At 44.9% G+C, this 110,839-nt stretch carries 123 protein-coding genes, 3 tRNA genes and 2 pseudogenes (2 of these 128 only partly in view); 49 read left to right on the plus strand and 79 right to left on the minus strand.

Annotation, left to right across the window (positions count from 1 at the left end; genetic code table 11):
- Both sdhC and GQ367_RS05430 read right to left on the minus strand, forming a co-directional pair.
- Positions 1-284 carry the 5' portion of a succinate dehydrogenase, cytochrome b556 subunit gene (sdhC, locus tag GQ367_RS05425; RefSeq protein ID WP_215289701.1) on the minus strand. 103 nt of this gene lie to the left of the window's left edge, so the window shows 284 of its 387 coding nt (coding positions 1-284); the start codon lies at positions 282-284; its stop codon lies beyond the left edge, outside the window.
- A 130-nt stretch (positions 285-414) separates the two neighbouring features.
- Positions 415-1,143, minus strand: coding sequence for a GntR family transcriptional regulator (locus tag GQ367_RS05430; protein WP_215289703.1), 729 nt, complete (start codon positions 1,141-1,143; stop codon positions 415-417).
- A gap of 158 nt (positions 1,144-1,301) precedes the next feature.
- Between GQ367_RS05430 and GQ367_RS05435 the strand changes: the two genes are divergently transcribed.
- From GQ367_RS05435 to GQ367_RS05445, 3 genes are all read left to right on the plus strand, one after another.
- Positions 1,302-2,288 (plus strand): malate dehydrogenase, encoded by a 987-nt coding sequence (locus GQ367_RS05435; RefSeq protein ID WP_215289705.1) that lies wholly within the window; start codon positions 1,302-1,304, stop codon positions 2,286-2,288.
- A gap of 15 nt (positions 2,289-2,303) precedes the next feature.
- Entirely contained in the window at positions 2,304-3,275 is a 972-nt protein-coding gene (locus tag GQ367_RS05440; RefSeq protein ID WP_215289707.1) for a CoA ester lyase, read from the plus strand.
- A 65-nt stretch (positions 3,276-3,340) separates the two neighbouring features.
- The gene (locus GQ367_RS05445; protein ID WP_215289709.1) at positions 3,341-4,552 is read left to right on the plus strand and encodes a DUF2863 family protein; all 1,212 of its coding nucleotides are present in this window, start codon (positions 3,341-3,343) and stop codon (positions 4,550-4,552) included.
- Here the strand turns inward: GQ367_RS05445 and GQ367_RS05450 are convergent.
- Positions 4,549-5,190, minus strand: coding sequence for a heme-binding protein (locus GQ367_RS05450; RefSeq protein ID WP_251370129.1), 642 nt, complete (start codon positions 5,188-5,190; stop codon positions 4,549-4,551). The two genes, GQ367_RS05445 and GQ367_RS05450, sit on opposite strands and share 4 nt — an antisense overlap.
- Positions 5,191-5,195: 5 nt before the next feature.
- Complete coding sequence (yaaA, locus tag GQ367_RS05455) at positions 5,196-5,969, minus strand: peroxide stress protein YaaA (protein ID WP_215289710.1); 774 nt, start codon at positions 5,967-5,969, stop codon at positions 5,196-5,198.
- 19 nt (positions 5,970-5,988) lie between these two features.
- Between yaaA and GQ367_RS05460 the strand changes: the two genes are divergently transcribed.
- A complete protein-coding gene (locus GQ367_RS05460; protein WP_215289712.1) occupies positions 5,989-7,197 on the plus strand; it encodes a pyridoxal phosphate-dependent aminotransferase in 1,209 nt (402 codons plus the stop codon).
- A 95-nt stretch (positions 7,198-7,292) separates the two neighbouring features.
- The gene (locus tag GQ367_RS05465; protein ID WP_215291903.1) at positions 7,293-7,997 is read left to right on the plus strand and encodes a glutathione binding-like protein; all 705 of its coding nucleotides are present in this window, start codon (positions 7,293-7,295) and stop codon (positions 7,995-7,997) included.
- Here the strand turns inward: GQ367_RS05465 and GQ367_RS05470 are convergent, their stop codons facing one another.
- Both GQ367_RS05470 and purU read right to left on the minus strand, forming a co-directional pair.
- On the minus strand, positions 7,998-8,642 hold the full coding sequence (locus GQ367_RS05470) for a VTT domain-containing protein (protein ID WP_215289714.1): 645 nt from the start codon (positions 8,640-8,642) through the stop codon (positions 7,998-8,000).
- A complete protein-coding gene (purU, locus tag GQ367_RS05475; protein ID WP_215289716.1) occupies positions 8,642-9,508 on the minus strand; it encodes a formyltetrahydrofolate deformylase in 867 nt (288 codons plus the stop codon). Before purU ends, GQ367_RS05470 begins: the two co-directional genes overlap by 1 nt.
- A 102-nt stretch (positions 9,509-9,610) precedes the next feature.
- Between purU and GQ367_RS05480 the strand changes: the two genes are divergently transcribed.
- A complete protein-coding gene (locus GQ367_RS05480) occupies positions 9,611-10,462 on the plus strand; it encodes a 3-hydroxybutyryl-CoA dehydrogenase (RefSeq protein WP_215289718.1) in 852 nt (283 codons plus the stop codon).
- 2 nt (positions 10,463-10,464) lie between these two features.
- Positions 10,465-10,932, plus strand: coding sequence for a DUF3429 domain-containing protein (locus tag GQ367_RS05485; RefSeq protein WP_215289720.1), 468 nt, complete (start codon positions 10,465-10,467; stop codon positions 10,930-10,932).
- A gap of 29 nt (positions 10,933-10,961) precedes the next feature.
- On the opposite strand, the gene GQ367_RS05490 is transcribed toward GQ367_RS05485, so the two are convergent.
- On the minus strand, positions 10,962-11,504 hold the full coding sequence (locus GQ367_RS05490) for a TIGR00645 family protein (RefSeq protein WP_215289722.1): 543 nt from the start codon (positions 11,502-11,504) through the stop codon (positions 10,962-10,964).
- A gap of 83 nt (positions 11,505-11,587) precedes the next feature.
- Here GQ367_RS05490 and GQ367_RS05495 point away from each other — a divergent pair, with 83 nt between their 5' ends.
- A complete protein-coding gene (locus GQ367_RS05495; RefSeq protein WP_215289723.1) occupies positions 11,588-12,898 on the plus strand; it encodes a replication-associated recombination protein A in 1,311 nt (436 codons plus the stop codon).
- A gap of 108 nt (positions 12,899-13,006) precedes the next feature.
- Here the strand turns inward: GQ367_RS05495 and GQ367_RS05500 are convergent, their stop codons facing one another.
- The 5 genes from GQ367_RS05500 to GQ367_RS05520 all read right to left on the minus strand — a co-directional run bounded on the left by GQ367_RS05500 (position 13,007) and on the right by GQ367_RS05520 (position 17,361).
- On the minus strand, positions 13,007-14,284 hold the full coding sequence (locus GQ367_RS05500) for an FAD/NAD(P)-binding oxidoreductase (RefSeq protein WP_215289725.1): 1,278 nt from the start codon (positions 14,282-14,284) through the stop codon (positions 13,007-13,009).
- A 13-nt stretch (positions 14,285-14,297) separates the two neighbouring features.
- Complete coding sequence (locus GQ367_RS05505; RefSeq protein ID WP_251370130.1) at positions 14,298-14,645, minus strand: c-type cytochrome; 348 nt, start codon at positions 14,643-14,645, stop codon at positions 14,298-14,300.
- A 188-nt stretch (positions 14,646-14,833) separates the two neighbouring features.
- Positions 14,834-15,313, minus strand: coding sequence for a TlpA disulfide reductase family protein (locus tag GQ367_RS05510; protein ID WP_215289727.1), 480 nt, complete (start codon positions 15,311-15,313; stop codon positions 14,834-14,836).
- A gap of 129 nt (positions 15,314-15,442) precedes the next feature.
- Positions 15,443-16,633 carry an acyl-CoA dehydrogenase gene (locus tag GQ367_RS05515; protein ID WP_215289729.1) on the minus strand — a complete coding sequence of 397 codons (1,191 nt, stop codon included), beginning with the start codon at positions 16,631-16,633 and terminating at the stop codon, positions 15,443-15,445.
- 32 nt (positions 16,634-16,665) lie between these two features.
- The gene (locus GQ367_RS05520) at positions 16,666-17,361 is read right to left on the minus strand and encodes a nitroreductase (protein WP_215289731.1); all 696 of its coding nucleotides are present in this window, start codon (positions 17,359-17,361) and stop codon (positions 16,666-16,668) included.
- Positions 17,362-17,736: 375 nt separating this feature from the next.
- Between GQ367_RS05520 and GQ367_RS05525 the strand changes: the two genes are divergently transcribed.
- On the plus strand, positions 17,737-17,940 hold the full coding sequence (locus GQ367_RS05525) for a cold-shock protein (protein ID WP_089515906.1): 204 nt from the start codon (positions 17,737-17,739) through the stop codon (positions 17,938-17,940).
- Positions 17,941-18,038: 98 nt separating this feature from the next.
- Here the strand turns inward: GQ367_RS05525 and GQ367_RS05530 are convergent, their stop codons facing one another.
- From GQ367_RS05530 to GQ367_RS05555, 6 genes are all read right to left on the minus strand, one after another.
- Entirely contained in the window at positions 18,039-18,623 is a 585-nt protein-coding gene (locus GQ367_RS05530; RefSeq protein WP_215289733.1) for a chromate transporter, read from the minus strand.
- The gene (locus GQ367_RS05535; RefSeq protein WP_215289735.1) at positions 18,620-19,174 is read right to left on the minus strand and encodes a chromate transporter; all 555 of its coding nucleotides are present in this window, start codon (positions 19,172-19,174) and stop codon (positions 18,620-18,622) included. The genes GQ367_RS05530 and GQ367_RS05535 overlap by 4 nt, the downstream gene beginning before the upstream one ends.
- Positions 19,175-19,260: 86 nt before the next feature.
- Positions 19,261-20,322: a hypothetical protein gene (locus GQ367_RS05540; protein ID WP_215289737.1), complete on the minus strand. Its 1,062-nt coding sequence runs from the start codon at positions 20,320-20,322 to the stop codon at positions 19,261-19,263.
- Positions 20,323-20,405: 83 nt separating this feature from the next.
- Positions 20,406-20,972 carry a response regulator transcription factor gene (locus tag GQ367_RS05545; protein WP_215289739.1) on the minus strand — a complete coding sequence of 189 codons (567 nt, stop codon included), beginning with the start codon at positions 20,970-20,972 and terminating at the stop codon, positions 20,406-20,408.
- Between the two features lie 180 nt (positions 20,973-21,152).
- Positions 21,153-21,692: a carboxymuconolactone decarboxylase family protein gene (locus GQ367_RS05550; RefSeq protein WP_215289741.1), complete on the minus strand. Its 540-nt coding sequence runs from the start codon at positions 21,690-21,692 to the stop codon at positions 21,153-21,155.
- A 3-nt stretch (positions 21,693-21,695) separates the two neighbouring features.
- Positions 21,696-22,664 carry a tripartite tricarboxylate transporter substrate binding protein gene (locus GQ367_RS05555; protein ID WP_215289743.1) on the minus strand — a complete coding sequence of 323 codons (969 nt, stop codon included), beginning with the start codon at positions 22,662-22,664 and terminating at the stop codon, positions 21,696-21,698.
- Positions 22,665-22,762: 98 nt separating this feature from the next.
- Here GQ367_RS05555 and GQ367_RS05560 point away from each other — a divergent pair, with 98 nt between their 5' ends.
- From GQ367_RS05560 to GQ367_RS08675, 3 genes and pseudogenes are all read left to right on the plus strand, one after another.
- Entirely contained in the window at positions 22,763-23,728 is a 966-nt protein-coding gene (locus GQ367_RS05560; RefSeq protein WP_251370131.1) for a D-2-hydroxyacid dehydrogenase family protein, read from the plus strand.
- Complete coding sequence (locus GQ367_RS05565; RefSeq protein ID WP_215289747.1) at positions 23,697-24,161, plus strand: Smr/MutS family protein; 465 nt, start codon at positions 23,697-23,699, stop codon at positions 24,159-24,161. Before GQ367_RS05560 ends, GQ367_RS05565 begins: the two co-directional genes overlap by 32 nt.
- Positions 24,158-24,259 (plus strand): annotated as a pseudogene (locus GQ367_RS08675) (hypothetical protein); the annotation flags it as partial. The gene GQ367_RS05565 and the pseudogene GQ367_RS08675, both read left to right, overlap by 4 nt.
- A gap of 125 nt (positions 24,260-24,384) precedes the next feature.
- On the opposite strand, the gene GQ367_RS08640 reads toward GQ367_RS08675, so the two are convergent.
- Positions 24,385-24,507 (minus strand): hypothetical protein, encoded by a 123-nt coding sequence (locus GQ367_RS08640; protein WP_255535262.1) that lies wholly within the window; start codon positions 24,505-24,507, stop codon positions 24,385-24,387.
- 193 nt (positions 24,508-24,700) lie between these two features.
- Here GQ367_RS08640 and GQ367_RS05570 point away from each other — a divergent pair, with 193 nt between their 5' ends.
- From GQ367_RS05570 to GQ367_RS05580, 3 genes are read left to right on the plus strand one after another with little or no spacing between them, the layout of a single operon-like run.
- Complete coding sequence (locus GQ367_RS05570; protein WP_215289749.1) at positions 24,701-24,889, plus strand: hypothetical protein; 189 nt, start codon at positions 24,701-24,703, stop codon at positions 24,887-24,889.
- A 12-nt stretch (positions 24,890-24,901) separates the two neighbouring features.
- Positions 24,902-25,339, plus strand: a complete 438-nt coding sequence (locus GQ367_RS05575; RefSeq protein ID WP_215289751.1) for a hypothetical protein — start codon at positions 24,902-24,904, stop codon at positions 25,337-25,339.
- 15 nt (positions 25,340-25,354) lie between these two features.
- Positions 25,355-26,380 (plus strand): acyltransferase, encoded by a 1,026-nt coding sequence (locus GQ367_RS05580; RefSeq protein ID WP_215289754.1) that lies wholly within the window; start codon positions 25,355-25,357, stop codon positions 26,378-26,380.
- Between the two features lie 10 nt (positions 26,381-26,390).
- On the opposite strand, the gene GQ367_RS05585 is transcribed toward GQ367_RS05580, so the two are convergent.
- Positions 26,391-26,618: a TIGR02450 family Trp-rich protein gene (locus GQ367_RS05585; protein ID WP_215289756.1), complete on the minus strand. Its 228-nt coding sequence runs from the start codon at positions 26,616-26,618 to the stop codon at positions 26,391-26,393.
- 65 nt (positions 26,619-26,683) lie between these two features.
- On the opposite strand from GQ367_RS05585, the gene GQ367_RS05590 reads away from it, so the two are divergent.
- From GQ367_RS05590 to GQ367_RS05605, 4 genes are read left to right on the plus strand one after another with little or no spacing between them, the layout of a single operon-like run.
- Positions 26,684-27,070 carry a CoA-binding protein gene (locus GQ367_RS05590; RefSeq protein WP_215289758.1) on the plus strand — a complete coding sequence of 129 codons (387 nt, stop codon included), beginning with the start codon at positions 26,684-26,686 and terminating at the stop codon, positions 27,068-27,070.
- Between the two features lie 58 nt (positions 27,071-27,128).
- Positions 27,129-28,088, plus strand: a complete 960-nt coding sequence (gene msrP / locus GQ367_RS05595) for a protein-methionine-sulfoxide reductase catalytic subunit MsrP (protein WP_215289763.1) — start codon at positions 27,129-27,131, stop codon at positions 28,086-28,088.
- Positions 28,089-28,091: 3 nt separating this feature from the next.
- Positions 28,092-28,658 carry a sulfite oxidase heme-binding subunit YedZ gene (locus tag GQ367_RS05600; RefSeq protein ID WP_215289764.1) on the plus strand — a complete coding sequence of 189 codons (567 nt, stop codon included), beginning with the start codon at positions 28,092-28,094 and terminating at the stop codon, positions 28,656-28,658.
- Positions 28,655-29,440 (plus strand): SUMF1/EgtB/PvdO family nonheme iron enzyme, encoded by a 786-nt coding sequence (locus tag GQ367_RS05605; RefSeq protein WP_215289766.1) that lies wholly within the window; start codon positions 28,655-28,657, stop codon positions 29,438-29,440. Before GQ367_RS05600 ends, GQ367_RS05605 begins: the two co-directional genes overlap by 4 nt.
- Here GQ367_RS05605 and GQ367_RS05610 read toward each other — a convergent pair.
- Positions 29,404-30,009: a YqiA/YcfP family alpha/beta fold hydrolase gene (locus GQ367_RS05610; RefSeq protein ID WP_371818522.1), complete on the minus strand. Its 606-nt coding sequence runs from the start codon at positions 30,007-30,009 to the stop codon at positions 29,404-29,406. The genes GQ367_RS05605 and GQ367_RS05610 overlap by 37 nt on opposite strands.
- 79 nt (positions 30,010-30,088) lie before the next feature.
- Here GQ367_RS05610 and GQ367_RS05615 point away from each other — a divergent pair, with 79 nt between their 5' ends.
- From GQ367_RS05615 to GQ367_RS05630, 4 genes are read left to right on the plus strand one after another with little or no spacing between them, the layout of a single operon-like run.
- Positions 30,089-30,499, plus strand: coding sequence for an HIT family protein (locus GQ367_RS05615; protein WP_215289767.1), 411 nt, complete (start codon positions 30,089-30,091; stop codon positions 30,497-30,499).
- 11 nt (positions 30,500-30,510) lie between these two features.
- Positions 30,511-30,891, plus strand: coding sequence for a YchJ family protein (locus GQ367_RS05620; protein ID WP_215289768.1), 381 nt, complete (start codon positions 30,511-30,513; stop codon positions 30,889-30,891).
- A 4-nt stretch (positions 30,892-30,895) separates the two neighbouring features.
- Positions 30,896-31,252: a hypothetical protein gene (locus GQ367_RS05625; RefSeq protein ID WP_215289769.1), complete on the plus strand. Its 357-nt coding sequence runs from the start codon at positions 30,896-30,898 to the stop codon at positions 31,250-31,252.
- Between the two features lie 10 nt (positions 31,253-31,262).
- A complete protein-coding gene (locus GQ367_RS05630; protein ID WP_215289770.1) occupies positions 31,263-32,102 on the plus strand; it encodes an ion transporter in 840 nt (279 codons plus the stop codon).
- Positions 32,103-32,124: 22 nt separating this feature from the next.
- Here the strand turns inward: GQ367_RS05630 and GQ367_RS05635 are convergent, their stop codons facing one another.
- On the minus strand, positions 32,125-32,571 hold the full coding sequence (locus GQ367_RS05635; protein ID WP_215289771.1) for a potassium channel family protein: 447 nt from the start codon (positions 32,569-32,571) through the stop codon (positions 32,125-32,127).
- Between the two features lie 152 nt (positions 32,572-32,723).
- Here GQ367_RS05635 and GQ367_RS05640 point away from each other — a divergent pair, with 152 nt between their 5' ends.
- Both GQ367_RS05640 and GQ367_RS05645 read left to right on the plus strand, forming a co-directional pair.
- Positions 32,724-33,419 (plus strand): SDR family NAD(P)-dependent oxidoreductase, encoded by a 696-nt coding sequence (locus tag GQ367_RS05640; protein WP_215289772.1) that lies wholly within the window; start codon positions 32,724-32,726, stop codon positions 33,417-33,419.
- A 184-nt stretch (positions 33,420-33,603) separates the two neighbouring features.
- Positions 33,604-34,059 (plus strand): DoxX family protein, encoded by a 456-nt coding sequence (locus GQ367_RS05645; protein WP_215289774.1) that lies wholly within the window; start codon positions 33,604-33,606, stop codon positions 34,057-34,059.
- Positions 34,060-34,070: 11 nt separating this feature from the next.
- On the opposite strand, the gene GQ367_RS05650 is transcribed toward GQ367_RS05645, so the two are convergent.
- Genes GQ367_RS05650 through GQ367_RS05665 form a run of 4 tightly spaced genes read right to left on the minus strand, consistent with a single transcriptional unit; the run spans position 34,071 to position 36,063 of the window.
- Positions 34,071-34,394, minus strand: coding sequence for a 4a-hydroxytetrahydrobiopterin dehydratase (locus GQ367_RS05650; RefSeq protein ID WP_215289776.1), 324 nt, complete (start codon positions 34,392-34,394; stop codon positions 34,071-34,073).
- Positions 34,375-34,899 carry a DUF2878 domain-containing protein gene (locus tag GQ367_RS05655; protein ID WP_215289778.1) on the minus strand — a complete coding sequence of 175 codons (525 nt, stop codon included), beginning with the start codon at positions 34,897-34,899 and terminating at the stop codon, positions 34,375-34,377. The genes GQ367_RS05650 and GQ367_RS05655 overlap by 20 nt, the downstream gene beginning before the upstream one ends.
- A gap of 35 nt (positions 34,900-34,934) precedes the next feature.
- Positions 34,935-35,480, minus strand: a complete 546-nt coding sequence (locus GQ367_RS05660) for a DUF3833 domain-containing protein (RefSeq protein ID WP_215289779.1) — start codon at positions 35,478-35,480, stop codon at positions 34,935-34,937.
- On the minus strand, positions 35,473-36,063 hold the full coding sequence (locus tag GQ367_RS05665; RefSeq protein ID WP_215289781.1) for a chalcone isomerase family protein: 591 nt from the start codon (positions 36,061-36,063) through the stop codon (positions 35,473-35,475). Before GQ367_RS05665 ends, GQ367_RS05660 begins: the two co-directional genes overlap by 8 nt.
- A 191-nt stretch (positions 36,064-36,254) precedes the next feature.
- Between GQ367_RS05665 and fur the strand changes: the two genes are divergently transcribed.
- Entirely contained in the window at positions 36,255-36,692 is a 438-nt protein-coding gene (gene fur, locus GQ367_RS05670; RefSeq protein ID WP_215289783.1) for a ferric iron uptake transcriptional regulator, read from the plus strand.
- Here the strand turns inward: fur and GQ367_RS05675 are convergent, their stop codons facing one another.
- The 11 genes from GQ367_RS05675 to GQ367_RS05725 all read right to left on the minus strand — a co-directional run bounded on the left by GQ367_RS05675 (position 36,693) and on the right by GQ367_RS05725 (position 47,385).
- Positions 36,693-37,325 (minus strand): energy transducer TonB, encoded by a 633-nt coding sequence (locus tag GQ367_RS05675; protein ID WP_215289785.1) that lies wholly within the window; start codon positions 37,323-37,325, stop codon positions 36,693-36,695.
- A gap of 8 nt (positions 37,326-37,333) precedes the next feature.
- On the minus strand, positions 37,334-38,131 hold the full coding sequence (locus tag GQ367_RS05680; protein ID WP_215289787.1) for an ATP-binding cassette domain-containing protein: 798 nt from the start codon (positions 38,129-38,131) through the stop codon (positions 37,334-37,336).
- A complete protein-coding gene (locus tag GQ367_RS05685) occupies positions 38,128-39,177 on the minus strand; it encodes an iron ABC transporter permease (RefSeq protein WP_215289789.1) in 1,050 nt (349 codons plus the stop codon). The genes GQ367_RS05680 and GQ367_RS05685 overlap by 4 nt, the downstream gene beginning before the upstream one ends.
- 16 nt (positions 39,178-39,193) lie before the next feature.
- On the minus strand, positions 39,194-40,102 hold the full coding sequence (locus GQ367_RS05690; protein WP_215289791.1) for a hemin ABC transporter substrate-binding protein: 909 nt from the start codon (positions 40,100-40,102) through the stop codon (positions 39,194-39,196).
- On the minus strand, positions 40,090-41,169 hold the full coding sequence (locus GQ367_RS05695; RefSeq protein WP_215289793.1) for a hemin-degrading factor: 1,080 nt from the start codon (positions 41,167-41,169) through the stop codon (positions 40,090-40,092). Before GQ367_RS05695 ends, GQ367_RS05690 begins: the two co-directional genes overlap by 13 nt.
- Before the next feature lie 82 nt (positions 41,170-41,251).
- Complete coding sequence (locus tag GQ367_RS05700) at positions 41,252-43,501, minus strand: TonB-dependent hemoglobin/transferrin/lactoferrin family receptor (RefSeq protein WP_215289796.1); 2,250 nt, start codon at positions 43,499-43,501, stop codon at positions 41,252-41,254.
- A gap of 170 nt (positions 43,502-43,671) precedes the next feature.
- On the minus strand, positions 43,672-44,172 hold the full coding sequence (locus GQ367_RS05705; RefSeq protein ID WP_215289798.1) for a hypothetical protein: 501 nt from the start codon (positions 44,170-44,172) through the stop codon (positions 43,672-43,674).
- A 111-nt stretch (positions 44,173-44,283) separates the two neighbouring features.
- Entirely contained in the window at positions 44,284-45,306 is a 1,023-nt protein-coding gene (locus GQ367_RS05710) for a TerC family protein (protein ID WP_215289800.1), read from the minus strand.
- A 285-nt stretch (positions 45,307-45,591) separates the two neighbouring features.
- A complete protein-coding gene (locus tag GQ367_RS05715; RefSeq protein WP_215289802.1) occupies positions 45,592-45,840 on the minus strand; it encodes a zf-TFIIB domain-containing protein in 249 nt (82 codons plus the stop codon).
- A 157-nt stretch (positions 45,841-45,997) separates the two neighbouring features.
- A tRNA-Ser gene (locus GQ367_RS05720) sits at positions 45,998-46,090 on the minus strand.
- A gap of 44 nt (positions 46,091-46,134) precedes the next feature.
- On the minus strand, positions 46,135-47,385 hold the full coding sequence (locus GQ367_RS05725; protein ID WP_215289804.1) for an aspartate kinase: 1,251 nt from the start codon (positions 47,383-47,385) through the stop codon (positions 46,135-46,137).
- A 259-nt stretch (positions 47,386-47,644) separates the two neighbouring features.
- Here GQ367_RS05725 and GQ367_RS05730 point away from each other — a divergent pair, with 259 nt between their 5' ends.
- Entirely contained in the window at positions 47,645-47,959 is a 315-nt protein-coding gene (locus GQ367_RS05730) for a DNA-binding transcriptional regulator (RefSeq protein WP_215289806.1), read from the plus strand.
- Here GQ367_RS05730 and tilS read toward each other — a convergent pair.
- From tilS to cysS, 4 genes are all read right to left on the minus strand, one after another.
- Complete coding sequence (gene tilS, locus GQ367_RS05735; RefSeq protein ID WP_215289808.1) at positions 47,956-49,287, minus strand: tRNA lysidine(34) synthetase TilS; 1,332 nt, start codon at positions 49,285-49,287, stop codon at positions 47,956-47,958. The two genes, GQ367_RS05730 and tilS, sit on opposite strands and share 4 nt — an antisense overlap.
- Positions 49,253-50,224, minus strand: coding sequence for an acetyl-CoA carboxylase carboxyltransferase subunit alpha (locus tag GQ367_RS05740; RefSeq protein ID WP_215289810.1), 972 nt, complete (start codon positions 50,222-50,224; stop codon positions 49,253-49,255). The genes tilS and GQ367_RS05740 overlap by 35 nt, the downstream gene beginning before the upstream one ends.
- Positions 50,225-50,301: 77 nt before the next feature.
- Complete coding sequence (locus GQ367_RS05745; RefSeq protein WP_215289812.1) at positions 50,302-50,970, minus strand: DNA-3-methyladenine glycosylase; 669 nt, start codon at positions 50,968-50,970, stop codon at positions 50,302-50,304.
- A complete protein-coding gene (cysS, locus tag GQ367_RS05750; RefSeq protein ID WP_215289814.1) occupies positions 50,970-52,388 on the minus strand; it encodes a cysteine--tRNA ligase in 1,419 nt (472 codons plus the stop codon). The genes GQ367_RS05745 and cysS overlap by 1 nt, the downstream gene beginning before the upstream one ends.
- A 279-nt stretch (positions 52,389-52,667) precedes the next feature.
- On the opposite strand from cysS, the gene GQ367_RS05755 reads away from it, so the two are divergent.
- From GQ367_RS05755 to GQ367_RS05765, 3 genes are all read left to right on the plus strand, one after another.
- Complete coding sequence (locus tag GQ367_RS05755; protein ID WP_215289817.1) at positions 52,668-53,309, plus strand: hypothetical protein; 642 nt, start codon at positions 52,668-52,670, stop codon at positions 53,307-53,309.
- 96 nt (positions 53,310-53,405) lie between these two features.
- Positions 53,406-53,909, plus strand: coding sequence for a peptidylprolyl isomerase (locus tag GQ367_RS05760; RefSeq protein ID WP_215289819.1), 504 nt, complete (start codon positions 53,406-53,408; stop codon positions 53,907-53,909).
- Positions 53,910-53,911: 2 nt separating this feature from the next.
- Positions 53,912-54,694 (plus strand): UDP-2,3-diacylglucosamine diphosphatase, encoded by a 783-nt coding sequence (locus tag GQ367_RS05765; protein WP_251370132.1) that lies wholly within the window; start codon positions 53,912-53,914, stop codon positions 54,692-54,694.
- Between the two features lie 15 nt (positions 54,695-54,709).
- Here GQ367_RS05765 and GQ367_RS05770 read toward each other — a convergent pair whose 3' ends face one another.
- Positions 54,710-55,513 carry an inositol monophosphatase family protein gene (locus GQ367_RS05770; protein ID WP_215289823.1) on the minus strand — a complete coding sequence of 268 codons (804 nt, stop codon included), beginning with the start codon at positions 55,511-55,513 and terminating at the stop codon, positions 54,710-54,712.
- 35 nt (positions 55,514-55,548) lie between these two features.
- Between GQ367_RS05770 and GQ367_RS05775 the strand changes: the two genes are divergently transcribed.
- From GQ367_RS05775 to mutS, 3 genes and pseudogenes are all read left to right on the plus strand, one after another.
- Positions 55,549-56,379, plus strand: a complete 831-nt coding sequence (locus GQ367_RS05775) for an RNA methyltransferase (RefSeq protein ID WP_215289825.1) — start codon at positions 55,549-55,551, stop codon at positions 56,377-56,379.
- Positions 56,379-56,927 (plus strand): annotated as a pseudogene (gene cysE, locus GQ367_RS05780) (serine O-acetyltransferase); the annotation flags it as partial. The gene GQ367_RS05775 and the pseudogene cysE, both read left to right, overlap by 1 nt.
- Before the next feature lie 17 nt (positions 56,928-56,944).
- Complete coding sequence (mutS, locus tag GQ367_RS05785; protein ID WP_215289829.1) at positions 56,945-59,614, plus strand: DNA mismatch repair protein MutS; 2,670 nt, start codon at positions 56,945-56,947, stop codon at positions 59,612-59,614.
- 4 nt (positions 59,615-59,618) lie between these two features.
- On the opposite strand, the gene GQ367_RS05790 is transcribed toward mutS, so the two are convergent.
- Complete coding sequence (locus GQ367_RS05790) at positions 59,619-60,197, minus strand: peptidylprolyl isomerase (protein WP_215289831.1); 579 nt, start codon at positions 60,195-60,197, stop codon at positions 59,619-59,621.
- Between the two features lie 46 nt (positions 60,198-60,243).
- On the opposite strand from GQ367_RS05790, the gene GQ367_RS05795 reads away from it, so the two are divergent.
- Together GQ367_RS05795 and GQ367_RS05800 are read left to right on the plus strand one after the other, a co-directional pair.
- On the plus strand, positions 60,244-61,506 hold the full coding sequence (locus GQ367_RS05795; RefSeq protein ID WP_215289832.1) for a cupin domain-containing protein: 1,263 nt from the start codon (positions 60,244-60,246) through the stop codon (positions 61,504-61,506).
- A 117-nt stretch (positions 61,507-61,623) separates the two neighbouring features.
- Entirely contained in the window at positions 61,624-61,806 is a 183-nt protein-coding gene (locus tag GQ367_RS05800) for a hypothetical protein (RefSeq protein ID WP_215289833.1), read from the plus strand.
- Between the two features lie 68 nt (positions 61,807-61,874).
- Here GQ367_RS05800 and bamC read toward each other — a convergent pair whose 3' ends face one another.
- From bamC to GQ367_RS05845, 9 genes are all read right to left on the minus strand, one after another.
- Positions 61,875-63,008 carry an outer membrane protein assembly factor BamC gene (bamC, locus tag GQ367_RS05805; RefSeq protein WP_251370133.1) on the minus strand — a complete coding sequence of 378 codons (1,134 nt, stop codon included), beginning with the start codon at positions 63,006-63,008 and terminating at the stop codon, positions 61,875-61,877.
- 24 nt (positions 63,009-63,032) lie between these two features.
- Entirely contained in the window at positions 63,033-63,944 is a 912-nt protein-coding gene (gene dapA, locus GQ367_RS05810; RefSeq protein ID WP_215289834.1) for a 4-hydroxy-tetrahydrodipicolinate synthase, read from the minus strand.
- Positions 63,941-64,498, minus strand: coding sequence for a bifunctional 2-polyprenyl-6-hydroxyphenol methylase/3-demethylubiquinol 3-O-methyltransferase UbiG (locus GQ367_RS05815; protein ID WP_251370134.1), 558 nt, complete (start codon positions 64,496-64,498; stop codon positions 63,941-63,943). Before GQ367_RS05815 ends, dapA begins: the two co-directional genes overlap by 4 nt.
- Positions 64,485-65,687 carry a tryptophan--tRNA ligase gene (locus GQ367_RS05820; protein ID WP_215289836.1) on the minus strand — a complete coding sequence of 401 codons (1,203 nt, stop codon included), beginning with the start codon at positions 65,685-65,687 and terminating at the stop codon, positions 64,485-64,487. Before GQ367_RS05820 ends, GQ367_RS05815 begins: the two co-directional genes overlap by 14 nt.
- 7 nt (positions 65,688-65,694) lie before the next feature.
- Positions 65,695-66,534 carry a 3',5'-nucleoside bisphosphate phosphatase gene (locus GQ367_RS05825; RefSeq protein ID WP_215289837.1) on the minus strand — a complete coding sequence of 280 codons (840 nt, stop codon included), beginning with the start codon at positions 66,532-66,534 and terminating at the stop codon, positions 65,695-65,697.
- Positions 66,535-66,596: 62 nt separating this feature from the next.
- Complete coding sequence (zapE, locus tag GQ367_RS05830) at positions 66,597-67,697, minus strand: cell division protein ZapE (protein WP_215289838.1); 1,101 nt, start codon at positions 67,695-67,697, stop codon at positions 66,597-66,599.
- Positions 67,698-67,786: 89 nt separating this feature from the next.
- Positions 67,787-69,223, minus strand: a complete 1,437-nt coding sequence (gene lpdA, locus GQ367_RS05835) for a dihydrolipoyl dehydrogenase (RefSeq protein ID WP_215289840.1) — start codon at positions 69,221-69,223, stop codon at positions 67,787-67,789.
- A gap of 63 nt (positions 69,224-69,286) precedes the next feature.
- Complete coding sequence (gene odhB / locus GQ367_RS05840; RefSeq protein ID WP_215289841.1) at positions 69,287-70,501, minus strand: 2-oxoglutarate dehydrogenase complex dihydrolipoyllysine-residue succinyltransferase; 1,215 nt, start codon at positions 70,499-70,501, stop codon at positions 69,287-69,289.
- A 50-nt stretch (positions 70,502-70,551) separates the two neighbouring features.
- Positions 70,552-73,407 carry a 2-oxoglutarate dehydrogenase E1 component gene (locus GQ367_RS05845; RefSeq protein ID WP_215289843.1) on the minus strand — a complete coding sequence of 952 codons (2,856 nt, stop codon included), beginning with the start codon at positions 73,405-73,407 and terminating at the stop codon, positions 70,552-70,554.
- A gap of 345 nt (positions 73,408-73,752) precedes the next feature.
- On the opposite strand from GQ367_RS05845, the gene GQ367_RS05850 reads away from it, so the two are divergent.
- Complete coding sequence (locus GQ367_RS05850; protein WP_215289845.1) at positions 73,753-74,442, plus strand: helix-turn-helix domain-containing protein; 690 nt, start codon at positions 73,753-73,755, stop codon at positions 74,440-74,442.
- Between the two features lie 148 nt (positions 74,443-74,590).
- Here the strand turns inward: GQ367_RS05850 and GQ367_RS05855 are convergent, their stop codons facing one another.
- Complete coding sequence (locus GQ367_RS05855; RefSeq protein WP_089516018.1) at positions 74,591-74,875, minus strand: H-NS family nucleoid-associated regulatory protein; 285 nt, start codon at positions 74,873-74,875, stop codon at positions 74,591-74,593.
- A 256-nt stretch (positions 74,876-75,131) separates the two neighbouring features.
- Entirely contained in the window at positions 75,132-75,968 is an 837-nt protein-coding gene (locus tag GQ367_RS05860; protein WP_215289847.1) for a hypothetical protein, read from the minus strand.
- A gap of 171 nt (positions 75,969-76,139) precedes the next feature.
- Between GQ367_RS05860 and GQ367_RS05865 the strand changes: the two genes are divergently transcribed.
- Positions 76,140-76,730 (plus strand): rhodanese-like domain-containing protein, encoded by a 591-nt coding sequence (locus GQ367_RS05865; RefSeq protein ID WP_215289849.1) that lies wholly within the window; start codon positions 76,140-76,142, stop codon positions 76,728-76,730.
- Positions 76,731-76,744: 14 nt separating this feature from the next.
- Here the strand turns inward: GQ367_RS05865 and GQ367_RS05870 are convergent.
- From GQ367_RS05870 to GQ367_RS05945, 16 genes are all read right to left on the minus strand, one after another.
- Positions 76,745-76,821 (minus strand) — tRNA-Pro (locus GQ367_RS05870).
- Between the two features lie 21 nt (positions 76,822-76,842).
- The gene (locus GQ367_RS05875; protein WP_215289851.1) at positions 76,843-77,229 is read right to left on the minus strand and encodes a MerR family transcriptional regulator; all 387 of its coding nucleotides are present in this window, start codon (positions 77,227-77,229) and stop codon (positions 76,843-76,845) included.
- Between the two features lie 12 nt (positions 77,230-77,241).
- Complete coding sequence (locus tag GQ367_RS05880; RefSeq protein ID WP_089516022.1) at positions 77,242-77,541, minus strand: integration host factor subunit alpha; 300 nt, start codon at positions 77,539-77,541, stop codon at positions 77,242-77,244.
- Between the two features lie 59 nt (positions 77,542-77,600).
- A complete protein-coding gene (gene pheT, locus GQ367_RS05885) occupies positions 77,601-80,042 on the minus strand; it encodes a phenylalanine--tRNA ligase subunit beta (RefSeq protein WP_215289853.1) in 2,442 nt (813 codons plus the stop codon).
- A gap of 19 nt (positions 80,043-80,061) precedes the next feature.
- Positions 80,062-81,117 carry a phenylalanine--tRNA ligase subunit alpha gene (gene pheS, locus GQ367_RS05890; protein WP_215289854.1) on the minus strand — a complete coding sequence of 352 codons (1,056 nt, stop codon included), beginning with the start codon at positions 81,115-81,117 and terminating at the stop codon, positions 80,062-80,064.
- A 13-nt stretch (positions 81,118-81,130) separates the two neighbouring features.
- The gene (gene rplT / locus GQ367_RS05895; RefSeq protein WP_089516027.1) at positions 81,131-81,490 is read right to left on the minus strand and encodes a 50S ribosomal protein L20; all 360 of its coding nucleotides are present in this window, start codon (positions 81,488-81,490) and stop codon (positions 81,131-81,133) included.
- Between the two features lie 23 nt (positions 81,491-81,513).
- The gene (rpmI, locus tag GQ367_RS05900; protein WP_215289856.1) at positions 81,514-81,711 is read right to left on the minus strand and encodes a 50S ribosomal protein L35; all 198 of its coding nucleotides are present in this window, start codon (positions 81,709-81,711) and stop codon (positions 81,514-81,516) included.
- A 166-nt stretch (positions 81,712-81,877) separates the two neighbouring features.
- On the minus strand, positions 81,878-82,399 hold the full coding sequence (gene infC / locus GQ367_RS05905; protein ID WP_089516031.1) for a translation initiation factor IF-3: 522 nt from the start codon (positions 82,397-82,399) through the stop codon (positions 81,878-81,880).
- Positions 82,400-82,441: 42 nt separating this feature from the next.
- Positions 82,442-84,364 carry a threonine--tRNA ligase gene (gene thrS, locus GQ367_RS05910; protein ID WP_215289858.1) on the minus strand — a complete coding sequence of 641 codons (1,923 nt, stop codon included), beginning with the start codon at positions 84,362-84,364 and terminating at the stop codon, positions 82,442-82,444.
- 106 nt (positions 84,365-84,470) lie between these two features.
- Positions 84,471-84,547: transfer RNA gene (locus GQ367_RS05915), tRNA-Val, on the minus strand.
- 28 nt (positions 84,548-84,575) lie between these two features.
- The gene (locus GQ367_RS05920) at positions 84,576-86,456 is read right to left on the minus strand and encodes a bifunctional (p)ppGpp synthetase/guanosine-3',5'-bis(diphosphate) 3'-pyrophosphohydrolase (RefSeq protein ID WP_215291907.1); all 1,881 of its coding nucleotides are present in this window, start codon (positions 86,454-86,456) and stop codon (positions 84,576-84,578) included.
- 40 nt (positions 86,457-86,496) lie between these two features.
- Positions 86,497-87,555: an alpha/beta fold hydrolase gene (locus tag GQ367_RS05925; protein WP_215289860.1), complete on the minus strand. Its 1,059-nt coding sequence runs from the start codon at positions 87,553-87,555 to the stop codon at positions 86,497-86,499.
- The gene (locus GQ367_RS05930) at positions 87,555-88,325 is read right to left on the minus strand and encodes a 3-hydroxybutyrate dehydrogenase (protein WP_215289862.1); all 771 of its coding nucleotides are present in this window, start codon (positions 88,323-88,325) and stop codon (positions 87,555-87,557) included. Before GQ367_RS05930 ends, GQ367_RS05925 begins: the two co-directional genes overlap by 1 nt.
- Before the next feature lie 70 nt (positions 88,326-88,395).
- Positions 88,396-89,316: a cation diffusion facilitator family transporter gene (locus GQ367_RS05935; RefSeq protein WP_215289864.1), complete on the minus strand. Its 921-nt coding sequence runs from the start codon at positions 89,314-89,316 to the stop codon at positions 88,396-88,398.
- 2 nt (positions 89,317-89,318) lie between these two features.
- Complete coding sequence (locus tag GQ367_RS05940; protein ID WP_215289866.1) at positions 89,319-89,969, minus strand: CoA transferase subunit B; 651 nt, start codon at positions 89,967-89,969, stop codon at positions 89,319-89,321.
- Positions 89,970-89,980: 11 nt separating this feature from the next.
- On the minus strand, positions 89,981-90,679 hold the full coding sequence (locus GQ367_RS05945) for a CoA transferase subunit A (protein ID WP_215289868.1): 699 nt from the start codon (positions 90,677-90,679) through the stop codon (positions 89,981-89,983).
- Between the two features lie 300 nt (positions 90,680-90,979).
- Here GQ367_RS05945 and GQ367_RS05950 point away from each other — a divergent pair, with 300 nt between their 5' ends.
- Positions 90,980-92,653: an electron transfer flavoprotein-ubiquinone oxidoreductase gene (locus tag GQ367_RS05950; protein ID WP_215289870.1), complete on the plus strand. Its 1,674-nt coding sequence runs from the start codon at positions 90,980-90,982 to the stop codon at positions 92,651-92,653.
- Between the two features lie 60 nt (positions 92,654-92,713).
- Here the strand turns inward: GQ367_RS05950 and GQ367_RS05955 are convergent, their stop codons facing one another.
- The 4 genes from GQ367_RS05955 to GQ367_RS05970 all read right to left on the minus strand — a co-directional run bounded on the left by GQ367_RS05955 (position 92,714) and on the right by GQ367_RS05970 (position 96,510).
- The gene (locus GQ367_RS05955) at positions 92,714-93,880 is read right to left on the minus strand and encodes an MFS transporter (RefSeq protein WP_215289872.1); all 1,167 of its coding nucleotides are present in this window, start codon (positions 93,878-93,880) and stop codon (positions 92,714-92,716) included.
- 13 nt (positions 93,881-93,893) lie between these two features.
- Positions 93,894-94,994, minus strand: a complete 1,101-nt coding sequence (gene aroC, locus GQ367_RS05960; protein WP_215289874.1) for a chorismate synthase — start codon at positions 94,992-94,994, stop codon at positions 93,894-93,896.
- Between the two features lie 88 nt (positions 94,995-95,082).
- On the minus strand, positions 95,083-95,544 hold the full coding sequence (locus GQ367_RS05965; RefSeq protein ID WP_215289882.1) for a CBS domain-containing protein: 462 nt from the start codon (positions 95,542-95,544) through the stop codon (positions 95,083-95,085).
- A gap of 123 nt (positions 95,545-95,667) precedes the next feature.
- Positions 95,668-96,510, minus strand: a complete 843-nt coding sequence (locus GQ367_RS05970) for a YihY family inner membrane protein (RefSeq protein ID WP_215289884.1) — start codon at positions 96,508-96,510, stop codon at positions 95,668-95,670.
- 41 nt (positions 96,511-96,551) lie between these two features.
- Between GQ367_RS05970 and wrbA the strand changes: the two genes are divergently transcribed.
- From wrbA to GQ367_RS05985, 3 genes are read left to right on the plus strand one after another with little or no spacing between them, the layout of a single operon-like run.
- Positions 96,552-97,154, plus strand: a complete 603-nt coding sequence (gene wrbA / locus GQ367_RS05975; RefSeq protein WP_215289886.1) for an NAD(P)H:quinone oxidoreductase — start codon at positions 96,552-96,554, stop codon at positions 97,152-97,154.
- Positions 97,151-97,594, plus strand: coding sequence for a DUF2069 domain-containing protein (locus GQ367_RS05980; RefSeq protein ID WP_215289888.1), 444 nt, complete (start codon positions 97,151-97,153; stop codon positions 97,592-97,594). The genes wrbA and GQ367_RS05980 overlap by 4 nt, the downstream gene beginning before the upstream one ends.
- A gap of 54 nt (positions 97,595-97,648) precedes the next feature.
- Positions 97,649-99,076 (plus strand): FAD-binding oxidoreductase, encoded by a 1,428-nt coding sequence (locus tag GQ367_RS05985; protein WP_215289890.1) that lies wholly within the window; start codon positions 97,649-97,651, stop codon positions 99,074-99,076.
- 90 nt (positions 99,077-99,166) lie between these two features.
- Here GQ367_RS05985 and GQ367_RS05990 read toward each other — a convergent pair whose 3' ends face one another.
- Positions 99,167-99,517, minus strand: a complete 351-nt coding sequence (locus GQ367_RS05990; protein WP_215289892.1) for a winged helix-turn-helix domain-containing protein — start codon at positions 99,515-99,517, stop codon at positions 99,167-99,169.
- 265 nt (positions 99,518-99,782) lie between these two features.
- On the opposite strand from GQ367_RS05990, the gene GQ367_RS05995 reads away from it, so the two are divergent.
- Both GQ367_RS05995 and GQ367_RS06000 read left to right on the plus strand, forming a co-directional pair.
- The gene (locus GQ367_RS05995; protein ID WP_215289894.1) at positions 99,783-100,874 is read left to right on the plus strand and encodes an alkene reductase; all 1,092 of its coding nucleotides are present in this window, start codon (positions 99,783-99,785) and stop codon (positions 100,872-100,874) included.
- 209 nt (positions 100,875-101,083) lie between these two features.
- Positions 101,084-103,315 carry an NADP-dependent isocitrate dehydrogenase gene (locus GQ367_RS06000; protein ID WP_215289895.1) on the plus strand — a complete coding sequence of 744 codons (2,232 nt, stop codon included), beginning with the start codon at positions 101,084-101,086 and terminating at the stop codon, positions 103,313-103,315.
- A 75-nt stretch (positions 103,316-103,390) separates the two neighbouring features.
- On the opposite strand, the gene GQ367_RS06005 is transcribed toward GQ367_RS06000, so the two are convergent.
- The gene (locus GQ367_RS06005) at positions 103,391-103,810 is read right to left on the minus strand and encodes a DsrE family protein (protein WP_215289896.1); all 420 of its coding nucleotides are present in this window, start codon (positions 103,808-103,810) and stop codon (positions 103,391-103,393) included.
- 232 nt (positions 103,811-104,042) lie between these two features.
- Between GQ367_RS06005 and GQ367_RS06010 the strand changes: the two genes are divergently transcribed.
- The 4 genes from GQ367_RS06010 (at position 104,043) to GQ367_RS06025 (ending at position 108,046) form a co-directional block, all read left to right on the plus strand.
- Positions 104,043-104,879: an energy transducer TonB gene (locus GQ367_RS06010; RefSeq protein ID WP_215289897.1), complete on the plus strand. Its 837-nt coding sequence runs from the start codon at positions 104,043-104,045 to the stop codon at positions 104,877-104,879.
- Positions 104,880-104,954: 75 nt separating this feature from the next.
- On the plus strand, positions 104,955-106,256 hold the full coding sequence (locus GQ367_RS06015) for a glycosyltransferase family 2 protein (protein ID WP_215289899.1): 1,302 nt from the start codon (positions 104,955-104,957) through the stop codon (positions 106,254-106,256).
- The gene (locus GQ367_RS06020) at positions 106,253-107,200 is read left to right on the plus strand and encodes a hypothetical protein (RefSeq protein ID WP_215289901.1); all 948 of its coding nucleotides are present in this window, start codon (positions 106,253-106,255) and stop codon (positions 107,198-107,200) included. The genes GQ367_RS06015 and GQ367_RS06020 overlap by 4 nt, the downstream gene beginning before the upstream one ends.
- 6 nt (positions 107,201-107,206) lie before the next feature.
- A complete protein-coding gene (locus GQ367_RS06025) occupies positions 107,207-108,046 on the plus strand; it encodes a GGDEF domain-containing protein (protein WP_215289903.1) in 840 nt (279 codons plus the stop codon).
- Here GQ367_RS06025 and GQ367_RS06030 read toward each other — a convergent pair whose 3' ends face one another.
- From GQ367_RS06030 to GQ367_RS06040, 3 genes are all read right to left on the minus strand, one after another.
- A complete protein-coding gene (locus tag GQ367_RS06030) occupies positions 108,047-109,042 on the minus strand; it encodes an HD-GYP domain-containing protein (RefSeq protein WP_215289904.1) in 996 nt (331 codons plus the stop codon).
- Positions 109,043-109,117: 75 nt separating this feature from the next.
- Positions 109,118-109,570 carry a DUF2452 domain-containing protein gene (locus tag GQ367_RS06035; RefSeq protein WP_215289906.1) on the minus strand — a complete coding sequence of 151 codons (453 nt, stop codon included), beginning with the start codon at positions 109,568-109,570 and terminating at the stop codon, positions 109,118-109,120.
- 93 nt (positions 109,571-109,663) lie between these two features.
- Entirely contained in the window at positions 109,664-109,837 is a 174-nt protein-coding gene (locus GQ367_RS06040; protein ID WP_215289908.1) for a hypothetical protein, read from the minus strand.
- A 217-nt stretch (positions 109,838-110,054) separates the two neighbouring features.
- Between GQ367_RS06040 and GQ367_RS06045 the strand changes: the two genes are divergently transcribed.
- Positions 110,055-110,354 carry a SemiSWEET family sugar transporter gene (locus GQ367_RS06045; protein ID WP_215289909.1) on the plus strand — a complete coding sequence of 100 codons (300 nt, stop codon included), beginning with the start codon at positions 110,055-110,057 and terminating at the stop codon, positions 110,352-110,354.
- On the plus strand, positions 110,347-110,839 hold the 5' portion of the coding sequence (folE, locus tag GQ367_RS06050; RefSeq protein ID WP_215289910.1) for a GTP cyclohydrolase I. Its footprint extends 206 nt past the window's final position; the window shows 493 of its 699 coding nt (coding positions 1-493); the start codon lies at positions 110,347-110,349; its stop codon lies off the right edge, out of view. Before GQ367_RS06045 ends, folE begins: the two co-directional genes overlap by 8 nt.

Here is a 110,839-nt window from a genome sequence, read left to right on the forward strand (position 1 = left end):
TTGTGAAGATCTAGCATCAAGAAACGAATACCTGCACAGAAGTGATGAAGGTAAGACCAAATCAAAGCCAAAACGATCAATTTGATGATCGGATGAGCCATCACTGATTTAAAAGTTTCAAAACTGATTTCTGAAGTGATGCTTTTATCTAAAAGATAAAGCACGAATGGAATCAAAATGAACATCAATAAGCCGCTCACGCGATGCAAGATTGATACTTTGCCAGCCCATGGCAGGCGATATTTCATCAAGTCAAAAACATGAATATTTCTAAATTCTGGCATCTCAAACCCCTGTTTATTTTTTGCTGTGCTGCAAAACAAATGATTTTATCGCTTAATTAACTTTCTTAAGTCTGACTTTTCAAAAAAAACTGCTGCTAAAACTAAAAAATCTTAAAAACTGCCTACACCGTTAATTTAATTCATTTAAATAATGATGGCTTGCGGTCAAATACACAGCCTTACGAACCTCGACTGGACGCTCTCCGTAGGTGTAAGACACACGCTCCACAGCTAATAGTGGAGTGTTTTGCTCAACTCCTAAGTGCTTCGCAGATAACTCATCGGCAGCAACTGCTCTCAAGCGCTCAGTGGCACGCACCATATGGGTGCCAAATTCTGTTTCAAACAAGGCATACATCGGCCCACGCCAATCGACCAAGCGTTCGACGCTCAAACCCTTAAAAGTGGTTCCAGGAAGCCAAATTTCTTCGTAAACCGTTGCTTCTTCTGAAAAATAAAGAATACGCTCAATCTGAACCACCGCATCACCAGATTTGAGATCCAATAAACGGGCAATCTCAGCCGGAGCTCTTAAGCGCTTGCAGTCCAAAATGGTACTTTTTGGGTAATGTGGCTCACCGTCATCGGGAACCAGCCTCAAAAACCGGAAATGAACCCGGTCTTCATGGTGGGTGGCGACAAAAGTGCCCTTGCCTTGCCTTCTAACCAGTAGATTTTCACTGGCTAACTCGTCAATGGCCTTGCGAACTGTGCCCTGACTGACCTTGAACCTGGTGGCCAGGTCGTTTTCACTGGGAATGGCTTCGCCAGGCTTCCACTCTCCAGCCTGCAAGCTTCCCAAAATTAGCGCCTTGATTTGCTGATAAAGCGGGCTAAAAGTTGCAATTGTTTCGGTCATGACCGTTATTTCATCACAACCAAGGGGTTTTAGTCTATAGACTTATGTCTTATATAAGACTATTTGACAGAAATAGTCATAAAGTCCTAAACTTTGTAGGTTTAGCGTCAGAACCAAGGCGCAATATCACTTTTTTTAATTAAGCTTGGAGCAAACTCATGGCAAAAGCACCATTGCGCGTCGCAGTTACTGGCGCAGCCGGCCAAATTGGCTATTCATTATTATTCCGCATCGCCAATGGCGACATGTTGGGCAAAGACCAACCGGTGATTTTGCAATTGTTAGAAATCCCTGATGAAAAAGCTCAAAAAGCCCTTTCAGGCGTGATGATGGAGATCGATGACTGCGCATTCCCATTGCTTGCAGGCATGACTGCTCATAGCGATCCAATGACAGCGTTCAAAGACATTGACTACGCAGTTCTAGTGGGTGCTCGTCCACGTGGCCCTGGCATGGAGCGTAAAGATCTTTTGTCAGCGAATGCACAAATTTTCACAGCTCAAGGTAAAGCCTTGAACGCAGTAGCTAAGCGCACTGTTAAGACATTGGTTGTAGGTAACCCAGCAAACACGAATGCTTATATCGCGATGAAATCAGCACCAGACCTACCAGCTAAGAATTTCACAGCGATGTTACGTTTGGACCACAACCGCGCTTTGTCACAATTGGCAGCTAAGACTGGTAAAGCAGTGGCTGACATTGAGAAATTGATCGTGTGGGGCAACCACAGCCCAACGATGTACCCTGACTATCGTTTTGCAACGATTGGTGGTCAATCAGTGAAGCAAATGATCAATGACGAAGAGTGGAACAAGAACACATTCTTGCCAACAGTTGGTAAGCGTGGCGCAGCGATCATCGATGCACGCGGTTTGTCTTCAGCAGCTTCTGCTGCGAATGCTGCCATCGATCACATCCATGATTGGCACTGCGGTACAAATGGTAAGTGGGTCACAATGGGTATTCCATCAGATGGTTCATACGACATTCCTAAGGATGTGATGTATGGCTTCCCAGTGACCTGCGAAAACGGCGAGTACAAAATTGTTCAAGGTTTAGAAGTTGATGCATTCTCACGTGAGCGCATGAATTTCACATTGAATGAATTGACTGAAGAGCAAGAAGGCGTGAAGCATTTGCTCTAAGCAAACGCTCAAGTCATGCAACCTAGTCAAGTGTTGTTCCAAGGTGAGGCCCTTCCGAGGGCCTTACCTGTTTGTGATCACTACGCAGGCACTGAAGTGCGCATGCGCAAAGCATTGGCTTTGCAAGCAGAACTAGGTCCCGTCTTTGATATCACGTTTGATTGTGAAGATGGCGCACCGGTCGGTAAAGAAGCAGAACATGCTCAATTAGTTGCCGACATTCTTTTAAGTTCAGATAATCGTTTCAATCGTGTGGGGGTCAGAATTCATGATCCTAGTCATCCTTGCTGGAAAGCGGATGTCGAAACTCTGATCAAGCAAGCTGGCAAAAAAATCGCCTTCGTGATGATTCCGAAAGTGGTTTCAGCCACACAAACACAAAGCATCATTGATGAAATCAATCATGTTGCTAAAACTGCCAATATTGGCCGAGTAATTCCAATTCAAGTTCTGATTGAAACTCATGGTGCACTTCAAGATGTTCAAGCCATTGCAGCGCTAGAACAAGTCGAGTCTTTGAGTTTTGGTTTGATGGATTTTGTTTCAGCCCACCACGGCGCCATCCCTGGCAATGCGATGGACCGCGGTCAATTTGATCATCCATTGGTGGCACGTGCCATGCTAAAGATTTCAGCAGCCTGTCATGCACATGGCAAAGTACCCTCTCACAACGTTTGCACCAATATCAATGATGTCGCCATCATTGAATCTGACACTTTGCGAGCCAAGAATGAATTTGGCTTCACTCGCAAATGGAGTATTCATCCAAATCAAATTCCTGTGATCGTGAAGACTTTGTCTCCATCAGCGAATGAGATTGATGAGGCCTGCTCTATTCTGTTGGCAGCCCAAGCAGCACAATGGGGACCCATCCAACATGAAGGCAAACTTCATGACCGAGCCAGTTACAGGTATTTCTGGACTATTTTGCAAAAAGCTCATTTAACTGGTCACGCCATTCCAGCCAAAGCTGAAAAGTTACTCTAAGCCCTAGATAAAAATATAGTTGCAAGGTTTGCACCACAAGGTCTTGTTTTGCTTAGAATGTGTTTATGTCTAGTTATCGCCCTAAAAATTCCTCACGCATTTCACCTGAAGCAGAACGATTGGTTTCTGATGCTCTGTCATTGGCAGCTTCGGGCAGTCGCGTAGAAGATATTTTTTGGGAAACTAAGTTGCTGGATCGTTTATTGCGCTTATTGCATGCGCAAAATCAAAATGCGATTGAGAGCGCATTGGATCAAACACTCAAGATCAATCCTATTGCTTTTGACTCATTGGCAGAGAATGCTGAAACCTTGGCGGAGTCTTTGACGCTAGAGCAAGATGGCAAGAGTTGGGATGTGGTGTTGATCGCTATTCCAATCATCGCCAGAACTCGTTACAGCATTCCTTCAGGCAAGCTCAGTTCTGAATCAATCGCTGCCACAGGTAATTTATTGCACGATCAAATCGTTGCGCAAGATGCATTGATTGCATTGGTGCCTTGGCTTTACAGCATTGATCAAATGCCTCATTCACATTGTCAAACTCGTTTGTTACTCGAGAAATTAGCGTCTGCGGCTGTGAATGCCGGAGAAATAAAATTAGAGTTGCGTGACATGCCTGAAACAATTCCTGTATTAGCTGATCCAAGATATATCGTTGGCGCAGTAGCAGCCCCATCAGGCGGCCCGATCTTTAGATGGCAAGAGGATGCGCCAAGACGACAAGAGCGCAGTGTTTGTTTACAGAATTGGCAAACAGGTATGCAAGACACGATTGCAGCAATCATGCCCGGCTGCGAATTCGAACTGTCTTTACCAGAGGCTTATTTCACCAACTGTCGTGAAGCAGATCGCAAGATCAGACCATTGAGCATTTTGGCAGCCGTCAATTATCTTGAATCAATGTTGAACGTTGAGCCCGCTGGCTTGTCTTGCATCATCGCAGGATTTGGTGATGAGCAATGCGATGAATACAGAATTTCTTTTGCCCTAAAAGGTTCTAAAGAAATCCTCTATGGCGTGGTTTGGCCTCTGTACGACAGAGAAACCGTTGCCAATGATTCAATCAATGATATTTCGATTGAAGACAGTCCTATTCGGGAAATTTATGACACGATCAAAAACTCAGGCGTTGAAGATCAGCTCAGGCACCCTGAGTTATTCAGCCTAGAGATGTGTGAAGATTGTGGCGTACCGATGTTCGTTGATCGCGCCGGTGAAATCGTTCATGCTGAAATGCCGGATGACACACCGAGTCAGCAGCCTTTGTTTCATTAATCCAACTTCATCCAAACTTCATTGCGGCGCCAGAATGGCAAAGTCCAAGGTGGGTTATAACGCGACAACTGTGCTGAACCAGAAGCCTTTAAACCATTCTTAGCCATCCATTCGTTCAAACGAGTAGTTTGTGCGGCCAACTTTTCTTCATCCACCCAACCACTGAATGTCACCACTGCTAATTGCTGAGCTGGCATTTGTTTGATCGTGATATTTGGATTCTTGGGCTTAGGCAAGGTTTCCATAGTGAACTTACTAGGCATCACAAATGCCAATTTCCATGAACCTCCACTGCCCTCTAATGTGACTGGCGCAGTCATGGCAATTTTTGAGGATACATCTGCTTCAATGGTCACAGGTGCCGTCATGGCAATTTTCTCTGCCTGCTTTTTGACTGGGTCTTCGTTGTTACCAAAAATAAAGTCAGCCACCTGACGAAATCCTTTATTAGAGGCTTCACTCAAAGTACCGGTGACCAATACCTCAGCAATGATCATTGGCTGATAACGGCGAACCTCGAAGTCACCCTCTTTTTTGACAACCTCATAACGCGGTTCTTCATTCGCCATCGCGCCACCCATCAACATAGATAGAGCTGCAAAGCTCAAAAGAAATTTCAACACTTGTTTTGTCATCATTCAGATCACTGCTCTTTTCTTCGGAACACAGGTTTCGCATCAGTGCTTTCTTTAGGGGCAAACTTATAACCTTCGTAGTCAAAGTCTTTTAAGTCAGCTGCTTTATCAATCTTGTTATCAATGATGAAACGAGTCATCAAACCTCTTGCACGCTTGGCATAGAAAGAAACAATCTTGTATTTGCCAGCTTTCTCATCCTGAAAGACAGGGGCGACGATTGGGAAACCTAATTTGTCAGCTTTAACAGATTTAAAGTACTCGTCTGAAGCCAAGTTAATCAAGGTTTTAGATTTTTGTTTTTCAAGCTCTTCTTTTAAAGCCAAGGTGATTTTGTCACCCCAAAAAGCATAGAGATCTTTACCAACCGTATTTTTGAATGAAGTACCCATTTCCAAACGGTATGGCTGCATCAAATCCAAAGGCTTTAAAACACCATAGAGGCCTGAAAGAACTCTGACATGCTCTTGGGTGTAATCCAAAGCCTTAGCGTTCAATGATGAAGCATCAAGCCCTTCATACACATCTCCATTAAACGCCAAAATAGCTTGTTTGCTATTTTTAGCTGTGAATTTCTTAGACCACTCGCCAAAGCGAGCCACGTTCAAAGCGGCCAATTTGTCAGATAAATCCATCAATTCAGCAACTTCTTGCAAAGACAGTTTCTTTAAATCTGTCACCAACTTGGCAGATTCATTGATGAAAATAGGCAAGGTATGCTTGTCCGTGGAAGGCGGAGTGTCATAGTCCAAACTTTTTGCGGGCGAAAGTACGATCAACATGGCAGAATATTCAAATTAAATGAATCTAAATAATACTGCTTTGAGACAAATACCGCTTCCTTCTCGCTTACCCAAAGTTGGCACCACTATTTTTACGGTGATGTCAGCTCTTGCCAATGAGCACAAAGCTATCAACTTAGGTCAAGGCTTTCCTGACTTTGAATGCGACCCTGCTTTACCAGAGGCTGTTTATAAAGCCATGCGCGATGGTCACAATCAATACCCACCCATGACGGGTATTGCCCCTTTGCGCGAGGCTGTCAGTCAAAAGATAAGTGCTTTGTATGGTCATCACTACGATCCAACCACAGAGATCACCATCACAGCTGGCGGTACCCAAGGAATTTTCACGGTGATTGCGTGCGCGATCAATCCTGGCGATGAAGTGATTGTGATTGAGCCCGTCTACGACTCTTACATCCCTTCTATTGATACGGTTGGCGGCAAGGCTGTGCCAGTTCAGTTGATGGTGAAGAGGAATGATGCTGGTGATATCACCGGCTATGAAATCCCATGGGATGCCATGGCAAAAGCCATCACTCCCCGCACCAAAATGATCATGATCAACTCCCCTCACAATCCAACAGGTATGGTGTGGCAGTCTGCTGATATTGATCGTCTGGCCGCTTTGGTTCGAGACACGGATATTTTAATTTGCAGTGATGAGGTGTATGAGCACATGGTCTTTGATGGCAAAGACCATCAAAGCGTGGCCCGCCATCCTGAATTAGCAGAACGCAGCTTTGTTATTTCTAGTTTTGGTAAAACTTATCACGTCACCGGCTGGAAAGTCGGTTATGTGGCGGCCCCCGCTCACTTGAGTGCTGAATTCAGAAAAGTTCATCAGTTCAATGTCTTCACGATCAATACCCCTGTTCAGTATGGTCTGGCTGATTTTTTAAAAAATCCTGATCCTTACTTGAATTTGGCAGGCTTCTATCAGGCCAAAAGAAATTACATGCGCCAAGGTTTAGAGCAAACAAAGTTCAAGCTCTTACCAGCGCCCGGGACTTACTTCCAATGCGTTGATTACACTCAACTTGGCATTCCACAAGCTAAATTGAATAGCTCTGATTTTTGTCAGTGGTTAATAAAAGAAGTGGGCGTGGCAGCGATCCCTGTTTCTGCTTTTTACAGCGATCCTGTTGAGTCAGGAGTGATCAGATTCTGTTTTGCCAAAAAAGAGAGTACTTTGGCTGAGGCGCTCAAGCGACTTCAGAGTATTTAATGATTATTTACTTAGTTAGATGATTGGTTGTTTGTTCGACTGGTTAAACAAACGAAATTGTTACAAAGGGAAAAATGATGACAAAGAAACAAGGCATGATTGATATTTATAGCTGGGCAACACCCAATGGTCACAAAGTTCACATCATGATGGAAGAATGTGGCTATCGCTTAGGTAAGGATTGGCTGGCTCATCCGATTGATATTGGCGCTGGTGATCAATTCACCAAAGAGTTTTTAGCCATCAGCCCGAACAATAAGATCCCAGCCATGGTCGATCCTAATGGTCCAGATGGCAAACCAATTGCCCTCTTTGAATCTGGCGCTATTTTGTTATACCTTGCCAGCAAGACAGGTCGCTTCTTACCAAAAACAGATCGCGCCAAGTTTGAGGTCATGCAGTGGTTAATGTTCCAAATGGGCGGCGTTGGTCCAATGCTTGGTCAAACACATCACTTCAGAATCTACGCACCAGAAAAAGTTGAGTACGCCATCAATCGTTACACCAATGAAACTCGCAGAATTTATGGTGTGATGGACAAAGAGCTATCAAAGAAACGTTTCATTGCTGGTAAAGAGTACAGCATTGCTGACATGGCCATTTTCCCTTGGACTCGCTCATGGAAAAATCAAGGCATCACTCTCGAAGAGTTTCCAAACGTTTTGCGTTGGCATCAAGAAATTGCAGAACGCCCAGCCGTCAAACGAGGCGTTGAAGTTTTAACTTCTTTGAGAAAACCTTTGAATGACGATAAAGCCAAGGAAGTGCTCTACGGCAAAACTCAATATCAAAGAAGATGATCAGCGCTTTAGCTTTTGCACCATGGCTTGCAAGAATACCCACAAAGCCGGCAAGCCCGGGATGATGATCATCGCCAAAGCCACCATTGAGAAATTAGCTTTAACCCATGGGTGCTCACCAATCATGTAACCCAAAGTTGTCAGACTTCCAACCCACAAGATGCCACCAGCAATGTTATAGGTGGCAAATTTGGAATAAGACATTTGCGCAGCACCCGCAATAAATGGAGCAAAGGTTCTAATGAAGGGCATGAAGCGGCCAACAACAATGGTGATGGGCCCATGCTTTTCATAAAAAGCATGGGTTTTATCAAAAGCGTCTTTGTTGAACCAACGAGAGTTTTCCCAACCAAATACCTTCGGGCCAAACCAGCGACCAATCGAATAGTTGACTGCATCACCGGCAATCGCAGCAATGATCAACAAGATCAGTAAAAGCGGTAAGCTCATGCCACCCACAGCTGCAATCGCTCCAGCAACGAATAACAAAGAATCACCAGGTAAAAATGGCATCACCACCACACCTGTTTCAATGAAGATGATGGCGAACAATAAGACATAAACCCAAGGACCCCATTGATCAACAATGGTGACCAAGTGTTTGTCTAAATGCAAAAAGATATCTAATAAAAGTGAGAAATCCATTACTGAAACACCACCGTACTCTTTCCATTTAACAAGATGCGGTGCTCTGCGTGCCAACGAACGGCGCGAGACAAAGCCATACACTCCACATCTCGACCGACGGCAGCCAATTGGTCTGGATCCATCGCATGATCAACACGCTCAACGCCCTGCTCGATGATTGGACCCTCATCTAAATCAGTGGTCACGTAATGAGCTGTTGCACCAATCAACTTCACACCGCGCTGATGGGCTTGCCAGTAAGGTTTAGCGCCTTTAAAGCTTGGCAAGAAAGAGTGGTGAATATTGATGGCTTTACCAGATAACTTTTGACAAACCTTAGGAGACAAGATCTGCATGTACCTAGCAAGAACAACCAAATCAATTTTTTCTTGATCAATTAACTTTAATAATTGTTCTTCTTGTTCATTTTTACGCTCATCGCTGGCACTGCTCAATGGCATGTAATGAAACGGTATTTTGTAACCTGCGGCTAGGTTTTGAAATTCTTGATGGTTAGAAACGATGCCGGCGATATCGATTGGCAAATATCCACTATGGGTTCTAAATAAAAGATCATTCAAGCAGTGACCAAGCTTAGAAACCATGATCAATACTTTGGGTTTGCTGGCTGCATCAAATAACTCCCAATCCATTTGGAAGCTATCGCCAATCTCTTTGAACAATTCTTGCAACTTTTTCAAATTCAATTCTTGCGAAGTCTTAGCAAAATGCACGCGCATGAAAAAGCGACTCGTGAATGTGTCACTGAATTGAGCAGAATCCAAAATATTGGCCGTTTGATTGAACAAAAATTGACTGACGGCATGAACGATGCCTGGTCGGTCTGGGCAGGAGATTTTGAGGATGAAACCTTGTGTAGACATACCCACATTATCCATAAAGCCCGGGGAATATTGAAAAATTTCTACTATTTTCCAGATGAAGCTTAAACTTGAGCTTTTAGTACTTAATTACAAGGTCAAGAGATGGGTATTCAGTCTGTGGGCATTATTGGCGCTGGCACGATGGGCAATGGCATTGCTCAAGCCTGTGCAGTTTCCGGCTTGAACGTGATCATGGTTGATATCAATGAGGCTGCTGTGGCAAAAGGACTCTCAACCATTGCTGGTAGCCTTGATCGCTTGATCAAAAAAGAGAAGATGACTGAGGCTGAAAAAGCAGCTGCTCTGTCTCGCATTAAAACCAGCACTAATTACCAAGATTTCACAGGTTCACAGATGGTGATTGAGGCTGCGACTGAAAATTACGATCTCAAGATCAAGATCTTGAAGCAACTGGATGGCATTGTTAGCAAAGACACCATCATTGCTTCAAACACCTCATCAATTTCAATCACTCAAATGGCTGCTGAAGTTAGCAACCCTCAGCGTTTTATCGGCATGCATTTTTTCAATCCAGTGCCCATGATGACGCTGGTTGAGATTATTCGTGGCCTACAAACCGATGATCAAACTCATGCCTTGGTGCAAGAGATGTCAAAAGTATTAGGCAAAGAACCCATCACAGTTAAAAATGCCCCTGGTTTTGTTGTGAACCGTATTTTGGTACCCATGATCAATGAAGCCTTCTTTGTGTTGGCTGAAGGTTTGGCAACCCCAGAAGACATCGATGCAGGCATGAAGCTTGGCTGCAACCACCCGATTGGGCCTTTGGCATTAGCCGACATGATTGGCTTGGATACTTGCTTGGCCATCATGGAGGTTTACTTCAAGAACTTCAATGATTCCAAGTACCGCCCTTGCCCATTGCTTCGCGAAATGGTGGCTGCTGGCTACCTTGGCAGAAAATCAGGTAAAGGCGTTTACAGCTATAACTGATCATGTTGACTCCAATTGCTAAATTTCTTGGTTACGCAGGACTGATTCCTTTTATCTTGCTATCCGCTTTGGTTCAGTTCGCAGAATCTCCACTGGATTTTTGGGCTGCGAATTCATTGCTCCTTTACGCAGCAACAATCGCTTCATTTGTAGGAGCACTCCATTGGGGTCCTTTATTGAACCCTCTATCCAATCAAGAGGGTCATGGCTTTTGGAGAGCCAAAGGCGCTTGGATCTGGGGTGTTATCCCATCCTTATTGGCATGGGTAGCACTACATCTACCCTTTTCTTCTGGTTACTTCTTGATTGCAGCAACCCTTGTGCTGGCCCTATTTGTTGACCGCAAACAGTTTCGCCATTTGATTCATGACGAAGCCTATTTGGCAGAATTCTTAAAAATGAGAACTGTGTTAACCACAGTGGCAACTGCCAGCCTTGTTTTGGCTGGCATTGCTATCAGACAATTTTGATTGGTTTTTAGTCTACTTAGTTGGTCAACTTAGTGAGACTTGGCTTTAGCCAATAGTGTTTCTGTGTAGGCAATTGCCAAAGCTGAAATCACAAACGTTAAGTGAATCAAGGTTTGCCACAACAGAGTTTTGTCATCCAAGTGCTCTGCATTGATGAAAGTCTTCAATAAGTGAATTGAAGAGATGCCGATGATCGCTGTGGCCAACTTAACCTTCAATACACCAGCATTCACATGCGATAACCACTCAGGTTGATCAGGATGATTCTTGAGTTCTAGGCGAGAAACAAATGTCTCCCAACCACCCACAATGACCATCACCAATAGATTTGAAATCATCACCACGTCAATCAAACCTAAAACAATCAACATGATTTCTGTTTCAGTCGTGCCACCCTTGGTCATCATCATGCCAATGAGATGAACCAACTCGCGCCAGAACTGAATCACATAAACAATTTGAGCAACAATCAAGCCCATGTATAGAGGAGCTTGTAGCCAGCGACTCATAAAAATCCAGCGTGGTAGCGGGCGTAATTTATCTCTGATCTGATTTTGTGTATCTTGGTTCATGAGTCACTTTTCAATAATGATGAATTAGCAATAAAAAAACAATTTGGCATTCAGACAACATGCGACAATTTGCGTATTAAACCATGTCTTTATTACCAAACAACGAGAATTTTACCCCCCTGGCGGAAATACTTCGTCCTCAACAAAAAGAGGACCTGGTTGGGCAAACTCACCTTTTTGGGCCGGGTAAGCCACTTGACCTGGCGTTCCGCTCAGGCAAGCCTCATTCAATGCTTTTATGGGGTCCTCCTGGAGTAGGTAAAACCACCATTGCGCGTCTCACCGCCAATACCTTTGACTGCGAATTCATCGCTATTTCAGCGGTTTTAGCAGGGGTCAAAGAAATAAGACAAGCCATTGAGCAGGCAGAAAACAATCTGCAACAGTTTGGTAAAAAAACTATCTTGTTCGTGGATGAGATACATCGATTCAATAAATCGCAACAGGATGCCCTGCTTCCCTTTGTTGAATCAGGTTTAGTGACCTTCATTGGAGCCACCACTGAAAACCCATCCTTTGAGGTCAATTCAGCATTGCTTTCAAGAGCCCAGGTCTATGTTCTCAAGTCCCTGACTCATGATGAGCTTCTTCAGCTATTGAATCGAGCATTGGCAGCACTACCAGGCGCTCTAGAGTTCAACGAAGAAGCCAAAGCCATGCTTCTTCATATGGCCGATGGTGACGCTAGACGTTTTCTTAATTTGATTGAGCAAACCTTCAATGCTGCAAAGACCAGTCAAGTCACCAATATCACCGCAGAATTTTTAGAGCATTCCCTAGGCCATCTATCAAGACGATTTGATAAATCGGGCGATCATTTCTATGACCAAATCTCTGCTTTGCATAAATCAGTCAGAGGATCCAATCCAGATGCTGCTTTGTATTGGTTTTGTCGCATGATTGATGGTGGCGTAGATGTGAAATATTTGTCACGTCGCATTGTTCGCATGGCTTGGGAAGATGTTGGATTAGCAGACCCGCGCGCCATGCAATTGGCCAATGATGCGGCATTAACTTTTGAGCGCTTAGGCAGCCCCGAGGGTGAATTGGCACTTGCTGAAGCATTGCTTTACTTGAGCGCCGCCCCTAAGAGCAATGCCGCCTACAAAGCATTCAATCAAGCAAAAGATTTTGTGGCCAGAGATGCCAGTCGAGATGTGCCGATGCATTTGCGCAATGCTCCAACCAAATTGATGGATGACTTGGGTCATGGCAAATCTTATCGTTATGCGCACGACGAACCTCATGCTTATGCCGCTGGAGAAAACTATCTTCCGGATGGTGTGAAAGAAGCGAATTGGTATCAACCAACCGATCGAGGTTTGGAAGCAAAGATCAAAGAGAAATTGGCTTTCTTAAAATCATTGGATGAGGTAGCGAAAAGCAAAAAGTAACTAAAGCAATAACTAAAAAGATAAATAATGAACTAAAGAAATGAGTTAATAAAAAAGTCTGCCGAAGCAGACTTTTTTATTTGATACAGCTGAAAACAATTCAGCGGCTTAAACCAACATATCAGCCCAAATGTTTCTGGCCCATGCATTTGCATACTCACCCTCAAGCGGATTAGCAGCAGCAGATACGCCACCAGAGCCTGGTACTGTGACCATGGTTTTCTTAGCAGCGTCATAGGTATGAACGCTGGCCACGTGAACCACGTCTTGCGCAGAAACGAAGCTATAGCAAGTGTTGTTATAAACAGGCAATTGATTAACTTCTGCACCACTCAAGATAGCTACAACCGCTGCAGCACATGTCTTACCGTGTTGATTGGCCATGTGTCCAGACTTTGGCATACCAGGAGCAATTTGAATTGAGTCACCCAATACGTGAACGTTTGGAGCAACCTTAGATTCAAATGTTAGGAAGTCAACTTCACACCAACGTGCATTCATGTTGGCCAAACCTGTCTTCACAGCAATTGAACCAGCGCGCATTGGAGGCAATACGTTCAATACATCCGCCTTGATGTCATCGTTGAATTCAAACTTAAGAGTCTTACCCTTAACATCCACATCCGTTAGGTTGTGTTTGCCACGATATTCAACCATGCCAGCATAACGGCGCGACCATGCTAATTTAAATAAACCTGGTTTTGATGTCACATCATCATTGGCGTCCAAAATAAGCACTTTGCTCTTTGGCTTATTCTTTTGGAAATAGTCAGCCACTTGGCAAGCACGCTCGTATGGTCCTGGAGGGCAACGGTACGGAGCCAATGGAATTGAAATAGCGAACACACCACCATTTTTCATGCTTTCCAATTGCTTTCTTAAGCCAACAGTTTGCTCGCCAGCTTTCCATGCGTGGAGAACTTCGTTCTGAGCATTTGGCTTAAGCATGCCAGGCAATTTGTCATAAGTAAGATCAATACCTGGAGAGACGATCAAGCGATCATAAAACAACGTTGAGCCGCCAGCCAATTTAACTTGGCGTTTAGCAACGTCTACTGAAACCACATAGTCTTTCACTAGTTTCACGCCATGATTCTTGCTCAAACCTGCGTATGAAACTGTGATGTCTTCCATCTTCTTGCTGCCACCAATCACTAGATTGGACATTGGGCAAGAAATGAAGTTCTGATTTGGCTCGATCAGAGTCACATCAGCTGTGTAATTTGAAAACTTGCGTACGTACTTAGCAGCTGTTGCGCCACCATAACCGCCACCAATCACCAATACTTTGGCATTTTTGGCATCAATTTGTGTTGAAGCACAACCAACAAGAGTTGTTGCAGCAGCACCCGCACCTACTAATTGTATAAATTCGCGTCTTTGCATGATCAACCCCCGATTATTTTGTTTTAGCTACTGGTTTTACTGCAGGCAAAGATGCGAAGTAAGCAGAAATCTGTTCGATTTGCTCACTCGTATAACCTTTACTCAATTGATGCATGATCGAAGCTGTGCGCTTACCAGTTTTGTATTCGTTCATCTTCTTGATCATTTCATCTTTATTTTGTCCCGCTAAGCTAGCCATCCCACCTTCTGAATAACCATCGGTACCGTGACAGGCTGAACATGATGCAGCCCATTGTTTAATTTGCAAACTTTGGGCATTTGCCAAAGAAGTTGCACCAAGTAGGCTCACGAATAAGCCAGCCATCAATATTGATGGTTTACGAATGAATGATTGCATCATTTCCCCCTTTAGTAACGCTTTGATTCTAGTCGGATAAACCCTTTTAATATCTTGGGGTTTTACCTTACACTTTATTAAAATAACTAAGTGATAGATTATTGGCGAAAGCGGGATTTAAAACAAATTCATTCTTCTTATATGAATATGTCAAAAGTACATAAAACCAATGCTAGAAATACTTTTATCGCTTATTTTTTGGCATACCGGGCCAGGTCGATAAGATCTAAATCAACCATCAAGCCGTAATCCTTTTGAATGACCTTGCCCTGCGGGTTAATCACATAAAGCTCAGGCACTCCTCGCCTTTTGCCAATCGCCTTAGCCAACTCTGGAGTCATCATGACAACTGGAAAGGTGTATTGGTTTTTCTCCATGTAGTCTTTGACTGACTCAACACGGCGGTCTATTGAAATCGTCACGATGTTTAATTGATCAGCTGGTATTTTTTGCCTTAGCTGTTGCAGGTATTTATTTTGGGTTCGGCAATAGGAGCACCAAGTGGCCCAAACCTCAACAATCGTGTTTCTTTTGCTCCAGTGTTCAGGTGTGAATGTTTCACCCTGGATTGACTGAATCTGCCCCAAAGGCAATTGATCTCCGACCTCAATCGCGCTGACTTGAGATGGCATCAAGGCGAAGAGCATGCCTAAGAGCATGATCTGTTTCACGCTCTTATTAAACGGGCTGCTCAGAGATTTCAGGAGTTCTTGCATAAGATAAGAATAAACGAATTAAAAGAAATAAAGGAAAAGGCCATTCAAATGAATGGCCTGTGTTTCATATTACTTTTAATGTTTTTAAAAGAATGCCTGGATATTGGTTTGAGCTCGACCCAAAATCAAGGCATGAATATCGTGTGTTCCCTCATAGGTGTTGACCACTTCTAAGTTCACCATGTGTCTTGCCACACCATATTCATCAGAAATACCATTGCCACCCATCATGTCTCTGGCCATTCTGGCAACAGCCAATGACTTGCCGCAAGAGTTGCGCTTCAAGATTGATGTGATTTCAACAGCATCTGTGCCTTCATCTTTCATGCGGCCCAAACGCAAGCAAGCCTGCAAACCTAAACTGATTTCTGTTTGCATATCGGCTAACTTCACTTGAATCAATTGATTGGCCGCCAATGGACGTCCAAATTGTTGACGATTCATCACGTAGTCACGTGCTCTGAACCAGCAATCTTCAGCGGCGCCCAATGCACCCCAGGCAATACCGTAACGAGCACTGTTCAAGCAAGTGAAAGGTCCCTTGAGTCCTTTGATCTCGGGGAACATGTTTTCCTTCGGAACAAACACCTCATCCATCACGATCTCACCGGTCAAGGAAGTTCTCAAGCCAACTTTTCCATGAATTGCAGGCGCTGTTAAACCCTTCCAACCTTTTTCCAAAATGAAACCGCGGATATTGTCTTTGCCAGTGGCCTCATCAACTAACTTGCCCCACACCACAAACACATCAGCGATAGGACTGTTGGTGATCCACATTTTTGAACCAGATAATGAATAGCCACCATCTACTGGCTTGGCACGTGTCACCATGCTGGCAGGGTCTGAACCGTGATCGGGCTCAGTCAAACCAAAACAACCAATCCACTCACCAGTGGCAAGTTTTGGCAGGTATTTCTTTTTCTGTTCTTCACTACCGAATTCGTTGATCGGCACCATCACCAAAGAAGACTGCACGCTCAACATCGATCTGTACCCAGAATCAACTCGCTCAACCTCACGGGCTACTAGACCATAGGCCACGTAATTCAAACCAGCACCACCATATTGCTCAGGAATGGTCACGCCCAATAATCCCAAGTCACCCATTTCTTTAAAAATGGCAATGTCTGTTTTTTCATGACGGAAAGCTTCAGTCACTCTGGGTAAAAGCTGACCCTGACAATAGTCATGAGCAGCATCTTTGATCATGCGCTCTTCTTCAGTTAACTGATCATCCAAACGCAGCGGATCATTCCATTGAAAAGTCTGACTCATAAAAAATTACCTATTAAAAATGCTTGTTAAATCTAGTTAAAAAAATGTGTGAAGCTCTCTGCATTTTCACGATCGGTGGTCAAAGTGTTTTCAACTTTGCTTTGATCAGCGTAACCCAATGACATTCCGCAGATCAATTGCTGTTCTGAATTGAGATTCAAATGCTTTGCAATCACTCGGTGAAATTGCGTGAACGCTGCTTGTGGGCATGTATCAAGACCACGTGCTTTGGCTGCTAACATCACGTTTTGTACAAACATGCCGTAATCAAACCAACTACCTTGCTGCATGACGCGATCAATTGTGAAGAAAACACCAACTGGCGCATCAAAGAATTGATAGTTGCGAGCGCCTTGGGCTTTCATGCGATCTTTATCTTCCTTGCCAATTCCTAATAGGCCGTACAAATCAAAACCTACCTTACGACGACGTGCCAAATAAGGATCAACCCACTTAGATGGGTAGTAGTTATATTCTTCGGTGTGCTCTTTGAGTGCCTCAGGATCATTAAAAATGCTGAGGATTTCATCGGTGATGGCTTTCTTAGCAGCACCTTGAACAATATGCACTTGCCAAGGTTGTGTATTGGTACCAGATGGAGCACGTGCAGCCACATTCATGATGTCCAAAATGTCCTGCTTTTTTACTTCAGTCGGTAAAAAGGCACGGATTGAACGTCTTGCCTTGATGTTGTCATCAATAATTTTGGTAATTTCTGCTGTATTCATTCTTTTTGTCTCTTCTTTTTATTGGGTAGGCTAGAGGATAAAACAGACTTTAAATCTTCGCTGATGAATTAAATGCTCATAATTCATGGAATTGAGTCAAAAAAGCCTGCTTTTTTAGTCCTCAAAGCTCAATAAATGCTTTTTTTGCCAAAAATGCCTGTTTTTGGGTGTTTTAGCCCCATAAAACCTAGTAAAAGCCCTGATTAAATATTCATATCCCTTTATTCAAATTGTGCGATACTTAGCGCGTAGGTCTTCAAGTAGCTTCCGTCGTTTCCATTTTTCAAAATGGGTGATTCGGTTAGTTGAATCTTCCAGCCCTGCAAAGAAATGGTGAGAAATCATCACGTTTAATTTTTTTAAGGAATTTCAGTAATGGCAACAGGTATTGTTAAGTGGTTCAACGACGCAAAAGGTTTTGGTTTTATTACTCCTGACGGTGGTGGTGAAGATCTATTCGCTCACTTCTCAGCGATTCAAGGTAACGGATTCAAAAGCTTGAAAGAAAACCAAAAGGTTAGCTTTGAAGTAACAACTGGCCCTAAGGGCAAGCAAGCTTCTAACATCAACCCAATGTAATTTGGTGTTATGTTCATAAGAACCCGACTTCGGTCGGGTTTTTTATTGCCTACTTTTTCTCTATTTTTATAACTTGCTCTGGGCTTTACTTAGATTATTTAAATCAGCCCCACTCCACCGAGCACTGCACCAAGCAATAACAACAATAAGATATGTATCTTGGTTTTCCAAATTAGGAAAACGGTGATGATGGTGCACAACCATAATGCCCAATCATTTTCCAAACTGGTATTGGCAGCACTGATCAACCAACTAGTTGCCAGAATGGCACCGATCACCAACGGGGCCAACCCCTGTTTAAAAGCTAAAACAAAATCGCTGTCTTTGTTGGCCTGAACCCACTTCGCGGTTGAGTAGGTCAAGATTGAACTCGGTAGCATCACCCCAATCATGGCCAATACCATGCCAAAGCTTCCCCAAAGATACTGCGCATGAATCGTTGCCACAGAGTTAATTCCAATGTGCCAGCCCATCATAGCAATCACCAGAATATTAGGCCCTGGGGCTGATTGAGCGATCGCAATTGAAGCCGCAAATTGATCATCAGACATCCACGCATTTTTATAAACCAAGTGGCGGTGCATTTCCGGGATGACCGTTACAGCACCACCGACAGCCATCAATGAAACTGCCGTGAAGTGTAAAAACACATCGAGCCAGTTGGCCCAAGTTAATTGAATCATGACTTCACCCGACGATAGGTCAGATAAATCGACAAGACCCCAAGGCTCAAGAGCACATGCACCAGAGGTATTCTGATCAAGGCCACCAAAATAAAACAAAGTAAGACAATCCCAATCGATGGCAGATAACCCAGTGGATGTTTTTTAAGTGCACTGGCCAACTTAAGAGATGTTCCAGCTATCAAACCAGCAGCAACTGCGCCCATGCCTTTGATGGCCCCGGCAACCACTGGATTAACACCCCAATGAAGATAAGTGATGGCGATGACAATCAGCGCCAACATTGGGAACACCAACATACCGGCAATCGCTGCCAATGCACCAGGTAAACCAAAATGACGTGAGCCAAAAATAATCGCTAAGTTAACCACGTTTGGGCCAGGCAAAACTTGCGCCACCGCCCACTCTTCCAAAAACTCTTCTCTGGAGTACCAACGTTTTTTATCAACCAATTCGCGTTCAGCAACCGGTAAAACTCCACCAAATCCCTGAAGAGCCAGCCAAGTGAATACCCAGAAAATTTCTGATTTAGATTGGGGCAATTGGCTCATGGTTTTATTTTATCTTGAGGGATTGCCTAACCCTAGACAAATAAAAAGGAGCCGAAGCTCCTTTGATCATCTTATCTTCAGCAATCTTAATTGGTAGGCGCTTCTTTTACGCGCATCGTTCTTGCTTGCTCATTGATTGGTCGAACAGGTCTACCTTGGAAGTAAACAGATGCTTGCGATAAACCATTGGTCAAAACGGTGAATGGGGCTTTACCACCAAAGGTGTGACCAGCGCCCGGCTCAATCGACTGCATCATTGATTTTCCAGTGGCATCCACCACACAAACAATTTGTCTTGATTTCACAACGACATGCACGAAGTTACCTGGCTTGGTAGGCTCAGCCACTGATTGCTCTGCCACACTCGCATCAGGTTTTGGACAACCAACATCAGATGGCAATGGCGCAACGGCTGCCACATTAGTAACTGCTGGAGCAGCTGAATTTGGTGCAGATGGGTTTGCCGGATTCGCTGGTGTTGCTGGATTAGCGCTATCTTCTTTAGGCTCAGCCCCTTCAACCACGACTGGTTGAGGCTCTTGGGCTGGCGGATTAAACATAGCAATGATGTCATCTTTTGTTGAATACAAACCACCTGCCACCAAGATCAATAACAAGATGGATGCCAAACCACTGCGTGAGCGTTTTGACTTTGGTCTTGAAGAATTCATCTGGCCGCCAGTTTGAATATTTTCCAAACTAACCTTAACCGGCTTACCTTTTACTGCTGCAGGCTTAGTATTTGCTTGATTTGATTCTTCAGCTGTTGACAGAGCTGCGGGCGCACTTGTCTTTTCTTCCTTGGTAGCTTTTGTCTCTTGAACTTTTACTGGCTGCTGAGTTTCTTCAACGGCCGTATCAAACGGCAATGATTCTTGTTGAGCCAAATCACCATCTGGATGAACCAATACCAGTGATTCATCTAACTGCAATATTTTGGCAACTTTTTTTGCCACGGTGATCTTATGAGATTCAGAGTAAAAACTGCTGATGCCACCCTGTTCAAGCTCAATGATATGTTTTTTAGACAAGCATGCTTTGACTGCAAGTTCTTGAGGATCAAGTCTTAGCTTTTCACGGGCGGCTTTAAGCACCTTCCCCTGAATTTCAGGCAGGATTTCAATTTTATTTTTTGATCCTAATGACATGCTGTCTCCATGAGCTCTCTGGCTTCTTACCAACACTTTAACATCGTTAAATTACTAAAAACTCCAAATTCTTCAAAGACCTGTTATTTATTCTTCACTAAGTCATACAAACGGACCAACTCTTGCAAAGAAGGCGCTCTCATTTTTTCCATCACCCTTGATTTATGGACTTTGATGGTGGCGTCAGTGGTACCTAAGCGAACCGCCACGTCTTTGTTCATCAAACCCTCTACCAATAAGGCGCAAACCTCTTTTTCCCTAGGGGTTAAAGAGTCATAACGTTGATTAATGGTCAATGACTGGGTCATTGATTGGAAAATTTCTTTGTCTTTTTCAATCGCGGCACCAATGCAGCGCAATAAATCATCCAAATTAAATGGCTTAAACAAAAAATCAATCGCTCCTTGCTTCATGCTGGTGACGATCTCATGAGGCATGGATTCACCTGAAATAAAAATGATGGGAGTCTCTCGACCCATCTCTTTTAATTTCTTTTGTAACTCAACTCCTGACATGCTTGGCATGCGCATATCCAATAGGATGGTTGCTGGAGAAACTGGAATTGATTTTTCCAAAAATGATTCTGGAGATTCATGTGACTCAATCGAGTAACCGCAACTCTTCAACATGCGAGTCAAGGAACTGCGCATTGAAGCGTCGTCATCGATGATGTATATGTGGCCTATTTCACTCAAAATGCTATATCTTTCAGATATTTAACTTTGGTCATATTAGTTATATTAATAATTTTCAGCTATTAGCTTTAAAGCTAATAAAGAAAGGCCGCACAAATGTGGTGCAGCCTTCATGGGTTTGATTCATGTACTCAATCAGTGCTCGGGAGTGACCTGCAAAGCAACCAAGAATCTTGAGACCATGTTGTAAGTAGCAATCACACCTACCAACTCCACCAAATGCGAATTACCCAAAGCGCTTTGTAAACGCTTCATCAAAGCAGGATCAACCTCAATTGAACGCGTCATTTGAATCGTTAATTCAATGGCATCTGCTTCCAATTGGCTGAACAAACCAGCTGGCATTGGGCTAGAGCCAATTTGGCGCATGGCTTTGACTTGCTCCTCAGTGCCGCCAGAACTTAAAAAGACTGGGGCATGATGAATGAACTCATATTCAGCACGGTTCAATATCGCCACACCACACATGCCCAATTCACGAAGTTTGGGATCTAGGCCAAGACCATTGCGGACCTCACCTAAAAAAGCATTCCAACCCGTTGCAAATGGAGCGCTGTGCAAAAGCATGCGATCAAGATTGATGAATTGACCGCCTCGTCTTTGACGAATAGCGGCCACCAAATCCGCTGGCTCTTGCAAGTCCAGCGGTTGATAAGGAACAAGACGTTCAGTCATTGATTAATTAGTTGCCTTGATGTTGTTGGCTTTGATGAAAGCACCCCATACATCAATTTGCTTATTAACAAACTCTTGAGCTGGCTTAGGACCTAAAGCAGTCAATTCAATACCTTGAGACTTAAGACGTTGAGCAATCTCTGGGTTCTTCAAAGCTTTTGCAACTTCTTCGTGCATGCGATTAACGATCGCTGCTGGAGTTTTTGCTGGCGCAATGATGGCCCACCAAGCTGGAGCTTCAAAGTTAGGGTAACCACTTTCAGCAATGGTTGGAACGTTTGGCATTTCTGGTGAACGCTTGCTGGTTGTCACTGCCAAAGGAATCACGCCACCTGAATCAACGTGAGGCTTGACCAAGAACAATGAACCAATCGCCAAAGGTACATGACCTGCCAAAGCATCTTGCATTAAAGGACCACCGCCACGATATGGCACGTGTGTCCAATCGAATTTAGCGTCTTTAGCCAAAGATGCCAAAGCCAAATGGCCTAAGCTACCTGTACCGATTGAACCGTAGTTATTGGCTTTTTTAGCTTTTGCATCAGCAAGCAATTGTTTAAAGCTGGTAATGCCTGATGCTTTGCTAGCCGTTAACACCATTGGTGCTGTACCAATCATGGTCACAGTCGTCAAATCAGTTTTAGTGTTGTACGGTAATTTTTCAATCATGTTCTGGTTCACGCCGTGTGTGTCGAACACAACGCCAAACGTGTAACCATCTGGTTGAGCTCTTGCAACTGCAGCAGCACCGATTGAGCCTGATGCTCCACCAATGTTTTCAACAATCACGTTTTGCTTCATTTGATTTTGCAATGCTGGGGCCAAAATTCTAGCCACTTGGTCAACAGATCCCCCTGGTGGGAAAACTGCAATCAACTTCACTACTTTTTGAGTTGGCCAATCATTGCTTTGTGCCTGAGCGACACCAGTGATACATAAAACCGACATCAAGCCGGCTAAAAGCTTATTCATTTTGTCTCCTTTAGGTTTTGTCCGGCCTTTTTAGCTCTGTGACTTCATAAATATCCCACACTCCTATAATGAATGCAATTAAAAAAACGGGACAAATCATGCGCAAGAAAATTGTGGTTTTAGATGATTATGAAAATTCATATGAAAAACTATCTGATTGGAGCGCCATCAAAGGTTTGGCCGATGTACAGATCTTCAATCAACCCCTGCTTGGCGCTGCCCTTTTAGAGAAAATTCAGGATGCCCATGCCTTGGTCTTAATGCGTGACCGCACCCCCCTTAAAGCAGAGCTGATTGCTCAGTTAAAACATTTGGAATATGTGGTTTTTACTGGCACCAGAAATTTAGCCCTAGATGCTGAAGCTTTAAAACAAAGAGGCATTCCCATCAGTCACACAGAATGGGGTCCATCCAAAGACAGTACAGCCGAGTTAACTTGGGCATTGATCTTGGGTCTTCACAAAAGATTGGTCGAGCAGAATAAATTGATCACTGAAAATCAGTGGCGCAATCAGCACTCTTTATTGCCCGTGTTGAAGGGGCAAACCTTGGGCTTGGTGGGCTTGGGTGAAATTGGCTCACGCGTGGCAAAAGTTGCGATTGCATTTGGCATGAAGGTAGTCACTTGGAGCCCGAACATGACTACCGAAAGAGCGGCGGCCATAGGCGCTGAATCAGTCAGCCTAGATATCCTCATGCAAACCTCTGACATTGTTTCATTGCACATCGTTGCGAGCCCCACAACCAAGGGCATGATCAATCAAGAAAAATTGGCGCTGATGAAAAAAGATGCCTTACTGATCAATACTTCACGCTCAACTTTGGTGGAAACCAACGCATTGGTTGAGGCACTTCAAAAACAAAGTATCGGTGGTGCAGCCTTGGATGTTTTTGACATCGAGCCTTTACCCGCTGATCACCCATTGCGCAGCACACTTAATACATTACTCACCCCACACCTTGGATTCGTTGCACAGCCAGTGTTCAAGTCATTCACAACGGGTGTGGTGGAATCTTTAGAAGCTTGGTTAAATGGTCAAGCCATCATCCGTCCTCTGCCCTGATTGCGGCAACCCACGTGGCGCTCTGCAATCAGAGTGCCCTTACTGTGGATCGCAAGAAACGCCACCACTTCCAAAAAAGTTGGCAGGTATTTTTACGCTGAATTTAGAAGAGAATCTACCCAGGGTCGACGAAGCCTTGATTCTTTTTGATCAAGCTTTAGATGAACTGGCTAAAACAGCTATCAGAGTTGTAAAAGTGATTCATGGATACGGTTCTGGTGGACAAGGCGGCAGAATCAAAGAAGCGATTCGCCAAGAACTGATTTATCAAAGACGGTCTCACTTGATAAGCAGTTATTTCGCCGGTGAAGATTTGGGCCCTGGTAAAGAGTCTTACCAGGAACTGTGCAGACAATACCCTGCTGTCAAAGATATTCTGACAAAGGATATTTATGGGAACCCCGGTATTACTTTGATTATTCTGAAAAGATGAACAAACCGTTAACAAATTCTCAATGCCCGCAATGTGGCAAGATTTTTGAGTGCCTCTCTGCCACAAATGTGGAAGATTGCTGGTGTATGTCACTGCCACCAGTGAGTTTCAATGATGGCGAGAAAAGCAGTTCTTGTTGGTGCCCTGACTGCCTTCAACATCAGTTGGAAAAGCAATCAAAACAAGATTAAAGATTTAGGCTCACTCTGAGAGTGAACAAATCTCACTCAGAACGAGAACAAACCCACTCACGTCTTTGCCATTCACCTGGTTTTTCAGCAAACACCATCCAAATGACCAAACCGCTCATCAAAGACCAAATTGGGTTAGAAATCAAAGTTTTCATTTAAATACTCCTTTTAAAGCCACTAGATACAAGGCACAGCGCCAATACTGTATAAATATACAGTATTTTTAAAAGATGTCAAGAAATTGCTAAAAATTCTTAAAAATGGCTTTATTGGGCAGATAATTGATAATCCATAAAGGCTCGGCATACTGGTCAGCCTTGGGCAACTCAATCAATAACAGGATAAATAATGACACTGGCTGAAATGATTTTTGATGGACTGGTTTGGTTGATTGGCGGTCTTGTGGTTTTCTACATGGCACGTCGCTACTGGGTGATGTTTCGCGCCAGCCAAAAACCCGCATCAGGCTGCTCAAGCTCAGATTCCGGCTCAGGATCTTGCTCTTCTTGCCCCAGCAAAAAAGACTCTTCGCAATAAGGAGACATTGCCATGTTATTAACAACTATTCGCACCCCACTCTCTCGTGTTTTATGTAGCATCTGTTTGGTCTTGTTTTCCAGCTTATCTTTGGCGCAGGTTGAGATTCCAGACGCAAAGGTTGCTCAGGGTATTGAATACATCAGTGGCGGCATTGGCAGCGAAGAATCCGACGCATTATTGGCCTTGGGTAAAAAATGGCCCTTGGTCTTGGAGTTCTCACAAGATCATCCCCAAAGACCATTGTGGGTGGCTGATGTCACTGTCAAAATCATGGATCAAAAAAAGAAAGTTGTTTTTGAAGCATTGTGTGACGGCCCCATCATGCTGCTCAAAATTAATCCAGGCAAATACGATGCTGAATACTCATTTGAAGGAAAAGTATTAAAACGTTCCTTGGTGATTGAAGAAGGTAAGTTTCAAAAACAATCGGTTGTTTGGCCGCAATAAAACCAAGAAGGCTTCGTGCGCTCAGCATTTCTTGACAACATCAAAGGCATTGCTTGCCTGTTGATTCTTTTTCATCACTTGGCTTTTTACGGACCGATGTCCGATGTTGCCAACACAGTCATACCTAACATCATTGTTTTTTGCTTTGATTACGCCCGCCTAGCCGTGGCCGTATTTCTTTGTATGGGCGGTTTTCTCACTGGCTTAAAACTGAGCGAACCTAATTTTTTCGCCAAGCATTCTGTGCAAAAAGTCATTTGGCAAAAGTATCTTCGTCTCGTGATCCCCTATCTTGGCGCAATTGCTTTGGCCATTGCAGCTTCCTTTGTGGCCAGTCGCTTGATGCAACACCATTCAATCTCTGCAATGCCGGATATTCCCCAACTATTGAGTCATCTCTTCTTTTTACAAAACATCCTTGGCTATGAATCTTTATCTGCAGGCCTTTGGTACGTTGCCATCGATTTTCAATTATTTGCTGTATGTGCTTTATTGGTTTTCTTGGTGGAAAAATTATCGCCAGCAAGCTGGAGCTATCGCAGCACCCGCTTGATCACATTGATCATCTTCTGCGCTTTCACGATTGCATCGGTGATATTTTTTAATCGTGATGACACTTATGACGTTTGGTTTGTTTTCTTCTTTGCCACCTATGGCTTGGGCTTGCTGACTGCTTACCTAGCAAGAAGTCGCTCACATCATGTCTTGATTCTATCGGTAGTGGCGATCACCATTTTTTCTCTTTATTACCAAGATTTCAGAGAACGATTATCAGTTGCATTGTTCACAGCTTTTATATTGTTCAGCAGCTATGAGAGCCATTGGTCTAAATCCAAACTTTGGAATAACCCATTGCGAAAAATTGGCGAGATGTCCTATTCGATTTTCTTGGCGCACTTCCCAGTGTCTTTGGTGATCAGTGGTATTTGGGTTCAACTTTATCCAAGTGATTCTTGGATGAACGTCTTAGGGATGTGTGTATCTGCGGTACTAAGTTTATTGCTGGCCATTCCTTTCTATAAGTACATAGAAAAGAATTAAACCCTACAAATTAAACCCACCCTTGCTTCCACTCCAATCCATCAGTGAGTGATCGCCACTGAATGGTTTTTTGGCGTTTACTCATCACCGCCTCAATCACCACTTGCTCCACTGCACCACCTTCGATTTCTGGATCAATCACCTTGATCACCATGAAATGTTTTTCTTTGTTCACGGGTGTGACAGCCGTCCATTTACTCAGGAGCAGTTTTTTGGGGTGAAGAGGATTCTTGGTCATGGGTGAAATTGGTGAGAAACTTAGTAACTCTTTAATTTTTATTCATTTCAATAGATACTGTGCAGATGAAACAATTATTGCAAGAAACCAAAACAATTGCTGTGGTGGGTCTATCCAATAAATCTGATCGACCATCTTATGGCGTAACGAAATACATGCAAGCGCATGGCTACAAGATCATTCCTGTCAATCCTAGCTGCTCTGAAATTTTGGGAGAAACCTGTTACCCAGATTTAAGCAGCATCCCAGTACCGGTCGACATGGTGAATGTTTTCAGAAAATCAGAAGACTGTCTTGAAGTTGCTCATGAAGCGGTCAAAATTGGCGCAAAATCACTGTGGCTTCAAATGGGCGTTATTAATCAAGAAGCCTTGGATTACGCCAGCGCTCATGGTCTTACTGGCATCATGAACCTATGCCTGATGGTGGAACACCGCAAACTAGGTCTTTAAGCCCCTCTCTGATGAGGCAGGCAGAGCAGAAATCTTGATTCTGGATTAAGCTAGATGCATGAAAAATAACCATGACATCCTGGCCAGCGAAATTACCCCTCAAAATATCTTTGAAAAAAGACGCCAATTAATCAAATTGGCAGCGATGGGTGCGTTTGGCTTATCTCAAGCCGAAGTTTTTAGTAGAAACGCTTTTGCTCAGAGCGGCCAAAAGCTTCCAGCCAAAGTCAATCCACAGTTCTTCGTGGCAGATAAGCTCACAAGCTATAAAGATGTCACAACCTACAATAATTTTTATGAGTTCGGAACAGATAAAGCTGATCCAGCTCGGAATGCCCACACCTTAAAAACAAGACCATGGACTGTGAGCGTTGAAGGCTTGGTGAACAAACCCAAAGTTTGGGACATTGATGCTCTGCTCAAGTTAGCTCCGATGGAAGAACGAGTCTATCGCTTTCGCTGCGTAGAGGGATGGTCTATGGTCATCCCTTGGATTGGCTATTCCTTATCTCACTTGATTAAAGCGAGTGAACCACAAGGTTCTGCAAAGTACATCGAATTTATTTCTTTGGCCGATCCAAAACAAATGCCGGGCGTTAATAGTCGTGTGCTGAATTGGCCATATACCGAAGGCTTGCGTTTGGATGAAGCCATGAATCCTTTGGCACTTTTAACATTTGGTCTTTATGGAGAAGTGCTGCCTAATCAGAATGGCGCACCAGTTCGTATCAATGTGCCTTGGAAATACGGCTTCAAAAGCGCCAAATCAATTGTAAAAATCCGCATCACCGACAAAGAGCCTGCTACGAGCTGGAAAGTATCAGCTCCTTATGAGTATGGTTTCTATTCGAACGTGAACCCAGAGGTCAATCATCCTCGCTGGAGCCAAGCAACCGAGAGAAGAATCGGTGCCGAGGGCGGTATCTTTGCACCTAAGATCAAAACCTTGCCTTTCAATGGCTACGCTGAACAAGTGGCGCATCTTTATAAAGGCATGGATTTACGGAAGTTTTATTAAGTGATGAAAGCATTATTGATCGGCATTGGTTTACTGCCATTGGTCCGATTAATAGTCCTGGGCTACCAAGAGGATTTGACAGCCAATCCCATTGAATTCATCACAAGATCTACGGGCACCTGGGCCTTGGTGTTTTTATGCTTGACCTTGGCCATTACACCTCTTCGCAGACTTACTGGCATTAATCAGTTGATCCAATACAGAAGAACTCTGGGTTTGTTTGTGTTCTTCTATGCCTGCCTGCACTTCTCAATTTGGTTTTGGCTAGATCACGGTTTGATCTTTTCAGAAATGATTGTGGATGTGATCAAGCGCCCTTTCATCACGGTTGGATTCATATCATTTGTCTTGCTCATACCGCTGGCACTGACTTCCAATCAATGGGCTGTTAAAAAACTAAAGCGCAACTGGGCCAGACTTCATCAATTAATTTATTTGATAGCACCCTTGGTGATCCTTCATTATTTTTGGCACAAGTCCGGAAAAAATGATTACTTCACCGTGAGTATTTATGGTGCTGTTCTTTTGATACTTCTCGCATCTAGATTAAGACTGAGGTTTAAACCATGAAGCCAATCAAACAACAGCATTTAAAGATATCTCTATTTAGTGGTCTATTGGCCATACTCATGACTTCTATGATGAGTGCAGCCAGCGCTCAAACAAAACCAACTGCTTTAGAAAAAACAACTCGCATTGGACAACTTGAATGGGACTTGCATGAAGTGACGATTGGCACAGTGAAACTTTATGCTCAACAAACCAAGTTTGTCAGTTCTGGTGAAAAAGAAGGTGGTAGCTTTATTTATGAATACGGCTGGACTCGTAAAAAAGGATGGACTTGGTTACAACCTTTTGGCGTACCAGCTAAAGATCAAGAGCCAGCGGTTCATTTGAATTTTGATGAAGCCCAAGCCATCTGCCAATTTTTTGGTAAACGACTGCCCAAGGATCAAGAATGGACATCAGCGGCTTTTCTAGAGCAGCGGGCCACTCCTCCACAGCCATTTGTCAAAGGCAAGCGTTACACCTACGCCAATGGTGATACCCCACGAAACTCGCATTGTTTAAATGGCTGTGCAGGTCTAAAAGGTCTTGCTCCTGCTAATGTACTTAATCGCGGCACAGGCCATGTGGCGGTGATGACCACTCAGCCAGGTGTTAATGGCTTATACGATATGGGTGGCAACGTTTGGGAATGGGTCGATGATGGTCCAAGCAACGAGAGAGTCACTCGAGGAGCCTCTTGGTGGTACGGTCCAGAGAATCAAATTGAATCGGCCACAGCAACCAAATCAAGAAATACCAAAGTTGCTTATGTTGGCTTTAGATGCGTAAAAGATGTGAAGTGAAAATCCATCAACTGATTTAAATGATTGGGGTAATCAGAGATGGCATGATCACCGCCCTCTAAGATCAATTGTTGGGCCCCGGGGTACTTACTCACCATCTCACGCCAATCCAAAACTTCATCACCAATTGCTGCCAACAAAAAATACCGCTCTGCTTGGGTGATGTTTTTGACATAGATATCTTGAAGCTCTTGAATGTACTCTGGCAAGAAATGAAACACCTCATCTTGATGCCAAGATTTCTGTTCGCCAATGTATTTTTCCAAATCTCTGGCTGGCTCAATGGCTGGGTTCAGCAAACTAATCCTACTTGGAAACTGTTCAGCCAAATGGGTGGCGTAGTAACCACCCAATGATGACCCCATGAAAGACAAAGTACTGAATGTCTGACCGCCAATATGGTCACGTACCATCTCAATTGCTTCACGCGGAGAGGCAGGCAACTGTGGACAGTACCAAGTAATCTGCTCACCCAATTCAATACGTTGCTCAATAGCAGCTTTGGTCAATTGAGCTTTATTGGAATTTGGCGAAGATTTAAAGCCGTGAAGGTAAACGAATAAATGCATGGGAATGGTCTTGATTTTGATCATGCGCAAGGAATTAGCCTAATATAGTCGAATCTTACTCAAGAATGCAGGTTTGGTGATGAGCACAATATTTGAAAAACTTTTATCTGGTGAATTGCCTTGCGCCAAGGTGTACGAGGATGATCTCGTGTTTGCCTTCATGGATGCCGGGCAAGTGAATGATGGACACGTGCTCGTAGCATCTAAAAAACCTTATGAAACTATTTTAGATGTCGACGAAGAAACGACTCAACGTCTATTCTTGGTAGCCAAGCGCATTGCTCACGTTGTTCAAGATGTATTCAAAGCTGAAGGCATTACCCTCTTACAGGCAAACAAAGATGCTGGCTGGCAGTCTGTACCGCACATCCATGTGCATGTATTGCCTCGATATAAAAATGATGGGGTCGAACTGGTTTGGCCAAGAAAAGAACCAGGCATTGAGCGTCTCAAAGAACTGGCCAAACTGATTCAAGTGCCAAGCCTTTGAAGGAATCACCAATGAACTGTCCATGCGGCAAAGGTCTCTATGAAACATGCTGTGGAAGATTTCATGATGGCAAAGTACTAGCCAGCAATGCCGAAGAATTGATGCGCTCACGTTACAGTGCCTTTGTTTTAAAAAATGAACCCTATTTGTTAAGCACTTGGCATCCCTCCACCAAACCGCAAGAACCATTGTTTAATCAAGATCCCACCCAATGGATGGGGCTGACTGTGAAACATTTCAATGAGGCCAGCGATCATTTGAGTGCCACAGTAGAATTTGTGGCCATTTATAAGATCAATGGCAAAGCACATCGTCTTCACGAAATCAGTGAGTTTGTTTACGAAGACAAACAGTGGCTATATGTCGATGGTCAGTTTCCCAAGATAAAATAATTCCATGAACGACGATATTCTTCTTAAAATGCGCGCAGTCTTCCAGGATTGCCAAAAACAGGCTGTCATATTGGTACAACAGCACCCGAGCATCCACAAAGGCTTTGTGGCTGATATGCAGTTCGCCAGCACCTTTGGCACATTTTTAGCCGACATTAAAATCAAGCATGGCATTGATATTGAAAAAGACTCTATTGCGCAACGTTTGATCGATGCACTTGAAAAAACAGACTCTCACAACATCGGTCTGATTCGAGAAGAAATTTACGATGCTTTAGATAAGATGCAAGCAGAACAATACGCCAGCTATATTTTCATCAGCTGCTTCCCAAGTATTTACAAAGCAATGTCAGAAAAATAAAAGGCCTGTCATGATGTCCGAACAATTAGCCAAGAAGACACTCAAAGAGAAACTCTTCGTCATCATCTTCGAGGCAGATACTCGTGCGGGACAGCTCTTTGATAAAACTCTGATTTATTTGATTTTGCTGTCATTGGTCGTGGTAGTGATTGATAGCGTAGATTCAATTTCATCAAAGTTTCACTTTAGTCTGTCAGTCCTAGAGTGGCTCTTCACGATCATTTTTAGTTTGGAATACATTGCGCGCGTTTACTGCGCACAAAATCGGATGCAGTACGTCAAGAGTTTTTACGGCATCATCGATTTGATTGCCGTACTACCCACTTACTTGGCCATGCTCTTCCCTGAACTTCATGCCTTGATTGATGTGCGAGTGTTACGCTTGATCCGTATCTTCAGAGTGTTCAAACTCACTGAATACGTCACTGAATATGTTCACCTAGGTGCAGCTTTGGCGGCCAGCAGGAGAAAGATATTCGTCTTCTTATCAGGTGTTCTGATGATTGTGATGGTTTTAGGCACCTTAATGTATGTGATTGAGGGGCCTGCCAATGGATTTACCAGCATACCAACGAGTATTTATTGGGCCATCAGCACCATGACCACTGTTGGTTTTGGTGACATCACGCCCAAAACGGATTTGGGGCGGTTCATCACATCCATCATGATGTTGATGGGCTGGGGAACCTTGGCAGTGCCGACCGGTATTGTGACCGCTGAATTAGCCAGCTCGCGCACCGAACAAATCACCACCAGAACTTGTAAAGAATGTATGTCTGAAGGGCATGGCGCTACCGATCAATATTGCAGAAATTGCGGCGCTAAATTACCTGACTACATTCACGACTAAAGCATCGCTTTATCCACTACCCTTACTTTCTGGATGATGTCCAGTATTTCTGCATCTCTAAAAATAGAAACGATGCTGACCAGGTGATGAGCAAGAGGCCTAACAGAGCTTCAATACCAGTGAGATACCTGAGATAACCGTGTGCCACCACATCACCATAACCAACGGTTGTGAAGGTGACAAAAGATAAGTAGACCGCATCCAATAAAGCACCATGATCGCTGACCATGCCAGTCAAGCCACCCATGCCCTCAAATTGCAAGGCAAGCAAGTAGCCAAAAGCGAATACCCAAATTTCAATAACGTGAGCAATGAAGATTGCTCCAGCCCCGACAAGCACTTTAAAGCGAGCAGGCAAATGTGAGACTTTGGGTAATTGTTTGTCTAACTGAAACAAGACTTCGTAGTGAAACAAAATCACCAAGAGGGCTAAGAGTGTATTGAAAATAAAAGCAATGGTGAGCAGCATAAATGGGCTTATTTTGAAGTGTATTGCCCCATATTACTGACTTATGCAGCTTTACACCACCCGAACAATCAATCGAAAGATAAAAACTTTAAGAATGGTTACACTAGATCAATTCACTCATTAACAATTGATTCAGTTTAAGAATATCCTCGATGCTCTCTCAAATAGAAAAATTCAATGCTTTGGTGATTGGCTCTAGCGGATCCATTGGTCAGGCATTCATTGAGCATTTAAAGAAATTGCCGAATTGCTCAAAAGTGATTGGCTTGAGTAGACAAACAATGCCATCGATTGACTATGAGAATCCAAGCAGTATTCAAGCGGCCGCCAATGAGCTGTCTCATGAAGGCCCCTTTCATTTGATCATTGTTGCCACTGGCATTCTTCACACAGGTGATTGGTTGCCTGAAAAGAAACTGGCTGACTTACATGATGCTCAGTTCATGCGAACCATGCAGTTAAATGCCTTAGGACCTGGATTGTGTTTGCAATCATTCGCTCCACTATTAGATCCTGAGTTTGGCGTCATGGCTTGCCTATCTGCCAAAGTAGGAAGTATTGAGGACAATCGCTTGGGCGGTTGGTACAGTTATCGCGCCTCGAAGGCGGCTTTGAATATGCTGATCAAAACCGCATCCATTGAACAAAAACGCTTAAGGCCCAATCATTGTTTACTGGCACTACACCCTGGCACTGTTGCCTCTGCTCTATCAAGACCTTTCAAGGGTGATCAAATTGGCAGAACGCCACAAGATGCCACTTCTGATATGTTGCAAGTACTCTTGAATGTCAAAGCCAGCGACTCCGGAAAGTTTTTGAGCTATCAAGGTGAAGAGATTCCTTGGTAAAACTAGGCACACTTATTTGAGCCAGATCATTATTCAGTGATTTTTTAGTGTTAACCCTTGGTTTTATTGGATATTATGACTTCCAGGATTGATACCTTACTTTTAAATCAAAAGAACAGTTAGGCATTTTTGCAAAATGTCCTGTAGTATCAAAACAAATTAGCACTATGTATAAGGGGAATGTATGCAAGAAAAAATTCAAAACTACTGGAAAGTATTGCCTGACTTTAGTTGGAGCAGTCTGCTTCTCAGAGTTCCACTGGCAGTTGTCTTCATTCAGCAGGGCTTAAACAAGCTACCATTTGACCCAACGGGTGGCGAAGCCTTTGGTTTACCAGGCTTGGTCTGGTGGGTTGTGATTTACGGTGAAATTGCCGCAGGCATTGGCCTTTTAGTGGGTGGCCTCACTTCAATTTTTGGTATCAGTCAAATCAAATTTATCGCAGAGCTTGGCGATCTAATCACCAGATTTTCCGGTATCACCATGTGCTGTATTACAACAGGTGTTATCTGGGTGGTCACAAAGCCAAGTAGCGTATGGGATGTAGTTTTAAATGACAACTTCCACCTCTTTTTATGGGCAGGTGGCTTGTACTTCGCCTTACGTGGTAACTGGGCAGTTGCAGTAACAAAACGCTAATTTCAAAAGCCTCAGTCATGGATCAGGTCCTTCAAGACCTGGTCCATTTTTTTTGCCAACATGATGTCTTTCTGAGTGATTCCACCAGAATCATGGGTGCTCAATGTGACATGCACGGTACTGTAAACATTTGACCAATCCGGATGATGATTCATCGCTTCAATTGGCTCATAACAATTCTTCATGAATGCAAAAGCTTGTTCGAAATCTTTGAACATTAACTTTTTTTGAAGCGAAAGTTGATCAGCGCTGATGGCCCAACCATCAAGTTCATGCATTGGAATATCTTTAATCGCCAGCAAAGCTGGCTTTGAATTAGTTGCTTGAGTAGGCATGGCGCGCTTTTAAAAGTGATGAAATATAAAACAAAGCTGGCGTAATAATTAACCAGAGAACTGATAAACAAATCATAGCTACATAAAAGTCAGTAAATACACCGGCCCCCATTCTGACGCCAGCCCAGTAGGCAAATGGTCCACTGATTGAACCCAATACTCCTGCAAGTAAATAGCGACCGCTCAACCAGCTCATGGATGATTGAAGCGTCAATACCAGAGCAATCCAAATTGGTGTCATCCACAATGGCGCCATCGAGGTCCAATAGGCCGTTGTAAAAGTAATTAAATTTTGAGTTATCAGCAGGCTATCAAGAACAACTCCGATGATCACAGCAATCAAGCCGATCATATAGTCATGGCTGCGATGCTCTGAAGTGAGAATAGCCCAAGCAATGATGCCTATAGAAATCAAGATAGCAAGTAATTCAAACTGATGGGCTGCGCCAAAAATACACAGAAACCAAACCGCTTGGAATTGAATGAAGTTAATCAGTTTTTTCATAGAACCCTGATGATTTGAAAATGAATGCTTGAGTCTTAGCGTTTATAAAAGGCCAAAGTGACTTCACCTAGATAAATTCCAAACTTGCTCATTTTGGCTTTGTTTAGCATGACCTTGTCATCCATTTGATACATCCAGTCATTGAACTGAACGTTATAGACTTTGCCATCAACTGGCAATGCCAATGTGTATGACCAGTTCAAGGCATTACCAGCAACCTCGCCCAATGCTTCACCAACCACATCAGAGGCTGTTCCCTTGTAGCGATTGGGGGCTATTTCTGTGAGGGTCCACACACGACGCTGCGTGGTGCCATCAGAATAAGTGAAGGCTTCATCCAAAACGCCAACCTTCTGACCGTTCTGCACTGTCCACTTGGCATCAATAACGACCTTGAATCGCTTGACCACTTTATCGCTTCTGTCGGTGAAGATACCGTGAGCATCAATCGTGCCATTGAAGTAGGTGGACAAGTCCAAAGCTGGCTTCTCTTGAGCATACTCACTGACCTTCACACTCGAACATCCAAACAAGGCAATACCCATTAAACAAACTCCTAAACGTTGCAAAGATTTAATCATGACAATAAGCCTCTAAATTAACCCTCGGACAAGATTGGCCCAATAAGACTTTTCTTAATTGGGGTGCGCTGGTTTTAGGGTGCAACCAGATACCAAAAAATGCTTGAGAGAAAGATTCTCCAGCAATTTCACTGACAAACTGTCCGTTATAAAAAAACTGCGTACTGCCTTCCGGCTTTCTAATCGCGGTGATTGAGTCACCCACTTTGACTGTTTTGAATGCCTTGGCCAATGGATCAGCCCACTCAGCCCTTTGGGTTTCACTGACACCCAAATTCTTGAGCTCATCCAAAGTCTGTTTGACTAGAGCATTCGCTTCAAATTTGCGCAGGTACTGAATATCCAGAGCAATACCGCCTTTAGGCTCTTTACTGACAAATAACTTGGCATCATAAAGAGTAAAGCCCCAATAGGTCATTCGACCCTGACCCAAACCTTCCGTTTGAGTCATATTCTTAGCCACCAAGGATTGATTGTGATTATTTGATGCAATCGAGACGTTTGAACAAAGTAATATCAATCCCAGAAAGAATGCACTGACTGGTAGGCTAATTCGACGGTATTTACTCAAATAACTGGTCATCTCTGTAGCTTACTCTTTAATCAGAATTTTTTCTTATGTACCCCAGACCTCCCAAGAACTATGGGGGTATTGAAGACCCTGATCATTTCGTAATATTTGGTAAAAATTGCCTAAAGAAAGCTTCTTTGAGGTATACAACTAATATGTCGAACTATCTGTAAAATAAGCCATCTACAAATGGATTGCGGTCTATGAAAAAAACAAGCCCTACCGAAGAACTGCGCGAAACTGGACTTAAAGTCACAGCACCAAGATTAAAGATCTTGGAGTTTTTCAATAAAAATCCTAATCGCCACTTCAGTGCTGATGACATCTACCTTGAAGTCATCAAAGAAAAATTAGATATTGGTATTGCCACAATTTATCGTGTATTGATGCAATTTGAAGGCGCTGGCATTCTAAGAAAAAACAACTTTGAATCTGCCAAAGGCGAAGGCAAAGCCATCTTTGAATTAAATGAAGGCACTCATCACGATCACATTGTTTGCGTTAAATGCGGCAAGATCGAAGAGTTCTTTGATGCCACTATTGAAAAACGCCAAAAAGAGATCGCTGAAAAACTAGGCTTTACTTTGGTTGATCACTCTCTGTCCTTGTACGGCTCTTGCAAAGCCTGTAAAAAGAAGTAATCAACTATTCAGCTTGCTTCGGTCTTTTCGCAAAATAAACTGCACTGGCAAGAGATAGCAAGCATTGATATCTCTGTCATGGTTTTTAGCAGGGATAAATTTCCATTTCTTGACAGTCTCAAGCGCAATATCATCTAAGCGCTGATAACCTGATGTTTTCTCTAGTTTTAACTTTTCTACCAAGCCAGTCAAACTGACGCAGACATTCAGAACAACTTTGCCCTCCTCATTTAGCCTCCTGCTCATCAAAGGATAAGGTGGCTTTGGGTTATCCAAGCCTTTGGCAAACGGATTGGGCATCGTGACTGGGGCCGAACCAGCTTGATCATTCTCTTCCTGTTTATTCTGTACACCATCATCCGACCTTTTTTCTTCAAGATGATCGTCATTCATTTGAGAATGTGCTGTTGTTGATATCGGGCTTGATACTTTTGTTAATGTTTTGATTGATGTGTCAGTAGAGGAATGATCAATGAGTGACGCCATCATCATGATCTGCGCCCCACGCTCACTGCGAGCATTAAAAGAAAATAATCCAAACAAGATGATTGCCACATGAACCGCCGTGACCAGAAAAGCAACCAGTTGATAAGGTTTATAAACTTCACAGGCCTTATTGAAAATGAGAGACATGATTCTGATCAACCTGTGTAAGTACAGTCTTGACCACATGGAATCAGCAGGCCTTTTCTGCCTGGGCGCTCAATACACTCTAGTCTCATCTCATACAGATCTTCTAATTGATGTTTTGGTATGGGATGAGACGGCAGGTCTGCCATGATCTGACCATCCTTGATCAAGAGTAAGCGATCAAAATGCTGAATGGCTTGCTGAATATCATGCAAGACAGCCACAAGAGCATGCGATCTATCTTGGCAAAAGCTCAGGGTAGATGAGAGTAGTTCAATCTGCAAACCTGGATCTAAAGCAGCCAAGGGTTCATCAATTAGCAGGATGCCATTTTGCTGATCCCACAATTGAGCAAATATCCTGGCCAAATGAACCCTGGCTTTTTCTCCACCGGAAAGTGTTTGATATGAGCGTTGCAAAAGGTGTTGAGCTCGAGCAGCTTTTGCTGACTCTTGAATGATCTCAATTAGTTGAGGGTCATGTTCTCTGGCCACCCTTCCCAATGAAATGATCATCTCACCGGATAAATTAAATGCTATCTCATGCTGTTGGGGTAAGAATGCCCTCTTACAAGCAAGCTCTTGCAAGCTCCAATGCTTCAGTGATTTTGATAAAAACTCTATTTGCCCTGTGTGATTGTGCAATCCAGTCATGATTTGCAACAAACTTGATTTGCCAGCACCACTTGGACCAAGGATGGCTATGCGCTCATTCTTTTTGATCTTGCATGAGAATGGTCCCAAGCTGCTGTTACGAGCCTTGATAGTGACCTCACTCAAAGACATGAGAAGTTGGTCTTGAGTAATCAAATCAAGGCCTTACGATGCTTGGCTAAAAGGCTTAAGAAAAATGGTGCCCCTAACAATGCTGTGAATATCCCCACCGGTATCTCTGCAGGGGTGGCCACGGTTCTGGCCAAGGTATCAGCCAACAGCAAGAGCAAGCTACCTAGCAACATGGACAGTGGTAATAGTTGACGATGATCAGGGCCTACCATGGCTCTAGATATATGAGGGGCAATCAAACTGATGAAGCCAATCATCCCGCACCAAGCAACTGCACAAGCACTCAAGAAGGCCACCATCAAAATAATGCGTTGGCGCAGTTGCTTTAGATTGATTCCTATCTGACCTGCAACTGCCTCACCCAATGACAAAGCATTAATTTGAAGCGTCAATCTTTGTGAGCATAAAAATGCCACCGCCAATACAAACATCATCAATGAAAGAACCATCCAATTAGCCCCTGCCAATGAGCCCATGGTCCAAAAAGATAAGTTTCTTAATTGCTCATCACTCGCCAGATAGGTGGACAAGCCAATGAAAGCTGCGACTAAGGCATTGATCGCAATACCAGTGAGCAATAATCCAATCACTGATCCAGGGGTTAACCACCTTGCAAGACGATCTAATGCAAAGCAAATACCAAGTGCGCCACAGAAAGCAGCGCCGGGCAATAACCACACACGAAGAACCTCAGGCATGACCCACGGTAAATGCCCAGAAAATACAATCGCCGCTGCAGCAGCTGCGGCTGCGCCACTGCTGACCCCCAGTAATCCAGGATCTGCCAATGGATTACGAAATAATCCTTGTGTCAAAGCTCCCGCCAATCCAAGGCTTGCGCCAATGACCATCGAAAACAAAATTCTTGGCAATCTCACTTGCCACAAGATGTAGTTTTGTACCGGCTCATCATTTCTGAATAAGTCATTCAAAAAATGTATGTCAACAGGACCAAGAACTGTTGCAACGAGACCCAAGGCGATGAGTACAAAGAAACCAATGCCGTAAATAAAAATGATTGGATTGGCCATGGTTTTGGAATACCCGTGCAAGCTTGCAGTCTTATGCATCACTCAGTCCTGTTCATCATTTAACCTTGTGGATTTCTTTGGCAAGTGAGTCAAGCATGCTGGGTAGGCGAGGCCCGAACCCCAAGAGATGATTGGCTTCACGAGAATAAATCTGCCGATGTCTAGCAGCAGGAGTTTGTATCAATCCTGGTAAACGCAAGACTCCTCGCACACCACCTTGGGCCTGCAGACCTTGATCTGTCAATAAAAGAACATCTGCTTGACCAGCAATCACACTTTCAGGCGTTAGAGGCTTATAGCCTTTAAGATCTTTAAAAATATTTTCAAGATTCAGATAATTCATGATGGCATGAGCGCTCGTGCCATGACCCGCCACCATCACCTGCTGTGGACTGTGCGCCATGAGGAACATGGCTTTTAATTTATTACTGTGGCTCAGTTGTTTTTGATACAACTGCCATTCTTGATCGATGTCTTTGATCAGTTTCTCTGCCCTAGCCTCAGCACCCAATAAGAAACCAATGGCCCCGATACGATCAATCAAGCCTTCATAGCGATGATCTGCTTTTAATACCTTCACCTGAACACCGGCATGAGTTATTTGACGCAAGACTTGAGGAGGACCCGCATCTTCAGTGACCAACAAGAGTTGTGGTCGCATGCTCAATACACCTTCTAAAGACAGAGTTCTTGCATACCCCACACTGGGCAATTTTTTAGTTACTGCTGGGTATGTGGATGTTGTATCAACAGCCATCAGATGTTCTTCAAGACCCAAGGCATAAACGATCTCTGTTAAAGCTCCTCCTACACAGATCAGGCGCTTCAATACTGTGGTGTTGGGCTTGGCCCAACTGGGGATGACAAACAGCCAACTGCTCAGCGCAGTTCCTGCTGCTGCCCTAGCAGCAGGAGCAAAGATGCTTTGCAGCAATTGCCGACGTTTCAGAACTATTGGATGCATAGCTCTTCCCTGGCTAAAAAGTCTTCAACAACACCGCGCCAAGTTTCTAATTCAGGGGAGCCAGGTTTCCTTTCACCAAAAAACATCACAATGGCCTCACCCTTAGAATCAAAAAGTTCTAGGGATGTGACGATCCCATCATTCGTGGGCTTTCTGACAACCCAAGAGTCATAAACATCATCCTCACGCAAATGGAGGTTGAAGTTCTGATCCAAGATATTGAGCCAAGGATCCATCATCACAACTTTTGATATGGGACCAGTGTGTATTTGGATGATCCCGCGATTTGCCACAAACACCATGATGGGGATGTGCCTGATCGCAACCTTCCTTAATAGTTCCCTCGTGAAATGAACAGGAACCCTTTGGGCATAGCCCTCAGGCGCAAAGCGCAGCGCCTGAATTCTACTGAGCTTATATTGTTTGATGAGATCAAAGAACTGATGCGTATCTGCCATCCCTAACCAATCCCGTTGAAACCCAAGCAAATCAATATCAACATCAATCAATGGAGCTTGTTTGATGCTAGGTGCTTGTATATCAATCTTGGCTTCTTGATCAGTCGATCGGTATTGTTCAATGATATTTTCAAAAGCAAAGAGATCGCTGTTTTCCCTGATGATGATTTTGTGCAAGGCATTACCAAATTCATCAAAAAACTGAAAACTGCGACGACAGTCCAAATAGAAGTTCTCAATCACAGCAAAACCATGAGCCCATTCTTTGAAGAAAATCCTTAAATCAATTTCTTTACCCAAGAGCAATTCATTATTTTGACCTGTGGGATGTCCGTAATGCCCCACCTTCTCATGCACACATGACTCATTCCTGGTCAATGCCATGACCTCACCCAAAGAATGAACCTCTGCAATGATGCAGGACCAATCAGGCTTTAAGCGGATCGTTCTGAAGTTCGTGTCTGTTTTGGCGTGATCAGGGCCTAAGTGGGCAGCCAGAAGCTCAGCTTCTGAGATGCCCAATGAATGGGCCAGATCTCTGTGCCTTACTTTATTGTTAAATCGTTGACTCTTGAATTGCCGCTGAATTTCTTGAATAGATAAAGTCATATATTTCCATGATTTGAATTACTGGCTGGCTAGATCTATTTTGAAAACCTTGGCTTGCTACTTTGAATGCTTGTTTGTTTATTTACATGAATGCATAGTTCAAGCTGACAAAGAAGTTTCGACCAGGCGAGGTGTGGTAATCACTCACAGCAGTACTGCCGGTTTGAGTTAAACCTGAGGACGAAATATTTGCCCAATCAATGTACTTCTTATCCAACAGGTTGTTGATGCCAGCATAAAGATTCAGCTGTTTGCTTGCCTTGTATTGGCCACGAGCATTGATGAGGGTGTAAGAGCCTGGCGCATAGGTATTGGCATTAGCCCCAGCAATGTCCTCCCGCTTCTTTGCCCCCACGTATTTGATGGTGGTAGCAGCACCCCAAATGCCTTGATGATAGTCAGCAGAAATAATGATTCTTTCCGGTTGGACTGTGTTGATCGGCTGATTGACTCCAGCGAGGGTTGATTCAGTACCACTTGATCGAATATACCCAGCCTTGAATAGCCATTCAGGATTGTGGCGATACTCGAATCGCACATCCAAGCCCTGAATATTTGCATTGGGGGCATTCTGATACTGGTAACACTGCGGAAGGCCACAGGTAACTACACCGGTTGGAATGGTTCTGGAGTTAAAGGTGTATTGACTGATGAAATCATCATAAGAGTTATCAAAGTAACTGATGGCGTATTTGAACTGCTGCACCGAGCCTTTGATACCCACCTCTTTTGCAAGCACTCTCTCAGGGTTGAGGTTTGGATTCGGTATATAGGCATAGCCATGACCTTGGTTGGTGAATGATGCAGATATTTCTTCTGCTGCTGGAGACCTAAATCCTTTACCAATGTTCATGAACGGCATCGCAGCTTGTTTTTGAGTCCAGATAGCACCCAGCGAAGGCGACCAAGCTTGATCATTCTTATTGATAGCTGAAGAGTTAATGCTCCAGCGGTCAAACCGAATCGCTGGAATCAGGTTGAGGTGACTGATGCTCAAATCATCTTGAAGATAAACCCCAAGCATGTCTTGCTTGGTTTTAGGGATGTAACTTTCAGGAGTGCTGACGTCACCACTTCTATTAAGCTCTTGCTTGACTCGTGACTCCGATACATCAAATCCATATTTGAGCTGATGCGCCAGCTTAATGTGGCCACCTGATTGCAAGACTTCTTTTGAAGCTTGTAGATTCAATCCATGAGCATCATTGTTGACTTTGTTATCTCGAGTTCTGTTGTATGTGCTTGGCAAATAAGGATTGGATTGAGATGTTCCTGTTTGCCATACCGCTTGGTGGGCACTTGTTTCTTGATACCAAAGCTTGCTGTCGATGACATCTGCCCATGGACCATTGATGTGGTAATGATGATCCAAAGACAACCTGGTTCTGTCGATATGGTCTTGACCCACATCACTGTGTATTGACCCACTTATGGCATTTAAATTATTTGTATCAATTCTTTTTTTAGAATCTTCCAAAGTGAATTTAAGTTCATCACCACCATGGAGTTCTTTGATGTATTTAGCCAATACATAGGTGTTGTGGGTATCCATGGGGTTGGCTTGAGTTCTGGAGCTTCCTGATCCGCCATTCGCTCCTTGGGTTTCGGTTTCATGACCCAGTGCCAGTGAACCAACCATCAAGGCTGACCAGTCTTCACCACGCCGAGCATGACTAAGAACTCCTTTGCTTGTTTGTGATGCATCAAAATACGAGGCAGCTAGAGAGGTTGCTTGGTCACGCTCATTGAGCATGTCATGCGGCTCAATGGTATTGAACAGCACGGTGCCGGCAACCCCATCACTGCCGTAGAGGGCAGAAGATGATCCGCGCAGCACTTGAACACTGCTCACCCCATCCACATCCAAGTAATCACCTCTTGCAGCAGAGTGACTGCCAAAGCCAAAGGAATATGGCAGCTTGATGCCATCGACCATGAGGTTGAGTCGATTACCTTCTAAGCCTCGGATATTGATGCTTTCACTCGATCCTTTACGATTACTTGCGCCACTGACACTGTTACCAGTTCGAATGGTTTGCTTGACATCAACATCCAGCTCTTCAGCAAATAAATCTTTGATATTTTTAACGCCACGACGTTCCATGTCTTGTTTGCTGATGCTTGATACGGTGGCAGGAGTTTCTAAATTGGATTTTTCACCACGAGTGGCCAAGACATTGACTGTGTCCATGCTTCCTTGATTTGGGGTGACTGTGTCTGCAGCAGCTTGATGGCCATAGAGGCTGCAAATCAATGTGGCATAAGTGACAACATTGCTAAGCCCTGATGAAGGCTTGCGGGGTTTGAATCGAGATATTTTTTTAATCAACATGAGATAGCCTTGTAAGTGATTCATTAGCTAAAAATTAGCTATTAACTTAGCTGGCTATATCAAGAGATTTGCTTGCTACATCGAATAAGAACTATATCATAAATGATAATCATTCTTATTAATGTAATGTCAATTGAAGGGTTTTTATTATTTGTTGATATTTATCTTAATTAAAAAGCTTTTAATTTAAATTGCACGGAGATTGATCCAGCAACCTTATCAGGGATAGATGGCACAAATAAAAAGTTAACTCCAAAGCGATCACCTTCATAAGTCAGGGCTGGAACGATGGCCGGGAACCAACCACCATCATTGGTTTTTGAATAGCCATTGAATCCCCCTGCTACGGCACCAAATTTGAATGGCCCCATGAGAATTGGTTGCCAATAAGCGCCAATGTAATTACTCGACTCGTGATAACTGTTGTTGTAGGTCCCCATCGTGAACGAAGCGACTGAAGAAAATCGATACTCAGCACCAAAACCAAGGTTACGAGAGTTAAAGCTTCTGTCACGATCAAAGTGATAAGAAAACATGCCTGGGTTGAGCCACAGTTCATTTTTTGGCTCGTGGTCAGCGATGGCAAAAAAATCATTGGCATACGATGTGGCTGGTGCACTCAATATGGATAAAGTTGCGGCAATCACAATTAATTTGAGGCGTTTGAGCATTTTTAGATAATGCCACAAAGAAAAAGCCCAGCAATCGAATGATCACTGGGCTTTGATTGTTGAAGCTAACTTATATGGCCAGGTCTTTGATGACGCCAGACCATGGAGCTTTTAGTGACTATCTTTTGAACTGCCCCGCTCTTTCGCACTGAAAGGGAATGCAGTGCTTGAAGCACCTTTTCTAGCTGGGATTTTCAATGACAGAATCATGGTGATAGCCAAGGTAAGAACTGTGAAGCCTAATGACCATGTGATAGGAATCTTATACAGGTCAATCAGCATCATTTTTGTACCAATGAACACCAAGATGATGGCAAGGCCATAAGACAACAAATGGAATCGCTCATGCATGCTGGCCAATAAGAAGTACATGGCACGCAAACCAAGGATTGCAAACACGTTTGATGTCAACACAATGAACGGATCAGTGGTGATCGCAAAAATAGCCGGGATAGAATCCACCGCAAACACAATGTCCACAATACCAATCAACATGATCACCACAAACAAAGGCGTGGCCATCTTCACACCGTTATGAACAGTGAAGAATTTTTCCCCATCAAATGTTGGTGAGATCTTCATGTGACGATTGATCCACTTAAGCGCTGGGTTGTTATCTAGATCAGGCTCTTGACCAGCTGCCCACCACATCTTGATACCTGTGAATAGCAAGAATGCACCGAACACATACATGACCCAATGGAACTGAGTGATCAACCAAGCACCAATCAAGATCATGATGGCGCGCAAGACCAAAGCACCCAAAATACCGATCATCAAGACGCGCTTTTGGAATTCAGCTGGCACGGCGAAGTAAGTGAAGAGCATCAAAAAGACGAAGATGTTATCGACGGCCAGCGCTTTTTCAACCAGGTAACCTGTGATGAATTCCAAAGCTTTGGCATCGGCCATCTCTCGCGTTACAGGGTCTTGTCCTGTGCCGCCTAAGAACCACCATAACCAAGCAACGAAGAAGAAAGATACTGCCACCCAAATCAGCGACCAGATGGTGGCTTCTTTGATACTGACAGCGTGAGAGCCCTGACGGCTCATAGCGAAGAAGTCAACAATTAGAGCAACAACCACAAATGCTGCGAACAGTGACCACAATAAGGGAGTACCGATGGATATCATCGTTTGTTACCTCTCATCCCAAACCGGCATAGCTTGGGCAATAAATTAATAAGGGGTCTCTGTTAGTCTTGCTGCCCGGAAATCAATCCACCGAGTTAAGGCACCGAACACAGATGTTTGCCACTTCACCTATGTCGTAATGACGGCACCAAAATACAAAGTTTATGCACTGGGGCACTAAAGCTTTTGTATCAGCTACTCCCTTTGAGAGATACCCAAATCTTAAATGAAGAGTTGAACTTCGTCAAACGACCTCAAAAATCCATCAATTAAGATTTAATTTAACTAATCAAATATCTCGCTCAACCATGATTTTGGTTTGCGATAGTGATCAGAACGATAATCGTTTCGATATTGCTGTTGCGGCGCTGCTGATGCTTGAAAAGGAGCCTGATCAGCTGATGATCTCTCAATTAATTTATCCAACTCACCTCGATCAAGCCACACTCCTCGGCATGAAGGGCAATAATCAATTTCAATTTTTTGCCGCTCAGAAATGACAAGTTGAGAATCTTTACAAACTGGACACTGCATAAAGAACTCCTATAAAAGTTATTGAACTAAAAAAACTGACTTTTTTCAACACATCATGGATGTGCAAAAAAAATTATAGGAGTGAGATTGAAATACTGTTGAGCGCTTAGATTCCACAAAGAAAAAAGGGCTTTTCAGCCCTTTATATTCTTGATATTGGCGGAGACGAGAAGATTCGAACTTCCGATCCAGGTTTTGCCCAGATGCTCCCTTAGCAGGGGAGTGCCTTCGACCACTCGGCCACGTCTCCGTATCACTTCACTGAATTAAATCAGTGAAGACGATGATTTTAAATTACTTTTGGTCTAACTCGAATGCTTTATGCAAAGCACGTACTGCTAATTCCATGTATTTCTCGTCAATCAAGACAGAAATCTTGATTTCACTGGTAGAAATCATCTGAATGTTGATGCCCTCTTCTGACAGAGTGCGGAACATTTTGCTGGCAATACCTACGTGTGAACGCATGCCAACACCCACAACTGACACCTTAGATACTTTTGGATCACCCAAAATCTCTTTGGCTTCAATGTGCGCTTGAACTTTGCTCTTAAGTAAATCAAGGGCTTTTTGGTAGTCGCCACGTGGCACTGTGAAAGTGAAGTCAGTCTTACCATCCACAGATTGGTTTTGAATGATCATGTCCACATCAATATTGGAATCCGCAATCGGTCCCAAAATTTGATATGCGATACCTGGCTTATCAGGTACACCTAATACGGTGATTTTTGCTTCGTCACGGGCGAAAGCAATACCCGAAATAACAGCAGCTTCCATGGTTTCTTCTTCCTCGAAAGTAATCAAAGTGCCTGAGTTCATTTCTTGCTCAAGCGACATCAATGGGTCAGTTAATGATGAGAGTACGCGTGTTTTTACGCGGTATTTACCAGCAAATTCTACTGAACGAATTTGTAATACTTTTGAACCCAAGCTAGCCATTTCTAGCATTTCTTCAAAAGTGATTTTGTCTAAGCGTCGTGCATCTTCACACACACGTGGATCAGTTGTGTAAACACCATCCACGTCGGTATAGATCAAACACTCATCGGCGTTCAATGCAGCAGCAACAGCCACAGCAGAAGTATCAGAACCACCACGACCTAGGGTTGTGATGTTGCCATGATCATCCACACCTTGGAAACCAGTGATTACCACTGCTTTACCAGCATTGAGGTCAGCCAAAACTTTATTACCGTCGATGCCTTGAATACGAGCTTTGGTATATGACGAGTCGGTTTTAATCACAACTTGCCAGCCTGCATAACTCACCGCACCAACACCTTGAGCTTGAAGTGCCAAAGCCAACAAACCAGAACTGACTTGCTCACCTGTTGAGGCAATTTGGTCCAACTCGCGTGGATCTGGATTTGGATTGATTTCTTTAGCCAAACCCAAAAGACGATTCGTTTCACCAGACATAGCCGAAGGAACGACGACCACTTGATGGCCTGCCTTCATCCATTTGGCAACTCGTTTGGCCACGTTTTGAATGCGCTCAACTGAGCCCATCGACGTGCCACCATATTTATGAACTATTAGAGCCATGAGTTAAAAATCGTAAAAATCGCACCACTGGGGTGCGTTAAGTAGCAAAAATGTAATTTTACACGTTTAGGGCGGGTTTAATGAGAATTTCGGCAGAACTAAAGCTCGAGTCAATTCACCCAGAACAAATCTTAAATCCTGAAAGGAATATAAGCTAAATAATTATACGCAAGTTGCGTATAATTTTAGGCACATCGAACCACGATTAAATAGCAATACTTATTGAATATTGAGTGCGCGCCATTTGAAAGAAGTAAACATGAAAAAACGTGATTTGTTTTCTGAGCTAAGCGAAGGCGTCGATGCCCTCAAAAAAGAGAGGACAGGAAAGTTAACGCTTAAGAAATATAAAGTGACCATCAAGCCATCTCCTATCGTGACAGTTAATGAGCTCACCACCCTTCGCGAAAAACTAGGTCTCTCAAGACCAGTCTTTGCTAGCTTCATTCGCACCAACCCAAGAACAGTTGAAAACTGGGAGCAAGGTCGAGCTAAACCAAATGCTCAAGCTGCACTCATCATTAAATTGGTTTCTAAATATCCTCAAACATTTGAGATGCTGGCAAGTATCTAAGAGGCCTGCCACTCCAGAGTGAATCTCGGACCCTCAGTGGTCTGCCAGTCTGCGCTGATGCCAATACCGGCTACAGCCACAAGCTCTTCGCCGATATAGAGCAGTGGCACATCACGTTGCCATGGTGGAATGGCAGCTTCTTGGTAGAGATTTTTTAGGCTTTTTCTAGGTCTTTTTAAATCCACCTTGAATTTTTCGCCGCCCTCTCTTGCCATGGTGTTGATCAGACCTTTTTGCTTGGCTTGTTCAAAGCGATCTTTGGCAATCCCCGGCTTCTTGCTATTTGCAGGGACTTTCTTAAAAGTCCACTCGCCCTCATTTGTTACTTTTTCTGTATCTTTATCTTTTGATTTCGCTTGAGCAGTCAACTCTTGAGTGATGCTCAAGTGGCCACGCCACAAACGAATCACGCACTGATCATGATCCCATTGCAACTTCGCATCAAGTCTTGCTTGCGTCAGCTCAGACCACCAAGCAGTTAATCTTTCTTCACTTGGATAAGCCAAGCTGTTTTTAGATAACCAACGGCGCAATGCATTGGTGGCTCTCGCCTGACTGGTTTTGTACAGTCTGATGAGATTGGTTTTTGAAAGACCTTCTTTGCTCTCAATCAAACCCAAATCAATATCAGCCAATTGGTTTAACAATCCTTGAGCTTCACCAAGATGCTTGGCACTTCTTGCTAAATTTTCAATGGCGCCCTTTTGGAATTTTTCCAAAGTCGGCATGATTGATTTTCTGACAGCGTTGCGACGATAGGATTCATCTTGATTGCTGGGGTCTTCAATCCATGTCAGCTGATGCTCTTTGGCATAGATCTCTAGATCTTTGCGACGCATGTTTAAAAACGGACGCCATAGGTGAATCAGCTCTTGTGATTTCACTTGTGGCATGGCTGATAGACCAGGTAAGCCTGCGCCACGCATCAATTGAATCAAGACGGTTTCTGCTTGATCATCCAAATGGTGTGCCAGTAATAAATCTTGAATGTTGTGCGCTTCACACATCTCACTTAAAGCCTGATATCTCAGATTTCTGGCTTGAGATTCAATATTGGATTGTTTATTGAGTTTGACGTTTCTGGTATCAAAGTGACAGCCGAGTTTCTTGGCCAGTGCTTGGCAGTGAGCTTGCCATTGGTCCGCTTCTTTTTGAATGCCATGATGCACATGAAAGGCATAGACATTTTTCTTGCCGTGCGCTTTGATGGTGGCGTGAAGTAGTACAGTGGAATCAAGCCCACCACTGAAAGCCACCGCCAGTTGTGTCGGCGGTGTTTTCTTTTGGGTAGGTTTACTTGTCTTTGTTGCTGTCTTTGAACTTGCCATAGCTCATCAAGCGCTCGTGACGACGTTCAAGCAACTCATCCACACCCATGGTTTGGAATTGGCGCAAAGAGTCAGCCAATGCACGCTTGAGCAATGCAGCCATGCCAGCGTGGTCACGGTGTGCACCACCCAAAGGTTCGCTGACAATCTTGTCAATCAAGCCCAAGGCTTTTAAACGAAGTGCTGTCAAAGCTAACTGCTCGGCAGCCTCAGGAGCTTTCTCTGCAGTCTTCCAAAGAATCGATGCGCAGCCCTCTGGTGAGATCACTGAGTAAGTGGCAAATTGCAACATTTGCACCACATCACCCATCGCAATCGCCAAGGCACCACCTGAACCACCCTCACCAATGATGGTTGAGATGATAGGTACTCTGAGTTCCGCTTGAACAAATAAGTTATGACCAATCGCTTCTGATTGGTTGCGCTCTTCAGCATCAATACCTGGGAACGCGCCTGGTGTATCAACAAATGTGAAAACTGGCACATTGAATTTTTCTGCTAAGCGCATCAAGCGCTTGGCTTTTCTGTAACCTTCAGGACGGCTCATACCAAAGTTACGCATCGCACGTTCTTTGGTGTCACGACCCTTTTGATGTCCGATCACCATGCAAGGCATGCCGTTGAATCTGGCTAATCCACCAATGATCGATTGGTCATCAGCAAAGTTTCTGTCGCCATGCAGTTCATGGAAGTCAGTAAAGATGTTGTTCACATAATCCATGGTGTACGGGCGCTGCGGATGACGTGCAATTTGCGCCACTTGCCATGGAGTTAAACGTGTATAGAGGTCTTTTGTGAGCAGTTGGCTTTTTTCAGAAAGCTTGCCGATCTCTTCAGAAATATCGACTGCAGACTCATCTTGAACAAAACGTAATTCTTCAATTTTTTGCTCGAGTTCAGCGATTGGCTGCTCGAATTCAAGGAAAGTGATTTTCATGGGCTCTATTCTAATAGCTTGCGGCTTAGATGCCTAATTTTCTGAATATTTATTACAAATCAATGACTTGCATTAAATCAATACTCGACTGGGATTGGGTCAATACTGCGCCACATGTACCAAGTGGCCACTGTTTGCCAAGGCGCCCAATTGGCAGCGACCTCTTTGGCCTCATTGCGTGACACAGGTTCACCGCTGAAATAAGCCAGAGAAATACCTTTGATCAAACCAATATCATCTAAAGGCAAGACATTGGGCCTCATCAAATAGAAGATCAAGAACATTTCTGCTGTCCAACGGCCAATGCCACGAATCGCAGTTAATTCTGCGATGACGGTGTCGTCATCCAACAAATCCCACTTCGCACTACTCAAGCCGCCATTTTCAAAATGGGTGGCCAAGTCTTGCATGTACTCGACTTTTCTTTGGGATAAGCCAGCCGCTCTCAATGCAGAAGGCTCTAACTTAAGAACTGCTTTGGCAGTGAATTTTTTGGTCAGCGCAATGGTGCGCTCCCAAACCGATTGAGCCGCCTTAACGGAAATCTGCTGCCCCACAATGGCCCTGGCCAAAGTTTGGAATGGGTCACCGCGGGTGGTCAAGAATTCTGCTTTGGGGTATTTGGGGATGAGTTTGCGCATGATGCGGTCATGCTTCATCAACTCAGTGCAAGCCTGATCCCAATAGTCTGGGGCTTTCAGTGCTGGTGCCTTAGGATCTGCTACCTTGGAGGAGGCAGCAGTCATTAAGCGCGCCTCCAAAGAGTGACACCACCCGGCTTGTCTTCTAGAACAATGCCTTGGGCCAACAAGTCTTGGCGTATTTGGTCTGCCTTGGCAAAGTCTTTGCCCTGCTTGGCATCTGCTCGTGCCTGAATCGCTGCTTCAATGGCTGCCGTGTCGTTATCCGCACTCTGCGATCCGCCACCGGCTTGTAAAAACTCTTGGGCAGGTCTTTCTAACAATCCCAATAGTTTTGCCAATTGTTTAAGTTCACGTGCAAGATCCCGTCTTTCTTCTAACTTCTCAGGACCTTCTGCTTTATTGATTTCACCAGCCAATTCAAACAAGATGGCAATCGCTTCAGGGGTGTTGAAGTCATCGTTCATCACCTGGGCAAAACGAGTTCTCCAAGTACTTGGCTTGCCATACGTTGGAATGTCTTCAACCGTTGATAAGGCGTTGTACAAACGCGTCAAACCTTGCTTGGCTTCTTCTAGATGCGCATCACTGTAGTTGAGTGGACTGCGGTAATGGGCTTTCAAAATAAAGAAGCGCACCACTTCAGGGTCAAACACTTTTAATACTTCGCGAATGGTGAAGAAGTTGCCCAATGATTTAGACATTTTTTCTTCATTGACTCGCACAAAGCCGTTGTGCATCCAAGTGTTCACAAACGGCTTGCCTGTTTCGTCCGAGAATGCACCTTCGCTCTGGGCGATCTCGTTTTCATGATGAGGGAACTGTAGGTCTGCCCCACCACCGTGGATGTCAAAGTGCTTGCCCAAGAGTTCACAGCTCATGGCTGAACATTCAATGTGCCAACCTGGTCGACCAACGCCCCAAGGAGATTCCCACTTGGTGTCCGCTGGCTCATCGGCTTTGGCAGTTTTCCAAAGAACGAAGTCCAAAGGATCTTGCTTGCCGCCGGTCACGGCCACACGCTCACCAGCTCTTAGATCGTCCAATGACTTACCTGATAGCTGACCGTAGTTTTTAAAATTTCTAACGGCGTAATTCACATCGCCCTCATCTGCTTGATAAGCGTAGTTCTTATCCATCAAGCGAGTGATGATGTTTTGCATCTGTGGCACATACTCAGTGGCTCTTGGCTCATGAGTAGGTCTCTCAATACCCAAAGCATCGGCATCTTCATGCATCGCCATAATGAAGCGATCGGTCAAGGCTTTGATGGTCTCTTTATTCTCTACCGCACGCTTGATGATTTTGTCATCAATGTCTGTGATGTTTCTGACATAGGTCACTTCCATGCCAGAGGCTCTTAACCAACGTTGCACCATGTCAAACACCACCATCACCCGAGCATGACCAATGTGACAAAAGTCGTAAACAGTCATGCCACAAACATAGAGCTTTACTTTGCCTGGCTCAATGGGCTTGAATGTTTCTTTACGGCGCGTCAGGGTGTTAAAAATTTGCAACATATAAGAGCTTGAGATTTGTTTTTATTTCTTTTGATGATTTGGCGTTTGTTCTGTCGTGATTTTAATGAAATCACTTTCATTAAGGTGTTAATTGAGGCAATATTCTAGAAATACCCTAGAGGTCTGGCGATTTGTTAGACTGATTGATGAGTATAGCTAATTCGTTGTCATATCTGCTTTAAAATCACCCTATTCCTTCGATCCCGGGCCCGTTTTATGAAAATGCTTTTCCAGAAAAGTCCTTCCCTGCAGCAAGTGGCCCTCGGGGTTCTTTGTTTTATGTCAGCACAAGCTGTGATGGCTCAGACAGCACCTGCACCGACCAGCCTGACAGCCCCCAAAGTCAGCCGCTCAGATATCGCCGCTAAAGCAGACCCGTCTCCATTCGAAAATAATCCAAATGCTGTGCAATCAGCGCAGATGCAACCATCCTTGGCCACACCCTTCATCGTTTTACAAAGAGTGCCTGAGCCAAAGAATAAAAATGCAATTCCCGAAGATATCTACAAACTGATCACCAGTAAAAAATTGCCAGAAGCGATTGTGGCGATTGACAAAGAATTGGGCGTTAACCCACGCAATGTGCAATTACGTTTTGTGCGTTCAAGAATTCAGATTGAAATGGGTCAAATTGCTTTAGCTAAAAAGACACTTTTAGAAATCACTCAACAATTTCCAGAATTGCCTGAGCCGTATAACAATCTAGCCGTACTTGAAGCTCAAGGCGGTGATCTTGATCAAGCCAAAGAATATTTAGAGTTAGCACTCAAGGTTCAACCCAGCTTTTCAACCGCTTTAGAGAACTTGGGCGACGTTTACACACGCCTGGCTTCTAGGTCTTATGGCAAAGCAGTACAACTTGATCGCAGACTGATTGAAAGTCGCCGCAAGATGAAACTGGCTGAAGATATTCTGAAGTAATTATTAGCAAGCAATCGTTAGTTACAAATCAATTTTTTAGTTTTTTATTTTTAAACTCCGGGAATCAATCCCTCATTACATGGAGAAGGACGTAGCATGGCAAAAGTGCAATTAACCACCAGCATGGGCAACATCACATTGACTTTGAATGATGAATTAGCGCCTAAATCGACTGAGAACTTTTTAGACTATGTTCGCTCTGGTCATTACGACGGCACGATCTTTCATCGCGTGATTGCTAACTTCATGGTTCAAGGCGGCGGCATGTCTGCTGGCATGAAACAAAAGCCAACCAAAGCCACGATTGAAAACGAAGCTGATAACGGTTTACCAAACAAGCGCGGCAGCGTGGCGATGGCCAGAACGAGCGATCCTCATTCAGCAAGTTCTCAGTTTTTCATCAACGTGGTGGATAACGACTTCTTGAACTTCTCTGCACCAACTTCTCAAGGCTGGGGCTATGCCGTGTTTGGTGAAGTGACTGAAGGCATGGACGTGGTCGATGCGATTCGCCAAGTGAAGACTGGCAGCTCAGGCTTTCATCAAGATGTGCCTAAGGAAGATGTCACGATCACCAAAGCAACTATCTTAGAAGAGTGATCATGCACGCGAGCGCTCTATTCATTTCTGATCTTCATTTAACGCCATCGATGCCTAGAACGGCAGAGAGGTTTTTTGAATTTCTAGAAAAAGAGGCTCGCACCCATGAAGCTTTGTTTATTTTGGGAGATTTGTTTGAGTTTTGGGTGGGTGATGATGCCAAAGCAAGATCACCCTTCCACCTTGAAGTCGCTCAAAAAATCAAAGCACTGAAGCAACAAGGTACCAAGGTTTATTTCATGCACGGCAACCGAGACTTCTTGCTCGGTGATGCTTATGCTCAAAAAGCAGACATGGAAGTTTTAAGAGATCCACAAGTGGTCACAATTGCTGAGCAAACCTGGTTACTCACTCACGGCGATGCTTTATGTACTGCTGACAAGAGTTATCAGCGCTTTCGTTCAGTGGTGAGAAGTGCTTTTGTACAAAAGTTATTTTTGATGTTGCCAACCTCTTTGCGCGTCAATATCGCCAGTTCTTTGCGCAGCAACAGCACGGCCAACTATCACCGTGCACAACGTTTCACGCCGGATGTGATTCAGGTCAAAGGCGATGTGACCATCACTGCTACTGCAAGCTTAGTGGCGATGACTAATTGTCAACGAGTGATCCATGGACACACCCATCGTCCTGGCTATCATGAAGAATCTTTGGGCGGCCAGTCATGGCAGCGCTGGGTGTTATCAGATTGGGATTTTGATCATCCTGAAACAGTGTTACCAAAAGGTAATGCGTTGAGCATTACCTCTGATGGTGTCAAAGTTTTGGATTTGGTTCGGTCTTAAGTTTATTGCTTAAGCTTAAGGCTTTGAGTGCTCGCGCAGAGCAGTCACCAATTGGCCGAAGATGCGTGGGTTCGCTGCCATGATTTCTCCTGACTGCATGTAACCCTCTTCACCTGCATAGTTACCAACCAAGCCACCAGATTCAGTGATCAACAAGATGCCTGCTGCCATGTCCCATGGCTTTAAGCCTGATTCAAAGAATCCATCCAAGCGACCAGCGGCCACATAGGCCAAGTCCAAAGATGCGGCGCCCGGACGACGCAAGCCAGCGCACTGACGTGTCATCTTGGCAAATATTTCTAAATACTCTTCAACGTTTTGGTCTTCACGATAAGGGAAGCCCGTGCCTAAAAGTGCTTCTGACATTTTTAATCTGCCAGCCACACGCAAACGGCGGTTGTTCACATAAGCACCTGCACCACGAGTGGCCGTGAATAACTCATCACGGTTCGGGTCATAGACCACGGCTTGCTGCAAGACGCCATCAACTGCTAAAGCAATCGATACAGCATATTGAGGGAAGCCATGAATGAAATTGGTTGTGCCATCCAAAGGATCGATGATCCACACATGGTTGGAGGTTTGATTGGTACTGCTAGAAAGTGTTTCGCCGGTTTCTTCACCCAAAAAACTGTGGTCAGGGAAGGCTTCTTTCAAAGTATCGATAATGGCAGCTTCAGCAGCCTGATCGATTTCAGTGACAAAATCATTGTGTTGCTTACGGGTAACCTGAATACGCTCGCTATTCAGCGATGCTCGGTTGATAATATTTCCTGCGCGACGCGCGGCCTTAATGGCCACATTAAGCATGGGATGCATAGTATTTAAGTAACACAACGAATTGGAGAAGAGCAATGTCCAGCAATCAAGCTGAACGGCGAAAACAGATTTTAGCCCGAAATGAGGAGCAATTGGGAGTTTTGAACCAAAACTGGCCAATTCGTTGGGTCATGATGCGCACCAGTCACCCCGGTAATGTGGGCTCTGCAGCCCGTGCGATTAAAACCATGGGCTTTTCAGCCCTGCATTTGGTGAACCCTGCCTATGAGTACATGGCCAGAAAAGCTGAGGCCATTTCTTTGTCCAGCGGGGCTTTTGATGTGCTCGAAGCGGCTCAAAATCATGAGTCCATGCTCGATGCTTTGGGGGATAGTCAGTTGGTCTTTGGCCTCACTGCCAGGGATCGTGAATTCGGCCCACCAGCCATTTCATTGCCTGAAGCAGTATCAATGGCAAGTTCAGCCCTTGTGGCAAATAAACCAGTGTCATTTGTATTTGGTACAGAACGCACGGGTTTAGACAATGAAGATCTTAAGCACTGCACCCATCGGGTGTGGATTGATGCCAATCCAAGCTACCCTTCTTTGAACCTGGCTCAAGCGATGATGATCGTGGCTTATTCCATGCGTCAAGGTTTGATGAAAGAACTAGCGATTGATTCAATACCCCCAGAGAACCTGGCATCAAACAGCACCCCTGAATTGGCGGACCCAAGCGCCATTGCAGCAATGCTCGAGCATTGGCAACAAGGCCTAGAAGCCATTGGCTATCTGGATCCAGAGAACCCTAAAAAACTCATGCCCAGACTACAAAGTCTCTTTGCCAGAGCGGCTCTTCAAAAAGAAGAAATTGACCTTTTACGCGGTATCGCGAAACAAATGCTCCAAAGCGGTAAAATCAAGTAATGCCTTTATTCGATCACATTGACTCCATCATTTCCCGAGACCCTGCCGCGCGCACACGTCTGGAGGTGATCCTTTGCTACCCTGGCTTACACGCCATTTGGCTACATCGAATTGCTCATTTCTTATGGAGCATTGGTCTGAAGTTATTGGCCAGAATCGTTTCTCATACAGCTCGTTTCATCACTGGCATTGAAATCCACCCTGCTGTGGTCGTGGGTAAGCGTGTTTTCATTGATCACGGTTTAGGTGTTGTGATCGGCGAGACCACCGTGATCGGTGATGATTGCACGATTTATCAAGGTGTCACACTGGGCGGTACTTCTTTGTACAAGGGTACCAAGCGTCACCCAACCCTAGAGGCTGGCGTGGTGGTGAGTGCTGGCGCAAAAGTATTGGGTGGTTTTGTGGTGGGCGCAGGTGCTCGCATTGGTTCTAATGCGGTGGTCCTCAAGGCCGTCCCTGCAGGTGCTACAGCAGTAGGTATTCCAGCGCGCATTCTTGAAACCACTGAGTCACAACACTCATTCACTGCCTACGGCATCACACCAGAAGATCTCAGCAGTTAATGAATACCCAGGAGTTGGCAACGCATACGCCAGCGATGCAGCAATTTCTGCGCATCAAAGCTGAGCACCCTCACTCCTTGGTATTTTTTCGGATGGGCGATTTTTATGAGCTCTTCTTTGAAGATGCTGAAAAAGCAGCACGCCTTCTAGACATCACTCTGACCCAACGCGGTCAATCATCTGGTAGACCGATCAAAATGGCAGGCATCCCCTACCATGCTGCCGAACAATATTTAGCCAAGATTGTCAAAGCCGGTGAGTCTGTGGCGATCGCCGAGCAAGTGGGCGATCCTGCAACATCCAAAGGTCCTGTTGAACGCCGCGTGATGCGCGTGATCACACCAGGCACTGTGACAGATTCAGCATTGATGAGTGATTTGGAAGATGCACCATTGTTGGCAATTGTTCCAAGCAAAAAGATGTGGGGTTTGGCATGGCTCACGATTACCAGCGGTCAATTGCGTTTCACGCAATGCGCCCCTCATGAATTAGCCCATTACATTTATCGCATACGTGCTGCAGAATTGTTGTGCCCTTTAGGCACAGAGAGTTCTATCAAAGAAGCACTGCAAGCATCTAGCGCATCAGAGGTTCATTTATCCGGTCACACTATTCCTGATTGGGTGTGGTCAGCCGATGAAGGACAGCGTCGCCTGTTAGAGCTTTTCAATATGAGCAGTTTGCAAAGCTTGGGCATTGATGACGCAGAAAAATTTAGCCCAACACTCACGGCAGTCGCTGCCGTCTTGGCCTATGGTGCGAATACGCAAGGTTTGGGTTGGCAGGGCAAGTTGCCTCATATCTTGCAATGCCAATTAGAAGAAGATCAAAACTACATTGGTATTGATGCCGCTACTCGCCGCAATTTAGAAATAACTGAAACGCTGCGCGGTGAAACAGAGCCCACCCTATTATCTTTATTAGACACTTGCTCTAGTGCCATGGGCAGTCGTTTATTGCGACATACTTTGCATCACCCATTGCGTGATCAAGCCGTGATTGGTGAGCGTCACGTAGCGGTTGGCACATTGATTGAGCATGCCTTTGTTTTAGATGAATTGCGGCAAAATTTAAGAAGCGTGGCTGACATTGAACGCATCAGCACACGATTGGCCTTGGGCAGTGCTCGCCCACGGGATTTGAGCAGTTTGCGAGACACATTGGCAAACCTTCCTCAACTCGCCAAGACTTTGGATGGTTTGGCTCAAGCAAATCAGTCAGGTTCTTTGCTGGCTTCTTTGGCGAAGACCTTGGCATCCCCTCCTCCTGTCTTGGCTTTGTTGCAAGCCGCCATTGCAGCAGAACCATCGGTGGTGATCAGAGAAGGTGGCGTGATCGCTGATGGTTATAACGCTGAGTTAGATGAACTGCGTCGCTTGAGTGATGACTGTGGCGCATTTTTATTGGATTTAGAAACTCGCGAACGAGAAAGAACTGGAATTGCCAATTTGCGGGTTGAGTTCAATAAAGTGCACGGATTTTTTATTGAAGTGACCAACGGTCAAACAGACAAAGTACCTGAAGACTATCGTCGTCGCCAAACCTTAAAAAATGCTGAGCGTTACATCACGCCTGAGCTCAAGGCTTTTGAAGACAAAGCTTTATCTGCTAAAGAGCGCAGCTTTGCTTTAGAGAAACAACTCTACGAAGAGTTGTTGGTGCAATTACAGGCTCATGTGCAAGCCTGCCAATCAATGGGCTTGGCATTGGCACAAGTCGATGTTCTAGCCACACTTGGCGAACGTGCTCAAACCTTGGGTTGGTCACGCCCAGAGTTCAGTAAAGATGCTGGCATTGATATTGAAGAGGGTCGCCACCCAGTGGTCGAAGCTCAACTGGCTAAACGTTCAGAATCTTTTTCACCGAACGATGTGCGCTTTGATCAAACCAGACGCATGCTATTAATCACTGGTCCGAATATGGGTGGTAAGTCAACCTATATGCGACAAATAGCATTGATTGTTTTATTGGCCTACGTGGGTTCTTACGTTCCGGCCAAACATGCACGCATTGGAGCCATTGATCAAATCTTCACACGCATTGGCGCAGCCGATGATTTGGCCAGCGGTCGTTCAACCTTCATGGTTGAGATGACTGAAGCCGCAGCTATTTTGCATCGCTCTACCGAACACTCTTTGGTGTTGATGGATGAGATTGGACGAGGCACTTCCACTTTTGACGGTTTGGCATTGGCTTGGGCGATCGCACAACATTTGCTCACGAAGAATCGTTCATGGTCTTTATTTGCCACGCACTATTTAGAGTTAGCTTCTTTGCCAAGCAAGTATCCGCAGTGCGCCAATGTTCATTTGAGTGCCGTTGAAAAGGGCCAAGGCATTGTGTTTTTACACACCGTCAAAGAAGGTCATGCCAATCAAAGTTATGGTTTGCAAGTGGCTCAGCTAGCGGGTGTTCCACAAGCGGTGATCAAAGACGCTCGTCAACATTTGCGTCGCCTAGAAGAACATGCCAATCAAGAGAGTGCGCAAGTTGATTTGTTCAGCCAAGATTTTTCAGGTGCTGGCAATGCAACACTTGAGAATGAAGAAACTACCGAAGAAATAGAAAAGGCTTTGGCTGTCCTACAACAGTTGAATGAGATTCAACCGGACAACCTCAGCCCTAAAGAAGCTCTTGATCTGTTGTACAGCTTAAAAAGATCTAGCTAAATAATCAGTGAAGCGTTGGGCGCTGAACCACAGGTGCTGCAGGTGGCTCTTCGTCAATGTCCATGTCTGATTCATCATCCACATCAAGACCAAAGGCTCCTTGTGGGTGGCCATCTTCTAGCTCTTCTTCAGTGGCTTCACGCACATCTGAAACCACTAACCAGAACTTCAGTGCCAAGCCAGCCAAAGGATGATTGCCATCCAAAACCACTTTGTCTTCTGCTAAATCGGTAACCGTGTAGATCAATGGATCTTCGTCATCCTCTTCTTCAACAGGTGTTTGATCATCATCCAAGAGGCCTTCGAATTGCATGCCGACTTCTAAAGGCTCAGGAAATCTTGAGCGTGGTTCAATTTTGAGCAACTCAGGGTCATAATCGCCAAAAGCATCAGCGGGTTCCAACTGAATCGTGGTCTCGTAACCAACATCGTGGCCATCCACGGCTTCTTCTATTTTTGGAAAGGTGCCGTCATAGCCACCATGGAGATAAATCATGGGGCCAGCTGATTCTTCGATCAAATTATCCTGAGCATCAGTCAAACGGTATTTGAGTGAAACAATAGTATTCTTTTGTACTTTCATAATATGTATTTTACGTGAGTCCACCCAAGCAGGTCATAATCTTCCTATGACAACTAAATCCAAAACCGGCCACAAAGCCCTTTATAAAGCCCCAAAGGCTCCCAAACCCCTCCCAATACAAGAGCCTTGGGCTCTATTGGGTGGCATGAGTCCTGTGACCTTCATGCAAGAGTATTGGCAAAAGAAGCCCCTCCTCGTGCGTGGTGCCATTCCAGCATTTCAGCTCGCAAGAGAGTCTGGCCTGGAACTTGAGAGCCCAATCTCAATTGAAGATTTGAGTGCCCTTGCTAAACAAAAGGCTGTGGAATCTCGCTTGATTCAGAGTAAACCTTGGTCACTCAAAAAAGGCCCCTTCAAACCAAAAGACATTCCATCCTTGAAGAAGGATGCTTGGACTTTGTTGGTGCAAGGTGTCAATACACACCACCCAATCGCTGAAAGAGTGATGTCTTGGTTTCGTTTCATTCCTGAGGCACGCTTAGACGACTTGATGATCAGCATCGCTGGCAAACATGGTGGTGTCGGTCCGCACGTGGATTCATATGATGTGTTTTTGTTACAAATGGCTGGTCATCGTCATTGGAAGATTTCTGGGCAAAAGGATCTGCGTTTAAAAGAAGGTTTGCCTCTCAAAATATTGAAGCACTTTGAACCGACTCAAGATTGGGTTTTAGAACCTGGCGATATGCTGTATTTACCACCCAACATCGCTCATGATGGATTGGCATTGGATGCTGGTTGCCAGACTTGGTCGATTGGCTTCAGAGCGCCAACTTATAAAGAGTTGATCAGTGAAATACTTTGGCGCACCACCGAGGCCCTAGAGAATGATCCAAAGCTATGCCAACTCTATACCGATCCTAAGCAATCTGCCACTCTTGATAGCAATGCAGTTCCCAAGGACTTGGTTGCAGCTGTATCTAAGCACTTAAACGGCTTACGTTGGAGCGACAGTGACATCTCTTGTACGCTTGCTAGCATTCTGAGCGAACCCAAGCCTCAAACGGTCTTTGAAGCTCCTCGCAGTCAGTTGGATTTGCATGCATTTAAAAAAACGATTGCGCAACAAGGACTTAAGCTATCCCCTCAATCAAAAGCCCTGCACGATCATGACTTTTTCTACCTCAATGGCGAAAGTTTGAGTGATTCTGAAGAGGCTGATTGGAAGTTTTGGCTGGCATTAGCCCAAGAGCAATCGTTGAGCCCAGCCAAGTGTCAACAGTTAGTGAAATTGATCAAGGATGCTGATAGTCCTTGGTTTGAAGCCTACAGCTCTGCTTGGATATTAATTGACCCTAGATTAGGGTAATCACTAGTATTTTGCGCATTTTTATTTATAATCATCTTCGGTGCATTAGTTTTAATAATGAAGGCACCCGGTCTAAATCACCGTTAGATGATTAGCTAATCTTTTAAGGAAAACAAAATGAAAAAATCACTATTAATCGCTTCTTTGTTGGCAATTTCTTTGGCTGCTTGCGGCAAAAAAGAAGCTCCAGCTCCTGTAGCTCCTGCTGCTGCTCCAGCTCCTGCTGAAGCTGCTCCTGCTGCAGCTCCTGCTGCTGCTCCAGCTGCTCCTGCTGCTGCTCCAGCACCTGCTAAGAAGTAATTCTTCTTTAGAAGTAAAAAGACCACCCTCGGGTGGTCTTTTTTTTGCCTGCTGTTTTTAACTTCTGATCAGCGACCGATTTGCTGATCCAAGAGTGTCAAGATTTGAACGGCTGTTTCACCTAGTTCGTTCGCACCTTTTTCATCTTGCACTGTCACAGTGACATTACCAGCAACATCTTTAACCTGCACACGGTAACGTTTGGCTTTTTTCAACTCATCAGCACTCTTCTTGCTAAATAGATTACTGAAAAAGTTCTTGTTGGTCTCTGGTGACAAGTCATTGGTGTTCACAAAACGCACGTAGTAAATACCTTTGCTTCTATCGCGGTCTTCAACTGTGAAGTTAGAGCGATCTAAACCTACACCCACTTCTCTCCAAGCACGATCAAAGTTGCTAGCGAACTCAAGGCGTGGTTGCTTGTCTTTCTTCAAGCGAGATGGTGCATTGGCAGCAGTTGTTGATTTTTTACCCACTGATGCACGAGCAGCGTCTTCTGTATAACCCAAGCGTTGCATCAAGCGAGCCAAGAACTCAGCTTCAAGCTCCGGATCATTCGGACGATTGGTCCACATCGTTTGAGTCTTATCGTTACCAGTTAACTCTTCAGTAGCACCACGGTGAGTGATGTAAATCTCAGTCTCACCTTTGCTGTTGACTTCTAAACGAGTACGGAACTTGTCACGCTCACCAGTTGAGTAAAGAGAATCTAAAACTTTACCAAGTGTGCGACGAATGATGTCTTGAGGAATCTTGGCGCGGTTTTCTGCCCAGTCAGTTTCCATGATGCCGGTTTCTGGTGAGTCAGTTAAGAGAATGAATCCTGTCTCTTGCCAGAACTCACGCACGCTTGGATACAAATCTTTGGCTGGCTTTGAAACCACCAACCAACGACGATTGCCTTCACGTTCGATCTTCATGCCAGACACTGCTGGCAATACAGCTTCTTTGCCAGTTGGTTTGTTTTTAACAGCTGTGCTGTAACCAGATAGTGTTGCGCCGCCATCAGGCACCACGTAACGCTTGTCGCCACCCATGGCTGTCATGTCAGGCGGGAAAGCCAAGTTAGGACCCTTCTTTTCGCCAGCAGATTTGTAATCAATGGTGTCACCAGAAAAAGTGCTGGTGCAAGCAGAGGTCAAGACGCCAGTTGCTAAAACTGACATCAGTAACACGCTTGATTTAATTGATATGCGACGCATAAGTTTTCCTAAGTTATCGAACGTTTATTTAGACATTAAGCCGGCGCCTATCAGCGCTTGCTTGACTTGTTCTTGAGCACCATCAACCAAGGTGGTGAGTGGTAGACGAATACCTGGCTTCATTTTGCCCATAGCTGTCAATGCCCACTTCACTGGAATTGGGTTGGCTTCTACAAACATAGCTTTATGAACCGGTAGTAATTTGAATTGGATTTCTTTGGCACGTGCCACATCACCAGCCATGGCAGCCACACACAATTCATGCATCAATTTAGGTGCTACGTTGGCTGTCACAGAAATATTGCCGCGACCACCCATCATCATCAATAACAAGGCTGTTGGATCATCACCAGAGTAAACCGCGAAATCTTTGCAACCTGCTTCTTCTAAACCAGCGATCAACTGAATGCCGCGATCAAGATTGCCCGTCGCATCTTTGATACCAACAATGCCTGGCACTTTGGCCAAACGAATCGTGGTCTCTGTTGCCATATCTGCCACCGTGCGACCTGGCACGTTGTACAAAATAACTGGCAGATCCACTTTTTCAGCGATTGTTTTGAAGTGCTGATACATGCCTTCTTGCGTTGGCTTGTTGTAATAAGGCACGACTTGCAAACTGGCATCGGCACCAACTTTTTTTGCGTACTCTGTGAGCTCAATCGCTTCGCTGGTTGAATTACCACCAGTACCTGCAATGATTGGAATGCGTTTAGCAGTATGTTCAACAGTTACTTTGATCAGTTCACAGTGCTCTTCAACTGAAACAGTTGGAGACTCACCAGTCGTACCAACGATTACGATGCCATCGGTGCCCTGCTCAATGTGCCAATCGATCAACTGGCGCAAACCAGGCAAATCTAGACTGCCGTCGGCATGCATGGGCGTGACAATGGCCACCAAACTTCCTGAGATATTTTTAGCTAATTTAGTCATGTTTTTGATTGTAGCGGAACAGCGCAGACTCTTTGCACACAAGCGGGTTTAGGCTGAGTGACCGTGAGGTCCTCATAGGCCAAAATCCTCATATTTGAGGCAAAGCCGAGCAGTTCATTGGGGGTTAATAAAAAGTCAGGATTGCTGGGTTTGCCAAAGGCTTCATTGCCAATGGCAAAGGTTTCATAGATCAAAACCCCTTGAGAATTCAATAAATTAGGCAATTTTTGCAAAAAAGGACGGTAAAGGTAATTGGTCACAATCACTGCGTCAAATTGGCCTAAATGGCTTAGAGACCAGGCATCGGTTTCCAAATCAATGGCTTCTGTTTGAATGGCCAGATCAGGGTGGCTGCTTTTGATTTGCTGCAAAGAGGCCAAATCACGGTCAATCGCCATCACCTGAAAACCTTGCTTGGCCAACCAAACCACATGACGACCACTGCCGCAGGCGTAGTCCAAGACACGTCCACCGGCTTTGATTTTCGAAGCGTGGGTTTGTACCCAGTCAGAAGCTGGGACACTCAACTCTTGGTGCGACTTAACTGTAATCAAGTCCCATGGCCTCGCGCACATCGCGCATCGTTTCTTGAGCAGACTTGCGAGCTTTATCGCAGCCATCAGCGATGATGGCACGCAATAGACTTGGATCGTCCAAATAAGTTTGGGCACGTTCCATCATCGGCTGTTGCTCTTTGAGAATCGCATCAATCACAGGTTGTTTGCATTCCAAGCAACCAATGCCAGCACTCTTACAACCTTTTTCTGCCCAAGCTTTGGTTTCTTCACTGGAATAAACCGCATGCAATTGCCACACTGGGCAACGCGCTGGATCACCCACATCGGTTTTACGGATACGGGCTGGATCAGTTGGCATGGTTTTGATTTTTTTCTCAACCGATGCAGCGTCTTCGCGCAGAGCAATCGTGTTGCCATAAGACTTGGACATTTTTTGACCATCCAAACCAGGCATGCGCGACTCTTGCGTCAAAAGAGCTTGTGGCTCAGCCAAAATGATTTTTCTTGAGCCTTCTAAGTAACCGAACAAACGCTCACGGTCACCCATCGATAAACTTTGTGCATCAGCCAAGACTGCACGAGCTTGCTCTAGAGCTTCCTCATGACCTTTTTCTTGATACTCTGTTCTGAGCTCAAGGTATAACTTGGTGCGCTTACTGCCTAATTTTTTAGCCGCTTCCAAAGCCTTCTCTTCAAAGCCTGGCTCACGACCATACAAGTGATTAAAACGACGTGCCACTTCACGGGTCATTTCTACGTGAGGCACTTGGTCTTCACCGACTGGCACGTGTTGTGCGCGGTAGATCAAGATGTCTGCAGCTTGTAGCAATGGGTAACCCAAGAAACCATAAGTCTGAAGATCTTTTTCTTTGAGCTTTTCAATTTGATCTTTGTAGGTTGGCACGCGTTCTAACCAACCCAAAGGTGTGCCCATGGATAGCAAGAGGAATAGTTCTGCGTGCTCTGGCACTTTGCTCTGAATGAATAAGGTGGCTTGAGTTGGATCAACACCAGCAGCCAACCAATCGATGACCATGTCCCAAACGGATTTTTCAATCACATCAGGTGTTTCATAGTGCGTGGTCAAAGCATGCCAATCAGCCACAAAGAAATAGCATGGGTATTCAGCTTGAAGCTTTAACCAATTTTTAAGAACACCATGATAGTGACCTAAGTGCAGAGCGCCGGTTGGGCGCATACCTGATAAAACTCGTTCAGAAAACATATATCTCTTATTGAAACTCCAACCAAACAGGTTGTAATTGTGATGGCAGATCTGGCAAGGTGCCCAAATCTACATGGCTCTCAGTGGGACTATGAAAATCAGACCCTCTGGAAGCCAAAAAACCATGCTGTAGTGCTACTTTAGCAAATGTTTTGTACTCGTCCTTGGTATGGCTGCCGGTGACCACTTCAATACCCCGGCCACCCAGATCCTTGAATTCTGCATAAAGCTCGCTTAACTGCAGGCTGGTGTAGTTGTAGCGCCCTGGATGGGCTATCACAGCAATGCCGCCCGCTTGGGTGATCCAAGTGACAGCATCCGTTAAATTGGCCCATTCATGGCCCACATACCCAGGTTTACCTTCTATTAAATAATTGGCAAATACTTCATTGGTGTCTTTACAAACACCAGAATCGACCAAGAATCGTGCGAAATGCGTTCTGGAAATCAGTTCAGGGTTGCCCACAAATTGCAAAGCACCCTCGTAGGCATTTTTAATGCCGATTTGGTCGAGTTGCGCAGAAATCGCTTTGGCTCGATTGGAGCGACCATTTCTGGTCTGATACAGACCTTCAATCAAAGCGGCGTTGGTGTAGTCAATCCCTAAACCAACAATGTGAACTGTTTGAGAAGACCAGGTCACTGAAATTTCAACACCAGAGATGTACTTCATGCCCAGATCTTCAGCGGCCTTTTTGGCGCGCTCCTGACCACCTACTTCATCGTGATCGGTCAAAGACCATACCTGCACACCATTGGCATGAGCACGACAAGCCAGAGCTTCCGGGGTCAAAGTCCCATCAGAAACAACGGAGTGGCAATGCAAATCGGCATTGAGTGTGTGCATATCCCTATTTTACTTGCCTATTGGCTGTAATGCTTTGAGATTAAAGATCAACTAAGTCAGACCTAAGTCAGGCTGGTATCAACGATGCGCCTAGGCGCCTCAAGGTATTCCTTGGATTGCATCTCAACAATTCGTGAAACAGTTCTATGGAATTCTCCAGCCATTTGGCCTTCGGTGTAGAGTAATTCCGGAGCGACCTCAGCAGAAATGATGAGCTTGACCTTGTGGTCATAAAAGACATCGATCAACCAGGTAAAGCGTCTGGCCTCACTGGACATTCTGGGGGGCATGTGTGGCACATCCGATAAAAGCACCGTGTGAAAAAGATTTGAAATCTCTAAATAATCATTTTGTGACCTTGGGCCACCACACAAAGTTTTAAAGTTAAACCAAGCAACGCCACCAGCTCGTCGGACTGCGTTGATTTCTCTTGATTCAATGAACAAAGTGGCATTTTCTTCGTCATGCGCCTCAGCAATTTTATTGAAAACACCATCCATGATTTTGGCTGTTTCAGGGCCCAAAGGCGTGTAGTAGGCTTGGACCTGCTCCATGGCTTTTCGGCGGTAGTCAACTCCCGCATCGACATTGATGATGTCCAACTTTTCTTGAAGCAAAGCAATCGCAGGTAAAAGGCGTTCGCGTTGCAAGCCATCTGGGTAAAGTAAATCTGGACGGTAGTTGGAGGTCATGATGAATTGCACTCGATTCTTAAATAAAGAATCGAGTAGCTTGTACAAAATCATCGCATCAGCCACATCGCTGATGTGAAATTCATCAAAACAAATTAATCGATATTTCTTTGCAATTTTTTTACCCAGAGCATCCAAAGGGTCTGCTTGACCTCTGAGATCTTGAAGTTCTCGATGAACCTCACGCATGAACTCATGAAAATGTAAGCGGGTGAGTTTTTCTAATGGGCAAACTTCATAAAAACAATCCATCAGAAATGACTTACCTCGACCAACACCACCCCACAGATAAACACCTTTTGGCAAATCCGGAAAGCGCACCAATTTAGCAATGGGGCCACCTCTTACATCCTTATAGGCTTGCCATTCATCCTGACTGATTTGCAAGCGATCAATCGCAGCCTGTTGAGCTGGATCGCTACCGTAACCGCGTTTAATCAGTTCTTGTTGGTAAAAATCAATGACTTTCATTGGTCCATTTTTAAAAGAATTTGGGGATCGCAAAACTTCTGTTTATCGACCCCCAATTTGTCACTCTTGAAAAAGCAACATCACACGCATTACATGTTCAATGCACGTTTGTCAGTTGCCAAAGCGGCTTCTCTCACAACTTCTGACAAGCTTGGGTGTGGATGACAAACACGGCCGATGTCTTCAGCGGCTGCTTTGAATTCCATCGCCACAGCGGCTTCAGCGATCAAGTCTGAGGCTGCTGAACCAACGATGTGAACACCAAGGATCTCATCAGTCTGAGCATCAGCCAATACTTTCACGAAACCATCAGCAGAGCCCATACCCAAGGCACGACCGTTGGCCGCAAACGGGAACTGACCTGGCTTATAAGCACGGCCTTCGGCTTTTAATTGCTGTTCAGTTTTACCAACCCAAGCAATCTCAGGAGATGTGTAGATCACCCAAGGAATGCAGTTGTAATCAATGTGTGGTTTTTGACCAGCGATCACTTCAGCCACCAAGACACCTTCGTCTTCAGCTTTGTGTGCCAACATCGGACCACGTACCACGTCACCCACAGCGTATACGCCAGGAGCTGAAGTGGCACATGTGTGGTTGTCGATTGGAATGAAACCACGCTCATCCACTTTTAAGCCGATGGCTTCTAAGTTCAAACCTTCAGTGTTTGGTACACGACCCACTGACACGATCAAACGATCACATTCTAATTTTTGAGCTGCACCAGTGCTGTCTGTGTAAGCCACTGACACACCTTTTTTAGATGCTTTCACTTCACCAATCTTCACGCCCAAATTGATGTTCAAGCCTTGCTTGGTGAATAGTTTGTGAGCTTCTTTGGCAACGCCTTCATCACAAGCACCCAAGAAGCTTGGTAAAGCTTCAAGGATTGTGACTTCAGCACCTAAACGACGCCAAACAGAACCCAACTCAAGACCAATCACGCCAGCACCAATCACGCCTAATTTCTTAGGAGTGGCGCCAAACTTGAGTGCGCCTTCGTTATCGCAAATCAATTCGTTATCAACAGGCATACCTGGCAAATGACGGGCTTTAGAACCTGTAGCGATGATGACGTTTTTAGCAGTTACTGTGCCAGCGTCTTTACCGTCCACCTTGATCTGGTAACCATCAGCGCCCTTGCCTGCAAATGAAGCATGGCCTCTTAACAAAGTGATTTTGTTTTTGCGGAACAAGAACTGAATGCCACCTGTCATCTTGCCAACGATGTCGTCTTTGCGAGCAATCATCTTCTTCACATCGATGCTGGCATCTTTAACACTGATACCGTGATCACCAATGTGATGAGCGATGTTCTCAAATTCTTCAGAGCTGGCCAACAATGCTTTTGATGGAATACAACCAACGTTCAAGCAAGTACCGCCCAAACGCGGCTCACCTTTTGGATCGTCATATGGATTGCTTTCGGCACACGCTACTTTGAAACCCAATTGAGCGGCACGAATCGCAGCGATGTAACCACCAGGGCCACCACCAATGACAACTACGTCAAAATTTTGACTCATAATTTTTTCCTATTTCTCTTTGTCTTTGACTGTATGGATTTAAGGCTTAAATTAATTATTTAATTAAAGGTCTAACAAAAGACGTGCTGGATCTTCCAACGCTTCTTTCATTGCAACCAAACCTAATACAGCTTCACGACCGTCAATGATGCGGTGGTCGTAAGACATCGCCAAATAGTTGATTGGACGCACCACCACTTGACCATTTTCAACAACAGCGCGGTCTTTAGTAGCGTGGATACCCAAAATAGCTGACTGCGGTGGGTTGATGATCGGTGTAGACAACATTGAACCGAAGATACCGCCGTTAGAGATTGAGAAAGTACCGCCCGACAAGTCATCAAGTGTTAATTTGCCATCGCGTGCTTTAACGCCAAATTCAGCAATTTTCTTTTCAATATCAGCCAAGCTCATTTGATCAGCATCGCGCAGAATAGGTACCACTAGACCACGTGGTGAACCAACGGCGATACCAATGTCAAAGTAACCGTGATAAACGATGTCGTTACCATCCACTGAGGCATTGAGAATCGGATACTTCTTCAAAGCATGCACTGCAGCTTTAACGAAGAAAGACATGAAACCTAACTTAACGCCATGCTCTTTTTCAAACTGGTCTTTGTATTTACCGCGCATGCCCATCACTGGAGCCATGTTCACTTCGTTGAACGTGGTCAAAATGGCATTGGTTTGCTGAGATTGCAATAAACGCTCAGCAATACGAGCACGCAAACGGCTCATTGGTACGCGCTCTTCTGGGCGATTACCGATATTCACTTGCGGTGCTGCTGGTGCAGCAGCTGCTTTAGCAACTGGAGCTGTGCCAGACAATGTTGCAAGAACATCACCTTTGGTCACACGACCATCTTTACCTGAACCACCCACTTGAGCAGCCGATAGATTGTTTTCTGCCATCAACTTAGCAGCTGAAGGCATTGCTTTAGCACTGGCTGATGCAGCGGCTGCTGGCGCAGCAGCAGGAGCTGCGGCAGGAGCAGCAGCAGGAGCGGCCGCTGCTGGTGCAGCAGCAGCTTTAGCAGCGCTGTCAATTTTTGCAATCACTTGGTCAGAAACCACTGTGCCGCCGTCACCCACCACGATTTCAGCCAATACACCAGCTGAAGGCGCTGGTACTTCAAGCACCACTTTGTCGGTTTCGATTTCGATCAAGATTTCATCTTGAGCAACCGCTTCACCGGCTTTTTTCTTCCAAGTCAACATTGTTGCTTCTGCAACTGATTCTGATAATTGTGGAACTTTGACGTCTACGATAGCCATGTTCTTTTTCCCTTATTTTCTATAGAGTATTTGTTAGTGTTATTAACTGATTATTTGGTGAGTACAAAACCTTTGAGTTTGGCAAACGCGCCTTCAACCAAAGATTTTTGTTGATCTTGGTGCAAGTGAGCGTAACCACAAGCCGGAGAGGCTGAAGCTGGGCGACCTGAGTAACCCAATTTTTGACCCTCTGTCATGTTCTCGTGAATGTTGTGTTGAATGAAGAACCATGCGCCCTGATTTTGTGGCTCGTCCTGACACCAAACAATTTCTGTGGCTTTTGGATATTTCTTCATTTCTGCAGCAAATGCTTTGTGTGGGAACGGGTACAACTGTTCAACACGAATTAATGCCACATCATTTTGTTTCTTGGCTTCACGAGCTTTTACCAAGTCGTAATAAACCTTACCTGAGCAAGCAACCACACGGGTTACTTTCTTAGCATCAATGCTGTCATCCAATTCACCGATCACTGTTTTGAATTCGCCTTTGGTGAATTCTGAAACTGGTGATGTGGCATCTTTATTTCTCAACAAAGATTTTGGAGTCATGATGATCAACGGCTTACGGAACTGACGGATCATCTGACGACGCAACAAATGGAAAATTTGTGAGGCAGTGGTTGGCTGAACAACTTGCATGTTCATGTCAGCACACAATTGCATGAAGCGCTCAGGACGTGCTGATGAGTGCTCAGGACCCTGACCTTCATAGCCGTGAGGCAACATGAGCACTAGACCATTCGCACGACCCCACTTCACTTCGCCAGAGGCGATGAACTGGTCGATCACCACTTGCGCACCGTTCACGAAGTCACCGAACTGGGCTTCCCAAATAGTCAAAGTGTTTGGTTCAGCAGCGGCGTAACCATATTCAAAACCAAGAACTGCTTCTTCTGAAAGGATCGAGTCGATCACTGTGAAATGAGCTTGACCGTCTGCAACGTTTTCTAGAGGAACGTATGTACCAATGTCCCACTTTTCGCGATTTTGATCATGGATCACTGCGTGACGGTGTGTGAATGTGCCACGACCTGAGTCTTCACCTGATAAACGAATCGGGTAACCGCTCGCCACCAATGAAGCAAACGCCATGTGCTCACCCATACCCCAGTCAACGTTGACTTCACCACGGCCCATGGCCGCACGATTGTTCAATACGTTTTCAACGAGATTGTGTGGCTTAAAGCCTTCTGGCACTTTTGTAATACGTTCTGCCAAGCGCTTCCACTCAGCCAAAGGAATCGCTGTATCCGCTGAGTCAGTCCATTTCTTATTCAAGAATGGAGACCAATCAACGGCATGCTTACCTTTGAAATTAGAGATCACTGGATCAACAGTGTGCTTACCGGCGTCCATCGCAGAGCGGTAGGCTTTGACCATTTCATCACCGCCACCTGCTTGCAATACGCCTTGAGCTTCAAGCTTGTCGGCGTATAACTTGCGAGTACCAGGATGTTGTGCAATCTTTTTGTACATCAAAGGCTGAGTCAAGGCTGGAGTGTCTTGCTCGTTGTGACCTAATTTACGGAAACAGATAATGTCGATCGCCACGTCTTTCTTGAAAGTGTTGCGATATTCAACAGCCAACTGAGTAGCGAACACCACTGCTTCAGGATCATCACCGTTCACATGCAACACAGGTGCCTCGATTGTTTTGAGGATGTCTGTACAGTAAAGAGTCGAACGCAAGTCACGTGGGTCTGATGTCGTGAAACCAATTTGGTTATTGATCACGATGTGAATCGTGCCACCAGTGTAGTAACCACGAACCTCAGCCATCGCCAATGTTTCTTGAACCACACCTTGACCAGCAATCGCTGCATCACCGTGAACCAAGATTGGCATCACTTGATCACCTGTTGTGTCGCCACGACGGTCCATACGCGCACGCACTGAACCTTCAACCACTGGGTTCACGATCTCTAGGTGAGATGGGTTGAACGCCAATGACAAATGCACAGGACCGCCAGGAGTTGTCACATCGCTTGAGAAACCTTGGTGATACTTAACGTCACCAGCAGGTAAATCTTCTGGGGCTGTGTGATCGAATTCAGCGAACAAGTCTTTAGGCATCTTACCTAATGTGTTCACCAACACGTTCAAACGACCACGGTGAGCCATACCAATCACGATCTCTTGAACGCCAGCCAGACCCGCTACTTTAAGCACTTCATCCATCGAAGCAATGAAACTTTCACCACCTTCTAATGAGAAACGCTTTTGACCCACATACTTGGTGTGCAAGTAACGCTCTAAGCCTTCAGCAGCTGTTAAGCGCTCAAGAACTTGTTTTTTCTTTTCTGGTGAGAAGCTTGGAGTTGATCTCGCAGCTTCTAATTTTTCTTGCCACCAACGCTTGATCTTTTGATCAGTGATGTACATGAACTCAGCACCGATGGTGCCTGAGTATGTTTGGCGCAAGTTTTGCAACAACTCACGCAAAGTCATGTTGTCTTTGCCAAAGAATGTGTTGCTGGTATTGAATACGATATCCATGTCGGCATCACCCAAACCGTAGAAGGCAGGATCAAGCTCTGGAATATTTGGGCGCTCAGTGCGCTTGAGTGGGTCTAAATCGGCCCAACGGTTACCAACGTTTCGGTGAGCAGCAATGAGCTGTTGTACAGCAACGCGTTTGCGACCTAGTTCTGAATCGGCAGAGTCATTGATAACACGGATTGGACCTTGCTTGGCACGCTCAGCAAAAGCGTTGACCACTGGGGCATGAGGTACATCGTGTTTGGTTGAACCATCAACAGCTGGCACTAATTGAACATTGTCAAAATATTCACGCCAATAGTCTGAGACAGAAGCTGGGTTTTGAAGATAGGCTTCGTAGAGTTCTTCTACGTAGGGCGCGTTACCGCCAAAGAGATAAGAACTACCTCTGTAGGACTGCATCATATTGCTCACCTTTCATCGGGTATCCCGAGTTTGTAGTGGGTTATAACCTTCCGCGACACGGCTTGACCGGTTAGCGGATTGCGTACAAGTTGTAACTACCACGGAAAAATTCCGTAATTAAGAGCTTAACACTTCCAGAACTGATTTGGCTGACTTTTTTAATAAAAATCTCCTTAAACCCAATGTTTAACTCATCCCTTGAGGCTTTCCCCTTATCAAATAGATCAGTTATGACAGTTTTTTGTAAGAAATTTCCTACAAACAAATCAGAATCGTCTGATTACGTAGCAAAAAAATTAAATATACGATTTCAGGTCCTTTCATCACTTATTAGGAAAGTATTAGATGGACCTTAAAAAAGAAGAAAATCCTAAAGATTTCTTGAGTACTCGCGAAACCGCGAAGCACCTTCAAGTATCACTAGGTACCGTCCAAAAGATGGTTGAGACTGGCGAGTTATTGGCTTGGAAAACCCGAGGTGGTCACCGCCGTATTTTGATGTCCTCATTAGAGCAACTGCTGACCCGCCGAAGAATGGGCATCCGCGAACGCTGTGGCAATCAGTTCTTATTACTCTGTATTTTGCGGGGCGAAGAGCAGTTCGAAGACTTTAAAAAGTTCGTAGAGCCTTGGGAGTCCTCAGTCGATTTGCATTTATGCCATGACACCCTAGAAGCCTTGATGCAAGCGGTTTCCCTATCACCTGATGTGATTTATTTGGATTGGCGTATCAGCCCGGTTGAGCAAGTGCATTTACTGCATTATTTGCAAAGAAACCTGCATACCAGACATATCCCCACTTTGGTCGAGGCTGGGTTCTTAAAGCTCCACCCTCAAGTGACAAAGATTCCCCCAGAAGTGAAAGAATATCCACCCAATAAGGAACCTAAGATTTTGACCAATTCAATGATCAGGGGATATAAGAAAGATAAGTTACTTTTAGCCAAGGGCGAGCTTAATTTGCTTTATGCCCACAAGATAGAAACCTTGATTTTGGATTGCCTGGTGCAGAAATGCGAAGAGGCTGGAATATAAGCTCTGATCGCAAAAGATCTACATCAAAAGATCTGGAGAAAATATGAGTTTGTATGAATAAAAGGCCTGTTAATCTTCATTAACAGGCCTTTTATTATTGAGCTATTTACTACTATTTATTACTGCATTACTTCATGAGTAATCGGTATTAAATTGCAAATTGGGCGCGGTTTTGACCTTCGATCCATTTTGGCGCTTTGCCACGGCCAGTCCAGGTTTCGCCTGTGTTTGGATTGCGGTATTTAGCAGCAACCTTACCACCACGTGAGCCTGCAGGACCTTTGCGATTGAATATATCAGAGGCGCTCAAGTTATATTGTTCAATGATGGCTTTTGCCTTAGCAACGCCTTCTGCTTTTTCACGGGCTTTAGCTTCAAGGATTTGTTTCTCTAAAGATTCTTTTTGAGCTAATAACTCTTGATAAGTTGCCATTGATTCTCCAAATATTATATAAGTTTAATAAGTATTAATTTACTCAGCAGTTAATAAACCAGTTTGCTGAGCTATCTCATCAATTAATTATTGAGGATATTTATTATAGTAACTATTAAATACCTAATCGGCAAGTATTTAATCATTTATTTAGATTATTAATAATAATGTTTATATAAATATAATAATATTTATATGTTTTGATGATTTTATTCAGACCAGCTATTTACTTAAAATCCTTGATTTATAAGCACTTTTAATCAATTAAAAGAGCTTCAACCTTGGCTGTCATCAAAATTTTGCCAATGGCGGTCATGACTTCTTTTTCTTTGCCTCTAAAGCCATGCTCGGTAAATGCCTTGCACGCATCCCCACGAAAATCACCTCCTCCAGTGACCGTGATCAATGGACGTTTGTATTTTTCTGCGATGGACTTCGCTCCTGTATGAGTGGTCAGGTAACAAGGATCATTGAGATGATGGATGAAGATATGATTGGCTTTGGCGTAATCAAAATTACTGAGTTCTGAATAAGAGTTTCTGGCATTGGGTTCAGTGATCGAAGCTGTATGAATCGCTCCTTTATAAATACTCGGCTCATGAGTGAGTGCAAAGCTTGATGAGACTGTGCCCATCGATGTACCTACTGCCCATATCTCTTGAATGCTTGGGTATTGTTTTTTAACTTCCTGAATTAACTTCAATACATCTTGATGGCGTTTAGAGGAAGCTTGATAACTGCTTGAGCAATAGTCACCGCTATCCGAGTGACAATCCACAACCAAAGTAGCAATTGCATCAGTGGCCAAGTGACGGCGCGAACGAATCAAGAAATTTCCTGAGAGCTTAGAGGAAGTCATGCTCTGCCCTTCAACCACTGGTCTTACCACTGATGGATAGCCCGGAAATAAAACAGCCAGTCGTGTGGGCGCTGCGCTGTTAGTCGTCAGTGATAAAACACCTTGCTGCTGAATGCCCGGAGATAGTTCAACTGAGATGAGTTGTTCTTTAAGGCCTATGGCGTGTTCAGGAATGGTTTGAGCTGAAAGGCCTGATGAAATAAATGTCAAAAATAATATGAAGGCTATTTTCATATTCTTGCTCCAAGAATTATTTACTCTATCAAATTTGATCATCTTACTCCGCAAGCATTAAGTGGTCGAACAACTAGGAATAAACAGTAACTAGTAATGTGTGAGCAAGTATCTAGGCCGAAGATAGCGCCTACATAAGTCAGAACACATATAAATACATTAAGGATCATCATGAAAAAGTTACTCATTTTAGGCATCAGTATGTTTGCCAGTCAGTTGGTTTTTGCTCAAGCAGCCACCATTGCACCAGGCACTCCACTCAGTATTTTTGAAGGCAAAAAAGAAGTGGTTGTTCAAACCAGCAATGGTCCAGTGACCATCACTCGCGTGATGACAAGCTGCGCCAAGAACGGTGGCACATTACAACCTCTCATTCCTCTTCCAGGCGTGACTCCTATTAGCGAAGCTGAAATCATGACGGCTTTGGGTGATAAGAATTCTTTGGTGGTAGATATGCGTGATTCAAATGATCGTATCAAGGGCACGATTCCAGGATCAGTCGGCATTCCTTACACTGAAGTTGCTATGCGCATGGATGAACTTGGTTGCAAAAAGTTGCCAGCTGGTGGAAAGAAGCCATGGGACTGCAGCAAAGCTAAGAAAGTCTATAGCTTCTGCAATGGTCCTGTTTGCCCTCAAAGCCCAATGGCGATGAAAGCAATGGTTCGTGACGGCTTCCCAGCCACTAAGATTTATTACTACCGTGGCGGCATGCTTGATTGGGACGCTTTAGGTTTAACAAGCGTTAAAGGTGAGTTTTAATTAATTATTGGAGTTGGTCGGGGCGAGAGGATTTGAACCTCCGACCACTTGCACCCCATGCAAGTACGCTACCAGGCTGCGCTACGCCCCGACTTAACAGAAAATTGTATAACTATTTAGATAGGATTTTTAGGACGGCTTCTAGCTCAGTCCTGATTGAATCTTGATGCTGGCCATTAACTCGGTGTTGGCTGTGGGCCGGGACTGAATTTTCTTGGCTTGATTCATTGAGGCGCAATTTGGCGCCATTGATGGTGAAACCTTCTTCGTAAAGCAGTTCTCTGATTCTGCGAATCAGCACCACTTCATGGTGTTGGTAATAACGACGATTACCGCGACGCTTTTGTGGGTTGAGTTGATTGAACTCTTGCTCCCAATATCTCAAGACGTGCGGCTTAACATCACACAACTCCCCTACTTCACCAATGGTGAAGTAGCGTTTCGCTGGAATTGGAGGGAGAGATCCCCCGGCAGTGATGCCGTGAATATTTTTTTCCATATGTGAAACTCTTTAGACCTTAGGATCGACCTTGTCTTTGAGCTTTTGGCTGGCGTGGAATGTGACCACGCGTCTGGCTGAGATAGGTACCAACTCACCAGTTTTAGGATTGCGGCCAGGACGAGCTGATTTTTCTCTCAATTGGAAGTTACCAAATCCAGAGATTTTGACGTCCACACCTGATTGCAAAGATTGACCCACTGTTTCAAAGAAAGAGTCGATCAAGTCTTTGGCTTCACGCTTGTTTAAACCAACTTGGTCAAACAAGGCGTCTGATAATTCTGCTTTTGTAATTGTTGCGGCATCACTCATGTCTGCACTCCACTTTTACTTTGTTCTGTTGTTGATTCTGTTCTTAACTGCGCTATAGGTCAACGAATTCTTGCTTTGCATTTTACGCTCATGGCATCTAACAAGGCTGAAATCACAGGTTCGATCTGAGCATCTTGTAATGTACCTGATTCATCTGACAAAGTGATCCTAAACGCCAAACTCTTTTCGTTTTCAGCCATTCCGCCCATTCTGCCTGCAGTTGGCTTGAATTCGTCAAATAAGTCGATTTTCTTTACCAATAACTGCTTTGAGGCCTTCATGGCTTCTTGCAACTGAGTCACAGTGACCGATTGATCCACAACCACCGCCAAGTCCCTGGTAACCGCTGGGAATTTACTGATCGTGTTGATGACCGGCAAACCGATGTCTTGGATAGCTGCCCAGTCAATTTCAAATAAAACAACTGAACCCGGGATGTCATAAGCTTGCTGCCAACGCGGGTGAAGTTCACCAATCACGCCCAAGTTAATGTCTTTGCCACGCTTCTTGATCGAAATTTGTGCACTGCGTCCAGGATGCAAGGCTGGGTGTTCTGTTTTTTCTGCTTTGAATTCCAAAGGAGCCAATAGTGCCTCTAGATCGCCTTTGACATCAAAGAAGTCCACTGAGCGAGTTGGCGTACCCCATTGTTCTGGCACTGCTGGACCATAGGCCAAACCGGCCACGCGAACTGGTTGATCGTAACCAGCAATGCTTAACTCACCTACTTGAGCTTCTGGGTTGCGTTGGAATACACGACCCACTTCAAATAAACGCACACGCGTTGCTTTGCGGTTGATGTTTTGTTTGAGATTTTGTACCAAACCACCGATTAAGTTACTTCTCATGACTGAGTACTGGCTAGCGATCGGATTGAGTACTTTGATTGGGTTGGTGTTACCTGCTAATTTTTCTTCTGTGTCAGCGTCAATGAAACCAAAGTTCATGATCTCTTGATAGGCTCTGTTTGCAATCGCGTGACGTAATTGATGGATGCCACGCTTAGGCTCTTGCGTGCCCTGCATGCGCTGCTCTGCCACTGGTGGGTTGGCTGGAATGTTTTCAAAGCCGTAAAGTCTGGCAACTTCTTCAATCAGGTCTTCTTCGATTTCAATATCGAAACGGTGGCTTGGAGCTTTGACCACAAATGCTTCATTGCCTTCGCGTTGGTATTGCAAACCAATGCGATCAAATAATTGCGCAATCACATCAGCAGTCAATGGCACACCAATGACTTTTTGTGCACGAGCCACTCTTAAACGAACGTCTGAACGCTTTGGCAAGTCAACGATTTGGTCATCAACAGGACCTAACTGACCACCACAGATTTCAGCAATCAATCCTGAAACAAATTCAAGGGCATTGACCGTGCCTGCAGGATCAACGCCACGCTCAAAGCGATGCGCAGCATCGGTTGAGAAGTTGAATCTTCTGCTGCGACCTTGGATGGCTGATGGCCACCAGAAAGCAGATTCGAGATAAATGTCTTGTGTATCTAAAGTAACAGAGCTTGGGTTACCACCCATGATGCCTGCCATGCTTTCTACACCGTTGGCATCAGCAATCACGCCAACACCTTGACCATTCAATGGCGCCACAGAAACTGTTTGGCCATTCAATAGTTCTAATTGTTCACCATCACGACCCCAACGAACTGTTAAGTCGCCTTTGATCTTGTTCAAATCAAACACATGCGTTGGTTGACCAATCGCCAACATCGCATAGTTTGAGATATCTACCAAAGCAGAAATACTTCTTTGACCAGCGCCTTCTAAACAACGCACCATCCAGTCAGGAGTTTTAGCTTTGGCATTAACGCCTTTGATCACACGACCAGCAAATCGACCACAAAGGTCTTTGTTTTCTACTGTGACTTTGAGTGTGTCTTGAATGCTGCTTTTTTGCGCTTCAATCTTTGGTGCGCATAGCTTGGCACCAGTGATGGCAGATACTTCACGTGCCACACCAAGGATTGATAAGCAATCAGCTTTGTTTGGTGTGAGCTTGATGATGAAAATCGTGTCATCAAGTTTTAAGTGCTCACGAATGTCTTGTCCAATAGGTGCATCAGCAGCCAACTCCATGATGCCTTCAGAGTCTTGACCAACACCTAGTTCGCGACCTGAACACAACATGCCTTGAGATTCAACACCGCGCAATTTGCCAAGTTTGATAGCGAATGGTTTGCCGCCCTCTTCAGATGGTGGCAATTGCGCACCAACCAAAGCACAAGGAATCTTGATACCAACGCGAGCATTTGGAGCACCACAAACAATTTGTAATGTCTCGCCACCAGCATTGACTTTGCATACGCGCAAGCGGTCTGCATCAGGGTGCTGGGAAGCTTCCAAAATTTCTGCAACAACCACTTGTGTGAATGGCGGCGCTAAAGGACGTGTTTCTTCAACTTCAAGACCTGCCATTGTCAAAGCATGTGACAACTGCTCCGTTGTCATGTCAGGATTAACGTATTGTCTGAGCCAGGATTCTGAAAATTGCATGATGGTTGCTCAGTCTGAATTAAGCTGGGAATTGAGATAAGAAACGAATGTCGTTTTCAAAGAACAAACGCAAATCGTCAATGCCATAGCGCAACATGGTCAAGCGCTCTAAACCTGAGCCAAAAGCAAATCCAATATAACGCTCAGGGTCTAGACCCATGTTGCGCAAAACAGTTGGATGAACTTGACCTGCTCCTGAAATTTCTAACCAACGACCCGCCAACTTGCCTGAACCAAAGGCCATATCAATTTCTGCTGATGGCTCTGTGAACGGGAAGTACGATGGGCGGAAACGAACATCAATGGCGTCCGTTTCAAAGAATGTTTTTAAGAAGTCGGTGTACACACCTTTGAGGTCTGCAAAAGATACGTTCTCTGCAATCCACAAACCTTCTACTTGATTGAACATCGGTGAGTGCGTCGCATCACTATCAACACGGTAAGTGCGACCTGGTGCAATCACTTTGATCGGTGGCATTACTCCATTTTTGGCATCTTTGGCGTGGCGTGCCACATGAGCGCTGGCATAACGAACTTGCATTGGGCTGGTGTGCGTGCGCAATAGCAATGGTTTGTTTTGCTCATCAACACCTTCCACATAGAAAGTGTCTTGCATGGATCTGGCTGGGTGATTTTCAGGGCTGTTCAGCGCCGTGAAATTGAACCAGTCGTTTTCGATTTCTGGGCCATCGGCCACATCGAAACCAACTGATCGGAAAATTTGTTCAACACGTTCCCAAGTGCGCATCACTGGATGCAAGCTACCACTGTCTTGACCACGACCTGGCATGGTGACATCAATGGCTTCAGCACTTAAACGAGTTTGTAAGACAGCATCAGCCAATGCTTGGCGACGCGCATTGAGCGCTGCTTCTACGGCTGATTTAACTTGGTTGATTTCTGCGCCGGCTGCTTTGCGTGCCTCAGGATCCAACGCACCTAGCGACTTAAGACGCTCTGTGAGAATTCCGGATTTACCGAGGTAGCGTGCCTTGGCGTCTTCGAGGGCCGCCGAATCGGCGGCACCATCGAAGTCCCGCTTGGCATCCTCGACAACTTGGTCGAGTGAAACCATGTGCGGGCCCTACTTACGCAGCTACTACTGTTTTGATACGAGCGACTAAGGCAGCAAACGCTGGCTTGTCGTTGATCGCCATGTCAGATAGAACCTTACGGTCTAACTCAACACCTGATCGCTTCATACCATTCATGAATACGCTGTATGTCACATCGTATTGGCGAACAGCAGCATTGATACGTGCAATCCACAAAGCACGGAATACGCGCTTCTTATTGCGACGGTCACGGTAAGCGTACTGACCAGCACGCATAACCGCTTGCTTAGCAATACGGAATACATTCTTACGACGGCCGCGGTAACCTTTGGCAGCATCGATAACTTTTTTATGACGGGCTCTAGCTGTAACCCCGCGTTTGACTCTTGGCATGTGATTCTCCTATTCGTCTGAGGTTAAGCGTAAGGCATCATGGAACGTACTGATTTCACATCTGAATCATGTACGGCAACTGCACCGCGAAGGTGACGTTTGTTCTTAGTCGTCTTCTTGGTCAGAATATGGCGCTTGAACGCTTGACCACGTTTGATAGAACCGCTTGCGCGAACTCTAAAACGCTTAGCTGCACCGCTTTTCGTTTTCATCTTGGGCATAACTGCTCCCTTTTCACTAATTTGTACGACTTAGGTGGCAATCGACGATTGCGCTTCTATTACCCAGACATACTTCTAAATAAGACTTTCGTCTTTCTCCGGTCTGACTTACGTCGCCGGGTTACTGCATCACCTTTTCAGGTAATTCTTTCACTCGTTAGAGTGATTATTTCTTCTTGATGGGGGAAAGAACCATCACCATCTGGCGCCCCTCCATCTTTGGAAACTGCTCAACAGCGCCATACGGCTCCAGATCAGCTTTCAATCTTTCCAACATGCGCACACCAATTTCTTGGTGGGCCAATTCACGACCTCGGAAACGCAAAGTGATTTTTGTTTTATCACCTTCTTCTAAGAATCTCACCAAATTGCGCAACTTAACGTTGTAGTCACCGTCATCAGTGCCAGGGCGGAATTTAACTTCCTTCACCTGAATAACTTTTTGCTTTAACTTCGCTTCGTGAGCTTTTTTAGCTTCTTGGTATTTGAACTTGCCGTAATCCATCACACGGGCAACCGGAGGTTCTGCCGTTGGGGCAATCTCCACCAAATCTAATTCGCTCTCTTCCGCCAGTCTTAAAGCATCAGCCAATTTCACCACTCCAAGTGGTTCACTGTCGTTGCCAATTAATCGTAATTCGGGGGCAGTAATTTCCCGGTTAATACGATGAGTTTTCTCAGTAGCTATCTCGTGTTTCCTTCAAAATTTTTTAACAAGACCTTGCTCACCTCAGACTGGCTGGGGTCCGACCTTCTGGGATACATCCTGTTGGAGTCGGGCGATGAAGTCTTCGATTGGCATTACACCTAAATCAACTCCACCTCTGGCGCGCACGGCCACCGCATTTGCTTCTGCTTCCTTGTCACCGACAACGATGAGATAAGGAACCTTCTGCATTGCGTGCTCACGGATTTTAAACGTAATTTTCTCGTTCCGCAAATCAACTTCAGCTCTAAATCCTTGTTTTTTGAGGATTTGCTGTACTTTTTCAGCATATTCGGCTGAATTTCCGGAAATATTCATCACTATGCACTGAGTTGGTGCAAGCCAGGTAGGCATCGCGCCGGCATGGTTTTCGATCAAAATGCCGATAAATCGCTCCAAAGAACCCACGATCGCACGGTGCAACATGACTGGTACTTGACGATCATTGTCAGCAGAAACGTATTCAGCGCCTAAACGTTGTGGCATTGAAAAGTCAACTTGCATGGTGCCGCACTGCCATGAACGACCGATTGAATCTTTGAGGTGGTATTCAATTTTTGGACCGTAGAAAGCACCCTCACCTGGCAACTCTTCCCACTCTTGACCAGAGGATTTCAAAGCATTGCGCAAGGCATCTTCTGCCTTATCCCAAATGGCGTCATCACCAACTCGCTTAGCAGGACGCAGGGCCAATTTAACGGCCACTTCTGTGAAACCAAAATCTTGGTAAACCGCACGCACGGCTTTATCGAAGTCAGCCACTTCAGATTGAATCTGATCTTCTGTACAGAAAATATGTCCGTCGTCTTGTGTGAAACCACGCACACGCATCAAACCGTGCAAGGCACCTGATGATTCATTGCGGTGACACTGACCAAACTCACCGTAACGCAACGGTAGTTCACGGTAGCTGTGTAAACCAGCGTTATAAATTTGTACGTGACCTGGGCAGTTCATCGGCTTCAAAGCATAGGCACGATTCTCAGACTCAGTCGTGAACATATTGTCTTTGTAGTTTTCCCAGTGGCCTGATTTTTCCCAAAGTCCACGGTCCAAGATTTGCGGAGCTTTGACTTCTTGGTAACCATTGTCTTGGTACACACGGCGCATGTATTGCTCTACTTGCTGCCAAATCGTCCAACCTTTTGGATGCCAGAAGATCAAGCCTGGAGCTTCTTCTTGGAAATGGAATAGATCTAATTGCTTACCTAGTTTGCGGTGATCGCGTTTCTCAGCCTCTTCCAACATGTGGAAGTAAGCGTCTTGATCTTCTTTCTTGGCCCATGCTGTGGCGTAAATACGCTGAAGCATTTCGTTCTTGCTGTCGCCGCGCCAATAGGCACCTGCCACTTTGATCAATTTAAATACTTTTAATTTGCCAGTTGATGGCACGTGAGGACCGCGGCACAAGTCAGTGAAGCCACCTTCTGAATACAAAGAAACATCTTCAGATTGCGGAATCGCTTCAATCAATTCTGCTTTGTAGTGCTCGCCCAAACCTTTGAAATATTTAACAGCTTCATCACGACTCACCACACGACGCTCAATCTTCTCGTCTTTTTTGGCCAACTCAGCCATCCGCTTTTCAATCGCTACCAAGTCTTCTGGTGTGAATGGACGGCTGTAGGCAAAGTCATAATAAAAACCAGACTCGATCACCGGTCCGATGGTCACCTGCGCTTCTGGGTAGAGTTCTTTAACGGCATAAGCCATCAAGTGGGCGCTGGAGTGACGAATAACTTCCAAGCCTTCTGGGTCTTTGTCTGTGACGATCGCAAGATTGCTATCAGAGTCGATCAAGTGACTGGTATCAACCAATTTGCCATTGACCTTACCGGCCAAAGCAGCTTTAGCCAAACCAGCACCAATGCTTTGTGCCACTTCGAAAACGGTCAATGGCGCGGGATATTCGCGTTTTGATCCATCAGGTAATGTGACAACAACCATATCAACTCCAAAAATTTAGCGCGGTGCTCTGGGGTCTGATTGAACCTAGGACATTCCGCGCCAGTTTTTACATCACTGCACCATACTTTGATGGTGCCAAATTCGTTGGTAGGCTCGATTGGAATCGAACCAACGACCTCTACCATGTCAAGGTAGCGCTCTAACCAACTGAGCTACGAGCCTATTAAGACCGACAGTTTATCACTTGTGGCTACTTCCTTCTTGCCTCAGTGACACCTTTGACCTCTAAAAGAGCACTCACAGCGGTTTGCAAACCATTGGTTGAGGGCACTTCAATCGTGAACTGCATGCTGGCAATACCTTTGCGAGATTGAGTTTTGACGCCTGTGACGTTGATTTTTAGGCGTGAGAACACCTCAGAAATATCGCGCAATAAACCCTGGCGATCGACGGCCATCAAAGCCAGATCCACTGGGAACAATGACTTGCCTTGAGGTTGATTGCCCCACTCAGTGACCACCACTCTTTCTGGCGCTCTGGCAAGCAGTTGCTTGAAAGTACTGCAGTCTTGTCGATGAATCGATACGCCACGACCTCGGGTCACAAATCCACTGATCGGATCTGGTGGCACAGGGCGGCAGCAACGCGATAGTTGCGTGAGCAAAGAATCAACCCCAACCACCAAGACATCGCCTTGGCCCGATTTAACTTTGCTCTTGCGCAAGATGATGTCGGGCAACTCAGGCTTAACAACTTCAGCTGTCCCATCATCTTTATCAGCCTTGTCAGTTTTGTCACCATCTTGTTCAGCTTGCTGCGCCGTGAACCAAGCACGCACTTTTGATTTAGCACGATTCGTCGCGAGGTAGCCGCGCTCTGCATTCAACCAATCTAAAGAAGGGCCGCCTTGTTTGACAGAAATGATCTCAACGGTTTGGCCATTTTTTAGTCGCGTGTCCAAAGGCACCATCGCACCATCAACCCGCGAGCCTCTGCAGCGGTGACCCAAGTCCGTGTGAACCGAATACGCGAAATCAATCGGAGTAGCACCCTGCTGTAAAGGTACGACCTGACCCAAAGGTGTCAGCACATAAATTTGATCATCAAGCTCTTGCCCTTTGAGTTGATCCCAAGCGTCTTCCTTCCAAGCAATCAACTGTCTGGCCCACGCAATGCGGCGATCGTATTCTTCCTTGGCACTCACCGTACCGGCATAACCTTGCTTGCCCGCTTCTTTGTAACGCCAATGCGCAGCCACACCGTACTCGGCTTGCTTGTGCATTTCATGGGTTCTGACTTGCACTTCAAATGAAATGTTGTCCGCATCCATCACCACGGTGTGCAGCGATTGATAACCGTTGGGTTTTGGTCTGGCAATGTAGTCGTCAAATTCTTTTGGGATGGGTTGCCAGATGTGATGCACGATGCCCAAGGCAGCGTAGCAATCTTTCACATCATCGACCATGATGCGAAATGCGCGCACATCGTAAAGCTGAGCAAAGTCGATGGACTTGCCCTGCATTTTTTTCCAAATGCTGTAAATGTGTTTTGGACGACCCTGCACTTCACCTTTGATGCCCGCTTGATTTAATTCTGCTTGCAAGCGATCCATGACATCAGCAATAAATGCTTCACGTTCAACACGTTTTGAATCTAACAAACTCGCGATCTGTTTGTAGGTGTCTGGAGCCAAGCATCGAAATGCCAAATCTTCCATCTCCCACTTCAATTGCCAAATACCCAAACGGTTGGCCAATGCAGCATCGACATCCAAGATGTCTTGCGCCCAAGATGTTTGTATTTCGATTCTTTGTGAGGTGACCCAACGCAAGGTTTGAACCACTGATGCTAAATGCAATAGCACCACGCGCAAGTCATGCGCAAATGCCAAAAGCATTTTTCTTAAAACTTCTACTTGAGCTTGCGCACTTTGACCAAGTTGATTGGATGACTGTCGGGCAATTTTTAATTGCGCTGCTTTCAGCGCGCGATAACCCATGATCAATTGAGCGACTTCTTGCCCCAATTGTTTTTCTAGAGATTCTTTAGAGAGTGTTGAGTCAAGATGCTCGGCAGCCAAGCAACTGGCTTCATCTAACTTTAAGAAGAGCAGGATCTCCTTCACGCCCATGGCATGGGCATGAAGGTCTTCTCCAAACAATAAATCGGTCTTAACTATAGAACTCACGTGCTAAGGATACCTGTTCTGGCGTGATGAATGCCGGAGCATGACCCACCCCAAGAATTTCGGTGCTTTTTGCTTTGGGGTTACGACGACACATCTCATTCACTGTGAGCCCTGAAATCAAATCAGAATCAGCACCACGCACAATCAGCATCTCAGCCTTGATTGCATCGTAGGCTTTCCAGGTCATCATTTCACCCATCATGGAAGTCATCTTATTAACTGCTGAAAATGGTTTAACAATGTCCGGGTCGTAATGCACGATCCACTGATCACCATCTTTTTTCAAATGAGGGCCGTTGTAGTCTTTCCACTGCTCTGGTGTGAAAGTTCCAAAAGGTTCACAAATGCGATTGAGATAAATCAAGCCTTCTTTTTTGCTGTTAAAGCGCAAAGGTTTGCCAACATAATCACCCAAACGTTTGAGCGCTGTTGGTTCAATTCTTGGGCCAACGTCATTGAGAATCATTTTTTTAATCGGTGAGTTTTTCTGGCTCGCCATGAAGATGCCAATCAAACCACCCATCGATGTGCCAAACCAATCAACTTCTTGCAAACCTAACTGTGCAAGAAGTGCATTCATATCAGTCACATATTGCGGAATGCCATACAACATCGGATTTTCTAACCAATCAGAATCTCCCCGCCCCACAATGTCTGGGCAGATCACTCTGTAACGATCGCGCATGGCTTTGGCCAGGACTGTGAAGTCACTGCCGCGGCGAGTTAAGCCGTGCACACAGATCAAGACTCGTGGGTTATTGGGACCTCCCCACTCGTGATACGCCATCTTATGAAAGCCTGATGGGCTGGCGCATTGCACATAGTGCGTTCTACATTCTGGATCAGGAAGATCAGGAACATCCTCAACTGGGATGGGGTAATTAATCGCTGGTGTTGATAGCGGTACTGCTACCTCATTCTTTACTTCGCTCTTTACTTCACCGACCGGCGCTTGCGACACGCCCACAGAGCTTGTGAGTTCTATCTCATAAGAGCTCTGTGGTTTCTTTCCGAAGAGTCGTTGAAGTAAGCGCTTGAGCATTACTGGGCTACCCAGCCTCCATCCATGTTCCAAGCAACACCACGTATTTGCGTGGCCGCTGGACTACAGAAGAACACTGCCAAAGCTGCTAATTGATCAGGAGTGACGAATTCGCCAGATGGTTGCTTTTCAGAAAGCAAACGCTTCTTAGCTTCTTCATTGTTCACCTTGTCTTTTTCAGCGCGAGCATCCACTTGTTTTTGCACCAATGGAGTCAACACCCAACCTGGGCAAATCGCATTACAAGTCACACCGGTTTGCGCTGTTTCTAAAGCTGTTACTTTTGTTAAACCAACGATGCCGTGTTTAGCAGCCACATACGCTGACTTCTGCGCAGAGGCTACCAAGCCATGCACGGATGCCAAGTTGATGATGCGACCCCAATTGCGTTGCTTCATGCCAGGCAATGCCATGCGCGTGGTGTGAAACGCTGAAGACAAGTTGATCGCAATGATCGCGTCCCAACGATCCACTGGGAAGTCTTCCACATTGGCCACGTGCTGAATACCTGCGTTATTGACCAAAATATCAATCGCACCAAAACGCTTTTCAGCGGCTTGCATCATCGCTTCGATTTCTGCAGGCTTGCTCATGTCAGCGCCGTGGTAATCCACTTCAACACCAAAAGCTTTGACTTCAGCCATCGCTGCGTCTTTTTCTCCAAAGCCGTTCATCATGATATTGGCACCCTGCTCTGCCAATGCTTTAGCAATACCCAAGCCAATACCACTGGTTGAACCAGTGACCAATGCTGTTTTACCTTTCAACATACTCATATCCAATCGCTCCAAAATATTTAATAATTTATTTAATAAATAACTTATTTGTTAATACAGTAATTTAACTGGGCATCTCAGGTTGCAAGGTGACATGATCAATCTCATGCTTCTCTAGCAACATCTTATTAATCTTTTCCATCGTGATTGGCCAATCTTGCAAATCACGCACTTCCACATGACCAATCAAGGCAGGATGTCCAGGAGACATTTCCCAGACATGCAAATCATGCACTGCCAATACGCCATCAACTGCTTGAAGATCTTTACCCACTTGAACATAATCAATGTGATGAGGCACACCCTCCATCAAGAAGTGGTAAGACTCTTTCAATACATCTGCTGTAGAGCGAAGCAATAAAACACAAACAAACAATGACAAGATTGGATCGATTTGCATCCAACCTGTGAAATGAATTACAACACCTGCGATCAATGCAGCCAAAGAACCCAAGAGGTCGCCCATCACATGAACCAAGGCTGCTTTGGTATTAACACTTTTCGAATCTTTAGACAAAACCCAAGCGACGATCAAGTTGATCACCAAACCAATCACGGCTACCACCATCACGGCCTGACCCTGCACTTGATGCGGCTCATTGAAACGTGAGATGGCTTCAACAGCAATCCAAATGATCAGAACTAACATCGCCAAGCAGTTAACAAACGCTGCTAATGATTCTGCACGTCCAAAACCAAATGAATGTTTGATTGAAGGTGGTCGCTTGGCAATGATTTGCGCCAACAAAGCCAAAGCCAACGCCGATGCATCAGTGACCATGTGGCCAGCATCAGAGATCAAAGCCAATGAGTTGGCCCAAAAACCTGCAAAAGCTTCAATGCCGGCAAACAGGAAAGTCAGCAGCAAAGCTGCTAACAGAATGCCGGCTTGATGAGACTCTCGGTAATGAAGATGCTGAGCATCGCCCCTCTTGTGCGCATGCAAGTGAGCTGCATGCTGAGTTACTTGCTTAGCATCTTTCATGCTTAGACAGCGCTGGTATCTAAAGGACAGCCTGTTTTAGCAATCACTTCTTCTTTGCTCACACCAGGTGCAAGCTCAAGTAGCTTCATGCCTTGAGGTGTGATATCAATCACAGCTAAATCAGTGATGATGCGATTCACCACACCCACACCTGTTAATGGCAAAGTGCAGTTTGGCAAAATCTTGATGTCTTCTGTGCCATCTTTTTTCTTGGCCACGTGCTCCATCAACACCACCACGTGCTTCACACCAGCCACCAAGTCCATCGCACCACCCATGCCTTTGACCATCTTGCCTGGGATCATCCAGTTGGCCAAGTCACCTTTTTCGCTGACTTGCATCGCGCCCAAAATGGCAATATTGATTTTGCCGCCGCGAATCATTCCAAATGAATCAGCTGAAGAAAAAATCGCAGAGCCAGGCAATGTGGTGATGGTTTGTTTACCCGCATTGATCAAATCTGCATCGACTTGATCTTCTGTTGGGAATGGGCCAATGCCCAACAAACCGTTTTCTGATTGAAGCCAAACTTCAATTTCTTTTGGTACGTGGTTCGCTACCAAGGTTGGTAAGCCAATGCCCAAGTTAACGTAGTAACCATCTTTTAATTCTTTGGCTGCACGTGCAGCCATTTCATCACGATTCCATGCCATGATCTTGCTCCTTAAGCCTTGCTAACAGTGCGCTGTTCGATGCGCTTTTCTGGATTTTTGTTTAACACGATGCGATGCACATAAATACTTGGTGTGTGTACATCAGCAGGCTCAAATGCGCCGTTCTCAACGATCTCTTCGACTTCAACCACCGTGATCTTGCCGGCCATTGCGCACATTGGATTGAAGTTGCGCGCTGTGTGGCGGTAGATCAAGTTGCCAGCTTTGTCAGCTTTCCAAGCTTTCACCAAAGCAATGTCTGCCACCAAAGAGCGTTCCATCACATATTTTTCGCCATCGAATTCGCGGATCTCTTTACCATCAGCCACGATCGTGCCAACACCAGTCTTAGTAAAGAAAGCAGGAATGCCACAACCACCTGCGCGAAGTTTTTCTGCCAAGGTACCTTGTGGCGTGAACTCAAGTTCTAATTCACCAGCCAAGTATTGGCGTTCAAATTCTTTGTTTTCACCCACATAAGATGAAATCATTTTTTTGATTTGGCGAGTTTCTAGTAATTGACCTAAACCAAAGCCATCCACACCAGCGTTATTAGAGATGGCTGTTAAGTTGGTTGCCCCTGTATCGCGCAATGCGGCGATCAATGCCTCAGGAATACCACACAAACCAAAACCACCCACTGCAAAAGTTTGGCCATTTTTGACAATATCTGCCAAAGCCTCTTTTGCAGAACCGTAAACCTTATTCATGAAAAACTCCCATTTGATTCAAAGATAGCTGGTTTTAATCTCTAAAACCCATTGTTTTGCTGACAATTTATCAAGCAAACAATATGCCAAACCCCTATTTATATACCATTCTATTGACGTTACCTTGACAGAATTAACCCAAGAGCGACCTAAATGCCCTAAACCCTTGTAATACATGAACTAAAGGGGGTGCTAGTATCTGTTTTGCACTCAGTTAAAGCATGATTTGAGATTGATCTTAAAATCACAATTGTTAAAACATTGATTCAGTGAGTCAGAAGAACTCATTTTGGAGATTGCATGAATACCAGCCCTGAGCTACTTGAACAATTTGGCCCGCGTGAATCCATGGACTATGACGTCGTCATCGTCGGTGGTGGCCCCGCTGGTTTATCAGCCGCCATTCGCTTAAAGCAATTGAGCGCTGAAAAAGGTCAAGAGATCTCTGTCTGTGTTTTAGAAAAAGGTTCTGAAGTTGGCGCACATATCTTGTCAGGCGCCGTGATGGACCCAATCGGCATCAATGAGTTGATCCCTGACTGGAAAGAACAAGGTGCACCACTCAACACTGCAGTGAGTGAAGATCGTTTCATGTTCCTCACAGAGAGCAAGTCATACACCACCCCTCAATGGATGTTGCCTAACTGCTTTAAAAATCATGGCAACTATGTCGTGAGCTTATCGAACTTCACCCGTTGGTTAGGCACTCAAGCTGAGAACCTTGGCGTAGAAATTTTCCCAGGCTTTCCAGCAGCAGAAATTTTGTATGGTGAAGCAGGTCAAGTAGTTGGTGTGGCCACGGGTAATTTAGGCGTTGGTCGTGATGGCCAAGCCACTGAGAATTTCCAGCTCGGCATGGAGTTGCGCGCCAAGTACACATTGTTTGCTGAAGGTGCACGTGGTCACTTAGGCAAACAATTGATTGAGAGCTATCAATTAGACGAAGGCAAAGATCCTCAGAGTTATGGTCTTGGCATCAAAGAGCTATGGGAGATCGATCCAGCCATGCATCAAGAAGGATTGGTGATCCACACAGCAGGCTGGCCACTCAGTTCTGATACTTATGGCGGTTCATTTTTGTATCACCTAGAAAACAATCAAGTAGCCGTTGGTTTTGTGGTGGGCTTGTCTTATAGCAATCCTTACCTCAGTCCTTTTGAAGAGTTCCAGCGTTACAAAACACATCCGAGCGTGCGCAAGTTCTTCGAAGGTGGCAAACGCATTGGTTATGGTGCACGCGTGATCACAGCCGGTGGCTTGAATAGTTTGCCAAAGACTGTTTTCCCAGGTGGTGCCTTGATTGGTTGCGATGCGGGCTTTTTAAATGCGTCTCGCATCAAAGGTAGTCATGCAGCGATCAAGACTGGCATGTTAGCTGCTGAAGCTGCTTTTGAAGCTGTCACACAGAATCGCTCTGGTGATGAGTTAAGCGCTTACCCAGAAGCTTTCAAGAAGAGTTGGTTGTATCAAGAATTGAATAAGGCGCGCAACTTCAAACCATGGATGGGCAAAGGTTTGTATGTGGGCACTTTGATGGTGGGCATTGAACAAAAGTTATTCGGTGGCAATGTGCCATGGACAGTGCACACACAGTACGCTGATCACGAGTATTTAAAACCGGCTGATCAATGTCAAAAAATTGACTATCCAAAACCTGATGGAAAAATTACTTTTGATAAATTATCTTCAGTATTTATTTCTAATACAAACCATGAAGAAAATCAGCCAGCGCATTTAACGCTGCTTAATTCAATGGTGCCAGTCATCACCAACTTACCAGTGTTTGATGGTCCAGAGCAACGCTACTGCCCTGCTGGTGTTTATGAGTACGTGGAGGGTGAACAAGGTCAGCAATTACAAATCAATGCGCAGAACTGCGTGCATTGCAAAACCTGTGACATCAAAGATCCAACGCAAAACATTGTTTGGTTAAATCCTGAAGGTTCTGGCGGTCCGAATTACTCTGGGATGTGATTCTGCAGTTTTTAGGTGATTTTTGAGTTGTTTATTGCGCTGTTTTCTTGAACCGTTTCTTCAGCCCTTAATCGCCACAGCATCATGGTATGGCTTCACACGACTCATGCACCAGTAGCCCAATAAACTACTGAGGGCTGCCAAACCAAAGACGTGGTGTGGCGCGAGGTATTCCCAAACCCAACCAGCAAACAAACCGCCCACTGTGCCACCAATGCCATACGAGACGGTGGTGTAAAGCGCTTGCCCTCTGGCTTGCAAAGGTCCTTTGAACCAGGTTTGCAACATCTTGATGCTGGCACTGTGGTGAGCACCAAACGTTGCTGCGTGCATCACTTGAGCCAAAATCAAAATCAATAATTCAGGAACATAAGCCATCAAAGCAAAACGCACGATACCGATGAAGTACGCGCCGAGCAAAATGTTCTTTGTGGTGAATCTGGCAAAAAAGTAACTTTGAAAGTAAAAAAATATCACTTCAGCTAGAACACCCAACATCCAAAACAATCCTATCTCCCCTTTGGCGTAACCCAAACGGTCGAGATACAAAGAGTAAAAGACATAAAGTCCTGCATGACCAAAGATCATCCAAAAGTTAGCCGACATGAACCACTGCACGTTGCGATTTTTAAGCACATGACTTAACTTGATATCAGCGTGCATCACCACATCCATCGGTGGTTCACGCAAGGTCATCGTCAAAGCAGTCATGATCAGCAATGCCACGATGCCAAACCAAGGCAAGCTCTCAATGCCAAAAGTTTCAAACCAGGCACCGGCGCCCAGCACCATGGCGATAAAACCAATTGAGCCCCAGAGTCTTAAGCGCCCATAGCGTTTATCAAAGTCATTGTTTTTATACAAAGCATGAACTGTGGCTGCCTCACCCAAAGGCATCAGACTGCTGATCACAGTGTTCAATAAGAACATCCAGATGAGTAAAGCGATGTAACTCTCTAGGTAAAAAATGCCAGAAAAAATAATGCAGGCCAGTGCGGATGTGATGCGCATGATGCCCAAGCGATCGCGGCGCATATCAGCCAACCAACCCCAAGCAAAAGGACCTAGGATGCGCGTGATCTGGAACATTGACATCAAAGCAGCGATTTCAATCGCGCCGAAGTCTTTACTCGCAAAGTAAAGACTGGCATAGGGCGACATCAGCCCAATGTATGAAAAGTAAAAAAAGAAAAAGGCTGCGAAAGACAGTCGTACCAGACCAGTCATTGCAGCACTCTATTTAGGGACGTTGTGCTGGAATGCGTGGCGTACTGACACTGACATCACCGCACTGTGCGCGATGTCTTAAGACATGATCCATGATCACCAAAGCCAACATGGCTTCAGCGATTGGAGTGGCGCGTATGCCCACGCAAGGATCGTGACGACCTTTGGTTTGCACCACGTAGGCATCACCAGCACGATTGATGGATTGTTTTGGTGACATGATCGATGAGGTTGGTTTGATTGCAATCGATACGACCACATCTTGACCACTGCTGATACCACCCAACATACCACCCGCGTTATTGCTTGCAAAACCATCTGCAAACATTTCATCGCCGTGCTCACTGCCTTTTTGGGCAACGCTCTTAAAGCCTGCGCCAATCTCAACACCTTTGACCGCATTGATGCCCATCATCGCGTGCGCAATGTCTGCATCCAATTTGTCAAAAATAGGTTCGCCCAAACCAACCGGCACATTCTTAGCCACCACCGTCAAACGTGCACCGCAAGAATCACCTGCTTTACGCAGTTGATCCATGTACGCCTCTAGCTCAGGAATGATCTTGGCATTAGGAGCAAAGAATGGATTTTGAGAAATCTGTGATTGATCTTCAAACGGAATCTCTACATCACCCAATTGAGTCATGTAGCCATAAAAACTAATGCTGTGTTTTTCTGCCAACCATTTTTTAGCCACCGCAGCTGCAGCCACAACAGGCGCAGTTAAACGCGCAGAAGAACGACCGCCACCACGTGGGTCGCGAATGCCGTACTTGTGCCAGTAGGTGTAGTCAGCGTGTCCTGGTCTAAAGCTATCCAAGATGTCGCCATAGTCTTGACTGCGTTGGTCCGTATTACGAATCACCAAAGCAATCGGGGTACCGGTTGTTTTACCTTCAAACACACCTGAAAGAATTTCTACTTGATCAGCTTCTTGACGTTGTGTGACGTGGCGCGAGGTGCCAGGTTTGCGTCGATCCAAGTCAAGTTGAATATCTTCAACTGATAAAGACATGCCCGGAGGACAGCCGTCTACAACAGCTCCGATTGCGGGTCCATGAGATTCACCAAAAGTGGTGATACGAAATAAGTGTCCTAGTGTGCTTCCAGCCATGCCTCAATTATGACATTGGTCTGGCATTGAGGCTTGATTTGCCATTCTTATTTTTTGTTATTTTTGTAATTCTTGGCAAAGAATGGCTTTATTTGGCTGGCGCGCCAGAGTCTTCAGCAGCTGGCCAGTCACGGATGTAGGCTTTGAGCATGGTGTTTTCAAAACCTTGGGCCTCCACCACTGCTTTAGCAACGTCGTAGAAAGAAATCACGCCGTTCAAGGTATTACCATCCAATACCGGTAAGTAGCGCATGTGTTGATCTAGCATGATGCGACGTGCTTCATCCAAGTCCATCTCTGATGTACATGTCATAGGAGACTTCTCCATGACAGAACCAACGGTTTCTTGGCCCAAAGTTCCATGACTTTTTGCCAAGGTGTTGATCACTTCACGAAAGGTCAGAATACCCACCAATTCCGAGTACTCCATCACCACCAATGAACCGATGTCTTTTTCTGCCATGATGTGCACGGCAGCTGCAAGCGATGTGTCCGGCGCAACGGTATAGAGCGTCGCTCCTTTAAAGCGCAAAATATCACTGACTTTCATGCTTGCCTCCGGTTATTGGATCTTGTGAGACTAGTCTATCAGTAGGATTTGAGACCCGCCAGCCCTGTCTTATAGGGGCTTACCCCAGCTATGGGCTCTTAAAGGACTCTCTTGGGGAAAGTCTTAGGTTTTAGGACGCTTCCATGCCCTGATGATGGGCATATTGGCCACCATGGTGGCGCCCGCCAAAGTGACCCACCAGGTCAAATAAATCCAGACCAAGAACAGCGGCAAGATAGCAAAAGCACCATAAACGGTTTTGTAGATCGGGTAACTCGCCACAAACCAAGCAAAGGCAGATTTTGCTAATTCAAAAATGATGGCGGCACAGGCACCGCCCAAGATGGCATCGCGCCACTCAACTCGCTCACACGGCAGTATTTTGTAGACCAAGCCGAAAGACATGGTCGAAAGCAACAAAGGGAAAGCCCCTGCAATGAAACTAAAGCCATCGCTCAACGGCCCAATCAAACCCTTGGAGGCGCTCAAGACCATAGAACTCAAGTAAATACTCAAACCCAATAAAAGTGGGCCCATGACTGTGGCCACTAGATGAATGCCAATGCGCTTTAAAAATGGTCGGCGGTTTTCTACCTGCCAAATGCGATTGAAGGCATTTTCAACAGTGATCAAAGTAAAAAATACGCCAATCACCAAACCAAGCGTACCGAAGATGGTCAAGCCTTTTGCCTTGAGGGCAAATTGGTTCAAGTAAACCAAGATAGGGTCACCAATGGCGCCAGGAATCAGGTTGTCTGAAAGCCATTCTTGGAAGGCAGCGCGCAGTTTTAAAAAACGCGGCAAGGCCGCCAAAAGAGCGAAAGAGACCGTTACCATTGGCACAATCGACAAGATGGTCGTGAAAGATAGGCTGGCTGCCATTTCATTGATACGGCTCACCTTGGCGCGATTGCGCAGGTATTTAAAAAAATCGAGAAAAGAGTCTTTATGACGAATTGCTTCCACGGCTCTATCATAAGCAAGATACATCAACGAGTACACATTCTATGAATTCTGATATTAATGTTTTAGTTCTTTATTACTCCAGGCATGGCGCTACGCGCCAGCTGGCAGAGCTGATTGCTGAAGGCGTTGAGAGCGTTCCAGGTGTGACAGCGCGCTTGCGCACCGTGCCAGCGATTTCAGCGGTTTGCGAAGCAACTGAATCTGACATCCCAGCATCAGGTCCTCCTTATGTTGAAAATAAAGACCTTCAAGAATGTGCTGGTTTGGCCCTGGGCTCACCGACTCGTTTTGGCAACATGGCTTCAGCCATGAAGTACTTTTTAGACAACACCACGTCCGAGTGGTTATCTGGTTCTTTGGCTGGCAAGCCTGCCTGTGTTTTCACCAGCACTGGCAGCATGCATGGTGGCCAAGAAAGCACTCTCTTATCAATGATGATTCCATTGATGCATCACGGCATGGTGATTGTGGGTCTCCCGTACAGTCATCCTGAATTGATGAACACCCAAACTGGTGGCACACCCTATGGTGTGACGCATTTTGCAAAAGCCGATGGCTCTGCACCGATTTCTGCTGATGAGAAAAAATTGGCGATTGCACAAGGCAAACGCTTGGCTGAAATGGCCAGAAAATTATCAACATGAGCGACTCATTACTGTCACATCCAGAGTTAGCCCCCAAAGATCATTGGCGTTTGATCGCTTGGTTCTCTTGGTTCGCATTGATTGTGTTGTGCATTTTGTGGGAAGCCATTTTGGCGCCCATCAAACCAGGTGGCTCATGGGCAGTGATCAAAGTGGTGCCAATGTTGTTTGCTTTGAAAGGTATTTGGCAAGCTCGTAACTACACCATGCAGTGGGCATCGATGTTAGTGATGCTGTATTTCATTGAAGGTGTGGTGCGCTTGAATGACAAGGGCTTATCTGCCTACTTGGCAGGTTTAGAAATTGTTTTAAGCTTGGTGGCATATTTCGCAATACTGGCTTATTTGAAGCCTTTGAAAAAAGTAGCGAAAATGAAAAAGGCTCAAGAAGAATTAGCAGCAAAAGAGTTGGAAGCTAAGAAATTAGAAGCAGAGAAGTAAGAAGAAAAAATAAAGAACTAAACAAAAAATATTAGACATACTGAGGAAGACAAAATGTCATTGAATGATCAAGAATTGATTGCTGGCTTTGAAAAGATCATTGGCAAAGCCCAAGTGATCACAGCCCCTGATGATTTAGAGCCCTACTTGGTTGATTGGCGCAAGCGCTACCGCGGTCAAGCGATTGCTGCTCTGCGTCCCGGTAACACACAAGAAGTGTCAGAGATTGTGAAACTCTGTGCTGCCAATCGCATCGCGATTGTTCCGCAAGGTGGCAACACCGGCATGTGTGGCGGCGCAACTCCCAACAGCGATGGTCGACAAGTGGTGATCTCTTTGAATCGCATGAACCAAGTGCGCGCGATTGATACATCCAATCAAACCATCACGGTTGAATCTGGCATGATTTTGCAGTCATTACAAGAAGCAGCCACAGCAGCCGATCGTTACTTCCCATTGAGTTTGGGTGCTGAAGGCAGTTGCACAATTGGTGGCAATTTATCCACCAATGCAGGTGGCACTTCAGTATTGCGTTATGGCAATGCACGTGAGCTTTGCTTGGGTCTTGAAGTTGTGATGCCCAATGGAGAAATCTTGAACAGCTTGCGTGGTTTGCGCAAAGACAACACTGGCTACGACTTGAGAGACTTGTTCATTGGTGCCGAAGGCAGCTTGGGCATCATCACTGCAGCCGTCATGAAACTATTTCCGCGCCCAGTGGCTAATTGGACTGCTCTGGTGGCAGTACCGCATGCAGATGCTGCAGTGGAGTTATTGAATCGCTTTCAAGCAGGTGCTTCAGCACAGCTCACTGGTTTTGAAATGATGTCTGATGAAAGTTTGGCATTATTGAAACACTACTACCCTGCTCTTGCGAGCCCATTGAGCGGCCCGAATGCTTATGAAGTGTTGGTAGAAATTTCTGATTACGAGAGCGAAGAGCACGCCATGCAGTTAATGGAGTCAATCTTGGAAGGCGCCCTTGAATCTGGCTGCGCAAGTGATGCAGCGATTGCTAGCAATCTTGCACAAGCCAGAAAGTTTTGGGACATGCGCGAGCACGTGCCATTGGCACAAGCCGATGATGGCCCGAACATCAAACACGATGTGTCTTTACCCATTTCAGCAATCCCAAGCTTCATCACCACCTGCAATGACATGTTGCGTGCCAAGTACCCAGGCGTGCGCGTGATTAACTATGGTCACTTGGGTGATGGTAATTTGCACTACAACATCGCAGGACCAAGTTCAGCCGAAACTGAAGAGTTCTTCACCAGCAAATCCAAAGAGATCCAAGCTCTGGTCTATGCCGAAGTTGAAAAGCTCAATGGTTCTATCTCAGCAGAGCACGGTGTGGGTCAACAAAAGGTCGGTTACTTAAAAGGCCATCGCGGTGAAGTGGCCTTGGGTGTGATGCAAGCGATCAAGCATGCCTTAGATCCACACAACTTGATGAACCCAGGCAAAGTGATTGCTTCTTGATGTTTGATTAACTGCTAATTGTTTTATTTAATCTTGCAATAAAAAAAGCTCCTGAAATTTCAGGAGCTTTTTTGTTTTATGGGTATCTGCTTACTTAGCCGTGGCTGCAATCATGCAATTTGAAATATCTGAGAAGTATTTCAACGCAGTACTGGTAGGCTCGATGTATTTTTTACGGCCATCAGTCTCAACCACATAAGTCACCATGTCTTTGTCACGCAACTGCTTTAAGCGTGCGTGCAAAGTGGCAGGAGATCCAATCTCACGCATGGCGATTGCATCACTGACCAAGAGGCGTTCGCCACTTTTCCAATGAGTTGCTACTTCGTTTAGAAGCTGAGTTTCTGTTGCATCTAATTTAGGAAAGCTTGGTAGCTCTTCAATGGAGCGAACCAAGTTCAAAAACCTGAAGTAGATCTCTTGCAAATCTTTGTTTTTCATTGTCTCGTTATCTTTAGCTATTAATTATCTCTAGGGCTATTAGTTTTTTATTATTATGTACAAATTATAGGTCAATGAACTTACAAAAGTAATAAAAGTTACATAAATGATGTCTTAATTTTTATGTGGGAATGTTGGGTGCGCTTATGCACAGACCGATTACTAAGTATTTGTTAATAAATATATTTTCAATTCCCTACTGAGCAGGTTTACTAAAAACTTCTTAAAATGGATGTCATTCAAACATTCTAAAAAGAAAAGAGACATGAAATTATTCACACCTGAAACATTGGGGGCGATTGCCATCCAAAATCGCCTAGTCATGGCACCTTTAACACGCATGCGTGCCACTGCTGGTGATGTGCCTGGTGAATTAGCAGCCACGTATTACAGCCAAAGAGCCAGCGCTGGCTTGATCATCACCGAGGCTTCGCAAATTTGTCCTTTGGGTAAAGGTTACCCAGGCACTCCTGGCATCTACAGCGACGAGCAAATGAAGGCTTGGCAAAAGATCACAGCCGCTGTGCACGCCAAGAACGGAAAAATTGTGATGCAGTTGTGGCATGTGGGCAGGATTTCTCATTCTTCTTTACACCCTGAAGATGGCTTACCAGTGGCCCCTTCTGCAATTGCTCCAACAGGTCAGGTGTACACAGCTTCTTGGCAATTGGCTGATTATGAAACTCCTCGCGAGCTATCAGTGTCAGAGATTCCTGCATTACTTCAAGCTTATCGCCATGCGGCTACCGTTGCTAAGCAAGCTGGCTTTGATGGTGTTGAGGTTCATGCTGCAAACGGTTACTTGCTAGATCAGTTCTTACAAGACTCTAGCAATCAACGCCAAGATCAATACGGTGGCAGCTTTGCTAATCGCACACGTTTGCTCTTAGAGGTGCTCGATGAAGTGATTCAGGTCTGGGGCAGCGATCGTGTAGGTGTTCGTCTCTCGCCTTACGGCACATTCAATGACATGTCAGACAAAGATCCAATTGGCTTGTTCACGCATGTGATCGAGCAGTTGAACCCTTTGAATCTTGCTTATTTGCATTTAATTGAACCTCGTTCAACCAGTGCAGGCGGTAATGATGAAGTGGCCAAGGATGTTCCAAGCACTTCAGAATTATTCAAAAAGGTCTTTAAAGGCAAAGTCATCATGGCTGGCGGATACGATCGCGCGAGCGCCGAGGCAGCAGTTGCATCAGGTCAGGCTGATGCTGTGGCTTTTGGCAGACTGTATATCTCCAACCCTGATCTGGTGGAACGTTTTGCCCAAAATGCGGCATTAACCCCTTACGATCGCTCAACTTTTTACGGTGGTACTGAAAAAGGTTATACCGATTACCCTTCCTTGACCTAGGACAAAGAAGTCTCAACAATGCTAAAAAGCCCTGTTTTATCAGGGCTTTTTTCTATTTTAAGTGCCTATTTTGGGCAAAATTGAGGGCAAGTTATTTTACTTAGCTTAAATAGGTAAGGATAATCAAAGATTCGGCGATTAAAATCGATTTCGAAATTGCTACACCCTTGAGTATCAGACGTACATCTATAAAAAGAGGACAAAGAAGAATGAGCAAGGAAAAATCAACCATCATCTATACGTTGACAGATGAAGCCCCATATTTAGCAACCGCTTCCTTTTTACCCATCATCAGAACTTTCACGGCACCTGCTGATATTGAAGTTGTTGAAAGTGATATTTCTGTTGCAGCTCGAATCCTTGCTGAATTTCCTGATTACCTCTCAGACGACCAAAAAGTTCCAAACAATTTAAGTGAATTAGGCAAACTGACTTTATTGCCTGACACGAACATCATCAAGTTGCCGAATATTTCTGCAGCATTGGGTCAGCTAACAACTGCCATCAAAGAATTGCAATCTCAGGGTTACAAGATTCCAGATTTCCCAGAAGATCCACAGAGTCCTGAAGATAAAGCGATTCGTGCGCGTTACTCTAAGTGTTTGGGTAGCTCAGTGAACCCAGTACTTCGTGAAGGCAACTCTGATCGTCGCGCACCAGCTGCGGTGAAGGGTTACGCACGCAACAATCCTCACTCCATGGGTAAGTGGAGTCAAGCGTCTAGAACCCACGTGTCGCACATGCACGGCGGTGACTTCTACTCTCACGAAAAATCAATGGTCATGTCTCACGCCTGTGATGTGCGAATGGATTTGGTGACCAAGTCAGGCAAAACAATTGTTTTAAAAGAAAAAGTTTCTCTTTTAAAAGGCGAGATCATCGACAGTATGTACATGAGCAAAAAAGCTTTGTGCAAGTTCTATGAAGATGAAATCCGTGATGCATATGAAACACGCGTGATGTTCTCATTGCACGTGAAAGCGACCATGATGAAGGTGTCTCACCCGATCGTGTTTGGTCACGCTGTGAAAATTTTCTACAAAACTGCTTTTGAGAAGCATGGTGAATTGTTCAAGCAATTGGGCGTAAATCCAAACAACGGCTTGAGCAGCGTTTATGAAAAGATTGCGAGCTTGCCAAGCTCTAAGCGTGAAGAGATCATCAATGACTTGCACGCTTGTCATGAGCACAATCCAGAATTGGCGATGGTGGACTCTGCCAAAGGTATTACTAACCTTCACTCACCAAATGACGTGATCGTGGACGCTTCTATGCCAGCGATGATTCGTGCAGGCGGCAAGATGTGGGGTGCGGATGGTCGTTTGAAGGACACCAAAGCGGTGATGCCTGAATCAACATTTGCTCGTATCTACCAAGAGATGATCAACTTCTGTAAGACACATGGCAATTTTGATCCAGTGACCATGGGCAGTGTGCCAAACGTGGGCTTGATGGCTCAGCAAGCTGAAGAGTACGGATCACACGACAAGACTTTTGAAGTTCCGGAACCAGGTGTTGCACGCATCGTGACTTTGGATGGCACAGTGTTGCTTGAGCAGAATGTGGAAGAAGGCGATATTTGGCGCATGTGCCAAGTGAAAGACGCTCCAATCAAAGATTGGGTGAAGTTGGCCGTGACTCGTGCACGTCAATCAAATACTCCAGCTGTGTTCTGGTTAGATGAGTACCGTCCTCACGAAGCTGAGTTGATCAAGAAAGTTACTCAATACTTAAAAGATCACGACACCACAGGTTTGGATATTCAGATCATGTCTCAAACACGTGCGATGCGTTACACATTAGAGCGCATCATTCGTGGCAAAGACACCATCTCTGTCACAGGTAACATTTTGCGTGACTACCTCACAGACTTGTTCCCAATTCTTGAATTAGGTACTTCAGCCAAGATGTTGTCTGTTGTGCCTTTGATGAATGGTGGCGGCTTATTTGAAACTGGTGCCGGTGGTTCAGCACCTAAGCACGTGAAGCAATTGGTTGAAGAGAACCATTTGCGCTGGGACTCATTGGGCGAATTCTTGGCCTTAGCAGTTTCGATTGAAGACGTGGGTATCAAGAAGAACAATCCTAAAGCAAAGATTTTGGCCAAGACTTTGGATGAAGCCACTGGTCAATTGCTTGAGAACAGAAAATCACCTTCATCAAGAACAGGTGAACTAGATAACCGTGGTAGCCAGTTCTATTTGGCACTCTATTGGGCACAAGCATTGGCTGCTCAGACAGAAGACAAAGAACTACAAGCTCATTTCACTAAATTGGCTAAGCAGTTAAAAGACAATGAAGAGAAGATCGTTGCTGAGTTATCTGCTGTTCAAGGTAAGCCAGTTGATATCGGCGGTTACTACAAGCCAGATACCAAGAAGCTTGAGCAAGTGATGCGCCCTAGCGCAACCCTGAATGAGATCATTGATTCTGCAAGGTGATTCAGATAAGTAGTAATAAAAAGGGCCGCATCAGCGGCCTTTTTTATTGGTTTTGTTTTAACCTTAAGTTTAAGCTTAAGGCTTCAAGTAAGCATAACGCTCTTTGGCTTGCAAGTTAGAAACTTCTGCAACACCTGAAGGAACAATCTTGGCTTCCATGATCACTTGCTCTTTAGCAATTTTTCTTGAAACCAAGGTGTTGTTACACACTCTGAATTCAACACCCTTGCTCACCAAGTCACCAATGGATGCAGAAAACTTTGAACCAGACATGTTCTCAGCACCTTCAAGCAAGAAGTCGATACCAGGACCGTGAGTCACGACAACGATTTTTGCTTTTGGATCAGCGTTCAAGTGATTACGAATATTGCCAATCGCACGGCTGGCTTGCTGAACGCCTTCGTTCACGTGGTAAACAATTTTTGTTTCTGAAAAAGCATGTCCTGAGAAAACCACGAAAGACATGGCTGTGATTAATTTAATTAGTTGCTTCATAGCACTCTCCTTGTAAAGAACGATTAGGATAACCATTTTTCAGCTTACTTTCAGTTCTCGTAAACCCTTGAATCACAATACTTAAGCATAATAACTAATTGACTCTGGTGTAGCGTGCGCGAATACTCAATGCCTTATAGTCGCAAGTATTACCCAGTCGCAAGTATTACCCTCTTTTGCATTTATAGGTTTTAGAAATTTCCTTTGAAAATCATTTATCTCTGATGTTGGCATGCTTGGCATAAAAAAACTCTCAAGCTTTCAGCTGGCTATCTATCTCTCGCTGGCACTTCACTTAGTTTTGGCAGTGGTGGGATTGAACTATCAAGGCATCAATCCAATCAAGCCCAAACCATTGGATGAGGTGATACAGGTCAAACTTGAGCCTGAGAAAAAAAAGGAAGACAAGAAAAAAGAGGAGAAGCCTGAGGAAGAACAAACTCTGGTTCTTAATACTCAAAGAGAAGTGCCCCAAGAAAAGAAGTTGGCTTACATGGATGCGCCACCAGCACCATCTGCTGAGGAGTGGCAAAAAGCATCAACCTATACCTTGAAGAACAGTAAACGCTATCGCCACAACTGGGGGCAACAAGTGCGCAGCATGATGGGACGCTCAGTGGAGGGTCCTGATCAAGGCATGGTGCGCTTTCATATTGAGATTGCCGCTAACGGTCAACTAGCAAAATTAGAAACTCTTTGGTCTACCTCTGATGTTGCAGAGAAATTGGCGCGCCAAGCGATTGAAAACATGCCACCTCTTCCACCCATCCCAACGGGTAAACCACTGATCTTCCAGAAAACAATTTCATTCCAACCCATGGATGATGGTTGGCCTCCTATTTATAAGTACGATTGTTTGCCTGACCCACCGACTTTTAAGAACCCATTTGCTTGGGATGGCAAATCAGCACCGACACGGATTGAGCAAAAAGTGGCCGACGACTCTAAAAAAGACATTCCCACCAATTGCCCAGGACTTGAAGAGGAAGACACGATTGAGTCTGAAGCTGGTGACATGAAACGTCAGTTTGAAATCTGGGGATCCAGTCGCTTGAACCCCAAAAAGTGATTTATTTGCTCTTACATTTCTAATTTATAGAAATTACATATACACTGCGGGGATAACACTCTTTAAAGAACATGCATGTACCTGAAAGTTAATACTAAATTTCAATTGGCATTAACTATTGCGACTTTGTGGGGCATTTTTTCTATATGGGCAGCTCAGTTTTGGTTTGCTGATCTATCAGCCATCATCGGCTGGTTTCTTGCCGGATTTTTGATTTTATTCATCGCAGTTGTGCCAGGCTTTATCAATGCCTTCATGGTTTTTAGCTTGATGATGGATAAAAGGCCTGTCCGCAAACATCTGGATAGCTATCCGCCCATCACTATTTTGATTGCAGCTTATAACGAAGAGGCTGTCATTCCAGATACTTTTGAAAGTATTGCTAAACAAAATTATCCAGGAACTCTTGAAGTCATTTTGATCGATGATGGTTCGAAAGATCAGACCCATGCCGTGTGCAATCAATTGATCAGCAAATATCCTTGGTTGCGATGCATCCAGCTAGAGACTAATCAAGGTAAATCTGAAGCATTGAATAGAGCTCTTACATTAGCAAGTCATGAGCTCATCATCACCTTGGATGCCGACTCCTATTTGTACAAAGATGCCTTAGTCAGAATTGTGGAACGATTCCACAGTGATCCTGCCAATACCTGCGCAGTTGCTGGCACGATCATGGTTCGCAATTCTCGTCAAAACTGGATCACTCAATCTCAAGAATGGGATTACTTCCAAGGCATTGCTACCGTTAAACGCGTGCAATCTCTGAATCAAGGCACCTTGGTGGCACAAGGCGCATTTTCTTTGTATAAAAAATCAATCGTTCTTGAATTAGGCGGTTGGCCAAAGACTGTTGGCGAGGACATTGTGCTGACTTGGGCCATGCTAGAAAAAGATTATCGGGTCGGCTATTGCGAAGATGCAATTGCTTTTACGATTGTGCCAAGCACTGTTTCAGGGTTTGTTCGCCAAAGACAGCGCTGGGCCAGGGGCATGATTGAAGCATTTAAATACCACCCAAAAGTTTTGTTTAGAAAGCGTTTATCAACTTTCTTCATTTGGTGGGACCTGCTGTTTCCAGCCATGGACGTTGCTTTTACTTTTGGCTTTTTACCAGGTTTAGTCTTGGCTATGTTTGGCTATTACTGGATTGTTGGGCCAATGACGCTGATATTGCTGCCCATGGCTCTCCTAATGAATTCTTTGATGTACCGCATAGAAGAAAAAATGTTTGTTGAGCAGCACTTGCATGTGCGTCGCAATACTTTGGGATTCTTCCTGTACATGCTCCCCTACAGCTGTATTTTGCAACCAGCTGCAGTTTGGGGTTATATCACAGAAATATTTGGTACAAAAAAATCATGGGGCACAAAATGAAAAATCTATTAAAACACCCCGCTCTTTTGTGCGCGATGATGTGTGCTGGACTCACACCAAACTTGATCCATGCTCAAAGCAATCAATCTTGGGCTTTGTTGAGCCCAACGATCAGCGCCTATAGTGACAATGATCAGTTCAAAGCCGTCAAAGCAGGTGTTGGCTTATTACCTCTATACAAAGATGGGCAACATTACACAGGCATACAAGCCCTGCATCACAGCTATGAACAGTATGAGTGGAAAAAAGATGCCTCTCAAGTAAGCTTGGTGAGTGAATCAATCAATCCAAAAAATGGTTTGGGTCATAAGGCCAATCTTGGTCTTAATCAATTGGGTAATCACACCCTGGTGAATGCCGACATGAACTACGCCATGTCAATTCGAGAAGGTACCAACGCTGAATTGTTTTATAACCGTGACTGGGTTGAGACAAGAAACTCTCTCGACAGGGGTATCAAATATGACTATTACGGCGGCAGTCTAGAGCAACGCTTATCAGAAGGATGGACTGTGATTGGTCTTTTAGGCCAACATCGTTTCTCTGACAATAACACCCGAAACCACATTCGCGGTAAGTTGATTTATGACTTACTACCCGAGCAAGGCATCAATCTTCAGCTAAGACACCGTCAGTACCGCAATAGCCAACAAGAAAATAATGGCAACTACTTCAACCCTAATGAATACGAAGAACAGATGGTGGCAGTGGCCATGCGCCAAAAAGTTCAAAGCTGGATGTTGTCTGGCTTGATTGGTGTGGGTCGTCAAAAAGTGAATGAGGATCCTCGCACCAGCACTCATTTGTATGAGTTAGAAGCCAACAGTCCCATCACCAAGTCGATTGTTTTTAAAAGCAAGTTGGGTTACGGCCAAAGTGCCACCTTCAATGGTCCAGACTACAAGTACAGATACTTGAACACCAGCCTGATCTTTAGCTTCTGATCATTCATGCAAACTTATACGGTTCTCCTCTACACGCTCTCCCTGTTACTTCAGGTAGGTGCCAGTTATCAATCGTTCAGATTGATCAATATTGTCAATAAATACAAAATCACGTGTATTGCATTGAGCGCGGCATTGACGATCATGATTGGCCGACGAGTAGTACCCTTGATCAATGCCTATGAATACTCGATGTTTGATATCAAAGATGCTTTTTTATCTGTGCCAATTTCTTTGCTATTGTTCATTGGAGTGACTGGGATCAAAGCAGCTTTGGGTGAGGTTCGTAAAGAAAATTCTGCTTTAGAGATTTTAAATGCCACAGATTCTTTAACGCTGGCACTCACCAAAAAAGAAACTTATGTGCGCCTCAAAAGAGAAATCAGTCGTGGCGAAAGAAGTCTTCACCCTTTGGCCTTTCTGATGCTTGATATTGATCACTTCAAGCGCATCAATGATCAGTATGGTCACATGGTTGGTGACACAGTCTTAAAGAACTTGTCTTTGTTCTGCCAGCATAAATTAAGAGATATTGATGTATTTGGTCGTTTTGGTGGCGAAGAGTTTTTGATTGCCTGCCCAGAAACTGATGCCAAAGCTGCCTTTGAGATTGCAGAAAGACTTCGTGAAGCCATTTCAAAAGATTACTTTGCAATCGTCAACGGCAAAGAAATCACCCTGACAGTGAGCATCGGAATATCTATCTTTGATCCAAAAAAAGTTCATCATGATTCTTTAGATCTTGCGATGGATCTTTATATCGACTATTCCGATAAAGCGATGTACTGCGCCAAAAATGCAGGTAGAAATCAGGTCAAATTGTTTCAAAATGACATGTTGAATTGATCAGATTAATGGAAACTCGTAATTGTCTTCTCTAAATAGCTTTAAACAAGCATCTACCACACGATCGTCATACAGGCTTCCTTTGCCACTCTCAATTTCAACGAGTGCCTTATCAAGACCTAAGGATGGGCGGTAAGGTCGATTGTGCGACATAGCTTCAACAGTATCAGCCACGGCCAAAATTTTGGCTTCTAAGATGATGGCATCACCTTTGAGTTGATTTGGGTAACCGGTACCATTGATTCTTTCATGATGTTGATAAATGGTTTGAGCCAGAGGCCATTGAAAATTAATGTCTTTGACGATATCAAAACCAGTTTGAACATGCTTTTGGAGGGCTTGTATTTCGAAAGTTTCCAAAGGTGTAGGCTTGGTGAGTAATTCCGCGGGCACACCAATTTTTCCAATGTCATGTATCAAAGCACTCAATTTAAGCCCCTCGACAACATGCACAGATAGATTCATTTGATTGGCAATGGCTACGCACAGATGTGCCACACGCAATTGATGTTGATAGGTATAGGGATCACGAGCCACAATCACCTTGGTCAATGCATCAACTACCTCGTACATATTAAGAGCCAAGTCTTGCTGATATTTAATTAAACAGCTTTCAGCAATTTTTCTATCGGTGATATCTCTGATATTGCACTGAATGACTCGCTCACCATTCACGCCATAGGCATTACTCACGAATTCAACGCTGATGATTTTTCCGGCTTTAGTACGCAGCGGCAGATCACTGTATTTAATGTAGCCTTCTTGCTTAAGAGTTTCAAAGGCTTTCAAAGATGCCAATTTATCGACCATGGCGCCGATTTCCCAAAGCTCCATGCCGATCAATTCTTCTTTGCTGTAGCCCAGCATTTCGATGAGATAGGGGTTCACATCTTGAATTCGTCCACTCTCAAAGTCTAAGATCAAAATGCCGTCGTAGGCAGTTTCAAAAAGGCGTCGGTAACGCAGATTGGTTTCTTGTGAAGAGATTGGTGTCATGCCTTATCTTCGGCTGACGAGGTGTTTTTGTCAATGAATACTTTTGCGCCAGGTCAATGGCAATAGTATTAAAGCTTAGCCTTTAATCAAGCCTGGATTATCTTCTACTTCTGTTTCAATTTCTTCCCATGTACTGTCACCTAATTTCTTGACCGTTAACTTGAAGGTCCAGTGCTCTGGTACACCGCAAGTCCATTCATCGGGTCCTGTTTGAATCAACACATTGGTTTGCTGACGGTGATCAAAGTACAAGTGATAAATCTTGCCATGCAATGGGTTGAATGAGAATTTAGCAGCATGCACTTGCTCTGTAACATCCAGCCTGGATTGCAAGGCTTTCGCTTGCTTCATCAAGACATTGGCTTGCTCCATGATGCGATCGTATTCATGCTTGGCATTCTGACGAGCCACATTGACAGCTTTGTCTTTTTCTTCAGTGACTTTAATGGGCGCGAAGACAGGTGATCCCACTTCCATGGGATATTCAATACTGGCATGTCTGGCTGGATCGGTATCTTCGATGCGCATTTGAAACCTCTTTTGTCTCGCTTTATTAGCTATTTGTCATTTGTATGGCGTTTTGGTAATTATAAGAACTTTAAGGATTTATTGCTGAAGCCCCTAAGAGTCAGTAGAGGGCTTTTTATCTTGGCTTAAATCAGGGGCTGGGCTGGTGATTGGCTTCAATGGCGGATGACACATCTTTTCGCCATCCCATACCTGACCGCACCAACACTCACCTTGAGGATTGATGATGCAGACTCCTGAACCACAACAGCGCTTATCTGTACTCAACTTAGATTCCTTTATTAGATCTCATTTTGCAAGCGAATAATTGCCAAAAACATCTTATTAGTGATGTTAATCTTTTTTGTCTGGGCTTGCTTATGCATGGTCAAGGACACAAATCCATTTATTAAATAAGTCTTTAGATAGCTGACAAGCAAGAAAATAAGAAATCCTATACATTGGTTACTCGATTTCAATTAAAGCCATCAAAGGATTCGTTTCAATGGATTTTGACAACCTGCTTGGCTTCATCGCAGCAACCATCACCACCGCTGCTTTTATTCCACAAACTTATCGATCAATCACCACCAGAGATTTATCGGGTATCTCATTGGGCATGTATGCCACGTTTACTTTCGGCATCATCCTTTGGATGATTTACGGCGTTTTAATAGGCAGTGGTCCGATCTTGGTCGCCAACATCATCACATTTGTTTTATCAGCGACTATTTTGTATTTAAAAATTCAGCACCTGATGGCACACCGCCAAGGTGATCAAACTAAGGCCAATCATCATGAGTGAACCAAAGCCGAGCAAGCAACAAGCTATTTCTGAAGTCATCCGTGCGCGCTTGAAAGCAAACAAGGTGCGCTTTCATGCGAATGACAATATCGCCGCTCACATAGAGCCAGGAGAATTAGATGGCTTGGTCGATGAAGTGTCTGAAAAAGTACAAGCTTTACTTGAAAGCTTGGTGATTGATACTGAGAATGATCACAACACCAGAAATACCAGTCGTCGCGTGGCAAAGATGTATGTGAATGAAGTCTTCAATGGTCGCTATGTGGCGCCACCTGCTTTGACAGATTTTCCGAATATCAGCCGCCTCAATGAATTGATGATCATCGGCCCCATCACCGTGCGCAGCGCTTGCTCGCACCACCTCTGCCCCATCATGGGTCGTATTTGGATTGGGGTGCTGCCAGATCAAGACTCAGCCTTGGTTGGACTATCCAAATACGCTCGTTTAACCGAATGGGTGATGTCCAGACCTCAGATACAAGAAG

The organism is Polynucleobacter sp. MWH-CaK5 (assembly GCF_018687615.1).
GTDB lineage: Bacteria > Pseudomonadota > Gammaproteobacteria > Burkholderiales > Burkholderiaceae > Polynucleobacter.

Excerpts from the sequence above, each read along its gene's own strand:
- GQ367_RS05430 (WP_215289703.1), bottom strand. The coding sequence starts at position 1,143 with ATGACCGAAACAATTGCAACTTTTAGCCCGCTTTATCAGCAAATCAAG.
- GQ367_RS05435 (WP_215289705.1), top strand. The coding sequence starts at position 1,302 with ATGGCAAAAGCACCATTGCGCGTCGCAGTTACTGGCGCAGCCGGCCAA.
- GQ367_RS05440 (WP_215289707.1), top strand. The coding sequence starts at position 2,304 with ATGCAACCTAGTCAAGTGTTGTTCCAAGGTGAGGCCCTTCCGAGGGCC.
- GQ367_RS05445 (WP_215289709.1), top strand. The coding sequence starts at position 3,341 with ATGTCTAGTTATCGCCCTAAAAATTCCTCACGCATTTCACCTGAAGCA.
- GQ367_RS05450 (WP_251370129.1), bottom strand. The coding sequence starts at position 5,190 with ATGATGACAAAACAAGTGTTGAAATTTCTTTTGAGCTTTGCAGCTCTA.
- yaaA (WP_215289710.1), bottom strand. The coding sequence starts at position 5,969 with ATGTTGATCGTACTTTCGCCCGCAAAAAGTTTGGACTATGACACTCCG.
- GQ367_RS05460 (WP_215289712.1), top strand. The coding sequence starts at position 5,989 with ATGAATCTAAATAATACTGCTTTGAGACAAATACCGCTTCCTTCTCGC.
- GQ367_RS05465 (WP_215291903.1), top strand. The coding sequence starts at position 7,293 with ATGATTGATATTTATAGCTGGGCAACACCCAATGGTCACAAAGTTCAC.
- GQ367_RS05470 (WP_215289714.1), bottom strand. The coding sequence starts at position 8,642 with ATGGATTTCTCACTTTTATTAGATATCTTTTTGCATTTAGACAAACAC.
- purU (WP_215289716.1), bottom strand. The coding sequence starts at position 9,508 with ATGTCTACACAAGGTTTCATCCTCAAAATCTCCTGCCCAGACCGACCA.
- GQ367_RS05480 (WP_215289718.1), top strand. The coding sequence starts at position 9,611 with ATGGGTATTCAGTCTGTGGGCATTATTGGCGCTGGCACGATGGGCAAT.
- GQ367_RS05485 (WP_215289720.1), top strand. The coding sequence starts at position 10,465 with ATGTTGACTCCAATTGCTAAATTTCTTGGTTACGCAGGACTGATTCCT.
- GQ367_RS05490 (WP_215289722.1), bottom strand. The coding sequence starts at position 11,504 with ATGAACCAAGATACACAAAATCAGATCAGAGATAAATTACGCCCGCTA.
- GQ367_RS05495 (WP_215289723.1), top strand. The coding sequence starts at position 11,588 with ATGTCTTTATTACCAAACAACGAGAATTTTACCCCCCTGGCGGAAATA.
- GQ367_RS05500 (WP_215289725.1), bottom strand. The coding sequence starts at position 14,284 with ATGCAAAGACGCGAATTTATACAATTAGTAGGTGCGGGTGCTGCTGCA.
- GQ367_RS05505 (WP_251370130.1), bottom strand. The coding sequence starts at position 14,645 with ATGATGCAATCATTCATTCGTAAACCATCAATATTGATGGCTGGCTTA.
- GQ367_RS05515 (WP_215289729.1), bottom strand. The coding sequence starts at position 16,633 with ATGAGTCAGACTTTTCAATGGAATGATCCGCTGCGTTTGGATGATCAG.
- GQ367_RS05520 (WP_215289731.1), bottom strand. The coding sequence starts at position 17,361 with ATGAATACAGCAGAAATTACCAAAATTATTGATGACAACATCAAGGCA.
- GQ367_RS05525 (WP_089515906.1), top strand. The coding sequence starts at position 17,737 with ATGGCAACAGGTATTGTTAAGTGGTTCAACGACGCAAAAGGTTTTGGT.
- GQ367_RS05530 (WP_215289733.1), bottom strand. The coding sequence starts at position 18,623 with ATGATTCAATTAACTTGGGCCAACTGGCTCGATGTGTTTTTACACTTC.
- GQ367_RS05535 (WP_215289735.1), bottom strand. The coding sequence starts at position 19,174 with ATGAGCCAATTGCCCCAATCTAAATCAGAAATTTTCTGGGTATTCACT.
- GQ367_RS05540 (WP_215289737.1), bottom strand. The coding sequence starts at position 20,322 with ATGTCATTAGGATCAAAAAATAAAATTGAAATCCTGCCTGAAATTCAG.
- GQ367_RS05545 (WP_215289739.1), bottom strand. The coding sequence starts at position 20,972 with ATGCGCAGTTCCTTGACTCGCATGTTGAAGAGTTGCGGTTACTCGATT.
- GQ367_RS05550 (WP_215289741.1), bottom strand. The coding sequence starts at position 21,692 with ATGACTGAACGTCTTGTTCCTTATCAACCGCTGGACTTGCAAGAGCCA.
- GQ367_RS05555 (WP_215289743.1), bottom strand. The coding sequence starts at position 22,664 with ATGAATAAGCTTTTAGCCGGCTTGATGTCGGTTTTATGTATCACTGGT.
- GQ367_RS05560 (WP_251370131.1), top strand. The coding sequence starts at position 22,763 with ATGCGCAAGAAAATTGTGGTTTTAGATGATTATGAAAATTCATATGAA.
- GQ367_RS05565 (WP_215289747.1), top strand. The coding sequence starts at position 23,697 with ATGGTCAAGCCATCATCCGTCCTCTGCCCTGATTGCGGCAACCCACGT.
- GQ367_RS08640 (WP_255535262.1), bottom strand. The coding sequence starts at position 24,507 with ATGAAAACTTTGATTTCTAACCCAATTTGGTCTTTGATGAGCGGTTTG.
- GQ367_RS05570 (WP_215289749.1), top strand. The coding sequence starts at position 24,701 with ATGACACTGGCTGAAATGATTTTTGATGGACTGGTTTGGTTGATTGGC.
- GQ367_RS05575 (WP_215289751.1), top strand. The coding sequence starts at position 24,902 with ATGTTATTAACAACTATTCGCACCCCACTCTCTCGTGTTTTATGTAGC.
- GQ367_RS05585 (WP_215289756.1), bottom strand. The coding sequence starts at position 26,618 with ATGACCAAGAATCCTCTTCACCCCAAAAAACTGCTCCTGAGTAAATGG.
- GQ367_RS05590 (WP_215289758.1), top strand. The coding sequence starts at position 26,684 with ATGAAACAATTATTGCAAGAAACCAAAACAATTGCTGTGGTGGGTCTA.
- msrP (WP_215289763.1), top strand. The coding sequence starts at position 27,129 with ATGAAAAATAACCATGACATCCTGGCCAGCGAAATTACCCCTCAAAAT.
- GQ367_RS05600 (WP_215289764.1), top strand. The coding sequence starts at position 28,092 with ATGAAAGCATTATTGATCGGCATTGGTTTACTGCCATTGGTCCGATTA.
- GQ367_RS05605 (WP_215289766.1), top strand. The coding sequence starts at position 28,655 with ATGAAGCCAATCAAACAACAGCATTTAAAGATATCTCTATTTAGTGGT.
- GQ367_RS05610 (WP_371818522.1), bottom strand. The coding sequence starts at position 30,009 with ATGCATTTATTCGTTTACCTTCACGGCTTTAAATCTTCGCCAAATTCC.
- GQ367_RS05615 (WP_215289767.1), top strand. The coding sequence starts at position 30,089 with ATGAGCACAATATTTGAAAAACTTTTATCTGGTGAATTGCCTTGCGCC.
- GQ367_RS05620 (WP_215289768.1), top strand. The coding sequence starts at position 30,511 with ATGAACTGTCCATGCGGCAAAGGTCTCTATGAAACATGCTGTGGAAGA.
- GQ367_RS05625 (WP_215289769.1), top strand. The coding sequence starts at position 30,896 with ATGAACGACGATATTCTTCTTAAAATGCGCGCAGTCTTCCAGGATTGC.
- GQ367_RS05630 (WP_215289770.1), top strand. The coding sequence starts at position 31,263 with ATGATGTCCGAACAATTAGCCAAGAAGACACTCAAAGAGAAACTCTTC.
- GQ367_RS05635 (WP_215289771.1), bottom strand. The coding sequence starts at position 32,571 with ATGCTGCTCACCATTGCTTTTATTTTCAATACACTCTTAGCCCTCTTG.
- GQ367_RS05640 (WP_215289772.1), top strand. The coding sequence starts at position 32,724 with ATGCTCTCTCAAATAGAAAAATTCAATGCTTTGGTGATTGGCTCTAGC.
- GQ367_RS05645 (WP_215289774.1), top strand. The coding sequence starts at position 33,604 with ATGCAAGAAAAAATTCAAAACTACTGGAAAGTATTGCCTGACTTTAGT.
- GQ367_RS05650 (WP_215289776.1), bottom strand. The coding sequence starts at position 34,394 with ATGCCTACTCAAGCAACTAATTCAAAGCCAGCTTTGCTGGCGATTAAA.
- GQ367_RS05655 (WP_215289778.1), bottom strand. The coding sequence starts at position 34,899 with ATGAAAAAACTGATTAACTTCATTCAATTCCAAGCGGTTTGGTTTCTG.
- GQ367_RS05660 (WP_215289779.1), bottom strand. The coding sequence starts at position 35,480 with ATGATTAAATCTTTGCAACGTTTAGGAGTTTGTTTAATGGGTATTGCC.
- GQ367_RS05665 (WP_215289781.1), bottom strand. The coding sequence starts at position 36,063 with ATGACCAGTTATTTGAGTAAATACCGTCGAATTAGCCTACCAGTCAGT.
- fur (WP_215289783.1), top strand. The coding sequence starts at position 36,255 with ATGAAAAAAACAAGCCCTACCGAAGAACTGCGCGAAACTGGACTTAAA.
- GQ367_RS05675 (WP_215289785.1), bottom strand. The coding sequence starts at position 37,325 with ATGTCTCTCATTTTCAATAAGGCCTGTGAAGTTTATAAACCTTATCAA.
- GQ367_RS05685 (WP_215289789.1), bottom strand. The coding sequence starts at position 39,177 with ATGCATAAGACTGCAAGCTTGCACGGGTATTCCAAAACCATGGCCAAT.
- GQ367_RS05690 (WP_215289791.1), bottom strand. The coding sequence starts at position 40,102 with ATGCATCCAATAGTTCTGAAACGTCGGCAATTGCTGCAAAGCATCTTT.
- GQ367_RS05695 (WP_215289793.1), bottom strand. The coding sequence starts at position 41,169 with ATGACTTTATCTATTCAAGAAATTCAGCGGCAATTCAAGAGTCAACGA.
- GQ367_RS05700 (WP_215289796.1), bottom strand. The coding sequence starts at position 43,501 with ATGTTGATTAAAAAAATATCTCGATTCAAACCCCGCAAGCCTTCATCA.
- GQ367_RS05705 (WP_215289798.1), bottom strand. The coding sequence starts at position 44,172 with ATGCTCAAACGCCTCAAATTAATTGTGATTGCCGCAACTTTATCCATA.
- GQ367_RS05710 (WP_215289800.1), bottom strand. The coding sequence starts at position 45,306 with ATGATATCCATCGGTACTCCCTTATTGTGGTCACTGTTCGCAGCATTT.
- GQ367_RS05715 (WP_215289802.1), bottom strand. The coding sequence starts at position 45,840 with ATGCAGTGTCCAGTTTGTAAAGATTCTCAACTTGTCATTTCTGAGCGG.
- GQ367_RS05725 (WP_215289804.1), bottom strand. The coding sequence starts at position 47,385 with ATGGCTCTAATAGTTCATAAATATGGTGGCACGTCGATGGGCTCAGTT.
- GQ367_RS05730 (WP_215289806.1), top strand. The coding sequence starts at position 47,645 with ATGAAAAAACGTGATTTGTTTTCTGAGCTAAGCGAAGGCGTCGATGCC.
- tilS (WP_215289808.1), bottom strand. The coding sequence starts at position 49,287 with ATGGCAAGTTCAAAGACAGCAACAAAGACAAGTAAACCTACCCAAAAG.
- GQ367_RS05740 (WP_215289810.1), bottom strand. The coding sequence starts at position 50,224 with ATGAAAATCACTTTCCTTGAATTCGAGCAGCCAATCGCTGAACTCGAG.
- GQ367_RS05745 (WP_215289812.1), bottom strand. The coding sequence starts at position 50,970 with ATGACTGCTGCCTCCTCCAAGGTAGCAGATCCTAAGGCACCAGCACTG.
- cysS (WP_215289814.1), bottom strand. The coding sequence starts at position 52,388 with ATGTTGCAAATTTTTAACACCCTGACGCGCCGTAAAGAAACATTCAAG.
- GQ367_RS05755 (WP_215289817.1), top strand. The coding sequence starts at position 52,668 with ATGTCAGCACAAGCTGTGATGGCTCAGACAGCACCTGCACCGACCAGC.
- GQ367_RS05760 (WP_215289819.1), top strand. The coding sequence starts at position 53,406 with ATGGCAAAAGTGCAATTAACCACCAGCATGGGCAACATCACATTGACT.
- GQ367_RS05765 (WP_251370132.1), top strand. The coding sequence starts at position 53,912 with ATGCACGCGAGCGCTCTATTCATTTCTGATCTTCATTTAACGCCATCG.
- GQ367_RS05770 (WP_215289823.1), bottom strand. The coding sequence starts at position 55,513 with ATGCATCCCATGCTTAATGTGGCCATTAAGGCCGCGCGTCGCGCAGGA.
- GQ367_RS05775 (WP_215289825.1), top strand. The coding sequence starts at position 55,549 with ATGTCCAGCAATCAAGCTGAACGGCGAAAACAGATTTTAGCCCGAAAT.
- mutS (WP_215289829.1), top strand. The coding sequence starts at position 56,945 with ATGAATACCCAGGAGTTGGCAACGCATACGCCAGCGATGCAGCAATTT.
- GQ367_RS05790 (WP_215289831.1), bottom strand. The coding sequence starts at position 60,197 with ATGAAAGTACAAAAGAATACTATTGTTTCACTCAAATACCGTTTGACT.
- GQ367_RS05795 (WP_215289832.1), top strand. The coding sequence starts at position 60,244 with ATGACAACTAAATCCAAAACCGGCCACAAAGCCCTTTATAAAGCCCCA.
- GQ367_RS05800 (WP_215289833.1), top strand. The coding sequence starts at position 61,624 with ATGAAAAAATCACTATTAATCGCTTCTTTGTTGGCAATTTCTTTGGCT.
- bamC (WP_251370133.1), bottom strand. The coding sequence starts at position 63,008 with ATGCGTCGCATATCAATTAAATCAAGCGTGTTACTGATGTCAGTTTTA.
- dapA (WP_215289834.1), bottom strand. The coding sequence starts at position 63,944 with ATGACTAAATTAGCTAAAAATATCTCAGGAAGTTTGGTGGCCATTGTC.
- GQ367_RS05820 (WP_215289836.1), bottom strand. The coding sequence starts at position 65,687 with ATGTTTTCTGAACGAGTTTTATCAGGTATGCGCCCAACCGGCGCTCTG.
- GQ367_RS05825 (WP_215289837.1), bottom strand. The coding sequence starts at position 66,534 with ATGCACACACTCAATGCCGATTTGCATTGCCACTCCGTTGTTTCTGAT.
- zapE (WP_215289838.1), bottom strand. The coding sequence starts at position 67,697 with ATGAAAGTCATTGATTTTTACCAACAAGAACTGATTAAACGCGGTTAC.
- lpdA (WP_215289840.1), bottom strand. The coding sequence starts at position 69,223 with ATGAGTCAAAATTTTGACGTAGTTGTCATTGGTGGTGGCCCTGGTGGT.
- odhB (WP_215289841.1), bottom strand. The coding sequence starts at position 70,501 with ATGGCTATCGTAGACGTCAAAGTTCCACAATTATCAGAATCAGTTGCA.
- GQ367_RS05845 (WP_215289843.1), bottom strand. The coding sequence starts at position 73,407 with ATGATGCAGTCCTACAGAGGTAGTTCTTATCTCTTTGGCGGTAACGCG.
- GQ367_RS05850 (WP_215289845.1), top strand. The coding sequence starts at position 73,753 with ATGGACCTTAAAAAAGAAGAAAATCCTAAAGATTTCTTGAGTACTCGC.
- GQ367_RS05855 (WP_089516018.1), bottom strand. The coding sequence starts at position 74,875 with ATGGCAACTTATCAAGAGTTATTAGCTCAAAAAGAATCTTTAGAGAAA.
- GQ367_RS05860 (WP_215289847.1), bottom strand. The coding sequence starts at position 75,968 with ATGAAAATAGCCTTCATATTATTTTTGACATTTATTTCATCAGGCCTT.
- GQ367_RS05865 (WP_215289849.1), top strand. The coding sequence starts at position 76,140 with ATGAAAAAGTTACTCATTTTAGGCATCAGTATGTTTGCCAGTCAGTTG.
- GQ367_RS05875 (WP_215289851.1), bottom strand. The coding sequence starts at position 77,229 with ATGGAAAAAAATATTCACGGCATCACTGCCGGGGGATCTCTCCCTCCA.
- GQ367_RS05880 (WP_089516022.1), bottom strand. The coding sequence starts at position 77,541 with ATGAGTGATGCCGCAACAATTACAAAAGCAGAATTATCAGACGCCTTG.
- pheT (WP_215289853.1), bottom strand. The coding sequence starts at position 80,042 with ATGCAATTTTCAGAATCCTGGCTCAGACAATACGTTAATCCTGACATG.
- pheS (WP_215289854.1), bottom strand. The coding sequence starts at position 81,117 with ATGGTTTCACTCGACCAAGTTGTCGAGGATGCCAAGCGGGACTTCGAT.
- rplT (WP_089516027.1), bottom strand. The coding sequence starts at position 81,490 with ATGCCAAGAGTCAAACGCGGGGTTACAGCTAGAGCCCGTCATAAAAAA.
- rpmI (WP_215289856.1), bottom strand. The coding sequence starts at position 81,711 with ATGCCCAAGATGAAAACGAAAAGCGGTGCAGCTAAGCGTTTTAGAGTT.
- thrS (WP_215289858.1), bottom strand. The coding sequence starts at position 84,364 with ATGGTTGTTGTCACATTACCTGATGGATCAAAACGCGAATATCCCGCG.
- GQ367_RS05920 (WP_215291907.1), bottom strand. The coding sequence starts at position 86,456 with ATGGGCGTGAAGGAGATCCTGCTCTTCTTAAAGTTAGATGAAGCCAGT.
- GQ367_RS05925 (WP_215289860.1), bottom strand. The coding sequence starts at position 87,555 with ATGCTCAAGCGCTTACTTCAACGACTCTTCGGAAAGAAACCACAGAGC.
- GQ367_RS05930 (WP_215289862.1), bottom strand. The coding sequence starts at position 88,325 with ATGTTGAAAGGTAAAACAGCATTGGTCACTGGTTCAACCAGTGGTATT.
- GQ367_RS05935 (WP_215289864.1), bottom strand. The coding sequence starts at position 89,316 with ATGAAAGATGCTAAGCAAGTAACTCAGCATGCAGCTCACTTGCATGCG.
- GQ367_RS05940 (WP_215289866.1), bottom strand. The coding sequence starts at position 89,969 with ATGGCATGGAATCGTGATGAAATGGCTGCACGTGCAGCCAAAGAATTA.
- GQ367_RS05945 (WP_215289868.1), bottom strand. The coding sequence starts at position 90,679 with ATGAATAAGGTTTACGGTTCTGCAAAAGAGGCTTTGGCAGATATTGTC.
- GQ367_RS05950 (WP_215289870.1), top strand. The coding sequence starts at position 90,980 with ATGAATACCAGCCCTGAGCTACTTGAACAATTTGGCCCGCGTGAATCC.
- GQ367_RS05955 (WP_215289872.1), bottom strand. The coding sequence starts at position 93,880 with ATGACTGGTCTGGTACGACTGTCTTTCGCAGCCTTTTTCTTTTTTTAC.
- aroC (WP_215289874.1), bottom strand. The coding sequence starts at position 94,994 with ATGGCTGGAAGCACACTAGGACACTTATTTCGTATCACCACTTTTGGT.
- GQ367_RS05965 (WP_215289882.1), bottom strand. The coding sequence starts at position 95,544 with ATGAAAGTCAGTGATATTTTGCGCTTTAAAGGAGCGACGCTCTATACC.
- wrbA (WP_215289886.1), top strand. The coding sequence starts at position 96,552 with ATGAATTCTGATATTAATGTTTTAGTTCTTTATTACTCCAGGCATGGC.
- GQ367_RS05980 (WP_215289888.1), top strand. The coding sequence starts at position 97,151 with ATGAGCGACTCATTACTGTCACATCCAGAGTTAGCCCCCAAAGATCAT.
- GQ367_RS05985 (WP_215289890.1), top strand. The coding sequence starts at position 97,649 with ATGTCATTGAATGATCAAGAATTGATTGCTGGCTTTGAAAAGATCATT.
- GQ367_RS05990 (WP_215289892.1), bottom strand. The coding sequence starts at position 99,517 with ATGAAAAACAAAGATTTGCAAGAGATCTACTTCAGGTTTTTGAACTTG.
- GQ367_RS05995 (WP_215289894.1), top strand. The coding sequence starts at position 99,783 with ATGAAATTATTCACACCTGAAACATTGGGGGCGATTGCCATCCAAAAT.
- GQ367_RS06000 (WP_215289895.1), top strand. The coding sequence starts at position 101,084 with ATGAGCAAGGAAAAATCAACCATCATCTATACGTTGACAGATGAAGCC.
- GQ367_RS06005 (WP_215289896.1), bottom strand. The coding sequence starts at position 103,810 with ATGAAGCAACTAATTAAATTAATCACAGCCATGTCTTTCGTGGTTTTC.
- GQ367_RS06010 (WP_215289897.1), top strand. The coding sequence starts at position 104,043 with ATGCTTGGCATAAAAAAACTCTCAAGCTTTCAGCTGGCTATCTATCTC.
- GQ367_RS06015 (WP_215289899.1), top strand. The coding sequence starts at position 104,955 with ATGTACCTGAAAGTTAATACTAAATTTCAATTGGCATTAACTATTGCG.
- GQ367_RS06020 (WP_215289901.1), top strand. The coding sequence starts at position 106,253 with ATGAAAAATCTATTAAAACACCCCGCTCTTTTGTGCGCGATGATGTGT.
- GQ367_RS06025 (WP_215289903.1), top strand. The coding sequence starts at position 107,207 with ATGCAAACTTATACGGTTCTCCTCTACACGCTCTCCCTGTTACTTCAG.
- GQ367_RS06030 (WP_215289904.1), bottom strand. The coding sequence starts at position 109,042 with ATGACACCAATCTCTTCACAAGAAACCAATCTGCGTTACCGACGCCTT.
- GQ367_RS06035 (WP_215289906.1), bottom strand. The coding sequence starts at position 109,570 with ATGCGCATCGAAGATACCGATCCAGCCAGACATGCCAGTATTGAATAT.
- GQ367_RS06045 (WP_215289909.1), top strand. The coding sequence starts at position 110,055 with ATGGATTTTGACAACCTGCTTGGCTTCATCGCAGCAACCATCACCACC.